Annotated in this window: 95 protein-coding genes and 2 tRNA genes (1 of these 97 running past the window's edge); 52 read left to right on the top strand and 45 right to left on the bottom strand. The window is 53.2% G+C overall.

All coding sequences use genetic code 11. From position 1 onward, the window contains the following. Nucleotides 1-1,151, bottom strand: the start of a protein-coding gene (locus tag KKG35_05975) for an AMP-binding protein (protein MBU1737669.1). 1,660 nt of this gene lie to the left of the window's left edge; only the first 1,151 of its 2,811 coding nucleotides appear in the window; its start codon is at nt 1,149-1,151; its stop codon lies off the left edge, out of view. Between the two features lie 165 nt (nt 1,152-1,316). Next, on the bottom strand, nt 1,317-2,540 hold the full coding sequence (locus tag KKG35_05970) for an MFS transporter (protein MBU1737668.1): 1,224 nt from the start codon (nt 2,538-2,540) through the stop codon (nt 1,317-1,319). Between the two features lie 535 nt (nt 2,541-3,075). Here KKG35_05970 and KKG35_05965 point away from each other — a divergent pair. The 10 genes from KKG35_05965 to KKG35_05920 all read left to right on the top strand — a co-directional run bounded on the left by KKG35_05965 (nt 3,076) and on the right by KKG35_05920 (nt 19,075). After that, nucleotides 3,076-4,371 (top strand): hypothetical protein, encoded by a 1,296-nt coding sequence (locus tag KKG35_05965; protein ID MBU1737667.1) that lies wholly within the window; start codon nt 3,076-3,078, stop codon nt 4,369-4,371. Between the two features lie 48 nt (nt 4,372-4,419). Next, the gene (gene carA / locus KKG35_05960) at nt 4,420-5,535 is read left to right on the top strand and encodes a glutamine-hydrolyzing carbamoyl-phosphate synthase small subunit (GenBank protein MBU1737666.1); all 1,116 of its coding nucleotides are present in this window, start codon (nt 4,420-4,422) and stop codon (nt 5,533-5,535) included. Nucleotides 5,536-5,648: 113 nt separating this feature from the next. Continuing rightward, the gene (gene carB / locus KKG35_05955) at nt 5,649-8,861 is read left to right on the top strand and encodes a carbamoyl-phosphate synthase large subunit (protein ID MBU1737665.1); all 3,213 of its coding nucleotides are present in this window, start codon (nt 5,649-5,651) and stop codon (nt 8,859-8,861) included. A 121-nt stretch (nt 8,862-8,982) separates the two neighbouring features. After that, nucleotides 8,983-10,821 (top strand): ATP-dependent zinc metalloprotease FtsH, encoded by a 1,839-nt coding sequence (ftsH, locus tag KKG35_05950; protein MBU1737664.1) that lies wholly within the window; start codon nt 8,983-8,985, stop codon nt 10,819-10,821. A gap of 45 nt (nt 10,822-10,866) precedes the next feature. After that, a complete protein-coding gene (gene folP, locus KKG35_05945) occupies nt 10,867-11,703 on the top strand; it encodes a dihydropteroate synthase (protein MBU1737663.1) in 837 nt (278 codons plus the stop codon). 155 nt (nt 11,704-11,858) lie between these two features. Continuing rightward, a complete protein-coding gene (locus tag KKG35_05940) occupies nt 11,859-13,766 on the top strand; it encodes a class I adenylate cyclase (protein MBU1737662.1) in 1,908 nt (635 codons plus the stop codon). Nucleotides 13,767-13,842: 76 nt separating this feature from the next. Beyond that, nucleotides 13,843-14,037 (top strand): hypothetical protein, encoded by a 195-nt coding sequence (locus tag KKG35_05935; GenBank protein MBU1737661.1) that lies wholly within the window; start codon nt 13,843-13,845, stop codon nt 14,035-14,037. Nucleotides 14,038-14,264: 227 nt separating this feature from the next. Then, nucleotides 14,265-17,903: a pyruvate:ferredoxin (flavodoxin) oxidoreductase gene (gene nifJ / locus KKG35_05930; GenBank protein ID MBU1737660.1), complete on the top strand. Its 3,639-nt coding sequence runs from the start codon at nt 14,265-14,267 to the stop codon at nt 17,901-17,903. 138 nt (nt 17,904-18,041) lie between these two features. Next, on the top strand, nt 18,042-18,662 hold the full coding sequence (locus KKG35_05925) for a MotA/TolQ/ExbB proton channel family protein (GenBank protein MBU1737659.1): 621 nt from the start codon (nt 18,042-18,044) through the stop codon (nt 18,660-18,662). A gap of 11 nt (nt 18,663-18,673) precedes the next feature. After that, nucleotides 18,674-19,075 (top strand): biopolymer transporter ExbD, encoded by a 402-nt coding sequence (locus KKG35_05920; GenBank protein MBU1737658.1) that lies wholly within the window; start codon nt 18,674-18,676, stop codon nt 19,073-19,075. A 70-nt stretch (nt 19,076-19,145) separates the two neighbouring features. Here the strand turns inward: KKG35_05920 and KKG35_05915 are convergent, their stop codons facing one another. Together KKG35_05915 and KKG35_05910 are read right to left on the bottom strand one after the other, a co-directional pair. Continuing rightward, nucleotides 19,146-19,604, bottom strand: coding sequence for a cupin domain-containing protein (locus KKG35_05915; protein MBU1737657.1), 459 nt, complete (start codon nt 19,602-19,604; stop codon nt 19,146-19,148). 15 nt (nt 19,605-19,619) lie between these two features. After that, the gene (locus tag KKG35_05910; GenBank protein MBU1737656.1) at nt 19,620-20,996 is read right to left on the bottom strand and encodes an FkbM family methyltransferase; all 1,377 of its coding nucleotides are present in this window, start codon (nt 20,994-20,996) and stop codon (nt 19,620-19,622) included. 811 nt (nt 20,997-21,807) lie between these two features. Between KKG35_05910 and KKG35_05905 the strand changes: the two genes are divergently transcribed. The 20 genes from KKG35_05905 to KKG35_05810 all read left to right on the top strand — a co-directional run bounded on the left by KKG35_05905 (nt 21,808) and on the right by KKG35_05810 (nt 43,728). After that, nucleotides 21,808-22,308 carry a flagellar basal body-associated FliL family protein gene (locus KKG35_05905; protein ID MBU1737655.1) on the top strand — a complete coding sequence of 167 codons (501 nt, stop codon included), beginning with the start codon at nt 21,808-21,810 and terminating at the stop codon, nt 22,306-22,308. A gap of 33 nt (nt 22,309-22,341) precedes the next feature. Continuing rightward, complete coding sequence (fliM, locus tag KKG35_05900) at nt 22,342-23,340, top strand: flagellar motor switch protein FliM (GenBank protein ID MBU1737654.1); 999 nt, start codon at nt 22,342-22,344, stop codon at nt 23,338-23,340. 15 nt (nt 23,341-23,355) lie between these two features. After that, on the top strand, nt 23,356-23,778 hold the full coding sequence (gene fliN / locus KKG35_05895; GenBank protein MBU1737653.1) for a flagellar motor switch protein FliN: 423 nt from the start codon (nt 23,356-23,358) through the stop codon (nt 23,776-23,778). 10 nt (nt 23,779-23,788) lie between these two features. Next, a complete protein-coding gene (locus KKG35_05890) occupies nt 23,789-24,292 on the top strand; it encodes a flagellar biosynthetic protein FliO (GenBank protein ID MBU1737652.1) in 504 nt (167 codons plus the stop codon). An 11-nt stretch (nt 24,293-24,303) separates the two neighbouring features. Next, nucleotides 24,304-25,089 carry a flagellar type III secretion system pore protein FliP gene (gene fliP, locus KKG35_05885; GenBank protein MBU1737651.1) on the top strand — a complete coding sequence of 262 codons (786 nt, stop codon included), beginning with the start codon at nt 24,304-24,306 and terminating at the stop codon, nt 25,087-25,089. Nucleotides 25,090-25,092: 3 nt separating this feature from the next. Then, nucleotides 25,093-25,362, top strand: coding sequence for a flagellar biosynthesis protein FliQ (gene fliQ, locus KKG35_05880; GenBank protein MBU1737650.1), 270 nt, complete (start codon nt 25,093-25,095; stop codon nt 25,360-25,362). 27 nt (nt 25,363-25,389) lie between these two features. Beyond that, nucleotides 25,390-26,181 (top strand): flagellar biosynthetic protein FliR, encoded by a 792-nt coding sequence (gene fliR / locus KKG35_05875; GenBank protein MBU1737649.1) that lies wholly within the window; start codon nt 25,390-25,392, stop codon nt 26,179-26,181. 6 nt (nt 26,182-26,187) lie between these two features. Beyond that, nucleotides 26,188-27,258, top strand: coding sequence for a flagellar biosynthesis protein FlhB (gene flhB / locus KKG35_05870; protein MBU1737648.1), 1,071 nt, complete (start codon nt 26,188-26,190; stop codon nt 27,256-27,258). 87 nt (nt 27,259-27,345) lie between these two features. Next, a complete protein-coding gene (flhA, locus tag KKG35_05865) occupies nt 27,346-29,463 on the top strand; it encodes a flagellar biosynthesis protein FlhA (GenBank protein MBU1737647.1) in 2,118 nt (705 codons plus the stop codon). 22 nt (nt 29,464-29,485) lie between these two features. Next, complete coding sequence (locus tag KKG35_05860; protein MBU1737646.1) at nt 29,486-30,592, top strand: flagellar biosynthesis protein FlhF; 1,107 nt, start codon at nt 29,486-29,488, stop codon at nt 30,590-30,592. A 111-nt stretch (nt 30,593-30,703) separates the two neighbouring features. Continuing rightward, nucleotides 30,704-31,585 (top strand): MinD/ParA family protein, encoded by an 882-nt coding sequence (locus KKG35_05855; GenBank protein MBU1737645.1) that lies wholly within the window; start codon nt 30,704-30,706, stop codon nt 31,583-31,585. Between the two features lie 67 nt (nt 31,586-31,652). Then, a complete protein-coding gene (locus tag KKG35_05850; protein ID MBU1737644.1) occupies nt 31,653-32,441 on the top strand; it encodes a FliA/WhiG family RNA polymerase sigma factor in 789 nt (262 codons plus the stop codon). A 133-nt stretch (nt 32,442-32,574) separates the two neighbouring features. Continuing rightward, nucleotides 32,575-32,952: a response regulator gene (locus tag KKG35_05845; protein ID MBU1737643.1), complete on the top strand. Its 378-nt coding sequence runs from the start codon at nt 32,575-32,577 to the stop codon at nt 32,950-32,952. Nucleotides 32,953-32,969: 17 nt separating this feature from the next. Further along, nucleotides 32,970-33,758 carry a hypothetical protein gene (locus KKG35_05840; protein MBU1737642.1) on the top strand — a complete coding sequence of 263 codons (789 nt, stop codon included), beginning with the start codon at nt 32,970-32,972 and terminating at the stop codon, nt 33,756-33,758. Between the two features lie 563 nt (nt 33,759-34,321). Then, nucleotides 34,322-35,527 (top strand): ammonium transporter, encoded by a 1,206-nt coding sequence (locus KKG35_05835; GenBank protein ID MBU1737641.1) that lies wholly within the window; start codon nt 34,322-34,324, stop codon nt 35,525-35,527. Nucleotides 35,528-35,756: 229 nt separating this feature from the next. Beyond that, the gene (locus tag KKG35_05830) at nt 35,757-36,977 is read left to right on the top strand and encodes an ammonium transporter (GenBank protein MBU1737640.1); all 1,221 of its coding nucleotides are present in this window, start codon (nt 35,757-35,759) and stop codon (nt 36,975-36,977) included. Nucleotides 36,978-37,126: 149 nt separating this feature from the next. Beyond that, a complete protein-coding gene (locus KKG35_05825; GenBank protein MBU1737639.1) occupies nt 37,127-37,465 on the top strand; it encodes a P-II family nitrogen regulator in 339 nt (112 codons plus the stop codon). Between the two features lie 15 nt (nt 37,466-37,480). Beyond that, nucleotides 37,481-40,012, top strand: coding sequence for a [protein-PII] uridylyltransferase (gene glnD / locus KKG35_05820; GenBank protein MBU1737638.1), 2,532 nt, complete (start codon nt 37,481-37,483; stop codon nt 40,010-40,012). A gap of 90 nt (nt 40,013-40,102) precedes the next feature. Continuing rightward, nucleotides 40,103-41,431 (top strand): type I glutamate--ammonia ligase, encoded by a 1,329-nt coding sequence (gene glnA, locus KKG35_05815; protein MBU1737637.1) that lies wholly within the window; start codon nt 40,103-40,105, stop codon nt 41,429-41,431. Between the two features lie 326 nt (nt 41,432-41,757). Beyond that, entirely contained in the window at nt 41,758-43,728 is a 1,971-nt protein-coding gene (locus KKG35_05810) for a YdbH domain-containing protein (protein ID MBU1737636.1), read from the top strand. Nucleotides 43,729-43,768: 40 nt separating this feature from the next. Here KKG35_05810 and KKG35_05805 read toward each other — a convergent pair whose 3' ends face one another. The 29 genes from KKG35_05805 to KKG35_05665 form a co-directional block, all read right to left on the bottom strand. Then, nucleotides 43,769-44,584 carry an MBL fold metallo-hydrolase gene (locus KKG35_05805; GenBank protein MBU1737635.1) on the bottom strand — a complete coding sequence of 272 codons (816 nt, stop codon included), beginning with the start codon at nt 44,582-44,584 and terminating at the stop codon, nt 43,769-43,771. Nucleotides 44,585-44,628: 44 nt separating this feature from the next. Further along, complete coding sequence (gene dut, locus KKG35_05800; GenBank protein ID MBU1737634.1) at nt 44,629-45,087, bottom strand: dUTP diphosphatase; 459 nt, start codon at nt 45,085-45,087, stop codon at nt 44,629-44,631. A 21-nt stretch (nt 45,088-45,108) separates the two neighbouring features. Then, on the bottom strand, nt 45,109-46,359 hold the full coding sequence (locus tag KKG35_05795) for an insulinase family protein (protein ID MBU1737633.1): 1,251 nt from the start codon (nt 46,357-46,359) through the stop codon (nt 45,109-45,111). Nucleotides 46,360-46,396: 37 nt separating this feature from the next. Beyond that, a complete protein-coding gene (gene pnp, locus KKG35_05790) occupies nt 46,397-48,475 on the bottom strand; it encodes a polyribonucleotide nucleotidyltransferase (protein MBU1737632.1) in 2,079 nt (692 codons plus the stop codon). Between the two features lie 328 nt (nt 48,476-48,803). After that, nucleotides 48,804-49,073 (bottom strand): 30S ribosomal protein S15, encoded by a 270-nt coding sequence (rpsO, locus tag KKG35_05785; protein ID MBU1737631.1) that lies wholly within the window; start codon nt 49,071-49,073, stop codon nt 48,804-48,806. Nucleotides 49,074-49,140: 67 nt separating this feature from the next. Further along, entirely contained in the window at nt 49,141-49,866 is a 726-nt protein-coding gene (gene truB, locus KKG35_05780) for a tRNA pseudouridine(55) synthase TruB (protein ID MBU1737630.1), read from the bottom strand. 68 nt (nt 49,867-49,934) lie between these two features. Then, on the bottom strand, nt 49,935-50,912 hold the full coding sequence (locus KKG35_05775) for a bifunctional oligoribonuclease/PAP phosphatase NrnA (protein MBU1737629.1): 978 nt from the start codon (nt 50,910-50,912) through the stop codon (nt 49,935-49,937). Further along, the gene (gene rbfA / locus KKG35_05770) at nt 50,896-51,300 is read right to left on the bottom strand and encodes a 30S ribosome-binding factor RbfA (protein ID MBU1737628.1); all 405 of its coding nucleotides are present in this window, start codon (nt 51,298-51,300) and stop codon (nt 50,896-50,898) included. Before rbfA ends, KKG35_05775 begins: the two co-directional genes overlap by 17 nt. Nucleotides 51,301-51,302: 2 nt before the next feature. Continuing rightward, entirely contained in the window at nt 51,303-54,023 is a 2,721-nt protein-coding gene (gene infB / locus KKG35_05765) for a translation initiation factor IF-2 (GenBank protein ID MBU1737627.1), read from the bottom strand. Nucleotides 54,024-54,214: 191 nt separating this feature from the next. Then, nucleotides 54,215-54,493, bottom strand: coding sequence for a YlxR family protein (locus tag KKG35_05760; GenBank protein ID MBU1737626.1), 279 nt, complete (start codon nt 54,491-54,493; stop codon nt 54,215-54,217). Beyond that, nucleotides 54,471-55,811 (bottom strand): transcription termination factor NusA, encoded by a 1,341-nt coding sequence (gene nusA / locus KKG35_05755; protein ID MBU1737625.1) that lies wholly within the window; start codon nt 55,809-55,811, stop codon nt 54,471-54,473. The genes KKG35_05760 and nusA overlap by 23 nt, the downstream gene beginning before the upstream one ends. 154 nt (nt 55,812-55,965) lie before the next feature. Next, nucleotides 55,966-56,436 carry a ribosome maturation factor RimP gene (locus KKG35_05750; protein MBU1737624.1) on the bottom strand — a complete coding sequence of 157 codons (471 nt, stop codon included), beginning with the start codon at nt 56,434-56,436 and terminating at the stop codon, nt 55,966-55,968. 141 nt (nt 56,437-56,577) lie between these two features. Further along, a tRNA-Gly gene (locus KKG35_05745) sits at nt 56,578-56,653 on the bottom strand. 108 nt (nt 56,654-56,761) lie between these two features. Then, nucleotides 56,762-58,177 (bottom strand): NADH-quinone oxidoreductase subunit N, encoded by a 1,416-nt coding sequence (locus KKG35_05740; protein ID MBU1737623.1) that lies wholly within the window; start codon nt 58,175-58,177, stop codon nt 56,762-56,764. Nucleotides 58,178-58,271: 94 nt separating this feature from the next. Next, entirely contained in the window at nt 58,272-59,795 is a 1,524-nt protein-coding gene (locus KKG35_05735; protein ID MBU1737622.1) for an NADH-quinone oxidoreductase subunit M, read from the bottom strand. A 26-nt stretch (nt 59,796-59,821) separates the two neighbouring features. After that, on the bottom strand, nt 59,822-61,618 hold the full coding sequence (locus tag KKG35_05730; GenBank protein ID MBU1737621.1) for a Na(+)/H(+) antiporter subunit D: 1,797 nt from the start codon (nt 61,616-61,618) through the stop codon (nt 59,822-59,824). Next, on the bottom strand, nt 61,608-61,859 hold the full coding sequence (locus KKG35_05725; protein ID MBU1737620.1) for a hypothetical protein: 252 nt from the start codon (nt 61,857-61,859) through the stop codon (nt 61,608-61,610). The genes KKG35_05730 and KKG35_05725 overlap by 11 nt, the downstream gene beginning before the upstream one ends. Beyond that, nucleotides 61,856-63,334: a monovalent cation/H+ antiporter subunit D family protein gene (locus tag KKG35_05720; GenBank protein MBU1737619.1), complete on the bottom strand. Its 1,479-nt coding sequence runs from the start codon at nt 63,332-63,334 to the stop codon at nt 61,856-61,858. The genes KKG35_05725 and KKG35_05720 overlap by 4 nt, the downstream gene beginning before the upstream one ends. 21 nt (nt 63,335-63,355) lie before the next feature. Continuing rightward, nucleotides 63,356-63,682 carry an NADH-quinone oxidoreductase subunit NuoK gene (gene nuoK / locus KKG35_05715; GenBank protein ID MBU1737618.1) on the bottom strand — a complete coding sequence of 109 codons (327 nt, stop codon included), beginning with the start codon at nt 63,680-63,682 and terminating at the stop codon, nt 63,356-63,358. Continuing rightward, the gene (locus KKG35_05710) at nt 63,682-64,206 is read right to left on the bottom strand and encodes an NADH-quinone oxidoreductase subunit J (GenBank protein MBU1737617.1); all 525 of its coding nucleotides are present in this window, start codon (nt 64,204-64,206) and stop codon (nt 63,682-63,684) included. The genes nuoK and KKG35_05710 overlap by 1 nt, the downstream gene beginning before the upstream one ends. Further along, entirely contained in the window at nt 64,206-64,646 is a 441-nt protein-coding gene (locus KKG35_05705; GenBank protein ID MBU1737616.1) for an NADH-quinone oxidoreductase subunit I, read from the bottom strand. The genes KKG35_05710 and KKG35_05705 overlap by 1 nt, the downstream gene beginning before the upstream one ends. Nucleotide 64,647: 1 nt before the next feature. Continuing rightward, on the bottom strand, nt 64,648-65,760 hold the full coding sequence (gene nuoH, locus KKG35_05700; GenBank protein ID MBU1737615.1) for an NADH-quinone oxidoreductase subunit NuoH: 1,113 nt from the start codon (nt 65,758-65,760) through the stop codon (nt 64,648-64,650). 10 nt (nt 65,761-65,770) lie between these two features. Further along, nucleotides 65,771-66,889: an NADH-quinone oxidoreductase subunit D gene (locus KKG35_05695; protein MBU1737614.1), complete on the bottom strand. Its 1,119-nt coding sequence runs from the start codon at nt 66,887-66,889 to the stop codon at nt 65,771-65,773. Then, nucleotides 66,886-67,488, bottom strand: coding sequence for an NADH-quinone oxidoreductase subunit C (locus KKG35_05690; protein MBU1737613.1), 603 nt, complete (start codon nt 67,486-67,488; stop codon nt 66,886-66,888). Before KKG35_05690 ends, KKG35_05695 begins: the two co-directional genes overlap by 4 nt. Beyond that, nucleotides 67,485-68,003 carry an NADH-quinone oxidoreductase subunit NuoB gene (gene nuoB, locus KKG35_05685; GenBank protein ID MBU1737612.1) on the bottom strand — a complete coding sequence of 173 codons (519 nt, stop codon included), beginning with the start codon at nt 68,001-68,003 and terminating at the stop codon, nt 67,485-67,487. The genes KKG35_05690 and nuoB overlap by 4 nt, the downstream gene beginning before the upstream one ends. Then, nucleotides 67,952-68,368, bottom strand: a complete 417-nt coding sequence (locus KKG35_05680; protein ID MBU1737611.1) for an NADH-quinone oxidoreductase subunit A — start codon at nt 68,366-68,368, stop codon at nt 67,952-67,954. The genes nuoB and KKG35_05680 overlap by 52 nt, the downstream gene beginning before the upstream one ends. 260 nt (nt 68,369-68,628) lie before the next feature. Beyond that, entirely contained in the window at nt 68,629-70,068 is a 1,440-nt protein-coding gene (gene mpl / locus KKG35_05675) for a UDP-N-acetylmuramate:L-alanyl-gamma-D-glutamyl-meso-diaminopimelate ligase (GenBank protein MBU1737610.1), read from the bottom strand. A gap of 15 nt (nt 70,069-70,083) precedes the next feature. Further along, entirely contained in the window at nt 70,084-70,272 is a 189-nt protein-coding gene (locus tag KKG35_05670; protein ID MBU1737609.1) for a hypothetical protein, read from the bottom strand. Between the two features lie 256 nt (nt 70,273-70,528). Further along, nucleotides 70,529-70,604 (bottom strand) — tRNA-Ala (locus tag KKG35_05665). A 427-nt stretch (nt 70,605-71,031) separates the two neighbouring features. Between KKG35_05665 and KKG35_05660 the strand changes: the two genes are divergently transcribed. The 6 genes from KKG35_05660 to KKG35_05635 all read left to right on the top strand — a co-directional run bounded on the left by KKG35_05660 (nt 71,032) and on the right by KKG35_05635 (nt 78,272). Further along, nucleotides 71,032-72,069: a rod shape-determining protein gene (locus tag KKG35_05660; GenBank protein ID MBU1737608.1), complete on the top strand. Its 1,038-nt coding sequence runs from the start codon at nt 71,032-71,034 to the stop codon at nt 72,067-72,069. 151 nt (nt 72,070-72,220) lie between these two features. Further along, entirely contained in the window at nt 72,221-73,054 is an 834-nt protein-coding gene (mreC, locus tag KKG35_05655; GenBank protein ID MBU1737607.1) for a rod shape-determining protein MreC, read from the top strand. Nucleotides 73,055-73,069: 15 nt separating this feature from the next. Beyond that, a complete protein-coding gene (mreD, locus tag KKG35_05650; protein ID MBU1737606.1) occupies nt 73,070-73,609 on the top strand; it encodes a rod shape-determining protein MreD in 540 nt (179 codons plus the stop codon). After that, nucleotides 73,609-75,522: a penicillin-binding protein 2 gene (mrdA, locus tag KKG35_05645; GenBank protein MBU1737605.1), complete on the top strand. Its 1,914-nt coding sequence runs from the start codon at nt 73,609-73,611 to the stop codon at nt 75,520-75,522. The genes mreD and mrdA overlap by 1 nt, the downstream gene beginning before the upstream one ends. A gap of 16 nt (nt 75,523-75,538) precedes the next feature. After that, the gene (gene rodA, locus KKG35_05640) at nt 75,539-76,660 is read left to right on the top strand and encodes a rod shape-determining protein RodA (protein MBU1737604.1); all 1,122 of its coding nucleotides are present in this window, start codon (nt 75,539-75,541) and stop codon (nt 76,658-76,660) included. Nucleotides 76,661-76,880: 220 nt separating this feature from the next. Then, the gene (locus tag KKG35_05635; protein ID MBU1737603.1) at nt 76,881-78,272 is read left to right on the top strand and encodes an NAD-binding protein; all 1,392 of its coding nucleotides are present in this window, start codon (nt 76,881-76,883) and stop codon (nt 78,270-78,272) included. A 223-nt stretch (nt 78,273-78,495) separates the two neighbouring features. Here KKG35_05635 and KKG35_05630 read toward each other — a convergent pair whose 3' ends face one another. The 6 genes from KKG35_05630 to KKG35_05605 form a co-directional block, all read right to left on the bottom strand. After that, nucleotides 78,496-79,134, bottom strand: coding sequence for a response regulator transcription factor (locus KKG35_05630; protein ID MBU1737602.1), 639 nt, complete (start codon nt 79,132-79,134; stop codon nt 78,496-78,498). 229 nt (nt 79,135-79,363) lie between these two features. Continuing rightward, nucleotides 79,364-80,347, bottom strand: a complete 984-nt coding sequence (hemH, locus tag KKG35_05625) for a ferrochelatase (protein ID MBU1737601.1) — start codon at nt 80,345-80,347, stop codon at nt 79,364-79,366. A 10-nt stretch (nt 80,348-80,357) separates the two neighbouring features. Beyond that, the gene (locus KKG35_05620; GenBank protein MBU1737600.1) at nt 80,358-80,996 is read right to left on the bottom strand and encodes an HDIG domain-containing protein; all 639 of its coding nucleotides are present in this window, start codon (nt 80,994-80,996) and stop codon (nt 80,358-80,360) included. After that, nucleotides 80,993-82,033, bottom strand: a complete 1,041-nt coding sequence (hemE, locus tag KKG35_05615; protein MBU1737599.1) for a uroporphyrinogen decarboxylase — start codon at nt 82,031-82,033, stop codon at nt 80,993-80,995. Before hemE ends, KKG35_05620 begins: the two co-directional genes overlap by 4 nt. Before the next feature lie 148 nt (nt 82,034-82,181). Continuing rightward, complete coding sequence (locus tag KKG35_05610; GenBank protein ID MBU1737598.1) at nt 82,182-83,246, bottom strand: radical SAM protein; 1,065 nt, start codon at nt 83,244-83,246, stop codon at nt 82,182-82,184. 678 nt (nt 83,247-83,924) lie between these two features. Beyond that, on the bottom strand, nt 83,925-85,238 hold the full coding sequence (locus KKG35_05605; GenBank protein MBU1737597.1) for a PhoH family protein: 1,314 nt from the start codon (nt 85,236-85,238) through the stop codon (nt 83,925-83,927). Nucleotides 85,239-85,460: 222 nt separating this feature from the next. On the opposite strand from KKG35_05605, the gene KKG35_05600 reads away from it, so the two are divergent. Next, nucleotides 85,461-87,122 (top strand): NAD+ synthase, encoded by a 1,662-nt coding sequence (locus KKG35_05600; GenBank protein ID MBU1737596.1) that lies wholly within the window; start codon nt 85,461-85,463, stop codon nt 87,120-87,122. Then, nucleotides 87,122-88,825: an amino acid ABC transporter substrate-binding protein gene (locus KKG35_05595; GenBank protein MBU1737595.1), complete on the top strand. Its 1,704-nt coding sequence runs from the start codon at nt 87,122-87,124 to the stop codon at nt 88,823-88,825. The genes KKG35_05600 and KKG35_05595 overlap by 1 nt, the downstream gene beginning before the upstream one ends. Nucleotides 88,826-89,023: 198 nt before the next feature. Here KKG35_05595 and KKG35_05590 read toward each other — a convergent pair whose 3' ends face one another. Then, complete coding sequence (locus KKG35_05590) at nt 89,024-91,324, bottom strand: PAS domain S-box protein (protein ID MBU1737594.1); 2,301 nt, start codon at nt 91,322-91,324, stop codon at nt 89,024-89,026. Nucleotides 91,325-91,475: 151 nt separating this feature from the next. Next, nucleotides 91,476-93,005: an AMP-binding protein gene (locus KKG35_05585; protein MBU1737593.1), complete on the bottom strand. Its 1,530-nt coding sequence runs from the start codon at nt 93,003-93,005 to the stop codon at nt 91,476-91,478. 357 nt (nt 93,006-93,362) lie between these two features. Between KKG35_05585 and hisD the strand changes: the two genes are divergently transcribed. The 10 genes from hisD (at nt 93,363) to KKG35_05535 (ending at nt 106,383) form a co-directional block, all read left to right on the top strand. Continuing rightward, entirely contained in the window at nt 93,363-94,676 is a 1,314-nt protein-coding gene (hisD, locus tag KKG35_05580) for a histidinol dehydrogenase (GenBank protein ID MBU1737592.1), read from the top strand. Continuing rightward, a complete protein-coding gene (gene rsmG, locus KKG35_05575) occupies nt 94,663-95,334 on the top strand; it encodes a 16S rRNA (guanine(527)-N(7))-methyltransferase RsmG (GenBank protein MBU1737591.1) in 672 nt (223 codons plus the stop codon). Before hisD ends, rsmG begins: the two co-directional genes overlap by 14 nt. A 285-nt stretch (nt 95,335-95,619) precedes the next feature. Continuing rightward, complete coding sequence (locus tag KKG35_05570) at nt 95,620-97,014, top strand: diguanylate cyclase (GenBank protein MBU1737590.1); 1,395 nt, start codon at nt 95,620-95,622, stop codon at nt 97,012-97,014. Nucleotides 97,015-97,131: 117 nt separating this feature from the next. Then, nucleotides 97,132-100,002: a response regulator gene (locus tag KKG35_05565; GenBank protein MBU1737589.1), complete on the top strand. Its 2,871-nt coding sequence runs from the start codon at nt 97,132-97,134 to the stop codon at nt 100,000-100,002. Then, nucleotides 99,999-102,794, top strand: a complete 2,796-nt coding sequence (locus KKG35_05560) for a response regulator (GenBank protein MBU1737588.1) — start codon at nt 99,999-100,001, stop codon at nt 102,792-102,794. The genes KKG35_05565 and KKG35_05560 overlap by 4 nt, the downstream gene beginning before the upstream one ends. Nucleotides 102,795-102,995: 201 nt before the next feature. Then, complete coding sequence (locus KKG35_05555; GenBank protein MBU1737587.1) at nt 102,996-103,409, top strand: AP2 domain-containing protein; 414 nt, start codon at nt 102,996-102,998, stop codon at nt 103,407-103,409. A 9-nt stretch (nt 103,410-103,418) separates the two neighbouring features. Then, nucleotides 103,419-103,616: a hypothetical protein gene (locus KKG35_05550; protein MBU1737586.1), complete on the top strand. Its 198-nt coding sequence runs from the start codon at nt 103,419-103,421 to the stop codon at nt 103,614-103,616. Nucleotides 103,617-103,711: 95 nt separating this feature from the next. Continuing rightward, nucleotides 103,712-104,161, top strand: a complete 450-nt coding sequence (locus KKG35_05545; GenBank protein ID MBU1737585.1) for a hypothetical protein — start codon at nt 103,712-103,714, stop codon at nt 104,159-104,161. 171 nt (nt 104,162-104,332) lie between these two features. Next, on the top strand, nt 104,333-105,781 hold the full coding sequence (locus KKG35_05540) for a diguanylate cyclase (GenBank protein ID MBU1737584.1): 1,449 nt from the start codon (nt 104,333-104,335) through the stop codon (nt 105,779-105,781). 11 nt (nt 105,782-105,792) lie between these two features. Continuing rightward, nucleotides 105,793-106,383 (top strand): hypothetical protein, encoded by a 591-nt coding sequence (locus tag KKG35_05535; GenBank protein MBU1737583.1) that lies wholly within the window; start codon nt 105,793-105,795, stop codon nt 106,381-106,383. A gap of 7 nt (nt 106,384-106,390) precedes the next feature. Here KKG35_05535 and KKG35_05530 read toward each other — a convergent pair whose 3' ends face one another. The 3 genes from KKG35_05530 to KKG35_05520 form a co-directional block, all read right to left on the bottom strand. Further along, nucleotides 106,391-107,101, bottom strand: coding sequence for a zinc-ribbon domain-containing protein (locus tag KKG35_05530; GenBank protein MBU1737582.1), 711 nt, complete (start codon nt 107,099-107,101; stop codon nt 106,391-106,393). Between the two features lie 148 nt (nt 107,102-107,249). Beyond that, on the bottom strand, nt 107,250-108,425 hold the full coding sequence (locus KKG35_05525) for a PilT/PilU family type 4a pilus ATPase (protein ID MBU1737581.1): 1,176 nt from the start codon (nt 108,423-108,425) through the stop codon (nt 107,250-107,252). A 97-nt stretch (nt 108,426-108,522) separates the two neighbouring features. Next, the gene (locus KKG35_05520) at nt 108,523-109,683 is read right to left on the bottom strand and encodes a murein transglycosylase A (GenBank protein ID MBU1737580.1); all 1,161 of its coding nucleotides are present in this window, start codon (nt 109,681-109,683) and stop codon (nt 108,523-108,525) included. A gap of 425 nt (nt 109,684-110,108) precedes the next feature. Here KKG35_05520 and KKG35_05515 point away from each other — a divergent pair, with 425 nt between their 5' ends. The 4 genes from KKG35_05515 to KKG35_05500 are packed head-to-tail and all read left to right on the top strand — an operon-like array spanning nt 110,109 to nt 114,598. Next, nucleotides 110,109-111,434 carry an EAL domain-containing protein gene (locus tag KKG35_05515; GenBank protein MBU1737579.1) on the top strand — a complete coding sequence of 442 codons (1,326 nt, stop codon included), beginning with the start codon at nt 110,109-110,111 and terminating at the stop codon, nt 111,432-111,434. 25 nt (nt 111,435-111,459) lie between these two features. Continuing rightward, entirely contained in the window at nt 111,460-111,954 is a 495-nt protein-coding gene (locus KKG35_05510; protein ID MBU1737578.1) for a hypothetical protein, read from the top strand. After that, the gene (locus tag KKG35_05505; GenBank protein MBU1737577.1) at nt 111,947-113,872 is read left to right on the top strand and encodes a cyclic nucleotide-binding domain-containing protein; all 1,926 of its coding nucleotides are present in this window, start codon (nt 111,947-111,949) and stop codon (nt 113,870-113,872) included. Before KKG35_05510 ends, KKG35_05505 begins: the two co-directional genes overlap by 8 nt. Nucleotides 113,873-113,875: 3 nt before the next feature. Continuing rightward, the gene (locus KKG35_05500) at nt 113,876-114,598 is read left to right on the top strand and encodes a 3'-5' exonuclease (protein MBU1737576.1); all 723 of its coding nucleotides are present in this window, start codon (nt 113,876-113,878) and stop codon (nt 114,596-114,598) included. A 134-nt stretch (nt 114,599-114,732) separates the two neighbouring features. Here KKG35_05500 and KKG35_05495 read toward each other — a convergent pair. Next, on the bottom strand, nt 114,733-115,343 hold a 611-nt coding region (locus tag KKG35_05495), incomplete at its 5' end, for a phage integrase N-terminal SAM-like domain-containing protein (GenBank protein ID MBU1737575.1).

Here is a 115,343-nt window from a genome sequence, read left to right as displayed (position 1 = left end):
CTGGAAAGGTCGATATCTTTCAGATCTTTCTCTTCTATCCTTCTCTGGCACAACTCATAGGCGAAATTGGGAGCGGCAGAAAGTGTCCCGCCATAGCGATTGATCGCCCTGAACCAGCGGACGGGACGGCTTATAAAGGAAAGGGGGGACATGATGACCAACCGGCACCCAAAGTACAGGCTGCCGAGCCAGGCACCGATCAGCCCCATATCATGATAGAGAGGGAGCCAGCTCACAAACACATCATTCCCACTCACTCCGACAACACTCCCCATGACCCGGATGTTTGCCAGCAGGTTGGCGTGACTTAAAATCACCCCTTTGGGCATTCCGGTGCTTCCGGATGTGTACTGCAGAAAAGCCGTATCACCGGAGGCGACAACTGGTTCAACAACCTCACTTCCGCCAAGGTCGGCAAGTTCGTTCACGGTCAGAAATGTCTTCAGGGTCCCCACCCCATGCTGCATCAGCTGGGCAAACTGCCGCGCCTCGGGCATCACAATCATAATGCGAGCCCCGCAGTTCGCAGCAATCGCCGAATGCCGGAGCAGATGTTCTTCAATCTGCTTGGCTCGCCCGGGAGGATAAACAGGTGCGGGGATGCCACCCGCGAGCAGGATCCCGAAGAAGCTGCAGAAATACTCCTGACCGGTGGGAAGCATGATCAATACCGACTCCCCGAACTCCAGCCCGGCCTGCTGCAGACCCGCAGCAACCTTCAGGGCGCCACGATACAATTCACCGTAGGTGAGCACTTCGCCATCATCACGGTCACTGTAAAAGCGGATGTGCGGTCGGTCGGGATGATGCGCCACATGCCAGCGAAGGACGCTATTCAGTGTATCAGCATGGACCGGGGCGTCGATTTTACCAACCGGCTCAGAAATGGAGGGCATCTCCCGTGCGACAGGGGTTTCTACTCCACCGGCACTGGTAACGCCCCGCAGCAGATCGCGCGGCGTTTCTGCGGTGAAGAGAATCTTTTCGGAAAGGGTTACAGCGAAAGTTTTTTCAAGTCTGGCAAAAAGCTCGACCCGGCTTAAACTGTCCAGCCCGAGATCACGATCAAGGGAACTGTCCAGAGTCACTGCAAGATCATTCCCATATCCGGCATGCACCTCTCTGGTCAATTTTGCAACAACCGCAAGCAACTCTGCCCGATCAGCGGCCGTGGAGTTCTTTATATTCTCTTCTCTTGGACTGATACCCTTCTCCTCAGGACAGCAGTGTCACCGTTGTCTGGTATTAACTGAAGTAGCACTTTTTACATCCACCATTAACATGGAAAGCAACTCCACCATTTCACTCATTATTTTTCATTTATAATTTTTCCCTTCTTTCACTCCGGCCAGCAACCACCCTCCGACAACAAAAAACACGATCACTACTGAGAACCCGACCCGTTGCGACCCGGAAAAACTGGTCAGAAGCCCCAGAAAAAGAGGCCCCAGAAATGAGGTGAACTTGCCGGAAAAGGCATAAAACCCGAAGAACCTGCTTTTCTGGTCTGGAGGGACGATCCTTGCCATAAGAGACCGGCTGGCAGACTGGTTCGGGCCGGCAAAAACACCCACCAGTATCCCGGCAAGCCAGAACAGTGATTTTTCCGTGGCAAATACTGCAGTTAAAGCCGCCACGGTCAGCCCGACGAGGCTTATCTGCACCGTGTTTCTGCTGCCGAGTCGATCGTCGACAAAACCGAAGACCAGGGCCCCTAAACCTGCCGCCACATTCAGCACGATTCCGAAAACCATGATCTCCTGAAAGGTAAAAGCGAAAGTCCCGGCAGCATAAATCCCGCCAAAGGCAAAAATCGTGATCAGCCCGTCATTATACAACAGTCGGGCCACTAGAAAACGAAACACATCCCGCAATCTGCCCACATCCCGCATGGTGGCCCAAAGGTCCCTGCATGTGTCAGCAAAAGAGATAACGACACCACTCTTTGCTCTTGTCTCACCCTCCCGGACAAAGAGAAAAAACGGGATACTGAAAACCGCAAACCACAGGGCCACCAGGATATTTGTCGCCCGGATATTCTGGCCGAGTTCACGACTGAGACCAAACCAAGGAGTCTCGGGATTGACCATGGTAGCCATGGCAATGAACATGGCCGCGAGACCGCCCAGATAACCGAGCGCCCAGCCGATCCCGGAAACACTCCCTATTTTGTCCGGCGGGGCCACCTCGGGCAGGAATGCATTATAGAACACGCACCCCGTTTCAAAAGCCACATTGCCGAGCACAAACCAGAACAGCGCCTGATAGACCTGACCGGGCAGAGGGTGGTAAAGCATTACTGAACAGAAGACCGCGACCGCAGTGCTGGTGAGGAGAAAAGTCTTGCGGCGCTGCCCGGCATCAGCCAGGGCGCCGAGAAACGGGGTTGTCAAAGCGATGACGAGCGATGAAACCGTAATTGCTCTCGACCAGAGCACCGTCCCTGAAATTACATCCGGAGCAATCGCTTTGGTAAAATAGGTTGCGTAAACAAAGGTCACCACAAGAGTAGTGAAAGCCGAATTCGCAAAGTCATACATGGCCCACCCGAAAAGGGCCTTTTTATCTGCCACCGGTTCCTCCTCGACGAATAAGATCAACACCCAGGAAATGCAGACCCGTATAGTATCACAGGGGCTGCCACCCGACACTTGAATTATTTCCACCCGGGCCAATCATGGTTTCACGAAATTTCCCTGCTTGAAGCTCCCCGCATCCGATAGCGAGCAGCGTAAGACTTCGTGCCGCAGGGAATGTTTTGCGCTACAGGTGTTCAGGAGTCTTAAAACACCGAGACTCCACAAACAATATAGAATCCATTCAACAGGTCGGACTTTTGTCCGAGGAGAGAATAATTTATCCGGATGTTCCGGCAACAAGTTTTCAGAGCCGCCCTTTGTCATAAGCGGTCACCAAGCCTTTCCATGTACAAACAGCGGTCTTTCCGCAACTCAAGCCCCCTGTCCGGGACCAATTCAGCCCGGAATAATCATTGACGAAAACAGCAATATCAGGTTTAATTACGCGATTTTTTTCCCGGCTTATTAAACCGCGCGCAGCAAAGGGCCTAACCTATTGTTTTACGGAATATATCGACTGCTGACCAGACTGTTCTGCTGGTCTGCTTTTCCTCTCTTTATTGCCTATTCACTGGCGACAGGAAGACACCGGAAGAGCCTGAAGCAGCGACTGGGTTTTTACGAAAGAACTCTCATTCCCGCCAACAGGTCGACAGTCATCTGGATCCATGCAGCTTCGGTCGGTGAAGTAAAAGCGGCAAAGATTCTTATCGAGGGTTTAACGCGGGCCTGTTCCGGAATACACATTGTTCTGACCACGGTCACCGAACAGGGTCTCGAGGTTGCCCGGAAAGAACTCGGCAACGCGGCTCTCTGTCTTTATGCCCCGCTTGATTTTCCGGGATCTGTTGCCAGGGCGGCACGCTTTATCAGTCCGGCCGTCTATATCTGTCTGGAAACCGAGTTGTGGCCTAATCTGCTCAAAGAACTGCACGGCCTGAGCGTCAGAATGTTCCTTCTGAATGCAAGAATCAGTGCCCGCTCCTGCCGCCGCTATCTCGTTTTTAAAAAACTCGCCGGTGAGTTGCTGGCCGGTTTTTCCGCCATTGCCGCCATATCCGGCAAAGACGGTGATCGCCTGGTAAAACTTGGCGCCGATGAAAACACGCTGTTCGTCTCCGGCAATGTGAAATATGATCTACCGGAACCCGAGGCCCCTGAAACAACTGCGGCTCATTACCGTAAAGTTCTGGGGCTGACCGAAGAAAACACAGTGATCGTCGGGGGCAGCACCCATACCGGTGAAGAAGCAATCATGGTCAAAGCCTTCCGGGAACTTCGGCAGACATTGAGCCATCCGGTCCTGATTCTCGCTCCCCGGCATCTGTCCCGGCTGGGTGATTTATGCAGGGAGTTGTCGGCTCTTGGCGCTGCACACGAACTGCAGAGCAGCATCAAAGCCGGCAACCGGAAAAACGACATCATTATTGTGGACACGATGGGCAGTCTTGCGGAAATCTATTCAGTTGCCGACTACATTTTCTGTGGCGGCAGCCTGGTGGAGCGTGGGGGGCACAACCTGATCGAGGCCGCCCGATGGGGGATCCCGGTATTTTACGGTCCGTCGATGAAAGATTTCCATGATGCCAAACTCATTCTCGAAGAAAACGGCGGCGGCTTCATGGTAGAATCGGGTGCGGATTTTGTAGAGAAGATCAAAAATCTTGCAGAAGATCATGACCGGTATCGCCATGTTTCCTCCGGCGCCCGGAAAACCGCTTTGCTGCAGCATGGTGCGGCAGAGAAACAACTTGCTCCAGTAATAAAAGCGCTCCGGGAAATGACAGCTTAAAGAAATTCCGGATAGACTCATCAGAAATCAACAAACACAGGAAAACCTATGAAAGCATTGATCGCCCTGGAAGATGGCAGGGTTTTCGAAGGAAGCTCCTTCACCGGCCCCGGTGAAGTGGCCGGGGAAATCGTCTTCAACACCGGCATGTCAGGGTATCAGGAGGTTCTCACCGATCCTTCCTACAAAGGACAGGTTGTGACCATGACCTACCCGCTGATCGGCAATTACGGTGTCAACCCTGAAGACATGGAATCTCTAGGGATTCACCCGGGCGCCTTTATCGTCAAGGAATACAACGCCATCCCCAGCAATTTTCGCTCCACCGGCACCATGGCTGACTTCCTGAAAGAGTACGGTGTCCTTGGCGTAGAAGGGGTCGACACCCGTGCCCTGACCCGTCACATCCGGGTCAAGGGGGCGATGAAGGGCATCATCTCGACCCTGGACCTTGATCCTGATTCGCTCATCAGAAAGGCCAAAGAGTCCGCAGGACTTGTCGGGCGCGACATGGTCAGGGAAGTAACCTGTAAAAAACCATACGGCTGGAAAGATGACCAACCCGTCGACGGGACCAATTTTTCCACCTGCGGCAGCGGGAAGTATAAAGTTATCGTCATCGATTATGGCCTCAAGTTCAATCAGGCAAGGCTCCTCGCGGAACGAGGCTGTCAGGTTCAGGTGGTTCCAGCCACGACCTCGGCTGACGAAATCCTCAACTTGAACCCGGACGGAATCTTCCTGTCCAACGGCCCCGGTGACCCGGCGGCGGTTCCGGGTGTTGTCGAAACAGTCAGGGCCCTCCTTGGCAAAAAACCGGTATTCGGGATCTGCCTTGGCCATCAGATCCTCGGCCAGGCATTCGGCGGCAAAACATATAAACTGAAGTTCGGTCATCGCGGTGTCAACCAGCCGGTAAAAGACCTGCTCACCGGCAAGATCGAGATCACCTCACAGAACCACGGATTCTGCGTTGATCTTGAGTCCCTGGACCCCGACAAGGTGGAACTGACCCATGTCAACTTGAACGACGGCAGCCTTGAAGGGATGCGACACAAGGAGTTCAGGGCGTTCTCGGTCCAGTATCACCCGGAAAACGCTCCCGGACCAAGGGATTCCGTGTACCTGTTCGACCGCTTTATCGACATGATGAAAAACGCCTAGTTTTAAGTTCCAGGTTTTAAACGGCATTCCGGACGCAACTCCTGGACCCGCTCATCTTCCTGAAAAACGAAACTTAAGACTCAATACTTAAAACTTAAAACGATATAAAGACCATGCCAAAACGAACTGACATCAAGAAGATCCTGATCATCGGCTCCGGCCCCATCATCATCAGCCAGGCCTGTGAATTTGACTATTCAGGCACCCAGGCGGTCAAGGCGCTGAAAGAGGAAGGGTACGAAGTCCTCCTGATCAACTCAAACCCCGCCACCATCATGACCGATCCGGAGATCGCCGACCGGACCTTCATCGAGCCGATCACCCCGGAGATGGTTGCCAAGATCATCGAACAGGAAAGGCCTGACGCCCTGCTGCCTACCCTCGGCGGCCAGACTGCCCTCAACACGGCCATAAAAGTGGCCAAAATGGGGGTGCTTGAGAAATACAATGTTGAAATGCTTGCCGCCAATGTGGAGGTTATTCACAAGGCGGAAAGCCGGGAACCATTCAGGGCCGCCATGAAAAAGATCGGCCTCAAGGTTCCCGAAAGCGCCATTGTCCACACACTGGAAGAAGCGAGAGCCGCGATCGACCAGATAGGGTTTCCGATCATTGTCCGGCCAAGCTTCACCTTGGGCGGCACCGGCGGAGGAGTTGCATACAACAGGCAGGAGCTGGAAGAGATCTGTGCGACCGGCCTGGACCTCTCCATGAACAATGAAGTCATGCTGGAAACAAGTCTTCTCGGCTGGAAAGAGTATGAGCTTGAGGTCATGCGGGACCGGAATGACAATGTGGTCATCATCTGTTCCATCGAGAATTTCGACGCCATGGGGGTCCATACCGGCGATTCCATCACCGTCGCCCCGGCCCAGACCCTGACCGACCGTGAATATCAGGAGATGCGTGATGCCGCCATTGCCATTATCCGGGAAATCGGCGTCGAGACCGGTGGCTCCAATGTTCAGTTTGCGGTAAACCCGGTCAACGGCGAGCTGATGGTCATTGAAATGAATCCCCGGGTCTCACGCAGTTCGGCGCTTGCCTCCAAAGCAACCGGATTCCCGATCGCCAAAATTGCCGCCAAACTTGCCGTCGGCTATACCCTCGATGAAATACAGAATGATATCACCAGAGAGACCTACGCTTCGTTTGAGCCGTCTATCGATTACTGTGTGGTCAAGATTCCCCGCTGGACCTTTGAAAAGTTCCCCGAAGCCAAAGATATCCTGACCACCGCCATGAAATCCGTCGGCGAAACAATGGCCATCGGCCGGACCTTCAAGGAAGCTTTCCAGAAAGGACTCCGCTCGCTGGAAATCGGCATCACCGGCTTCGGCGGTGATCCGAAGTTCAACCTTGAGAACCTTGAGCAAACGGATCTTGAGAACGCCTTAAGAAGCCCGAGTTCCCAGAGAATTTTTCAGCTGTATGAGGGTTTACGCAGGGGCATGACCGCTGAAGAAATCTACAGCATCACTGCCATCGATCCCTGGTTCCTGAACAACCTCAAGCAGATTGTTGCCCTGGAAGCGGAAATCAAGGAAAAAGGTTTCAGAGGTCTTGAAAAAGATTTTCTCTATCGCGCGAAACAGTACGGATTTTCCGACCGCCAGCTTGCCCATCTCACCGGCACTTCCGAAAAAGACATCAGGGAGCAGCGGAAAAAAGAAGACGTGAGAGTGGTCTATAAACTTGTGGACACCTGTGCCGCAGAATTTGAAGCGTACACCCCCTATTACTACTCGACTTACGAGACCGAGGATGAGTCAAGGCCGAGCGACCGGCAGAAAGTCATGATTCTCGGCGGAGGCCCCAACCGGATCGGCCAGGGCATCGAGTTTGATTACTGCTGTGTCCACGCCGCATTTGCCCTTGAGGAACTGGGGATTGAGTCGATCATGGTCAATTCAAATCCGGAAACGGTGAGCACTGACTATGACACTTCCGACAAATTGTATTTTGAACCGCTGACCCGGGAAGACGTTTTAAATATCATCGAAAACGAAAAACCGGACGGAGTCATCGTTCAGTTCGGAGGTCAAACCCCTCTGAACCTGGCGGTGCCCCTTGCCGAGGCCGGAGTGCCGATTCTGGGCACGACCCCCGACTCCATCGACCGCGCCGAAGACCGGAAAAGATTCCAGCAGTTTCTCCAGAAGCTGAATCTTGTCCAACCCGCCAACGGGACCGCCCGGACCTTCGAAGAGGCCCTGAAGATTGCCGAGGAGATCACCTTCCCCGTAGTGGTCCGTCCGTCCTATGTTCTGGGCGGCAGGGCGATGCGAATTGTCTACAACGAAAACGATCTCAAGAATTACATGATCACGGCGATCAATATCTCCCCCGAGCATCCGATCCTGATCGATAAATTCCTCAAGGATGCCGTTGAGATCGATGTGGATGCGATCTGCGACGGAGAAACAACGGTTGTCGGCGGGATCATGGAGCATATCGAGGAGGCGGGCATTCACTCCGGAGATTCAGCCTGTGTTCTTCCTCCCCATACCCTGTCTCAGGACCTTATCGAGCGGATCAAGGCGGCAACAAGAGCAATGGCCCTGGAACTCCAGGTCATTGGTCTGATGAATATCCAGTTCGCCGTCAAGGATGACGTGCTTTATGTCCTTGAGGTGAACCCGCGGGCATCCCGAACGATCCCCTTTGTCAGCAAGGCGACCGGGGTCCCTCTGGCCAAGCTTGCGACCAAGGTGATGATGGGGAAAAAACTTGCCGAACTCGGCCTGACCACCGAGGTCCAGGTCTCTCACCATGCGGTCAAGGAAGCGGTCTTCCCCTTTGACCGCTTTGACAATGTCGATACCCTGCTCGGCCCCGAGATGAAATCCACCGGTGAGGTGATGGGGCTTGATGATTCGGTGGGCATCGCCTTCGCCAAATCACAGCTCGCCGCAGGGCAGAAGATCCCGCAATCCGGGAATGTATTCTTCAGCATGCGCGGCCGGGACAAAGAGATGATCCTGCCGGTGGCGGCAAAGCTCGCCGGACTTGGATTTTCGATTCTGGCCACCAGCGGCACCGCAAAATATCTCTCTGACAACGGCGTGGAATGCACCAGAGTCAACAAGATCTCCGAAGGCCGTCCGCACATCCATGACAAGATCCAGAATAAAGAGATCAGCTGGATCGTCAACACCTCCATGGGGACACGAACCACTGAGGATTCCTACATCATCAGAAGGGCCGCGCTGGATTTCCATCTGCCTTACACGACCACTGTAGCCGGAGCCATCGCGATGGCCAACGCCATTGAAGCAGCGAGTGAAACCGATCTCAAGGTCAAAGCGGTGCAGGATTATTTCTAGGCGTTAAATTGGAAGACTTTTTTGATCTTGCTGGACTTTAATTCCCACAAGACTTAATAATGTATATTCGTTTTTTTGACACTGGCCCCTAACCGTAAATGAAATAGCCAAGAGGTTTGCCTTGAATACTTTTTACAAAAACCTGTCAATGTGGCTGGTCATCGGCCTGACCATGATTCTGCTGTTCAATCTCTTCAATCAGCAGCAGCCGACATCCAGGGAAGTGAGCTACAGTGACTTCATAACCAGTGTTGAATCGGGCGGTGTCTCCGATGTCTCCATCGAAAACGACAGCATTATGGGCACAAACCGGGGCGGTGAGAAATTCAAGACCATCATCCCGGCTGCCGACTCCGAGCTTATTCCGACCCTCAGAAAGAACGGGGTAAACATCAAGGTGAAGGCCCAGGAAGAAACCCCCTGGTACCTGACCCTGCTGATCTCCTGGTTCCCGATGCTTCTCCTGATCGGGGTCTGGATATTCTTCATGCGCCAGATGCAGGTGGGTGGGGGCAAAGCCATGTCCTTCGGGAAAAGCAAGGCCCGGTTGATGAACAAGGAAGAAAGCAAGATCACCTTTGCCGATGTGGCTGGCATTGACGAAGCAAAAGAAGAGCTTTCGGAAATCATCGAATTTCTGAAGGAGCCGAAAAAGTTCACCCGTCTGGGTGGCCGCATCCCCAAAGGCGTTCTCCTGATGGGATCTCCAGGCACCGGCAAAACCCTCTTGGCCAAAGCCATTGCCGGTGAAGCGGAAGTGCCTTTCTTCACGATCAGCGGCTCTGATTTTGTCGAGATGTTTGTCGGCGTCGGCGCCTCCCGGGTTCGGGACCTCTTTACCCAGGGAAAGAAGAATGCCCCCTGCATCATTTTTATCGATGAGATCGATGCAGTCGGTCGCCATCGCGGCGCCGGCCTCGGCGGTGGCCACGACGAGCGCGAGCAGACCCTGAACCAGCTCCTGGTCGAGATGGACGGCTTTGAGGCGAACGATGGAGTAATCATTGTTGCCGCGACCAACCGCCCTGATGTTCTCGACCCCGCCCTGCTCCGCCCAGGCCGTTTTGATCGCCAGGTCGTGGTGCCAAGTCCCGATGTCAAGGGCCGCGAGATGATTCTGGCGGTCCACGGCCGCAAGGTCCCGCTGGCCGAAGATGTGGAATGGCCGGTGATCGCCCGTGGCACTCCCGGTTTTTCCGGTGCCGACCTGGAAAACATGGTCAACGAGGCTGCTCTGCTGGCGGCCCGGGAAGGCGCAGACAAAGTAACTATGCTCCACCTGGAAATGGCTAAAGACAAGGTGATGATGGGTACCGAGCGACGCAGCATGATCATTACCGAAGATGAAAAAGAGACCACCGCCTACCATGAAGCAGGGCACACCCTGGTGGCCCTGCTGCTGCCGGGAACCGATCCGGTGCACAAGGTTTCCATCATCCCCCGCGGACGCGCTTTAGGACTCACCCAGTATCTGCCCACGGAGGAGAAGCACACCCAATCGAAAGCATATCTGGAAAATTTTCTGAGCTGCCTGCTTGGCGGACGGCTGGCGGAAGAACTGATCTTCAACGAGATCACCACCGGCGCCGGCAATGACCTGGAGCGGGCAACCAGCCTCGCCCGGAAAATGGTCTGTGAATTCGGCATGAGCAGCGAGATGGGCCCGCTGACCTTCGGCAAGAAAGAAGAGCAGATTTTCCTCGGCCGGGAGATCGCCCAGCATCGGGACTACAGCGAACACACCGCCATCAAGATCGACGACGAGGTCAGAAAAATCGTCCTTGCCGCAAACGACAAAGCAAAGCAACTGATGACCGAAAACGTCGAGACCCTCAAGGCACTGGCCGTGGCCCTCCTTGAGAAGGAAACCATTGGCCGGAGCGACATCAACGAAATTCTGAAATCGACCAATTGCGTGATCCCGGAAATCAACCAGAAGAGGCTTGACAGCCCGCAGTAACCGAGGCTTCCTCCGGAGACAGGCAGGACAAGCTTTTCCAGAACAATGAAGAATTCCGATCTTAACGGTCCTGCCGCCGAAAACCGAGTCCGGGTGATGGGCATTCTAAATGTCACCCCGGACTCTTTCTCCGATGGCGGGCGGTTCACCTCAAAAGCTGCTGTCCTGCATCAGGTTGAAAAGATGATCGATGATGGCGCAGACATCATCGATATCGGCGGAGAATCAAGCCGTCCGTTCGCTGAGCCTGTATCTCCAGCCGAAGAAGCGGCCAGAGTCATCCCGGTCATCACGGCCATCCGCAAAGAGTTTTCCATCCCGATCTCCATCGATACCACCAAGGCAGTCATCGCCCGACAGGCGCTGGATCATGGCGCAAACATAATCAATGATATCAGTGCACTACGCTTCGACCCGGCGATGGCCGAACTTGCCGGGGAAAGAGCGTGCCCGGTGGTCCTCATGCACATGCAGGGCACACCCGGAAACATGCAGAACGCGCCGCAATACAGTGATGTAATCGCCGAAATCAGCGCCTTTCTCAAGGAAAGAATCGCTTTTGCCGAGGGCCGGGGAATCAGCCGGGACAAGATTATCATCGACCCGGGCATCGGTTTCGGCAAAACCCTGGCGCACAATCTTGCCATCCTCAGTCATCTTGATCAATTTCAGGCCCTCGGCTGCCGGATCCTGCTCGGACACTCACGCAAGGCCTTCATCGGGACCATTCTGAATCGGGAAGTCACCGACCGTGACACCGGCACCGCGATCCTCACGGCCCTCTGCGCTGCAAAGGGAGTGGATATCGTCCGGGTCCATGACGTGGACAAAACCGTGCAGGCATTAACTCTTGCCAAAACCCTGAGTCTCTCCGCAAACTGATTTCTCGGTCCCCGGTTTTTCCCAGCAAATTCTTTTTATCTCCCGCTATCCCGTGATACAATCAGGTAATCGATTTTCCGCGCCGGAGAAAATTTCTGCAGGACCACATTTTGGAACAGCGAATTAAAAGATACCAGCAATACAACCGGGAGAGGATGATCAAGGCCATCGCCTTCAATGAATCCAAGGCGGCCTTTCTGTTCAAGATCATTCCTTTCCTGCTGCACGCGAATTATCCTGATCTGCCGGGATTTGTCGACAATGAACAGTGTTGTTTCGGCATATGTCGGTTGAACCCTGAAAAACTTGTCAGCCAGGATCTCTTCAGCAAATACTTTCCTACCTCATCCGCCCTCTATCATCACACTCCCGATCCCTTTGCCGCAAAACCCGTGATTCATTCCGTAAAGACGATCGGCTCCATCGGAACCATCGCCCAGACTGAGAAATCAGACTGCGACTACTGGCTCAGCATCCGACAAAAGGATTTGACTGAAAAGGAGCTGGAGCTGCTTGGCCTGAAGTGCACCCTTATTGAGGAGTGGGCAGACACCAGGGGTATTGAAGTGCATTTTTTTCTGATGGATATCGAGCAAACCCGGGAAAATCGTTTCGACACCATGGCAGACAAGGAATCCGCCGGGACAGCGCTCAAGACCTTGCTGAAGGATGAGCTGTTCAGAACCCATATCCTGGTCGCCGGCAAAATGCTTCTCTGGTGGCTTATCCCTCCGGGCCTGACCGAGGAAGGATATCACCAATATGTGGCAAAACTGGCTGCCGACCGGACTATAAAAAATGAAAATTTCATTGACCTCGGCTACATGGCCGATATTCCGAAACCGGAAATCTTCGGTGCCTGTCTCTGGCAGATGAACAAAGCCCTCAACAGCCCCTTCAAATCTGTGATCAAATTCGCCTATCTGGAGATGCTGATGAGCGAAAAACATCAACACCTCCCCCTGTTTTCCGACCGGATAAAAAGCTATGTCACTTTTCCCGAACACCAGCCCGATCAAAAAGAAAAGATCAGGATCGCGGATATTGACCCCTATCTTCTTCTCGCCAGAGATATCGCCTCCTTCTATCAGCTGGACAAGAGCGGTGAGAAGAGTGCCTCGCTGATCAAGGAATGCCTCTTCATGAAGACCCTCGAAGGAATGGCTTCCCAGAAAAAAAAAGGGGGCGAGGACAACAGGATCCGACAGACCATGATCCTGATGAAAAACTGGCAGCTCCTGCCCGCCAGATTCGAACACTTCTCCAAATTGATTCAATGGGATTACCGGGAGCTTGTTGACTTCGGGAGCAAGGTCCATGACTATCTGATCGAAACATACAAAAGGCTTCGGGAAATCTTCTGGACGATGGACAAAGAACTCACGATTTCCGAAAGGGACATCTCCACTCTGGGCAGAAAGCTGTTCACCTTTTATGAAAAGAAAGAGAACAAGATCGAATACATCCGGAGCATCTCCAGGGAAACAATGGCCCAGAAGAACATCACCTTTCATATCACCCGGTATGAGGATCAGGATTATTATTACGCCTTTCAGGGGAAGCACAGCAGTGTGGACATCAAGGAAAAAACCAGATACATCATCAAACGGGAGTTACGACCGCTGAATCTTGTGACGTGGCTCTTGACAAACGGCATTCTCACCCCGAAGACCAAGCTGCATATCACCAAGTCATCCATGGCCCTCGACCTGTATGATCTCCAGTCGCTTCTGGAAAAGATGTTTCAGGTTTTTCCACCGATCAATTTCGGCCACATTTCCGCAGAGCAACTTCTTGAAGCGGAACGGGTTATCCAGGCCCTGGTGGTGGTAAATATTGAAAAGAAACCCGTCATGGGCGGGAAAACCCTTGAGTCTTCAATCATCACCACCAACAGTTACGGTGAGTACTTCATCCACGACTACCACAATATCACCCAGCTGAAAAATGCCCTGCAGCTTCTTCTCACCAGGCATTTCGTCAGCCGCTGGAACAACAATCTCGATTTTTTCACCCCGGAACAGAAAGAATCTCACCAGATCAAACAGCTTTTATTCAATTGACAATCTCTCCGCTGGGCTCTATTAACAAACCATGGACATCGTTTTCTACAAATCATCTCTCTGACCACGCTGCATCATGGCCGGTCGGTCATTAAAGAAGATCCAGCAGGAAGTCCCCGACCTGCAGATAGAACAGGTTGAAGTCATTTCCGAGCCCGGCAGAACCTGGAGTGACGGTATCAGAATGATTCCGGCCATCAAAAAAGGAAACGAAATCCTTTCCGGCCTGTTCCTGACCACCGACTCCATCCGGAATTTCATCAGAAAATAGGGGGCAAATCGCCTGCCCCACCGTTATCCTGTGTAAATTATTTCCGTTTCGGGGTCTTTTGCACTACTTTCCTGTGTCTGGGGTATTGATATTCTGAACTGATTAGATTATTTTGTTCGATTTTCCAGCCTGATAAACTCCTGAAACAAGAATACTGTTACGCAGAAAAGACACTACTAATAATTTATCTAAAATAATTGTTAATAAAATCTATCAAGGAGAAACTCATGTCCCGAAAAATGGTAACCATTGACGGTAACCAGGCGTGTACCCACGTGGCCTATGCCACCAGTGAGGTCATCACCATTTACCCGATCACTCCGTCTTCGCCGATGGCGGCCGAAGCCGACACCAAAGCGACCGCCAAACAGGAGAATATCTGGGGTTCGATTCCGGTCGTCACCCAGATGCAGTCGGAAGGTGGTGTTGCCGGTGCCCTGCACGGCAGTCTGACCACCGGTGCCCTGTGTACCACCTTCACCGCCTCCCAGGGGCTTCTCCTGATGCTCCCCAATATGTTCAAAATCGCCGGCGAGCTGACCCCCACAGTTTTTCACATCACCGCCCGCTCCCTGGCCTATCAGGGGTTGTCGATCTTCGGCGACCACAGCGATGTCATGGCCGCCCGTCAGACCGGTTGGGCGATGCTCTGCTCCCAGAACGTCCAGGAATGCCAGGACATGGCGCTGATCTCCACCCAGGCCGCCCTGCAGAGCCGTATTCCCTTCATGCATTTCTTCGACGGGTTCCGGACCTCGCACGAGATCCAGAAGATCGAGCAGCTCACCACCGACGACATGAGCAAGATGATCGATGAGAAGCTGGTCGTCGCCCACCGTGAGCGCGGCCTTACTCCGGACCGACCGATGATGCGCGGTACCGCCCAGAACCCGGACGTATACTTCACCGGCCGTGAAACCACCAACAAGTACTATCAGGCCTGTCCGACCATCGTCCAGAAAACCATGGACAAATTCGCCAAACTGACCGGTCGCCAGTACCATCTCTTCGATTACATGGGCGCACCGAACGCCGAAGACGTGATTGTAATGATGGGTTCCGGAGCCGAAACCGTTGCCGCAACCGTTGAGCACCTGATCAAGAACAAGAAGAAAGTCGGCCTGGTCATTGTCCGCCTTTTCCGCCCGTTTGATTCTGCCGCGATGGTCAGCGCCCTGCCAAAATCGGTAAAACGGATCACCGTTCTCGACCGCTGTAAGGAACCGGGCAGCGCCGGCGACCCGCTGTACCTTGATATCCGCACCGCGGTCGGTGAAGGCGTTGAAGCCAAGACCCTGAAGAGCGCCCCGACCATCCTGGGCGGCCGCTACGGTCTCGGTTCCGCCGAATTCACCCCGGCCATGGTGAAAGCAGTTTTCGACAACATGGCTGCCAAGAAACCGAAAAACCATTTCTGCGTCGGACCCGACGATGATGTCGCCAAAACGAGCCTCAAATACGACCCCAACTTCAGCATCGAGGGCAAGGACGTGGTCCGGGCCATGTTCTACGGTCTTGGTGCGGACGGCACCGTCGGCGCCAACAAGAACACCATCAAGATCATCGGCACCGAGACCCCGAACAGCGCCCAGGGCTACTTCGTTTACGACTCCAAAAAGTCCGGCTCCATCACCACCAGCCATCTGCGCTTCGGCAAGAACAAGATCGTTGCCCCTTACCTGATCACCAAGGCGAATTTCGTGGCCTGCCACAATTTCACCTTCCTGGACAAGTACGACATGCTGACCAACCTGGAAGACAACGGCACCTTCCTGCTCACCACCACCTTCAACAAGGACCAGGTCTGGAAACAGCTGCCTTCTCAGGTTCAAAAGGACCTGATTGCCAAGAAGACCAAATTCTATATCATCGATGCGATCAAACTTGCTGAGGCTTTGGGACTCGGCGCGCGGATCAACATGATCATGCAGACCGCCTTCTTCCTGATCTCCGGCATCCTCACCAAGGATGAAGCGATCAAGGCGATCAAGGGCGCCATCAAGAAAACCTACGGCAAGAAAGGCGACAAGGTTGTCGAGATGAACTACGGCGCCGTTGATGCCGCAGTCAACAACATCGTTGAGGTCAAGATCCCCAAAACAGCGGGCGGCCATGCCAAGCCTCCGGTCGTTCCGGCCGACGCCCCTGATTTCGTAAAAAATGTCACCGCCAAGATGATCGAGGGCAAGGGTGACCAGATCAAGGTTTCCCAGATGCCCGATGACGGCACCTGGCCCACCGGCACCACCCAGTACGAAAAGCGGAATATCGCTGTTCATGTTCCCGAATGGCTGCCGGAAAACTGCATCCAGTGCGGACGCTGCTCTCTGGTCTGCCCCCATGCATCAATCCGGATGAAGATCGTCAAACCGGCCGACCTGAAAAAATCGCCGAAGAGCTTCAAGACCGTTGATGCGGTCGGCGCCCAGTTCAAGGGCCGCAAGACCACCATTCAGGTTTTCACCGAAGACTGCTGCGGTTGTACCCTGTGCGTCAATGTCTGCCCGGCCAAGACCAAGGCCCTGAAGATGATCGACAACAACGAGGCACTGCGGGTCCAGGAATCGACCAACGTCAAGTACTTCCTCGCCCTGCCGGAAGTTCCAAACAGCGACATCGACACCTCCACCGTCAAGGGCAGCCAGCTGAAGCAGCCTTTGATGGAGTTCTCCGGCGCCTGTGCAGGCTGCGGCGAAACCCCATACATCAAGCTCGCCACCCAGATGTTCGGCGACCGGATGATGATCGCCAACGCCACCGGCTGTTCTTCGATCTACGGCGGCAACCTGCCCACCACCCCTTACACCAAGCGGGCAGACGGTCGCGGTCCTTCCTGGGCCAACTCGCTCTTCGAGGACAACGCCGAGTTCGGTCTGGGGATGCGGAATTCCGTTAACAAACTCGCCGCGCAGGCGATTGAGCTGCTTGACAAGGCGGTCGCCGAGAAACTGATCACCAAGAAGGTCGCCAGCGACCTGAGCAATGCCTCCCAGAAGACCCAGGACGAAATCGAGGCCCAGCGCGACCGGGTTGCCAAACTGAAAAAAGACCTGGCCAAGAGCAAATCAAAAATCGCCACCCGGTTGCTTCCGGTTGCCGATTACCTGGTCAAGAAATCGGTCTGGATCATCGGCGGTGACGGCTGGGCCTATGACATCGGCTACGGCGGTCTTGACCACGTGCTCGCTTCCGGCGAAAACGTGAACGTCCTGATCCTCGACACCGAGGTCTACTCCAACACCGGCGGCCAGATGTCAAAATCTACCCCCCGTGCCGCCACCGCCCAGTTCGCGGCCGGCGGCAAGAAGATGCCGAAGAAGGACATCGGCATGATCTTCTCCACCTACGGCAACGTCTACGTCGCCAAGGTGGCGATGGGCGCCAACCCGATGCAGGTCGCCAAGGCCTTCGCCGAGGCGGAAGCCTATGACGGACCGTCACTGATCATTGCCTACTCACACTGCATCAACCACGGCCTCAACCTGGCCAAGGGTCTTGAGCAGCAGCAGCTGGCAGTAAACTGCGGACACTGGCCGCTCTATCGCTACAACCCGGATCTGGAAGCGGAAGGCAAAAACCCGCTGCACATCGATTCCAAGGCGCCGTCGATTCCTTTCGCGAATTACGCGCTGAATGAGAACCGCTACCGGATGCTGAAGATGATGAACCCTGAGCACGCCGAAGAGCTGATGGAGATGTCCCAGAAGGACGTTGACAAGAGCTGGAAGTTCCTGGAAGGACGAGCCAAAGCCCTTGAGCCTTGCGGAAGCTGCTGTGACAACAAGACCCCTGCAGCTACAAAAAAAGCAGCTCCCGCAAAAAAAGCGGCACCGGCAAAAAAGACAGCTGCCAAAAAGAAAAAGTAAGCAGAAACTATTAGAACAGTAAAAATGAGCCCGGGTCTCGGACCCGGGCTTTTTTATTTCCCATCATATTTTTGACATTCCCTCCCTTTTTATCATACCCTCAAAATAGATTATACATTTCATCGCGTGAGAGACCGCATGCTCGATCTTCTTTCAAAGGGCGGACTTCTGGTCTGGCCGATACTCATCTGCTCCCTGGTCGGCTGGTTCATCTTCTTTCAAAAACTGCTGGTCTTTCGCTCCGCCGCGGGCAGAAAAGATGGCGAAAGCGTCCTGATCAGACTGGTGAATGACGGGCTGATCGACCAGGCGAAAGAGTTCGCCGCAGGCCATACCCCTCCTCGCACCAGGAGGCTGACCGCCGCCGAAAGACTTCTCGTTGAAATACTCGGTTCAGAAATCAAAGATCGGGACACTCTGGAAATACTGCTGAGTCACGGGGTGGAAAGAGAAGTCAGACATCTTTCCGGCAACCTTGGCACCCTGGCCGTTCTCGGCAACATCTCTCCCCTGCTCGGTCTTCTCGGAACAGTCGTCGGAATGATCAAGGCATTCATGGTTGTCGAAAACATGGGCGGCCGGGTCAATGCCTCGCTGCTCGCCGGAGGAATCTGGGAGGCCATGCTGACCACCGCCTGCGGGCTGATCGTCGCCATTCCGCTGATGATCTTCCACAATTACCTGCTCGGGAAACTCCATCTCCTTCAGTCGGATCTTGAGGAAGTGGCCATCCGGGTCATCAAGGGCTGGCCGGAATAAGGAAAGAATGCATGCTTCGATTTCCCCGAAAGGAACAGACCGCGAGCGTCATTCCCCTCACCGCCCTGATTGATATCGTTTTTCTGCTTCTGATCTATTTTCTCCTGACCAGCAACTTTATCGAGCAGGACTCGATGGATATAAAACTCCCGAGAGTCGAGACGCCAGGCATCTTACACCAGGAAAACCTTGTGGTGATGATTGACAGGAAGGGAGACTACTACATCGACAGCAAGAAAATTCCCGATCGGGATCTTGCTGAGACCCTTGAGATCTGGCTGCGTTATTCAAAGACCGGAAGCGTCTTGGTGAAAGCGGACCGGCGGGTGGTTTATGATCGGGTTATTCACCTGATGGACCTGGCCAAAAAACAGGGCGCCACAAAACTCATGCTCGCTACTGAACCGAAATGAGTTCTTTGCGCTTGGGGATTGGGGACCGTCGAACAGCGGTCATCACCCGGCAACCGATGATCGCTTCTGCTCAGGGCGAGGTAAATCTCTGCAGTTCCGGAGCAATCGTGAAAAGCCGCCTGGCCGTATCTGATTCGGGAGTAATCAGCTCAAAATCGAGGAACTCAAAGCCGGGCGCGACCGAACAGCCTGCCAGCACTTTCCCGGCTATCGGTTCCGCAGCCTGCCAGGTTCCGGCAGGCACGACGTTGCAGAAACAGTTTTCTGCTTCGGAAAGCGTCACCCGCTCCGGAAGCGACTCCGTTCCATCCCAGAGATAGAGATAGAGTCCTGCACCCTGGTACAAATTCCAGACCTCATCACTGGCTACCTTGTGAAAACGGCTCATCTCGCCTTCCTCCAGCGAGAAGTAAATATGGGTAAGTGCAGATCTGGACGAACCGCGAGAGGTCTGGATGACGGAAGACGATCTGAATACCTCCCGGTATCTGCCACCTTCCGGATGTTCAATAAAATCTGTCGGCTTCACGGCTGCAACTTTTGCTTATGAAGGAAAAACCCTCTTGATCATATCTTCTGTTTTCTTCATCTGGTCATCCATGTAGCCGAGCTCCCCAAGTTTTTCCAGGAGAGGCAATGAAGTGCGGCGGGTAAAATATGAAGAAAACGCGTGTTTTGAGATGTATTGTTCAAGAATCGAAGACAACAGCCACTCATTGATATCATCATGGGGAGATATGGCATCGTATCTTGGACAAACCGGCAAAAAAGGTTCAGCAATTTCCAGATCCCGACCACTGATGTGGCGGTTCATCAGGTCTCTTAAAATTCCTACCCCGAGAGCTCTTTCTCCTGCAGAAAAAGCAACTCTTGCAAAAACGGCCAGATGCTCAATTCCATGTTCGCCTTTTTCAAGTATATCGCGAACACCCTGTAATGCGGTAGACAGATACCCGACCCTTTCCGCTGCACTTGCTGATTCTGAACGGGAAAGAATGTAAGAGGTGAATATCTTCAGATAATCCTCTGAGGTTCCGGCCAGAAAGTGAAGACCGCTGATGGAATTTCCGAATGGAAATTGAAGTAAATATTCCCTGATCATCCCGGCATCAGGAGGACACTCCTGTTGACCGCTTTGTTTTACCAGATATTGTTCCGCCTCAAGAAGTGCCGCCTTGTCCTTCCTGCAGCAGAACAGATTCAAGAGATAGGGATCAAAAGGCTCATCAGGATTGAATGGAACCAGAACATCAAGTCCCGGGATAAGGCGATAACTGTCATATCCCAGGCTTTCAAAACGGTTGATGAGGGACAGGTTGACCTTCTCCCCGTGTTTCAGCTCAAACATGATCAACGGAGAGGACGAAGAAAGAAAACTTCTGCCTTTCTTCAGGATATTGCTTTCCTCTCCTTCAGCGTCAAGCTTGATGAAATCGATATCCCCCCATTGATATTTCTTCGCGCAATGATCGAGCGTCAACAGCAGAACCGTTTCCTGCTGGTTTCCTGCCACCGATTCCTTTGACAAACTGTTGAGTTCCGAATTAGGGCCGGTGAAGAAATTCGCCTTCCTGATTTTGTCTGAAAGCCCCGCCTGAATGAGTTCGATGTTGTTGAAACCGTTGTCCGCAATGCTCTTTCTTAAACAGGAAACCGTTGCCCCAGTAGGCTCAAAAGCCCACACTTTCCCCTGATCGCCTGCAATCCCGGCAAGGGTAAGGGTATAAAGACCATAATTTGCCCCGATATCTATTATTTTCATGCCCGGTTTGATGAAGGTCCGGAGAAACTTTATTTCATCCTCAAACCAGTCACCCTGCTCATGCAGAACGTATGGCGTCATGAGCTGTAACGAGGCGGGAACCGTCACTTGAATATTATCGACGATTGTTATGCTGGCGGTCCGGTTGTTCAAATTCATCGCAGATCAACTCTCAATTTACAGGAGTACGGTTTGTCTGAAACTTGCCTGTAGAACAGGCAGCGAAAACTGCGTTGTCCTCTACTGCAGGAACAACATCATCGGGCCAGGAGTTGGGAAAAAACCCTTTTTTTCATAAACCGGCTTCCCCAAGTCACTTGCCTTCAATATAACCCGATGGATTCCATTATGCTTGCAGTACTGAACTGCTTTCTCACTGGTTCGACCCCCTGCCTCTGAATTCCTTCGCCATATGCTTTACCGTGCAGAAAGGAAACAATGCAGCCCGGTGCCAGCCATCTGTATATTAAGAACAAAATATTAAACATGAGGGCAACCCGAAGCCACGCCGGGAAATTTATCGGCCGTGAGCAATAGAGAATCACCGGCAATTTTCATGGGGGATTTTTGACACCCCTCTCTGATTACGTCAATTATACGTCTCCCGTACAGGGCAATCTTGATAATTCGCGGCGGCACTGTAAAATTCGCTCCCCGGAAATTCCTGGGCTTTCACCTCAACCTGCCCCACCCCTAGTTATAAAAATCACTAATAATTCAAGTGCTTTACCAGCGAGTTAGCTGCGCGCAGACACTAACCCCCCAGGACCGGCCTTTACGTTCCGAAAACAGCCGGCGTCTGTCCCACCGCTCATTTATCCTGTTTTACTTCTGATAAAATTCTGTGGCATAATGTTTGCTTAGGTAAAGACACGGATCTTTTTTCACCCTTCGGGGATAAGTTTCGTGCGAGCAGGCAAGCTGCTCACCCAGCTTTATACAAACATCTATTCCGACAGGAGATCTTGACATGGCTGACGAAAAGGAAGCCCAGGGGGCTGAAGCAGAAGCGACACCCAGGAAAAAATCCAAGGCAATGTTGTTCATCCTGATCGGTGTCGGGATTTTGATGCTGGGCGGTGGCGGCTTTTTTGCCTATACGAAATTCCTTGCCCAGAAACCGGCGCCAGTACCTGAGAACCAGATAGAATCGGTCCAGCCTGAAGTGATCGGCGCGATCTACAAGCTGAGCGCCTTCACGGTGAACCTTGCCGACCCCAAAGGGAAACGTTATCTGAAACTCCAGGTTGAACTGGAACTTGAAAACGAACTTGCGGTAGAGCTTGCCACAAAAGCGGAACCAAAATTAAGGGATATGGTTATCATGCTCCTGACCAGTTTGACCTTTGAGGATGTAATGACCCCTGAAGGCAAGATCCGGATCAGGGACGAACTCCTCGACCGGTTCAACAGAATCATGCGCCCGGAAAAAGTGAAAAACATCTACTTCACCGAGTTTGTTGTTCAATAACCGCCGGTAACTTTTTAACCCTACGGACCAGACATTATGGAACAGATCTTAAGCCAGGACGAAGTAGATGCCTTATTGAAAGGCATATCCGGCGGAGATATAGAAGAGCCTGAAGAACCGATAGATTCGGAGGAGTTCGGGTTCACTCCCTACGATTTCACCCGGCAGGAAAAAATCGTCCAGGTAAAGATGCCCGGCATGGAGGTAATCCATGACTCGTTTCTGAGAGCGACGCGCGGTTCACTGGCATCCAGTCTGCGCCGGATCATCGATGTTACCGCAGTCCCTATGGAGCTTGACCGGTTCGGCGCCTTTGTCCGCACCCTTCCGGTACCGAGCAGTCTGCAGATCTTCAAAATGGAGCCCTTCAGAGGCCATGCCCTGATGGTTCTTGAGCCGAAACTGGTCTTCGCCTTTGTCGAGAATTTTCTGGGCGGGAGCGGCTCCAGAAACGTCCGGATCGAAGGGCGTGACTTCACTGCAATCGAGCAACGGCTGATCCAGAGGGTCGTGAACCTGCTTCTTTCCGATCTTGAAAAAGCCTGGAGTTCAGTGCACCCGATCAAGATCCAGTACCTGAGAAGCGAGATCAACCCGCAGTTTGCCAAGATCTGCCAGCCCGAAGATGTGGTCATCATCAACCGTTTTGAGGTTGATATGGACCGGGCCATCGGCAGCATCACTACCTGCATCCCTTTATCAAACCTTGAATCGGTGAAATCCAAGCTGACCACCTCTTTCCAGAAGGAACAGAGTGAGGAGGACATGCTGATCACCCGAAAATTGACGGACAACGTCAAAAACATTGAAGCGCCCTTCAATGTAAGACTGGGGACGGTATCATTGCCCGCCTCCGATATTTTGCAATTGGAGACAGGAGACATCCTGCAGCTTGACCAGAGAAAGGACTCACTGCTGCCCGGATTCATTGCCGGGCGGCTGAAGTACATGGGGACCCCCGGCATTCACCGGGGCAACATCTCGTACCTGATTAAACGCAAAGTTCTGGATCCTGAAAAAGAAACGATCTAGCGAGGAGTAATGGCCATGGCAGATGAAAATACAACTAAACCCCCTCAGGGGAGCAATCCCGGATCCGGGAGCGGCGGCGATGACTGGGCCGCCTCTCTTGAAGACCAGGCAGGCGGCAAACAAGCTCAGACCGCTGGATTTGAAGAGCTAGCCGAAGGCCGTACCGACAAAGCCGGAAGCCAGAACCTGGACTTCCTCCTCGACATTCCCCTGAAGGTCTCGGTGGAACTTGGCCGGGCAAAGATGATCATCAACAAACTGCTCCAGCTGACCCAGGGCTCCGTGGTCGAGCTTGACAAGGCGGCCGGTGAGCCGGTGGACATCCTGGTAAATGACAAGCTTCTCGGCAAAGGTGAGGTCATTGTGGTCAATGATCGTTTCGGCATCAGGATCACCGAAATTATCAGCCAGGCCGACAGAATAAAGAGCATGAGCTGAAGAGCCGCAAATGACCGGCATTAACAGGATACTTTCGACGGCTGTTCCGGCAGGAATTTTCACCGCACTCTTCCTGACTGAGGCCTTCGCCCTGACCACGGAACCCGGGATTCCGGCAGCGGTTTCCCCAGGCAGCACCGCAAGCCTGCTCCTGGCCATTGTCAAGGTTGCCGGAGCCCTTGCTCTGGTGATCGGCCTGATGATGCTGACCATGATGCTCTTCAGGAAATTCGGGGTGGGCAGGTCCGATCTCGGCAGTGGTTCATTGATCTCCATTCTGGACACCAGGATGGTTGCCCCGAAAAAATATGTGGCCGTGCTGAAGATTGCCGATGAACTCATCGCCGTCGGCATTACCGATCAGCAGATCAACCTGCTCGGCCATCTTGAAAACGGTGCGGAAATCATCTCATCCATTTCAGAAAAGAACGTCCCTGCCGGCGGGTTTTCTTTTCCAGATATTCTGGACCGGGCCGCCGGCTCTTTAAAGAATCTCAAAAACCGCCACCAATAACTGAAACAGCCATGAAAGTGTCAATCGAAATATCCGCCGGAACCACCCTTCAGCAATGGGTGATTTGCGGGTTGATCGGCGGTATCGCTCTTCTGGTCCCCGATCATTGCCTGGCCATCCCTTTGCCGAGTCTTCAGCTTGGTATTGAAGAGGCGAAGGATCCGCGCCAGGTTTCAGTCCTGATCGAGATCCTGCTGCTGTTCACGGTGCTGTCGATCGCCCCGGCCATTCTGCTGATGACCACCTGCTTCACCCGCCTGGTGGTAGCGTTCTCCTTTCTCCGGCATGCCATGGGGACCCAGCAGATGCCGCCCAATCAGGTCCTGATCGGATTATCGCTCTTTCTCACCTTGTTCATCATGACCCCAGTCTTCACCAAGATGAACAATACCGCGATCAAACCCTATCTGGCGGAAGAAATCAGCGCCGAGCGCGCCTTTGAGCTGAGCGTCAAACCGATGCGGGCATTCATGTTTTCCCAGACCAGGGAAAAGGATCTCTCCCTTTTTCTCAGTATGGCTGAAATCGGCAAACCAAAAAACCAGGATGAAGTGCCCACCTCGGTCCTGATCCCCGCTTTCATGATCAGCGAACTGAAAACCGCTTTCCAGATCGGCTTTGTGATCTTTCTGCCGTTTCTGATCATTGACATGGTGGTGGCAAGCGTCCTCTTGTCCATGGGCATGATGATGCTGCCGCCGATCATGGTCTCACTGCCATTCAAGCTGCTGCTGTTCGTTCTGGTTGACGGCTGGTATCTGCTGGTTGGCTCACTTGTTAAAAGTTTCGGGGTGTAACAGATGACTCCAATCGAGGTTGTTTCACTGTCCCAGGATGCCGTCAAAATCTGCCTGATGATCAGCGCCCCGCTCCTGATCGTGGGGATGGTGGTGGGGATTATCATCGCCCTTTTCCAGGCAACCACCCAGATCCAGGAGATGACCCTGACCTTTGTCCCGAAAATCGTAGCGATCATGATGACCCTGCTCTTCTTCTCTTCATGGATGATGACAACCATGATCGACTACACGGAAAACCTCATCAACAGCCTGCCGATGATCATCAGGTGATCCGGTGGGCGAGGACGGCAGACAATCATGATCGATAGTGGAGTATTAAACTGGACACTGACCCAGGTTCTCCTGCTGCTGGTCATCCTGATCCGGGTCGGCCCCCTGATCTTCCTGATGCCGGTCACGGGCTCAAGGGGTGTTCCCGGGCAGGTGAAGATCCTGATCTCCCTCATGACCGCCCTGGTTCTGGTTCCGGTTATCAGGATCGACCCGGGAATTCTGCCCGAAAGCGCCATCGACTTTATCATCTTTGTCGGCCGGGAGTTCTGCATCGGGATGACCCTGGCGCTCTTTGTCCGATTTGTTTTTGCCGCCGTGGAAACTGCCGGCCAGATGGTCGGAATCCAGATGGGCATGGGGATGGCGGGTACGATGGACCCGCAGTTCGGTGTCCAAATCTCCCTTGTGGGTTTTTTCTGGAATCTGGTGGCAATCCTTATCTTTCTAAGCCTTGACGGACATCATCTTTTTTTCCGGACCCTGGCCGACAGCTTTGACTGGATACAACCGGGCGGCATGGAGATCACCCAGGCAACCTATCTCGGCATCCTGAAAGGGGCGGCAAACATGTTTGTCCTGGCGGTAAAAATTATGGCACCGGCGGGAGCCGCCCTGTTTTTTTCCCATGTGGCAATGGGGATCATCGCCAAAACCGTTCCCCAGATCCCGATTCTTATTGTCGGCCTGCCGGTGAATATCGCCATCGGTCTTATTTTCGTCGGGCTCTCCCTTTCCTATCTGGCGCCGCTCATGATCAGCAATTTCGACATGCTCGGCCGACTGCTGCCCAGACTCGCCGCCGGACTCGGAGGATAACAGGACATGGCTGAAGAATCATCGGGCCAGGAAAAAACCGAACAGGCCACCCCCCGGCGCATCGCCGATGCCCGTAAAAAGGGAGATGTGGCAAAAAGCGCTGAAGTGCCTTCTGCGGCGGTTTTGCTTGCTGCACTGTTCACCCTGTATCTCACCGGGGATTACATGCTGCAGAGAATGATGCTCCTGCTGACCCATTATCTCGGCAACCTGGCGCAAATTGAAATCGTCGCGGTCAATATGCAGCAGATGACACTGGACAGTCTTACCGGCTCCGCTTTTATCCTGGCACCCCTGATGATGGCGATCTTCATCACAGCAATCATCGCCAATTTTGCCCAGTTCGGTCTCCTGTTCGCTCCCGACAGGATCACCCCGAAATTTTCCAAGGTCAACCCGATCCAGGGTTTCAGCAATCTATTTTCCAAGCAGACTTTGGCCCAGACCATCAAGTCGGTCCTGAAAGTCCTGCTGATCGGTTATGTGGCCTATTACGAAGTCATGAAGGCCCTGCCCGGCATCTTGCCCCTGATGGACGAGGGTCCATATCAGATACTTGCTTTCATGGCCAGGATCGCTTTCTGGATCTTCCTGAAATGCGCCCTGGTGATCGCGGCCCTTGCCGCTGCCGATTATGCATTCCAGCGCTGGCAATTCATGGAAAAGATGAAGATGACCAAGCAGGAGATCAAGGATGAAGCCAAACAGACCGAAGGCGACCCTCACGTGAAGGGCAGAATCCGCTCCATCCAGATGGAGATGGCACGGCGAAGAATGATGGAGGAAGTGCCGAAGGCGGATGTGATTATCACCAACCCGACCCATCTGGCCATTGCTTTACGTTACAACGCTGAAGCAATGAACGCCCCGATCGTGATCGCGAAAGGCGCGGGAATCATTGCCGAAAGGATTAAGGAAGTCGCCCTCGAGCATCACATCCCGATTATGGAAGACAAGCCCCTCGCCAGAGCCCTTTACAAAAATGTAAAGCTCGACAGCCCGATACCCGAGAATCTTTTCCAGGCGGTTGCGGAAGTTCTCGCTTATGTATACGGCCTGAAGCGAAAATCGGCCTGAGCCGGGGGAAAAAAAACCGGTCAGACAGCCACCGGCTCCGGAAGCTATTGAACTAAGCCAGTCATACAGGACAAAAACGGTGTAACCATGGCGGAAAAAACAGAAACTTTAGTCCAGGGCAGCCTCATGCAGATTGAAAAATCGAGTCTGGTGGTGGCGGTCGGGGTAGTGGCCATCCTGATGGTCATGATTATCCCCCTGCCCCCCTTTATGCTCGACCTGCTCCTGTCGATGAACATCACCGTAGGATTGCTGATTCTGCTGATGTCGATGTATAACGCGCACCCGCTTGATTTCTCCTCCTTTCCGTCCTTGCTGCTGATCACAACCCTCTTCAGGTTGTCGCTGAACATCGCCTCCACCCGGCTCATCCTTCTCCACGGTCACGAAGGTCTCGGAGCCGTGGGCCAGGTAATCCAGTCTTTCGGAAATTTTGTGGTGGGCGGCAGTTACGCGGTCGGTCTGATCATCTTCCTGATCATGGTTTTGATCAATTTCATCGTTATCACCAAAGGTTCCGGCCGGATCGCCGAAGTTGCCGCCCGGTTCACCCTTGATGCCATGCCGGGCAAGCAGATGGCGATCGACGCCGACCTGAACGCCGGACTGATCAATGAGGATGATGCCAAAAAACGCAGGGAAGACATCTCCCGTCAGTCGGAATTCTACGGATCAATGGACGGTGCCAGCAAATTTGTCCGCGGCGAGGCGATCGCCAGTATCGTCATCATGGTCATCAACATCATCGGCGGTTTTTTCATCGGCGCTTTCCTGCAGGGCATGGCCCTCGGGCAGGCAGTTGAAACTTACACCCTGCTTACCATCGGCGACGGTCTGGTCTCCCAGATTCCGGCGCTGATCATCTCCACCTCAGCCGGCATCATCGTCAGTCGCGCCGCTTCAGATGTGAGCATGGGCAAGGAGTTCTTCAATCAGTTTTCCAGTCAGCCCCATGCCATGTCGGTAGCTGCCGGAATCATTATTCTCTTCGGCCTCATTCCCGGCCTGCCCCATATTCCCTTTCTGGTCCTCGGGTCTCTTCTGGGTGGCCTCTCCATCATGGCCTTGCAGAAAGGGGCCAGAGAGCAGGAAAGCGCAGCAGAAGAAGTCGAGAAACAGAAAATGGCGGCCAAAGTTTCCCCGGGCTCACCGGAAACAGTGGAAGCGCTTCTCCCCCTGGACATCCTTGAGCTTGAAGTGGGTTACGGCCTCATCCCGCTGGTCGATGACAGCCAGAAAGGCGACCTGCTGGAAAGGATCCGGGCCATCAGACGCCAGTTCGCGATCGATATGGGACTAATTATTCCGCCAATGCATGTGCGGGACAATCTGCAATTGCGCCCCGATGAATACACCCTTCTCCTGAAAGGCGTTGAAATCGCCCGGGGCGAGGTCATGGTGGACCATCTTCTGGCCATGGACTCCGGCGCGGCCAAGCGTGAACTGGAAGGCATTCCGACCCACGAACCGGCATTCAAACTGCCGGCAACCTGGATCACTGTTGAGAAACGGGATGAGGCACAGATGGCGGGCTACACCGTGGTCGATCCTTCAACGGTCATCGCCACCCATCTGACTGAAATCCTTCGCAGTCATGGCGATGAACTCTTAGGCCGGCAAGACACCCAGAAGCTTCTCGACAATCTGGCGAAGACCCATCCGAAGGTGGTTGAAGAGCTTGTTCCGGGAATTATGGGTCTGGGCGGTATTCAAAAGGTGTTGCAGAACCTCCTTCGCGAAAGGGTTTCTATCCGCGACCTGCTGACCATCTGTGAAACGCTCGCAGACCATGCGCTGATGACCAAGGACCCGGATGTTCTCACAGAGTTTGTCAGGCAGAAACTATCCCGCTCAATTGTCGGGGGATTCACCAATGAAGAAGGCACGCTCTCGGTTCTCACCCTCGCAACCAAGACCGAAGATCTGATCCGCGAATCTATTCAGAAATCGGAACAGGGTTCCTATCTTGCCCTGGAACCGAACCTTGCCCAGCGGCTCCTGGAGTCCATTCAGGCTTCGGTCGACAAAATAGCCGAGGGCGGATACCATCCGCTGATTCTCTGTTCTGCGCCGATCAGACGCCATTTACGGCGCTTCCTGGAACGCTTTATGCCCCAGATCATTATTATCTCCCACAACGAACTGACGACCCAATCAAAAATTGAGTCCCTTGGCACAATCGAGATCAATCCGAGAAAGAACTAACGACAAGTGACGGGCAACAGATATGCAGATAAAAAGATTTGAAGCAGCCGACACCAGAACCGCTCTGGAGATGGTCAAAAAAGAGATGGGTGAAGACGCCGTGATCCTTTCAACACGGACTGTTCATGGAATATCAGGTCGCGGCAGAGGACATATGGAGGTCGTGGCCGCCATGGATTATGACCTCGAAGAACTCTCAGGGTATCAAAGTAACAAAACCGCCGCCTTTCTCCCCTCGGGAACTCCTTCTGCCGTTTTCCCGCCCGGAAAATTCACGACAAAAAGGCCGGCTTCTTCCGAAGCACGGGTCCTGCAGGCCAGATTCAACGAATTATATAACAAAAACAGCACCTTACAGAAAAGAGGCCCCCTCCCCGGACCGGAAATCAATAGAAGAAGCAGACCCACCCGCGCTGACATCGACATCTGGAGGCAGAATCTTATCGAACGGCTGAAGATCACGCCATTAACCTGCTCCAGGAGCCAGGTGCCGAAGGTGATGGCAATGGTCGGCAGCACCGGTTCCGGAAAGACCACAACTGCCGCCAAACTCGCAGCATGGTTCAGTATCCGGCAGGGGCTCAAGGTGACGCTTCTCTCCCTTGACTGCTACCGGATCGGCGCCACCGAACAACTGCGGACCTACGCAAGAATCATGCGCATTCCCTGTGAAATAGTGCTTCGGGAAGAGGATCTTGACCGTGCCCTTGCCAAACATTCCAGCCAGGATCTGGTCATCATCGATACCGCCGGCAGAAGCCCTTACGATCACAAACACCTCGCGGAGATGACCGAACTTTTTTCACCGAGAACCTCCATCAAACCATATCTGGTTGTAAACGCCACCGCCAAGAAAGAGGATCTCAGACATCTGGCAAAGGCATATCAGCCGATGTCGCCCGCCGGACAGATCATCACCAAACTCGATGAAACCAGAGCCTACGCAACCCTCTGCCAGCATCTGGCCGAGACCGGAATGCCCATTTCCGGGTTGTGCACCGGCCAGCGGGTTCCTGAAGACTACCTCCCTGCCGATCTCGGCTACCTCTCGGCCCTCTTTACCAAAGGGTGGAGCGCGGCCGAGAAGAGCGCTGTATTTTCAGGATTGAAAACATGGAAGGAAAACTGATCGGATTGTCGTGTCCAGTCCGGCACCGCTTGAGAGATAATACAAACATCTCCCTGATGTCGTGGCAATTTTTCTTCGCTTTACGCTATAATCTTTAAATGAGGGCAACAAATGACGCAGGCTGATACACTGGAAAAGATCATGACAAAACGCAACGGGGTAAACATGGGCATCCACCCGAAAGGAATCCGATCACCTCGGGTCATCTGTATCACCAGCGGGAAAGGCGGGGTCGGCAAATCCAATATCGCCACCAATCTTGCTTATAGCCTCGCCGCCAAAGGGAAAAATGTTCTGATTCTCGATGCAGATCTGAACCTGGCCAATATCGACGTGCTTCTCGGCCTTACCCCCCGCTACAATATCAACCATGTCCTGAAGGGGGAAAAAAGCCTGCGGGAGGTCATTGTCGAAGGTCCAGGCGGATTCTCGATTCTCCCGGCCAGTTCGGGAATAATGGAGCTCGCTCACATCACCGAGAAACAGAAACTTTATTTCCTGTCGGAAATGGAAACCGTGGCAAACGATCTGGATTTTCTGCTGATCGATACCGCTGCCGGAATAAATGACAACGTCGTCTACTTTAACCTGACCGCCCAGGAAAGAATCATCGTCCTCACCCCCGAACCAACTTCCCTGACAGATGCGTATGCCCTGATCAAGGTTCTTGCCAGCCGACATGACGTCAAAAAATTCAGAGTGCTGGTCAATCAGGCTGGCTCGGACAAGGAAGCGACAAACGTGTTCCGCAAACTTTCCGATGTCGCCGACCGTTTTCTCGACACCATCTCTCTGGACTTCCTGGGATTCATTCCAACTGATGCAAGCCTGCCGAAAGCTGTCCGCAAGCAACGCCTGGTCTCTGCTCTCTACCCGGAATCCTCTTCCAGCCAATCATTCGCCAGGCTCGCGGAAGAAATTTCCGGTGAAACCCCGGAGCAAACACCCGACGGGAATATAAAATTTTTCTGGAAAGGCATTGTTGATCTGTAATACTATTCAACATGCGCTCTATTATGAACCAATTTAGCCTCTTGCCGGAATGTATTCTCAATTACAGATGAACAGAAATCCTTCACCAAAACTGAAAGATTATACAAAATTGTATTTTGACACGGCGGGCAAACTTGACCATGGCAAACGCAACGAGCTTATCATTACCTGTACTCCGCTGATCAAATATATCGCCATCCGCCTTGCATCACGGCTTCCGGCCCATGTTTCAACCGATGACCTGATCAGTTGCGGCATAATCGGCCTGATCGATGCCATCGACAAATTCGATCTTTCAAAAAATGTCCAGTTCAAAACTTACGCCGAATTCAGGATTAAGGGGGCCATGCTTGATGAACTGCGCTCACTCGACTGGATGCCGAGATCCGTACGCAGAAAAGTGACCGATCTTGAAAAAGCTTACGGCACCCTGGAAAAAAAGCTCGGCAGACCTGCCACTGACGAAGAGGTCGCTGAATCGCTAGACCTGGAACTGGATGAGTTCCACAAACTCCTCAACGAAACCAAGAGCATTTCCTTTATTGATATCGAACTCTTGAGGCAAAAAGTAACACCGCATGACGTCAGTGAAAGCATGATAGAATCCCTGACCAAGAGTGACGATGATCCTTTTGCCGCCATAAGTCTATCGGAGATACGGACCATCCTCGCCCAGGCGATCACTGAACTGCCTGAAAAGGAACGGCTGGTGGTCACCCTGTACTATTACGAGGAGCTCACCATGAAAGAAATCGGTGACGTCATGGACTACACCGAGTCTCGTATTTCCCAGATGCACAGCAAATCAATGTTGCGCCTCAGGACAAAACTGAAAAAAGCTCTGGAAGACGTATAGCTGTTGGTAAAACCAAAGTTCTCCTCGGGGAAAAAATCTTTACTTTTCAGCCGTCGAAGCTCATTATATTAATGCTTTTACAGAATACAACTTCATCACAGCCTGAAAACACATCTTTCTACAGGAGGAAAGGATGCCCGATACCAATATGAAAGTTCTCGTGGTGGATGATTTCGCAACCATGAGGCGTATTGTAAAGAACATTCTGACTCAGCTGGGCTTTAAGAATATTGTTGAAGCTGACGATGGGACCACCGCCCTGCAGGTACTGAAACAGGAAAAAATCGACATGATCATTTCCGACTGGAACATGCCCAAGATGACAGGCCTTGACCTGCTCAAATCGGTCAGAGCCGACCCCGACCTGGCCAACCTGCCATTCATTATGGTGACCGCTGAGGCACAACAGGACAATATCATCCTGGCAGTTAAAGCCAAGGTCAGCCAGTATATCGTGAAACCCTTCACAGCTGAAACCCTGAGCGAGAAGATCGACAAGATCTTCGGTTAAACAATCACCTCTGGCCGATGAGCGCAAAAGAGCACGACCAGGCAACTGGCGAAATTGACATCGATTCCGAGCAGGACTGGGGGGATGACTGGGAATCCGCCTTCCAGGCTGAAGAAGATCTTTTCAGCGAAGATATCGAGAAGCAACTTCAGGCAGATGACCTTGATGAATCCTGGGACGAAGTCCTTGCCGTAGGTGGAGGAGAAGATACCGCTTCCTCCCCGGCAAGCAAAAAAGAAGCTCCGACAGCATCCTCAACCGAAATCCCCGAGACCGAAAAAATCCCCGCCCCCGATTTTCTCAAAAAAATCGACGGCAAATTATCTGCCCTGCCATTCTCCCTCAAAGTGGCTTTTTCATTTCTGCCGATCATCGCCCTGTTCCTGGCGCTCATTCCTTTCTTTTTTTCAAACCATCAGGGGCCGGAAATCATCCTTCCAACCGAACAGACGATTCCCGATGCAAAATCCACACTCCCGGCCGCCCCGGAAAAAGTACGAAGCAAATGGCCGCTGACCTCTTTTTTTATTCCGGTAAACGGCGAAAACCCGCCTTCGACAATCTTCCTGAACCTTGATATCACGATGATTCTGCTCCTTGACAAAGACCAGGAGCTTCCTTCCGACAATGTTTCCAGAGCCCGAGACCTGGTATATCAGTTCTACACCAACAGACCTCTTTACGAGTTGCGGCGTTTCGCATTGGCACGAGGTGAAATGAACAAGAAATTAATAAGCTGGATTCGCAAGCAGTGGCCGGAAGTAGATCTCGAAACAATTGTTTTTGATCATTATGAATTGATCTGAATCACTCCCTTCCCGCGCCCAACTTTTCAATCTTCCCTCACCAGCTTCAGATAGCTGACCCGCAAGACAAACCCCTTTTACAAATACTCCCTGAATCCGTGACGGCATCGCGCGATCAATCAGCTCAGGGGGTTGTAATTACGCAAGAAATTTCTGCTTAGTTGCGGAGGCGGATATTCACCCGCCGCCCTGTGGGGCGTTCGAGAGCGGCACATCCGGAGTCTTCCTGCGGTCGCTTGCCTGCTGCGTTGACACCTCGTTGATATACCATATGTATAATCAACATCGTCGTGCCTCGAAGGTCTCGCCGGCTCGCTATCTGCATTTGTACCGCTCTCGAACGCTCACGGCTTCACATACTACATATTTGTTATTTGCTTCTCGAACAAAACGACAATTATGTAATCGTTGCAGAATAAGCCTCGCACCAAAAAACCATGATTTATTGTTTTATATCAACATGTTAGCACGGATTTTTCATTTCTGGCACACCAGTTGCTATTACAAGAAAGCGCTTTGTAGAAAAACTATTCAGATTCAATAATGCGGATGAGGAGAAGAAAATGATCAATACAGGTGACACCGCTTTCATGATGGTGGCAACAGCCCTGGTCATGCTGATGACCCCGGGACTTGCCCTTTTTTACGGAGGCATGGTCAGGTCAAAGAATGTGCTTTCGACAATTATGCAAAGTTTTATCTGCCTGGGACTGATAACCATTATCTGGGTTCTGTACGGATACACCCTATCTTTCGGCCCGGACATCGGAGGATTTATCGGCGGGCTGAAATGGCTGGGCCTGAAAGGCATCGGTCTTGCTCCCGGCCAATATGCAGCTTCAATACCAGACCTCCTTTTCGTGGCGTTCCAGATGATGTTTGCAATCATCACCCCAGCCTTGATCACCGGCGCCTTTGCCGAAAGAATTAAATTTTCAGCCTTTCTTCTATTTACCCTTCTCTGGTCAACTCTGGTTTACTTCCCCGTATGTCACTGGGTCTGGGGCGGTGGCTGGCTCGGCAGCCACGGAGCGCTGGACTTTGCCGGAGGCACCGTAATCCACATCAATTCAGGAGCAGCGGCTCTGGTCTGCGCCCTGGTTCTCGGCAAAAGAAAAGGATGGGGCCGGGAATCATTTCACCCCCACAATCTTGGGATGACAGTGCTGGGCGCCGGAATCCTCTGGTTCGGCTGGTTCGGATTTAATGCCGGCTCCGCACTTTCCGCCGGAGAAACCGCAGTCCTTGCCTTTTTCACAACCCAGGTCGCAACCGCTGCTGCCGCACTCTCCTGGGTCCTTGCAGAATGGAAAGTCCAGGGGAAACCAACCACCCTTGGGGCCGCATCAGGGGCCGTTGCCGGCCTGGTTGCGATTACCCCCGGCGCTGGATTTGTCAGCCCCATGGCTGCAATTGCCATTGGCCTAGTGGGCGGCGCTCTTTGCTACTTTGCCGTAATCGCCAAAGCCAAGATCGGCTACGATGATGCGCTTGATGTTGTAGGCGTACATGGCGTCGGAGGACTCTGGGGCGCCCTTGCCACCGGGGTCTTCGCCTCGGTTGGCGCCACAGGGCTTTTTACCGGAAATCCCGGCCAGGTATGGATTCAGCTGTACGGCGCCGTTGCCACCATTGCTTATTCGATGATCGTCACCTGGATCATCCTGAAAGTAGTCGGGGCGTTAACCGGCGGCCTCAGGGTCTCCGAAGAAGATGAAAACCAGGGTCTTGATCTGAGTCAGCATAGCGAAACTGGATACTCCTTATAGCCCTCGTTGTATCTTGTCTGAAATGCTACACAAATGTAGCATTTCAGACCAATGTTTACATTTTTGTAACTATCGGTCTTGCCGACAGGACAGAAAAAAAACGCCAATCCAGATAGTTAGAGAAGACTCCGACAAACAGGCCATTCAGCAAAAATCAGGCATACTCCTTGCTCATTACTAAAGTTCATTTTCTATTCAATCAATGAACCAGAACAAGGAGTGTAAGATGATGAATACCGGAGATACCGCATTTATTCTCGCCGCAGCAGGATTGGTGCTGCTGATGACCCCTGGCCTGGCCTTGTTTTACGCAGGTATGGTCAGGAGCAAGAACGTGCTCGGCACTATCCTGCAGAGCTTTATCATGATCTCACTGATCAGCATTGAGTGGGTTTATCTGGGCTACACAATGTCCTTCGGACCTGATGTTGGCGGCATAGTCGGAGATCTTTCCTGGTTTGCCCTGAAAGGAGTGACAACTGAACCCAGTGCTGTTTACGCCACAACCATTCCTCAGATGGTATTTATGATCTACCAATGTATGTTTGCCATCATAACCCCCGCACTCATCACCGGGGCATTTGCCGAGAGAGTCCGTTTTGCCCCCTTCCTGGTCTTCAGTCTGGCATGGGCGGTGTTTGTTTACAATCCGGTATGCCACTGGATTTGGGGTTCGGGCGGCTGGCTTGGTGCCAGAGGGGTACTTGATTTTGCCGGCGGACTGGTAGTGCACCTTACCTGCGGCGCGGCAGCGCTCGCCGCAGTGATGGTCATCGGTCCCCGCAGAAAGTTCGGCGCCACCAACTTAATGCCCCATAATCTGCCGATGACCTTGCTGGGTACCGGACTTCTCTGGTTCGGCTGGTTCGGATTTAATGGCGGCAGCGCTCTTGCTGCCGACAGAATAGCCGCAACCGCCTTTACCTCAACCCACCTCGGCGGCATGGCGGGCATGGCGATGTGGGTCTTGGTTGAATGGATTAAAACCGGCAAACCAACCACTCTGGGAGCTGCTTCAGGGGCGATCGCCGGACTCGCGACGATCACTCCTGCCGCCGGTTTTGTCGGCCCGAATTCCGCGATTATTATCGGCCTTGCCGCTGGTTTCTGCTGTTATCAGGCGGTGTCACTGAAAAACCGGCTCGGCTTTGACGACAGTCTTGATGTGGTGGGAATCCATGGCTTAGGGGGTGTTATCGGGACCATCCTCCTCGGGGTTTTCGCCTCCAAAACGGTCAACCCGAATGGAGCCGATGGGCTGCTGGCCGGAAACAGCGATTTTCTCCTCACCCAGATCTTCGGTATCCTGGTGGTTGGGGTGTATGCCTTTCTGGTAAGCTGGGGCCTCTGCAAACTGATCCATGCAACTCTGGGGCTCAGAGTTTCTGAAGAGAGCGAGGTTCAGGGTCTTGACCTCAGCGAACACAATGAAACCGCATACAGCTCATAAACACCTTTAAAAATGCTGATTTTGGTTATACAACAATGTTATCAACAAGTGGAAATGAAGCCTCCCCAAAAGACTCAAGAAACCAAAGGTCATCTCCCGGCGCCAGATAATGATCCGGATTCCGGGCAGATGAAAGAAAGGAGAAGCAGATGAAAAAAATTGAAGCAATCATTAAGCCGTTTAAACTCGACGATGTAAAGGAAGCCTTAAACTCCATAGGCATAAAAGGGATGACCGTCTCCGAGGTGAAAGGTTATGGACGCCAGAAGGGACACAAGGAGATCTATCGCGGTGCGGAATACCAGGTAGACTTCATTCCAAAAATCAAACTTGAGATAGTCATTGAGGCCACCCTGGTCGACAAGGTGGTTGATACAATCCGTGATGCCGCCAACACTGAAAAGATCGGGGACGGCAAAATTTTCGTCCTGCCGGTTGAAGAGGTGGTCAGGGTCCGTACCGGAGAAAAAGGCAAGGAAGCCATCTAAACATCCTGATTCCAGATGAAGGAAGAACTCAAAGCGGGACGGGACACACTCCGCAAACTCTGGGATTCCGGCCTGAGCGGGAGCGCCCTGCTTTCCAGACACTCGGAAGTTGTCGATTCGTGTCTCGCCCGACTCTTCACCACCGTGGCCGGGCCGGATGACGGCGTCGCACTGGTCGCCACCGGCGGGTACGGTCGCGGGGAGCTTTACCCCTTTTCGGACATCGACCTGCTGTTCCTCCATGAAGGACGGATACAACAGGGCCTGCTTGAAAAACTGGTGGGAGCGATCCTGTACCCTCTCTGGGACAGCGGACTTGAGGTCGGCCACAGCGTCAGAACGGTAAAGGAGTGTATTGCTGACTGCAAAAAAGATTTCCACCTGCAGACATCCCTGCTGGACAGCAGACTTGTCGCAGGCTCACAGAAAGCTATGGATCGGCTTTCCGAGTCCTATCGCAAAAAATTCATTGAAGGCAGACGCAAGGAGTTTTTTGAGAAGATCACCGCCAGCACCCAGGAAAGACATAAAAAATACGGCGGCCACAGCTTCCAGCTCGAACCCGACATCAAAGAGGGCCGAGGCGGCTTCAGGGATATTCAAACCATGCGCTGGACTGCAAAGGTCCTTTTCGGATTCACCAATATCAGAGATATGGAAATTTCAGGCCTGATCAGTACCGATGAACGATCCCGGCTTGAAGAAAGCTCCGAAGCCCTGGTCAGGATCAGGAACCGCCTTCATTACCTGAGCGGCAGAAAAAACGACCAGCTCTATTATGAGCACCAGGAAAGTATCGCTCACGCCCTCGGCTATAAAGATTCTCCCGGACAATTTGCTGTTGAATCCTTCATGCAGCAACTCTACAGGAATCTGCAATCCATCAAAGTCTCAACAGACCTGTTTTTTGAGTATACCTCGGAAAAAATCTCCAGAAATAAACCGAGCGTCAAAGACCGGTCAATCGACGAAGATCTTGAAATCTTCAACGGTCGCATAAGACTCGCAGACCCCTCCCGAATTCCTGAAAAGCCTGCCCTGCTGATGTCCCTGTTCAGCCGTGCCGCGGAATCCGGCCTGCCGATCCATTACCGGACACGGCAGGCTATTGCCGACAATCTGCTCCTGATCGATGACAGATTCCGCAACTCGAGACAGAATGCCCGGTATTTTCTGAACGCCCTGAAGATCAATGTCAATAAAGAAGACCTGCTCACGCTCCTTCTGGAAACCGGACTGCTGGTCAGGTACATTCCGGAATTCGGCAAAATCGAATCTCTTGCCCAGCACGATATTTACCATACCAATACTGTGGATCGCCACCTTCTGCAGACTGTTTCGGAAACAACCGCTCTCTCGCAGGAGTATCCTGAAATCTTTACCGACATAACCTCCCACAATGTCCTGTATCTGGCGGCTCTCCTGCATGATATCGGCAAAGGAAGCGGGAAAGAACACTCTGCGGAAGGCGCAGAAATTGCCCGTGGAGTCGGGTTCCGCCTTGGCTTGGCGGAGCAGGAGGTGGATGACCTTGATTTTCTGATCAGAAACCATCTCTTCATGGCCCACACCGCCCAGCGCCGTGATCTTGAAGATGAAACCCTGATCAGCAGGTTTGCAGAGCATATCGGCAACAGCAACATGCTGAACATGTTGTACCTGCTGTCGATTGCCGACGCCAAGGCAACCGGACCTGCATCATGGAGCGAATGGAAAGGAACTCTTCTCCAGGAGCTCTTTCTCAAAACCGCAATTTTCTTCGATCACAAGGGAAAAGCAAAACCTGATCTCAGTTCTGCCGTTCAATGGATGCGGGACAAGGTCAGATCCCTCATTGACCCGTCTGAAGTCCAGAATGTCGACGCTCTTCCCGATGAATACCTGACAAGTTTCACTCCGGAAGAAATAAAAATTCATTTGAAAATGCGTGAGCAACTGAAAGACCACAAGATCGTTTCAGCTCCTGCAGACCGAGGCAGCTATTGGTCCATCCTTGTTGTAAGCACCGACAAGACTGGACTTCTGGCAAAGATCTGCGGCACTCTTACCCTGAACAACCTGAGAGTTCTGGCGGCAAAAATCAACACCTGGCCCGACGGAACGGTTGTGGACCAGATTGATGTCAGACCTGATTTCAACACCAGCTTTATCGAGCAGGACTGGAACAAGCTTAACACCGACCTTGCAAAAGCCGTGGATAACCGTCTCGGACTTTCCCATCGGCTTGCAGACCGGCTCAACCCGCTGCACGGGGCAAGAAAAGGAGCGAAGAGGAGCCGTCACCAGGCAAAAGTGGTCACGGATAACAAAACTTCAGACCAGTACACCATCATCGAAATCCACGCCGATGACCAGCCGGCGCTTCTGTACAACATCACCAGGACCCTTGCCGACTTTGAGCTGAATATCTCGCGGGCAATGATTTCCACGCGCCTCGAACAACTCGTTGACGTTTTTTACCTGCAGACCCCGGACAAGAAAAAAATCGAAAACAGCGAGACCCTTGATGAGATAAAAAAAGCCCTGCTGTATACAGTCAGTCCCTGAACAGACTCGACCCGGACGAACAAACGGGCACCTGTTACAAAATTGTCAAGAATCAACCACAATATTTTGTTAAGGAGAAAAAAAATGGCTATTACCAAATCCCAGATCCTGAAGATCATCAAGGAACAGAATGTACGTTTTTTCAGATTGCAGTTCGTAGACGTAAACGGCTTCATGAAAAACGTCGCAATCCCTCTCAGCCAGATCGAAAAAGCCCTGGACGGGCAGATGATGTTTGACGGGTCTTCAATCGACGGTTTTGCCCGGATCAACGAGTCAGACATGTACCTCAAGCCCGATTACGACACCTTCGTCGTTCTTCCCTGGCGTAAAATCGACGGCAAAGCCGCTGCGAGAATTATCTGCGATATCGCCCTCCCGGATGGAACTCCATACGTGGGCTGCCCAAGGGTCAACCTGAAACGCGTTCTGGCCGAAGCAAAAAAAATGGGCTACACCATGAACGTTGGAACCGAGGCCGAATTTTTCCTGTTTGAGAGAGACGAGGAGGGTCTTTCAACCACGATCACCAACGACTCGGCAGGATATTTCAGCGTCGACCCTGATGATACCGGCATCAACTGCCGCCGCGAAATCATCGAGACCCTTGAAGAAATGGGCTTTGAAATCGAAGCTTCGCACCACGAAGTTGCGGAAGGCCAGCATGAAGTCAATTTCAAATATGCCGATGCCCTTACCTGTGCAGACAACACCGTTACTTTCAAATGGGTCGTCAAAACAATCGCCAAGAAACATGGGCTTCACGCAACATTTATGCCTAAACCGGTTTTCGGGATCAACGGTTCCGGTATGCACACCAACCAGTCACTGTTCGACCTGAAAGGCAACAATGTTTTCTTCGACAAAAAAGACCCCCTCCAGCTCAGCAAGTTGGCATACCAGTATATTGCAGGAATCGCCAAGAACGCCCGGGGCTTTGCCGCAGTCACCAACCCGCTGGTCAATTCATACAAGCGCCTGGTTCCGGGCTATGAAGCTCCGGTATACGTGGCATGGTCTGCATCCAATCGCAGCGCCCTGATGCGTATTCCGGCTTCCCGTGGTCTCGGCACCAGGGTCGAGGTGCGTTGCCCTGATCCAACCTGCAACCCCTATCTTGCCTTTGCGATGATGCTGAATTCCGGACTTGACGGGATAAAAAACAACCTGACACCTCCTAAATCAACCAATGTCAATATCTACAAGATGACCCCGAACCAGATGCGGAGGGCGAAAATCCAGAGCATGCCATCTTCACTTCTGGAAGCCCTGAACGAATTCAAAAAAAACCGGATTGCCAAAGAAACGCTGGGAAGCCACATTTTCGAAAAGTACGTGATCGGCAAGGAAAAGGAGTGGGACGCATACCGGATTGCAGTTACCGACTGGGAACTTGATACATATATTGATATCTACTGATCCCCGACGTCGCAAAAACAGCAACGATAAGACTGCCGAGTGCCTCTTGACATTCGGCAGTTTTATTTATTTCTTTTTCCACCGGGCATCATCAGTAACATTCACAGGCATGCACCTCCCACCCATCATCCACGCATCGATTCCCAACAAATAAGTTCTTGCCTAGGTAACCTTTTGTTTTTTATAGTAAATTTGCTATAATCTCTTGCAAAATAACCAGAATAAGGTTTTAAGAAGGCGAGCCTGTCTTTTTCTGGGTGCCCTTGCCGGCCCTTCCAGGAAACGTTAAATAACTAAACTTCTTTATGAACTTGCGTTGAAAAAAAATGAAGAACAAATTTACAACCCTGCTCATCCTTGCTGCGCTGGTGTCTGGTATTTACATCTTTCTCACCACACTCCTTACTAATTTTCTCTCAGGTCCTCGACTGAAAGCCATTCTGATCAAGCCGGTAGAGAAGGCCCTGGCAAGAAACGTTGAAATTGGCACGATCAAAGTTTCCATCTTCAAAGGGATCAACTTCACAAACCTTGTTATCAAGGATCAAAACCCTGAAGAAACCTTCGCCTCAATAGACTCGTTCAACCTGCATTATGAACTGCTGCCTCTTTTGCAGGGGAAGCTTGTCATCAAATCCGTTCAGGTCAATAATCCCAAGCTCAATATTGTAAAAAACAAGAGAGGAATTCTCAATCTCGCGAACATCGGCAAACCGGTAAAAGGGCAAAAAGTTGAGGATGACCCCAGTCAAGAGTATGTTGATCCGTTGCCCCTTGCCCTCACCTTTGAAAGTGTTTCTGTCAGCAAGGGCACCCTCACCTTCACAGATCTGACCGGGGAGCTTCCCCGCATTGACGCAAATGGCGATGCCGCCCTCTCCATATCCCTCGGCAAAGATCTGGCAAGCACCTCGATTTCCGGGACGACTACCATTCTGGCCAACGGAATTTATAAAGACCAGAAACCTGTGCTGATGCTTGACGGGAGGTTCACCCAAAAAGCATTCAGTTTCCAGGGCAATATCAGCATGGGGTTTGAAAAACTTATTTTTAATGGCATTGTCGACAACTACGCCTCCCGACCGGAGATCAAACTGAACGTCAACTCATCAAGACTCAATCTCGACAACATCACAACCCTGATTAACTCACAGAAAACCACTGGGAAAAAAAAACCTGCAGAAACAGCGCCGCCAATCCCGACTCTGACCGAAGCTGCTGAGATAAGCGAACCCGTCACCGGAGAAGTCAACCAGGCACCTGCCGATGCAATTCCGGCCCTGGCACCGGAAACTGGCCAGGCGGCTTTACCCACACCTCCCACAGTTGAACCTGTGCAACCTGCGGCCCAAGAAACCCTGGAAGTAGAAGGAGTTGCAGCACAATCCTCCTCGCCTGCCGGAAAAGAGCCTGCCGCAAAAACCCAGAATTTCTCCTGTCTTGGAGATATCACCATTTCAGAACTGATCAGCACAAAGTTCAAAGCCAGAAACATCAAGGTTTATTACAGCCTCAACAACCATGTCGTCACCCTGAAGAATTTCAGCGGTGAAATTTTCGGAGGCAACATTATCGGCAACGTTATCCTTGATCTTAAACCGCAGGAGCCAATCTTCACCGGTGACTTGAAAGCGAAAGGGATAGCACTCTCGGAACTCCTTGAAAAACTCGGGAAGCCGACAGAAAATCTGTCTGGAGCCCTCACAACCAGTCTCACCTTCAATGGAACCGGTCTTGAGTGGCCCACACTGCAGAACACCCTCTCCGGTGAGGGAGACTACCTCCTCGCAGATGGCGGGATAAAGTCTCCGATCTCATCGGCCTTAGCCGCGCTGCTTGAAATTCCTGAAGTGGAGAATCTGCGCTTTAAAGATCTGACGGGATCACTCAAAATCGTCAACGGCGACGTCCAGCTGACCGCATCTCTCACAAGTTCACAGTTTGATCTGAAAGGTGAGGGCCGAATCGGCCTCAACGGGAATCTTGATCTGCCTCTCACACTTCTCCTTTCACAGGAGAACAGCCTGAAACTTGCAGAAAAAAGCGCTTACAGCAACTATCTTGCCGATGATCAGGGGCGAATTTCCCTGCACGTTCTGCTCCAAGGTTCAACCAATGAACCAAAGCTCCGCTTTGACGAAAAAGAGAGCGTGAACCGGGTGCAGAAGATTGTCGTCAAGAAAGCGGAGGAGAAGCTCGGGGAAGCCATCAAAAAGGAATTGGGCGTCAGCCCTGAACAGGGAGATATTGTGAAAGGGCTGTCAGAAAAATTCCTGAACGAAATGTTTAAGAAGTAGGGCTCATTACGAAAAAAGCCAACCTGCGCACGGTTTACACTCAGAAACCCCTTCCGGCGCCTCTACCGCCAAGATGAATCATGCTCCCAGTTTTTTCCTGCCCGGCAACCGAGAGAACGAACCCTCGGAGCATACATTCTCCAAACCCCTTCGAATTCAGATAAATCTCAACCTCCCTTCGCGCCAGTTCCGGAGTGTTGTTGCTTTCACTCAAATGAGCCAGAACCACATGTTCCAAGCCATCATGAATCAGCTCGGCAAGTAACTCTGCCGCCTCTGAGTTTGCCAGATGTCCTTCTTTTGAGCGGATCCTCTGCTGCAGATGTGGTGGATAGCTCCCGTTCCTGAGCATCACCGGATCATGGTTACATTCCAGAATCAACCCGTTGCAGCCGCCGAGACGATGCTGCATCACCCTTGAAACGCTGCCGGTATCTGTGCAGTAACCGACGGACAACCCCTGATATCCGATCACAAATCCCAAAGGATCAACAACGTCGTGGGAAACCGAGAAAGGATGAATAACCAGTTCATCTAGGGAGAAAGTCCGTCCGGCTTGGATTTCGGTCCATCGGGCCACTTTTGCCAGAGTATTTCCAGCCGCCTTCATGGTCGCCGCACTGGCCAGCACAGTCAACCCGAAACGTCTGGACAAAGCCTGAACGCCGCGAATATGGTCACTATGTTCATGAGTTACTACAATCGCACTCAGTGATGAAGGATCAACCCCCACGGAAGCAAGGCGCCGTTCCAGCTCAAGACCGGAGAATCCGGCATCAACAAGAATTCGGGTGTCGCCCCCTTCAATGAAAGTCGAATTCCCCTTGCTGCCGCTCCCCAGAACACAGAACCGCATCAGCCTGTCATCCAGTTGTATAGTGTCTTTTGCCGTGGGACCATTCACTTTCCCGTATGACCAAAGCCACCTGTCTGCCGTTTGGTGCTGTCAAGCTCGGCAACTTCCGCAACAATTGCCCTGCAGACAGGAGCCACTACAAGCTGAGCAATCCGGTCCCGCCTGTGTATGGTATACGGGGCGTCCCCGAGATTCACCAAGCCCACCTTTATCTCACCACGATAATCAGCGTCAATTGTTCCCGGGGCGTTGATTACGGTAACACCATGTTTGATCGCGAGTCCGCTTCTCGGCCTGACCTGAATTTCATACCCGGCAGGAATCGAGGCCGCGAAACCTGTGGGGATCAGCAGCCTCTCTCCAGGATCCAGAGTCACCGCCCCTGCCACGTCCGCCTCAATATCCATGCCCGCAGCAAGCTCTGAGTGATATTGCGGCAGATCAAGGTCTTCACCATCATGCGGTCTTAACCGGCAGAAACTGACCCTCACTTCTTGTTGCATGATTCTCACCGCTGAAGTCTTTCAGATTTTCAATCCGAGGACAATCTTCTCATCCACCGGACCAATGACCGACAAACTTAAAGGGCTCCCACTCAACAGACTTTTTGCCATCTCCATAATATGCATCGGCGTAACTCCCTCAAGCCTCTCAGCCACCTCTTCCATGGCTATGCTCCGATGGAAAAACAGTTCATTTCTGGCCAGTCTGGTCATTCTCGCTTCCATATTCTCCGCCGACAGATACATCCCCCCTTTGGTGTAATCAACTGCCCGGGACAGCTCTTCTTCCGTAACCGGTCCTGAAACAAACAGATCCAGCTCAGTTTTCACCAGATCCACCACTTGAAGCAGAGTGTTCGGATCAACCCCGAGATAGATTCCCAGATACCCACTATCCGAATATGAGACCAGATACGAATAAACAGAATAGGCAAGCCCCCGCTTTTCCCGGATCTCCTGGTAGAGCCGCGAACTCATGTTCCCTCCCAGGATAATATTGAGAAGCATCAATTTATAGCGGTCTTCAGAGGTAATCGGCAACCCTTTGGTTCCGAGGACAAGATGGACCTGTTCAAGGGGTTTGTGCACAACCTTCAGCAAAAGTGGTTCAACCGCCGGAGTGACCCGGTGCAGCAGGGAAGGCGACCCAGCAAGTGAAGACAGCTTCTGCTGCCAGAGATCAACAAAGCGTTGATGATCCACACTGCCCGCCGCAACGATGATGATCCTTTCCGGCAGATACTGCTTCCTGACATACTCCAGAAGGATCTCCCGATTGAGCCCTGAAACAACTTCGTGTGATCCGAGAACAGTGTTCCCCAGAGGATGCCCGTTCCAAATCAGGGAGGCGAAGATTTCATGCACCCGGTCGTCAGGAGTGTCCTCAACCATGGCAATTTCCTGCAGAATCACCTGTCTTTCAGACTCAACTTCCTCATCTGAGAACACAGAATTCAGGAAGAGATCTCCGAGAAGATCGACCGCTTTTTCCAGGTGACTGTCAAGAACTGTTGCGTATAGGGAGGTTTGCTCGGTGGAGGTGAAGGCATTGGACATACCGCCCAGCATATCCAGTTCCCTGGCAATCTGCTGAGCGGTTCTGCAACGTGTCCCTTTGAAAAGCATGTGCTCAACGAAATGAGCACTGCCATTATTGAACTCATCCTCGTCACGGGAGCCGGTGTCTATCCATATTCCTATGGAGACCGTCTGAGACGGGAGCTTCTCGGTCACGATCCGGACCGAGTTGTCGAGGACAGTTTTCTGATACATCAATCAGCCGCTAACGCATCCATAGGATACCCGACCATCAATCGAGCAAGGCTTTACGGCTGAGGCGAATTTTCCCGCGCTGATCAATATTGAGAACCTTGACCTCAATGGTATCGCCCTCTTTGACAACATCGGAGACATTCTCAACTCTTTTGTTGTCAAGTTCAGAGATATGGACCAGCCCATCAGTGCCGGGCAGAATCTCAACGAAAGCACCGAAGTCAACAATCTTCTGGACCGTGCCGGTGTACACCTTGCCGATCTCCGCCTCTTCGGTGATCCCCTTGATCTTCGCAGTCACCTCGGCGCCCACCCGACCATCCGGCGCAAAAATACTGACCTTGCCGGAATCATCAACATCAATCTTGACCCCATAATCGGCGCTGAGACCCTTGATGATTTTTCCTCCCGGGCCAATCAGATCACGGATCTTGTCCGGGTTTATCTGCATGCTGAATATTTTCGGCGCATGCTCCGGAAGCTCAGCCCGCGGTTCGGCGATCCCTTCCTGCATCTTGCCGAGGATGTGCAACCGCCCGGCTTTTGCCTGATCAAGGGCACGGCCCATGATCTCCTTGGAAACCCCGGCAATCTTGATATCCATCTGCAATGCGGTAATGCCTTCATCGGTACCGGTCACCTTGAAATCCATGTCGCCAAGATGGTCCTCATCGCCAAGAATATCAGACAACACCACAATCTTGTCATCCTCCTTGATCAGTCCCATGGCAATACCGGCCACCGGCTTTCTGATCGGCACGCCGGCATCCATCAGCGCCATGCTGCCGCCACAGACGGTAGCCATGGATGAAGACCCGTTGGACTCGGTGATCTCGGACACGATTCGCAAGGTGTAAGGGAATTTCTCACGATCCGGCAGAACCGCTTTGATGGCCCTGGTTGCAAGCGCGCCGTGACCGATATCCCGCCGGCTGGGGCCTCTCATAAACCTGACCTCTCCCACACAGTAGGGAGGAAAATTGTAATGGAGCATAAAGGGGTTGAAATCCATGCCATACAACGATTCAACCCGCTGTTCGTCTTCACCGCTGCCAAGGGTTGCGGTAACGATGGCCTGCGTCTCACCCCTGGTGAACAGCGAGGAGCCGTGGACCATCGGCAAAGCGCCGACTTCACACTGGATGGGACGGATTTCGTCCATCCGGCGGCCATCGATCCGGGCATCTTCCTTGACAATCCGGTCACGCATCATCCGCTTGTTCAGTTCTTTGAACGCCGCCTTGATTTCGGTTTCCGATTCGGGAAATTCACCCGCCAGAGCCTCGACCACCCGATCCTGAAGATCTTTATGCGCGGCGCTTCGCTCCATTTTGTCCTTGACGACAATGACCTTCTGCATGTCGCCTGCGGCAACATCAGCCACCCTTTTCTGCATCTCGACATTCACCGGCTTGGGGATAACGGTCATCTTGGTTTTCCCGACCGCCTCCCGCATCTCCTCCTGGATAGCAAGGATCGGCTGCAAACACTCATGCCCAAAGAAAATACCGGCCAGCACCTCCGCCTCGGAAAGGCTGTCGGCGCCGCCCTCGACCATCACAACCGCATCTTTGGTGCCGGCAACGATCAGGTCCATTCTGGAATTCGCCTGCTGGTCCTGGGTCGGATTCACCACATACTGCCCGTCGATGTACCCGACTCGAACTCCGGCAATCGGACCCAGAAAAGGGATATTGGATATCCCGAGAGCACAGGACGCGCCAACCATGGCCAGCATGTCAGGATCATTCTGTTTATCGGCAGAAAGGACGGTGCTGATAACCTGGGTCTCATTCTGATATCCTTCCGCAAACAACGGGCGCAACGGACGATCGATGAACCGGCAGGTCAAGGTCTCTTTTTCGGTCGGACGACCGATTTCCCGTCTGAAGAAGCTCCCCGGAATACGGCCAACCGCATAAAAACGTTCCTGATACTCTACGGTCAGGGGTAAAAAATCTGCATTCGGATTGGCAGACGGTGCCGCCGTGGCAGTCACCAGGACCACCGTATCTCCATAAGTGACCACAACCGCCCCACCGGCCTGTTTGGCGATCCTCCCGGTTTCGATGGTCATGTTTCTGCCACCTACTTCAACTTCTACTTTTTTATACATGTACACTCCTAAGCGTTCATCCGCTAATCCTGCAAAGCGAGACAAAAATCATCACAACAGCACTTTACAGGTTTTGATAGTTGACTCATCCACCACACCTGCGCCATTTCGCATTTATGGTACAAAAAGAGTCCAAATTCTCTGGCATCCTGACATTTTAACGAAATCGAAACGTTACCAGGATCCTCTTCACCTTGAGGATCCGGCAGAGAAAGCAACAATTCAGCCAGAATGAATCGCAGCAGCTTTCACCCTGCGGGTACTCACTTCAGTACCCCCTTGAGGGGTATAAGTTTCGTACGAGCATACGAGCTGCTCAACTTAAGCTTTATTTCCTGATCCCGAGCTCCTTGATCACATTGCGATACCGGTCGACATCCTTCTCCTTGAGATAATTGAGAAGACTCCTTCTCTGCCCTACCAGTTTCAACAGGCCGCGTCGGGAATGATGATCTTTTTTGTGGCTCTGGAAATGCTCGGTCAGATAGGTAATCCGGCTGCTGAGCAGGGCAATCTGCACTTCAGGCGAGCCGGTATCCTTCTCATGTTTACCGAATTTGCCCATGATCTCACGTTTTTCGTCTACTTTTAAGGTCACTGCGTACTCCTCCAAAAAATAATTAACAATTCAGGATATCATAGCCGCTGACGGCCATCGACTCCTACTATATAAGCAATCTGCTCCTCACAGTTTCCACCGTGATCATCCGTTGCATTAAAATCTCTTCTGCAGCAGCCACCCCATCGGCTAAAACGTTGCCATCAACGGCCTCGGCAACCGACAGGAAACCGCTCTGCAACCGCCGCAAACCAGACAGGCAGGCACCGCAACCAAGTACCCTGCCGATATCAGAAGCCAGGGTCCGGATATAGGTGCCTTTACTGCATCGGACTTTTATCTTCAATATATTCCGGGAGAAATCAAGACATTTTATCTCCGGGATTTCCACCTTTCTCGCTTCCCTGCTGATCTCGATCCCTTTTCTCGCATAATAATAAAGCGGTTTTCCTTTGTGCTTCAAGGCTGAATACAAAGGTGGAACCTGCAATTGACTGCCGGTGAATGAGGCCAGACAGCGTGATATCGTCTCTTCGCCGATATCACCCACTTCATTTCTGGCGACGATTTCTCCTTCCAGATCAAAAGTTTCGGTTTCAAGCCCAAGGCACAGCTCGGCTTCATAAACCTTCTCGCCATCCATCAGCCACGGAACAAGCCTGGTTGCCGGGCGGCCGACACACACCACGAGTAAACCCGAGGCAAATGGGTCCAAGGTTCCGGCATGCCCTGTTTTCTTGATTCCCAGGGCTCGTCTGACCTGCTGGACAACCCTGAAAGAAGTTGGCCCCACCGGCTTGTCTATAGGAAAAATTCCAGCTTCTATCGTCACTTCGAGCCGTCATCCATCAGGCTGCAACAAAACCATTCATCCTCTGCCCCTGCTCCATTCCGCTCTGCCTAATGTTCAGAGACCAGAGGCCCAAGTTCATGCAGGAGTTTCTCCTGAATCTCGGCAACCGTGGCACCTTTTAATTTGAATCCGGCAGCATTGCAGTGTCCGCCACCACCGAAGGAACCTGCAATCCTCGCCACATCATAACCACTGCCCTTCGAACGCAAGCTTACGGAAATCATCCCGTCTCTGCTTTCTTTGATGAAGACCGCCACCTTCACCGTCGTCAGCGATCGGGGATAATTTATAAAATTCTCGGTATCCGCCTGGACCGTTCCGGTGCGGGCAAACATCTCGCCGGTCGCTTTGATCACCGCAACCCTGTTCTTGTGAAACAGCTCAAGGGAATCAAGAACCATCTGGAGGAGCTGCAACCGGTTCGAGGTGAAATTATCAAAGAGCTTGCCGGCAACCTCGGAGGGTTTGACCCCTTTGCCGATCAATTCGCCGGCCACCCTGAACGTATCAGCCGTAGTCGAAGAATACTTAAAAGAACCGGTGTCGGAGACAATTGCGGCATAAAGACAGTAGGCGGCCTCATAGGAAATATCCGCTTTGAGGGCCGCAGCCAGGTCACAAATCATCTCTCCGGTAGAGGCGCGTTTACTGTCGACCCATTGAATATCGCCAAAGGGTTTATGCCCGGCGTGATGGTCAATCATCACAAAAGGGTGAACGCTCAACAACCGCTCTCTTTCACGACCAAGGCGTGCCTGGTCACCACAGTCAACCGCCACCGCGCAATCAAATCCCGACAGCGCCGGCAGTTTCGTCACCAGGTTCCGACACCCCGGCATGAATTCATACAGGTGTCCGACCTCCTCCTCTGCATATAATACGACATCCTTGCCAAGGGATTTGAGAATCTCGGAAAGCGCCAGCTGTGACCCGAGAGCATCGCCATCCGGGTATATATGGGTGGCCAGCAGAATTCTGTTTGCACCGGCAATGGTCGCGACTACTTCGTCAGGAGGCTTGATCATCTTTTTCGGCTATCTCGCGAAACAATTTATCCATCTCAGCCTGGCGCTCCAGGCTGACATCGTAGACGAATTCGAGATCCGGGACGTACCTCAACCCAAGCTCCCGGGCAAGGTGCGACCGCATGAATCCCCTGGCGCTGGCCAGCCCATCGCCGACTTTTTCCGGATCCTGGCCGAAACAACTGAACTTCACCCGGGCCAGGCGCAGATCAGAGGTGATCTCCACTGCGGTAATCGTCACATTATAGAGACGCGGATCCTTCACCTTCCGCAAAAGGAGCATGGCGATCTCATTCTTAATACTGTCCGCCACCCTTGCAGGTCTGCGCCCTGTTTTTTTGCCAAGCTCCGGCAGAGCGAACCTGGATCGTGATCCTTTGCCCGTCATAATTACAGCTCTCCGGCCACCTCTTCCATAATGAAGGCTTCCAGGACATCACCAGGTTTGATATCATTGTAGTTCTCTATACTAATACCACATTCAAACCCGGACTGTACTTCTTTCACATCGTCTTTGAAGCGGCGCAGCGAACCAATCTTCCCGGTATAGACGACCACTCCGTCCCGGACAATCCGGACCTTGGAATTCCGGTCAACCCGACCATCAGACACATAACTGCCGGCAATGGTCCCGGCCTTGGGATGATTAAACGTTTCCCTCACTTCGATGGTCCCGATGACCTTCTCGACAAAAGTCGGATCAAGCAGCCCGGTCATGGCACCCCTGATATCGTCAAGAGCGTGGTAAATAACATCATAGAATCTCATGTCCACATTCTCGGCGGCGGCAAGCTCCTTGGCCTTGACTCCGGGCCTGACGTTAAATCCGAAGATCAATGCGTCCGAGGCCGAAGCAAGGAGAATGTCGGATTCAATGATCGCGCCGGTACCCTGATGCAGCACTTTGACCTTGACCTGATCGGTCCCGAGTTTTTCGATCGCCGAGCTGAAGGCCTCCAGGGTTCCCTGAACGTCGGCCCGCAACACAACCCGCAGTTCCTTCATTTCTCCTTCCTGGAGATGTTCGAAAAGATTTTCCAGTGAAATCTTGGTGGTGGAAGCAAGCTCCGTTTCCCGTAATTTCATCTGCCGCTGGTTGGCAATAGTCTTGGCCATCTTTTCGTCCGGAACCACCACAAACTCGTCCCCGGCCCTGGGGACCCCGCTGAGACCATGCACTTCAACAGGCATTGAAGGCCCGGCTTCTTCAACAATGGATCCCTTGTCATTATGCATTGACCGGACACGTCCGAAATGTTCGCCAACCACAAACGAATCACCGACTCTCAGGGTGCCGTGCTGGACCAGAATGGTCGCAACCGGGCCCCTTCCCTTGTGGAGTTGGGCTTCGACAACCCAACCTTTCGCCTTTCTGGCGGGATCGGCTTTCAGTTCCAGAATCTCGGCCTGGAGCAGAATCTGCTCCAGAAGTTCTTCAATCCCGATATTCTGCTTGGCTGAAGTCTCACAGTATATGGTCTGTCCGCCCCATTCTTCGGGAGAAAGATCATACTCTGCAAGCTCCCCTTTAACCCGGTCAACATTCGCATCCGGCTTGTCAATTTTGTTTACTGCGACCACGATCGGCACATCGGCTGCCCGGGCATGACTTATCGCCTCACGGGTCTGGTCCATCACGCCATCGTCGGCAGCCACCACCAGCACAACCACATCCGTGACTTTGGCGCCGCGTGACCTCATCTCGGTGAACGCCGCATGACCCGGGGTGTCAAGAAAGACCACGTCACCGTGATTCGACCGCACATAATGCGCTCCTATATGCTGGGTGATGCCCCCGGCCTCTCCCGCTGCCACATCAGTTTTCCGGATGGCATCAAGAATGGACGTCTTGCCATGGTCAACATGCCCCATCACCGTCACCACCGGCGGTCTTGGAACTTCTTCCCCACCGCTGTAGGTTTCTTCGAGGTTGATAACAGCCTGCTCTTCGGTGATCCCCTGTTCAACTTCGTACCCGAAATCATTGGCCACCAGAGTTGCCGTTTCCACATCAAGGGCCTGGTTCAAGGTTGCCATAACTCCCAACCCCATAAGGTTTGCGATAATCTCGTGTCCCTTGACCCCCATCCGATGCGCAAAATCGCTCACGGTGATGGTCTCAAAAACCTTAATCCGCTTTTTAATTGCCTTGGTTTCGGCGACCTCGGATCCGGAATCATGTTGCTTGGATTTCTTGCCTCCTCCCCGGCGGACTCTGCCCACTCTGAGCCCTCCGGACAAACGGCCGCCAAAAGCATCGACATCTTCCATGTCGACATCAACGCGTCCTTTTCGTTTCCCGCCTCCTCCTTTCTTCTGGCGCTCCCGGGCCGTGGGGTCAGGACTGAACTTCACATACCTCTTCCCCTTCTTCCCTTTATCGGCAGCATCATCATCCAGAATCTCCGGAGTCCTGATCTCTTCGTTTTTAGGCTTGGCTACCGCCTTCCCTTTCTTCTCTGATTTTTTGGGCCGCTGGGGTCGTGCCTCTTCTTCAGGAAGGATAATGGCTGACCTTTTGATAACCTTGGCCAATCCTGTGCGCTTATTCGACACCACCTTGGCAGGCTCCTCAACAACCGGCGTTTCCCTTTCGTTCTTATCTTCAGTTATTGGCTCACCGACAATCTGATCGCCTTCAGAAAGAGCCTCATCCGCAGGTTTCGCAGGAGGAATAGGCGGCGGCTCACCTTCGGTAACCGCTACCGCAGCAGCCTCGGATTGAACGGGCTCCTGCGTCTCTTCAATGTCCTTTTCAACCACAACCACTTCCGGTTCGGCCTGCTCAGGAGCACTCTCTTTTCCAGGTGATTCTTCAACCGGCTCTGCGGCGCTCGACGCGGCTTCCGGAGTTTCTGCCGGCGGTTCCTCGGCCACTACCATTTTGGTTCGCCGGCGGATGATGGTCGTTTTCCCTTCCGACTGGATTCTCTTCCGCTCAGTCTTGGTCTCGATAAGACCGAGTTGCTGACGTGCTTCATCGGCCACAGCATCATCCAGGGCGGAACTGTGAGATTTCACGTCAAAACCCATCCCAATGAGCTTATCCACCATCTCCTTGTTTTCAATCCCTGCTTCTTTCGCCAATGTGTATACTCTGACCTTCGCCATTCTTAAAACTCCTGATCAAATGCCATTTGCACCCTCAGTCGGCAATATACCTGCCTGACAGTGCTGCTGATCCTCATGAAATAATCCGTTCAAAACCGCTGCAATCTATTCAGTGTCGGGAATGGCTCACTGGCCAATCTTTTTAATCCGTGGCCGGAAACAGCCCCCGCTACACTCAGCAAAGGGAAATCTCAAAACAGGTTCTCAATCTCAACCATATCGAGCTCCGTTACCCGCAGAGCCCTCTTCAACCCCTTCCTGTTCCTGACCAATCTCCCCAGACACCCAGTGTCGTTACAACAATAAACGCCCCTTCCTGCCGATTTTTTCACCCCATCGAGCTGCAACACCCCACTGCTTCCTGCAACAGTAAATCTTAACAGATCGGCAGGATTCTTTCTGATCCTGCAGCCGAAACAGGTCCGGATCGGGGTCGCCCCCCCCTGGTCACTCTCCGTTTGCGTCTGCATCCTGTTTTTCAGATTTCACCGATTCTTTGTCACTATTATCCGGTCCGCGCCCATCGTCAGGATCGGTCGGTCCAGGTTCTGCAGGGAGTGGCACCTTGGCAGCATTCACAATCAGCCTCAGAGCCTTGTCATCATCAATATTTTCAAATTCGGTAAGATCTTCAACGGTGGCAGCCGCCAGTTCCTTTGCAGATGTGATCCCGGAATCATACAGTCGTTCGGCAAGTTTGTCGTCTACGCCTTCCACCTTCAACAGCGACCTGTACCCCTGTTCCATTGACTTGGCGTATTTCTGCTCGCCCTTCACATCTATGTTCCAGCCCAGGAGTTTAGACGCCAGCCTGACGTTCTGTCCCTGCCTGCCGATGGCAAGGGAAAGCTGATCTTCAGGGGCTATGACCAGAAGGGTCTTTTTCTCCTCATCAACCACTACCATGGAGATCTGGGCAGGCGCCAGAGCGTTTGACACAAACCTGGCCGGGTCCGGACTCCACGGCACAATATCAATCTTCTCGCCTTGAAGTTCCTGGACAACGTTTTGAACCCTGGACCCCTTCATGCCGACACAGGCACCGACCGGATCAACATCCATCTCTGAAGACGACACCGCAATTTTGGCCCGGGACCCCGGTTCCCGGCAGACACCCATGATTGTTACAACGCCTTCGGCAATCTCCGGGACCTCTTCCGTAAAAAGCTGCGCCAGAAACCGGTCATCGGTACGGCTCAGGACCAGAGGCGAATCACGGGCATCCTTCTTGACCTCAAGAAGATACGCACGGATCCGGTCCCCCTGCCGATAGGACCTTCTGGGCATCTGCTGACTTGCAGGAAGGATCGCATCCGTTCGGCCAAGATTGACAACGGTGTTCCCGCGCTCAAATCTCTGCACGATACCGTTGATGATCTCACCCTGCCGTTCTTTATACATGTCATAGATCACATTGGTTTCAGCATCTTTCATACGCTGGATAATCACCTGCTTGGCTGACTGGGCTGCAATCCTGCCAAGTTCGGAAACATTATCCATCTTCGAGCCGATATCATCTCCAAGTTCAACCTCGGGATCAAGAGCCAGAGCGTCCTCCATGGATATTTCGGTCTGGTCATCCTCAACCTTTTCGACCACGGTACGGAACTGAAAAAGCTCTATTTCACCAAGCTCTTCATTAAATCGCACCTCCATATCACGGCGCTGTCCGAATTTCTTCCGGGCCGCCTGCATAACGGCATCTTCAAGACTTTCTATCAGCAGGTTACGGTCAATTCCCTTGTCTCTGCTGATCTGATCAACTATTCTGCTCAGTTCTGAAAACATGTCTTATCTCCAAAAAAGCATTCGTTCTTCATAAACGTTGCCATATCACTTGCAAATGCATCCGGCATAACCGGACTATATTATACATCTCAAGGGTTGATCAACCCGCCAATATTAAAACGCAACCAATCCCAATCATGCTCCAACATGGTGACTAGAACTCAATCACCAGCCTGGCCTTCCTGATTGCCGTAAGAGCGACCTCTTGCTCCCTGCCGTTGCTCTCTATCACAACAGTCTCGCCCTGGACCTTCCGGATGGTTCCAACCAGTTCATCCGAATCATCGTGCATGAGCAGTTTTACTTTTTTCCCCAGGTTTCTCGTAAAATCACGTCCGGTGGTAAGAGGTCGGTCCAGCCCCGGTGAGGATACTTCCAGGGTATAGGCCTGCTTCAGCAGATCCTCGACATCAAGGAGAATGCTTACTTCCCGGCTTACCCTGGCACAGTCATCAACGCCGATCCCGTTCTCATGGCAGATAATGAGTCGCAGGACGTGGCCATGGGCTTCTCTTCTGAACTGGACTTCAACCAGTTCATATCCCATATCAATCAGAACAGGTTCTGCCAGTTCGGCGATCTGCTGTTCAACGTGATCCTTATAGATTAGTCCCTGGTCGTTCATATAAAAAAAAAAGCGGGCTCCCGGCCCACTTTTCCTTAGAAAGAAAAAGATTTTCAATAAAAACAAACCCCGGCCGGCTACGAATGGCAGGCTGGGCAGCGCAATCGCCACCTTGCGGGACAAGACACACGGAACTTCTGCTGGAGCGGGCAACGGGGTTCGAACCCGCGACTCCAAGCTTGGGAAGCTTGTACTCTACCAACTGAGCTATGCCCGCATCAAGGACGACAATATAATTTATTATGAAGCGATGTCAAGAGGGGAAAACAGCGGAACTCTAAAGATATCTTCGCCGATTTCACGACATACTTGGAACAACGGGCGTCTAGAGGATTGTCCGGATTGCCTGGGTCGCCATGTTAAGAAAAGTAGAAGGGACTATTCCCATCACCAGAATGATCAGGACCAGCATCACCCCCGCCATCTTGATCAGCGGACTCACCGGCACGGGAGTCACCTCGTCTGCAGCGGAACAATAGGCGACTCTTACCACTGAGAGATAGTAGTAGATCGAAATCGCGGTATTGATCGCCGCCATGATGACCACGGCAAGATACCCTTGTTTCAAGGCCCCGGTCAGCAACATGAATTTACCCATGAATCCTGCAAATGGGGGGATTCCGGCCAGAGCAAACATGGAAATACCAAGAATAAGGGCCAGCAGTGGCGCTCTCTGGTAAAGACCTGTCAGATCATCAATCTGCAGATTCTCACCTTTGCCGGCGACGTTACAGATCACCAGGAAACAGGCCAGGTTCATCACCAGATAGGCAACAATGTAAAATACTGAAGTCGCATATCCCGTCTCACCCAACACCAGGATACCAAGCATCACATAGCCGGCATGGGCGATACCGGAAAAGCCAAGCATTCTCTTGATGTCTTTCTGGACCAGCGCAAGAAGATTGCCGTAAAACATCGAAAATACAGCGAGGCCACCCAAGAGAAGGCTCGCCGTCTGGCCTTCGGGAAGGTAAAGAGCGGAAACCCTTATCAGAAGGGCAACAGCAGCCAGTTTTGGCACTGAGGCAATGAAAGCGGTGGTCTCATTAGTTGCTCCCTGGTAGACATCCGGAAGCCAGAAGTGGAACGGGAAAAGGCCGAGTTTGAAAAAGAAACCGGCCAGAACCATGGTGATCCCGACAACGGCCGCCGGCTGGTCTGCAATACTGTGAAGCCTTGGCAGCAGCTCACCAAGATAGGTGGTCCCGGTAAGACCAAAAAGATAACTCATCCCGAAAAGCATGATCCCCGTCGCCATCACCCCGAAAAGAATGTACTTGGCGGCAGACTCCATCTGACTTCTGACTCCTGACCGGTCGTCACGCATCGGCACCATCAGATACAGGGCAAAGGATGAAAGCTCAAGGGCAATGAATAGAGAAAGGAGCTCAACGCAACTGACTACCATCATCAACCCGAGAGAACTGAGAAGCATAAACAGATAATACTCTGCCTTGACTTCTTTTTCTATTCCCGGGAATTCATTGCCCAGCAACACCACAACCCCCAGCCCCACAGCAACCAGCAGCTTGAAGAGCTGAGAGAAAAGATCAATCTGATATGCATTGAAAAACAGAGGCCCCTCCTGAAAAAGGGTGAGAGAGGTCACGACAATATTTATGAGCGCAATAAAACCGACCCATAATTTCACCGTCCTGCTGCTGACCTTGAACAGTGAAACCCCGAACAGGATCAGGCATCCGGTAAGAACCCATAATTCAGGAGCGAACAGTTTCATTTTTCACCTTGCAGGATTATTCTCCAATCTGCCTCGTAACCACCGGCCATTGAAGGGAAGTCTTAAAACTTTATCTGCCAATAACGCTTTATTATCAAGGGATCAGCGTCGCCATGGAAATGCCTGCCCCTCCGGCACTATTCACCTGATCCAACAGATTGGCCACACTGGTATGCATGATCTCCATGAAAGGCTCTGGAGAAAGGCCAATCCAGAATACAAACAACAGCAGCGGCGCCAAGGTAGCGATCTCCCGCATGTTGAGATCACCGAGACCCGAGTGCGCGGGATTATTCGTTCCACCCCAGACCACCTTCTGCAACATTCTCAGCATGTAGGCTGCCGCAAGAACCGCCCCGGGGATCGCGCAGCCGGCAATGATCTTGTACTTGGTAAAGCCGCCGACAAGTATGAGAAACTCTCCAACAAACGAATTGGTCCCTGGAAACGCCAGTGATGATAACGAAAAGAAACCGAGAAAGGTGACATACCATGGCATCAGTTTCCCGATCCCCGTGGCGTCGGCAAGTTCCCTGCTGTGTGTCCTCTCGTAGATCATTCCCACACAGAGAAACAGCGCTCCGGTGGTCACACCATGATTAATCATCTGCAGAATCGCGCCTTCAATACCATTCTTATTCAGCACGAATATCCCCAGAGTCACAAAACCCATGTGGCCGACACTTGAGTACGCGATCAGCTTCTTCATGTCGCTCTGGGCCAGAGCCGTAAATCCGCCATAGAGAATCCCGGCCACCGACAGCCAGAGGATGTAGGGCACAAAAAAAAGGGTTGCCTCAGGAGTAATCGGCAGACAGAACCTCAGGAAACCGTATGTGCCCATTTTCAGCAGGACACTGGCCAGGATCACACTCCCAGCAGTGGGTGCTTCAACATGCGCGGCAGGTAACCAGGTGTGGAACGGGAACATCGGAACCTTGATGGCAAACGCCAGGAAAAAAGCGAGAAAAACCAGAACCTGGAACAGGGATGAATATTCCTGCCCCATCATCATCGGAATACTGAAACTGTTATTATGAAGGTACAGCGCGATAATCGCTACCAGAAGCATGACCGAACCGGCAAGGGTATAGAGAAAGAACTTGATCGAGGCATAGGTTTTTCTCGGCCCTCCCCAGATGGCGATCAGGAGATACATCGGGATCAGCATCGCCTCCCAGAGGACATAGAAGAGGACAAAATCAAGAGCCACAAAAACCCCGATCATCGACGCCTCCATGATCAGCAGGCAGACCATGAACTCGCGGACTCTTTTCTGGATATATTTCCAGGACCCGAGAACGCACAGGGGCATCAAGAGGGTGGTCATCAGGACCAGGAGAAGGCTGATGCCGTCAACCCCCAGCGTGTAATTGATGTCAAAGGCAGGAATCCAGGCATGATGTTCACCGAACTGGTATTTGGCGGTGGTGGTGTCAAAACCGAAATACAACGGCATCGATACCGCCGCCGTGAGCAGAGTGACAATCAGGGCCAGGAATCGGGCAAAATTCTCATTACCGGTTAAGAACAGCAAAAGAGCTCCGGCCAGCGGCAGGAAGATCAGAATGCTCAGAAAAGGGGCAACCCCGTCCTTTATGATCAGAAAGTCATTCATTACTATAATCTCCGGATGCCTTTAGCTTAGTTCAATACGTACGCGATAAGCACTACTGCCATGAGTGTGGCCGCGTAGAGCATACTGGTCTGTAACCAGCCGCTCTGCAGACTCCTTCCGGCGCTGCCGACGGATCTCACACTCCTTGCGATGCCATCAACCACCCCATCGATCGCATGCCAGTCAAACCATGACCAGAAACGGGAAATGGTCATCAACGGGAAAAGTCCCAGATACCGGTATCCTTCACTGACCCCATTGTCCACAGCCTGAATGGGCTTGCTGGCAAGCCACTGAAAACCGCGACCGCCCATCCGGTAAAACCAGTCCAGATCAATACTGATGGTCGGTTCGGGTGCAAGCTTCTTGATCAGGAGAAAAAAGCCAAGGGCGGTAAACAGCAGAATCTGCAAACTTTCCGAGACATGGTATCTGCCGTAGACCAGCTCGGCATAGTGTTTGGCCTGCTCCTGGTTGGGCAGCATGTCGTAGAGATATGCAGTATAGCAGCCGATAAAGATGCACAGGAAAGAAGCAATACCCATCGCCCACTGCATATTGGCCGGCGGATCAGCGGCCTTCTCCCAGGTCTCCTTGCTGCAGTTGTTCTTGCCGAACCAGATAAAATAAGGGACCTTCAACCCGGTATGGAGAAATGTTCCCGCAGAAGCGAGCGTCAACAGAAAGGCCGCCCAGTAAATATGCTCTTCAAAACCGGCATAGACAATCATCGATTTACTGACGAAACCGCTGAATAGAGGGAAAGCAGAGATCGACAACCCTCCGATCAGTGTAAAGATAAAGGCCCTGGGCATTTTTTTGTACAAACCGCCAAGCTCGGAGAACTTGCTCTGCCCGGTCATGTACAGGACGGAACCACACCCCATGAACAGGAGACCCTTGTATAGGATGTGAGCAAAGGCATGAGCCACGGCGCCATTGATCGCCATGGCGGTCCCGATCCCGACGCCGGCCACCATATAGCCGACCTGGCTGATAATATGGTAGGCAAGAAGGCGCCGGCAATCATTTTCCAGTACCGCGTAGACAACACCATAGAGTGCCATGAAGACGCCCAGGGGCACCAGAATATCCATGCCGGCGCAGCCCCGAGCCAGGGCGTAGACGGCGGTTTTGGTAGTAAAGGCACACATGAATACCGCCCCGGTCACCGTTGCTTCACCGTAGGCATCGGGAAGCCAGGCGTGCAATGGCGGAACAGCGGCGTTTAAAATAAACCCGATCATGATCAGATAGGTCGGCAGTGTCGGGTTTGCAACATCAAGGAGGTTGAAGGCGATATCTCCGCCTGTTGCTTTGTAATTAAGGACAATACCAGCCAAGAGGACAAGCCCGCCAAAGGTGTGAACAAGCAGATACCGGTAACCGGTAGCCATCGATTTCGGGCCACGTCTGAACCAGACCAGAAATACTGAAGAAAAGGCCATCACTTCCCAGAAGAGGAAAAGAGTCAGATAATCACCGGCAAAAATAGCCCCGATGGAGCCGGACACATAGGTCCAGGCGGCAATGTGCTGCACATCCTCCTCAACATGCAGGCCATAAATTGTCCCGATAATACACATCAGGGTCATGATATAGGCAAAGACCTTGCTCAAGGCGTCAACCCTACCGAAGATCAGCTGCCAGTCCATGAACTGCATGGTCGCATAGGTTCCGGAATCCATCGCCATGGTAAACCCGAAAGCAATACAGGGTATCGCCACCAGGAATATTTTGCGCAGCGGCCCTTTCTGCACGAAAGGCAGAACAAACGCCCCCAGAATCAGAACCAGGGAAGGATGGAAGAAATCACCTGTCATAATAATCCTCCCGGGTCATGATCCCCAGATGCCCAAACCACTTGGAAAGAATGATAATCAGCACACACGCCACAAAACCGAACACCGACCAGAAGAACGGCCAGTGCTCAGGGGTGGTATGGGCGTGATGTTTATCCACAAAAAGAATATCCCAGACTACCAGCAGACCGAGGCCGACATAAGAGAGGCGTATTACGGTCTTTAACCGGTCCCGCAGGAAATCGATCAGCTTTACAATCATCCTGTCACCGCCTTGACAAAATTCATTATGAAGTCCGGATAGATTCCGATGATTACCGAAATAATAGCCGCAAGCATCAACGGCACAACCATGGCAAGAGGGGCCTCTTTGATCCCCTCATACTTTTCACCCTCCGGCCGTTTGCCGAAAAAGGCCTTGATGGTCACCGGCGCAAAATACCCCACATTCAGCAGGGTGCTTGCCAGAAGGACGAGGATGATCCCGAGGTAATGGGTTTCCATCTCAAGGGCGCCCATCAGGAGCTTCCACTTGGTAACAAATCCGGCCACCGGCGGCGCCCCGATCATCGAGAGTGACGCGATGGCAAAGGCGGCAAAGGTGAACGGCATGGTCCTCCCCAGCCCTCCCATTTCAGAGATATTCTTTTTATGAGCCGCAACATAAATAGCACCGGCACAGAAGAAGAGGGTGATCTTTGAGAATGCGTGATTGGCGATATGGATCAGACCACCTTCAATGCCGCTGGTGGTAAGCAGGGCGACCCCGAGAATAATGTACGACAACTGGCTTACCGTCGAATAAGCGAGCCTTGCCTTCAGGTTATCCTTGCTTAAGGCGATGATCGAGGCCATCAAGATCGTGAACGAAACAAAATAGGCAGTCGGGATACCAAGATTCAGGGCCTCCATGGTGTTGGTTCCGAAAACATAAAGCATCACCCGGGTGGTTGAAAAAACACCGACCTTTACCACCGCCACGGCATGGAGCAGAGCGCTGACCGGTGTCGGGGCGACCATTGCTCCCGGCAACCAGTTGTGCAGCGGCATCACGCCCGACTTGGCAAACCCGAGCAGGCAGAAGATATAGAGCATGATCACCAGGGCCGAGTTGGCATCAGCCGGGAAAATGCCGGTATTGATGTTATCGGCAAAGTCGAGAGTGCCGGTCAGGACATAGATCAGGATCATGGCCGGCAATAACAGCCCCTTGGCCGTGGTGGTCAGGTAAACAATATATTTTCTTGCTCCATCGTAGGACTCCCCGTCCTGATGGTGGGCAACCAGTGGATAGGTGCAGACGCTGACGATCTCATAAAAAAGATACATGGTAAAGAGATTGTCTGAGAACGCCACCCCGATCGCCCCGAAGAGAGCCAGTGCGAAACAGGCATTGAACCTGGTCTGGGCATGCTCATGCAGACCGCGCATATACCCCATTGAATAGAACACCGCCAGGATCCACAGGAAAGAGGCAACCATGGCAAAAATCATCGAGAAGGCATCAGCCCGCAGGGTAACACTCAAGCCAGGAAGAATATCAAACATCGTAAAGATCAGGCGATTGCCTTTCAGGACGGTCGGGATCATCGAGGCAACCAGACCGAACATGATCACCGAGGCCACAAAAGAGACCCCTTCCCTCAGATCAGGATGTTTACCGCACCTCATCACCACCAGAGAACCGATCAGTGGTGCCAGGAGTGCATAAAGAAGTTTGCAGGATACTATTTCCATGGGCCGGAATCCTCTGTCAGTTTAGCCTTGCAGTTCGACAACATCTTCGGTATCGATCGACTTGAAGTTTCGATAGACCGCAATAATAATACTGAGGGCGATGGCCGCTTCAGCAGCAGCGATACCCATGATAAAAAGGGTGAATATCTGGCCGGTGGTCGGGTCCGGGGCCAGAAAATGACCGAATGCCATGAAGTTAATTGACGCTCCCGAAAGGATCAGTTCGGCTGAAATCAGCATGCCGATCATGGTTCTCCGGTTTAACAGACCGTAAATCCCCATCCCGAAAAGAAGGGCCGCAATCACCAGATACGTTTCCATGCTGTTGCCCAGATCAAGCACGTTCATTATACCTCCCTCCCTTTGCGGGCCAGGACCAGCGCACCGATAATCGCCAGCAGCAGAACAACCGAAACCAGCTCAAACACCATACTGTATGTAGTCAAGAGCGACTTGCCGATCTCGGGGATGGAGCCCTCGTTCACCTTTACCGCAGCTGCCGGCCACATGGTTGTAGTCCCGAGAATAGCCAACCCCCAGAAGAGAAGCCCCCCGACACTGACACTCACCACGGTGCTGATCGCACCCTGGCGCCCGACCTTCTTCTCGGCGCCGGGATCAGCCAGCATGATCGCAAAAACGATGGTGACACAGACCGCGCCCACATAGATCAGCATTTCCATTGCCGCCAGAAAAGGGCTGTTCAGAAAATAATATAGACCGGCCACCCCGATCAGACACATGGCCAGTCCGGAAACCGCCCGGGGAAGTCTGACCGAACTGGTGGCAATGATGCCACCGACAACCGTCACGGCAACAATGAAAAGAAAGACCAGGCCGGTAAGACCTTCTGCGGTAAACAAAGAGACCATCAGCTTTTTTCCTCAAGTCTTTTTAATAGGTCAAATATAAAAGCCTCTTTCCGGGGACCGGCAAGATTATAATCCTTCGAGAAATCAATGGCTCCGAACTTACAGCTTTCAACACACTGTCCGCACAGGCTGCATTTGGTGAAGTCAAGGGTGTACATGGTCAATGATTTGGTTTTTGCCCCTTCCGTTTTTTCCCCGGCGAGGGTGATGCAGTTTGAAGGGCAGGTTTTCTGACACATGCCGCAGACCACACATTTGGGCAAACCGGTCTCCTCATCACCCACCAGTTCAATATGCCCCCGGTAGCGTGGAGTCATTTTCAAGCTTTCATGGGGATACTGGAGGGTCACCACCGGCTTGCACATATAACGGAAAGTGATGCCGAGTCCGACCGCCAGACTCTTGGTGCCGCCAAACAAATCTTTAAAATATCCGCTCATGTCATTGCGCTCCCATCAGCATGGGCCAGAATTTAAGCCAGCCCCCAGTAAGCAGCAGGTTTATCAGGGCAAGAGGGATAAGAACCTTCCAAGACAGGTTCAGAAGCCCCCAGAGGGTCGTTCTCGGGTAAGTCCAACGGATCCACATCACGCAGAAGATCAGGAAATAAATCTTCGCCAGGAACCACCACCAACCGGGCCACAGACCGAATGGGCATTGCCAGCCGCCAAGAAACAGGATGCTGGTAAGACCGCAGCCGATGACAATATTCGCGTACTCGCCCATGAAAAAGACCCCGAAACCCATTCCGGAGTATTCAGTATGAAATCCGGCGATCAACTCACTTTCCGCCTCACCCAGATCGAACGGGGCGCGGTTGGTCTCAGCCAGGGAGCAGACGAAAAAGATCAGGAACGACATCCACAGCAGCGGGCTTGCCGAAAACCTGAAAACATACCAGTCGAACATGTTGCCGGATTGCTGCAGAACAATGTCCCGCAAGTTGAGGGTATGGGTGATCATGACCATGGTGATCACCGTAATCAGCATCGGGATCTCATAGGCCACATTCTGGGAGACCGCCCTGGCAGCAGAGATCACGGCATATTTATTGGCCGATCCCCAGCCGCCGAGCAGGAGTCCCATGACATTCACCGAAGCAAAGGCAAAGATCATCAGGAGACCGATATCGATATTTCTGGCAACCAGTGTCTCGCTGAAAGGGATGGTGACGAAAGACATCACCGCCGGCACCAGGACCAGCAGCGGCGCGACCTTGAACAGCAGCGGGTCAACCCCCTTGGGAACAATTAACTGCTTGGTCATCAACTTGATGCCGTCGGCCAGGGGTTGCAGCAACCCGAAGGGGCCTACTTCTTTCGGTCCGATCCGGCACTGGATATGAGCACAGACCTTCCGCTCAAGCCAGACCAGATAGGCGGCGTTGCCTGCTGCAAAAGCAATAAGGGCAATCAGAGCAATAATTACCCGCCACAGATCCAACGGCAGGAGCGGCCACAGAGCGTACAGGCCGAAACCGGCCACGGGCAATGCAATCAGGCTGGGTATGATAAAGGGGGTGAATACCCGTCTCGTTTCAGGAAGCGGAATCATTTTCTTCTCCTTACCTGTCAATCTCGGGAATGACCAGATCCAGGCTGCCCATCAATGCCAGAGCATCTGCCAGAAGCATCCCCTGACAGGCCTCGCCGTACAGACTCATATTGGAAAAAGTCGGTGACCTGAGCTTCAGCCGATAAGCGGTGTTGCTCCCGTCACTGACCAGCCTGACTCCAAAGGTACCCCTTGCCGCCTCGACACAGGCATAATAGTCACCGGGTTCCGGTTTCACTATTTTCGGAACCTTGGGCGCGATATACTCACCCTCCGGCAATTTGGCGATGGCCTGCTCGACAATCCTCATACTCTGCTCAATCTCATCCATCCTGACCATATAGCGGGCCATGGAATCGCACTCTGAATAGACCGGGACATCAAAATCAAATTCCGGGTACACCGAATACGGCTCGTTTTTCCGCACATCATACTGAACCCCGGATCCCCTGAGAACAGGGCCTGTCGCCCCGTAACGGCGGCACATCTCCTCGGGCAGAATGCCGATGCCCTTCAACCTCTTGATCATGATGATGTTCTTGGTCACCAGATTGTGATAATCAGGCATCCGCTCTCTGAGCCTCTTGATAAAGGCAGTGGTCCCGGCAATAAACTCGTCATCGATATCGTTATAAACCCCGCCGAAACGGAAATAACAGAAAGTAAGCCTCGCCCCGGTCACCGATTCCAGCAGGTCGAGAATCTTTTCACGATCGTCAAATGCATAGAGAAGCGGGGTGAACCCGCCAAGGTCAAGCACGAAAGCGCCGAACCAGAGAAGATGGCTGGCGATCCGGTTGAGTTCAACGGTGATCACCCGGATATATTCGGCCCGCTCCGGCACTTCGATTCCCGCCGCCCGTTCAACCGCCAGAGCATAGCCATGATTGTAGGAAAGAGCGCCGAGATAATCCATTCTGGCGGTATTCGGCATGAACTGAGCCCAGGTTCGGTTCTCCCCCATCTTTTCGTGCATCCGATGGATATACCCGAGCACCGGTTCGGCGTGAACAATGTATTCGCCGTCCATGGTCAGTTTGACTCTCAAAACCCCATGGGTTGCCGGATGCTGGGGCCCCAGGTTCAGGACGAAGGTTTCCTGGTTCTCACTGCGTGCGTAATTATTCATGCTGTGAAATCCTTGCGTAGAGGATGGAAGTCAGCATCTTCAGGCAGAAGCAAAGGAGAAAGATCCGGATGACCGGTAAAAACGATCCCGAAAAAATCGTGGGTTTCACGCTCATGCCAGTTGGCGCCTGAACAGATGGCGGAGATGGTGGGAAGTTCCGGTTTGCTGCGCGGCACCTTGCACCTGACTACAACCCGGCACAACTCGCCCCCGGTAGTATTATAATCGTAGACAACCTCCATCGGGTCTTCACCGAGCTCTTCCTCCGGCACTGTTTCAACCGCAACCGGTTCCGGTGCAGCCGGGACTTCTTGGCCAGCCTCTGCTGCAGCCGCTTTCGCCTCTGCCAGTTTTTTGGCGGCGGCAGCGGCCGCTTTGGCTTTCGCCTCTTTCATTCTCGCCACCTGGCCCAGCCAGTCAACCCCGGTTATCGCTTCGAGAAAAAATCCGTGCCCGGTCAGGACTTCGGCACACTGAACAACCTGGTCAGGCCCTGCGGCCACATCCAGATGGTATCCCTTTGTCTTGTAATCAGTCTCTTTAATGGTAACGGGAGATACCGCAGAGAGAGCCTCTTTGATTTCCGCAAGCATACTCATCCGGCCTCCACTCTGGGCCACCTGCGGTAGCCGGTAACTTTTTCTTCGAGTTCCAGAATCCCTTCGATCAGGGCTTCCGGCCTTGGCGGGCAGCCAGGAATAAAAACGTCCACCGGAAAAAGCTCTTCCGCTCCTTCGACAATTCCATACTGCCCCTCAAAAACAAAAGGCCCGCCGGAAATGGCGCAGTTGCCCATGGCGATGACCCATTTGGGTTCCGGCATCTGGTCGTAGAGGGTCTGGACAGCCGGGGCCATTTTCTTGCTGATTGTCCCGGCAACGATCATGACGTCACACTGCCTTGGAGACGGTCTGAACACTTCCGCACCGAACCTGGCCAGATCAAACCGGGCAGCCCCTGCCGCCATCATTTCAATGGCGCAACAGGCAAGGCCGAAAGTCATCGGCCACAAGGAGTTAGCCCGCCCGAGAGCCAGAAGCTTGTCGAGAGCGGCGAACTGGACTATTGCTGGTTGTAAGTTTTCCTTCCCCAATTGAATACTCCCTTTTTCCATGCATAGACCACTGCAAGAGATAGAATTCCGACAAAGATCACCAGTTCAACAAAATCCCTGATCACGAATCCGTCATTGTAAGTCATCGCAACCGGAAAGAGAAAAAGCACATCGACGTCAAAAGCAAGGAACATCAGGGCATACAGGTAGTAGATAATCCCGAAGCGGATCCAGGCATCCCCGATCGGTACCATGCCGCATTCAATGAGCTGACCGGTTTTATCGATAGTATTTCTGGTATTTCTGGGAGCAAAGAGAATGGAAATAATGAAAGGGCCGATGGCAAAGAGCAGGCCGCCAAGAAAGAAGGCCGCGACATACAGAAGATCTGTTTGAGCTTGTTGTCCCACGATAACACCCTCCATTGAGAGGCCAAGGTAATTCTGGTCAGAAACCTTACATCAGCTGATCGTGAAAACCCGGCTTGAATGTCGGGAATCCAGGCACCGTTTCAGTCTTACGAACTTCTCTCCCCTGCGCGGCACCAGAAAGCAAATCGATGGTTGGTTTAAACCACCCCGGTTAGGTTGTCAAGAAAATACTGGGAGCCTGACCCACCACGAATGCAGCCGGCCTCGTCATCAGCTTCACACTGTGGTACAAAGGCTTTCAGCCATGGATTTTTTCAGTTGCCCAGAAGGTCCAGAAGGCGGGTATGAATATTGTCGAAACCTCCATTGGATAATACAGCAACTACATCCCCCGGTATACAATTGTCGCCCAGATAATCGAGCACCGTATCCGTTGACTTAAAAAAATAAGCCTCGACATTATTTACTTTCAAATCTTCCACCAGCTTCTCCGCCGAGAACCGCTCATCGACTCCGAGAGTTTTTAACGGCTCCGGATCACGAATCAGGACAAGATCGGCGGCCGCAAAGCAATGAGGATACACATCCTGAAAAACCCTGCGCCTGCTTGAATTGGTGCGCGGTTCGAATACGGCAATCAATCGTTTTCCCCGATACGCCTCTTTAAGTGCCGCAAGTGTTTCCCGAACCGCTGTCGGATGGTGGGCAAAATCATCGATCACGGTGACCCCCCTCGCCATCCCCCTCACCTCCTGTCGACGGTTGACCCCCCGGAATGATCTCAACCCTTTACCGATCTGCTCGTAATTCAGGCCAAGCCGACTCAGCACAGCGATCACGGCGAGTGAATTCAAGGCGTTATGAACCCCCGGCAAGATACTGGTGAACTCGCCGACAAACTGCTCCCGCCGGTATACCGAAAAGCGCGTGCACTCACTGCCGACATCAACTTCACCAAGTCGCCATTCCACGCCCTGCCGCTTTCCATATCCCGCCACCTCACACCCGGCGTTGCGGACGACCTCGGCTACAATCGGATCATCCAGATGAGCAACCAGACACCCGTTCTCGGGCATGATCGCCACCAGCTTCCGAAACGACTCCTTGATCGCTTCAAGATCTGCATAAATATCTGCGTGATCGAACTCAATGCTTGTGATCACAGCCGTTTCCGGTCGGTAGTGAAGAAACTTCGGCCCCTTGTCGAAAAATGCCGTGTCGTACTCATCACCCTCGCAGACAAAATAACGACCATCGCCGATGTTGAAATTGCGCCCGAAGGCCTTCACCAGCCCGCCGATCATAAACCCCGGAGCAAGCCCGGCATCGGCAAGGGCGGTGGCCAGAAGTGATGAGGTGGTAGTTTTACCGTGGGTGCCGGTTACGACCAGAGACCGGCTGTCTTGAATACAATAATGGCTGACCGCCTGGGGCATGGAAACATAGGGGAGTTGCAGTTCGGCAAGGGCAATTGCCTCGGGATTTTTTCTGGTAATCACATTGCCTACAATTACCAGATCTGGCTGATAGCTGAGATTCTCCGCCGCATACCCTTCGGCAACACTGATTCCGGAAGAGGCCAGAAAATCGCTCATCGGCGGATAGACCTGCTGATCGGAACCGGTTACGAGAAAGCCGCGCTCCTTGAGCATCCCCGCAAGAGCGCCAACCCCGGTCCCACAGATACCCATCACATGAACGGTTTTGACCTGTTCCGGGAAAAAATTGAGCGCTGGATTTAAAAGAGGCTCCATCCCGAGCTTAACTTGTCAGGAATGAACGGAGTTGCGGACGGATTGATGGATACTGCGGAAGGTTTCGTCGAAATTCGCCGGAGATAAACGCCCCACTTCGATAAACTTGATCACCACTTCCTTGGCAACTTTCAGAATGGTTTCTTCCGATACCGGACGCGGCGCTTGAGGAATGTCTGCTTGTTCAGATTTCTTGGCTGGCATGTTATCTTCCGCGGCAGAACGTTATGAATCGTTTTCACCCTGCGGGGATGGTCCCAATATCTCGTGCTGTCGCTTATCGGTATAAGCAGGCAAGCACCCCGGCTCAAGCTTTATGGGGAAAGACGCCCATAATCCGGACTCACAAAAAGCAAAGCCCCTGCAGTGAAAGAAGGCCAATTCTTAACAAAAGCTGCAAGGGCTGACCTTAACGAGAAAAACCAGTCAGGCCCTCCCCGCAAGGGTTTTTTGAATGATGTGGTGGAGCTAAGCGGGATCGAACCGCTGACCTCTTGAATGCCATTCAAGCGCTCTCCCAGCTGAGCTATAGCCCCACAATCTGCAAGCACCTTCGAACAGGCGAAAACCCTGTACAGAGTCCGCGCCAATTTCCGGGATTTCAATAACATGAGGCCCATGGGCTGTCAAGATTTTTTCTGACCGGAAAAGCCCTTACATATACTATATCCGTAAGCAGGCGCCCCCCCCCTTCAGATTCTTCAGGAAACCCGATTGAAAAAGTTGACCCGTCACTGGTGAGTCCCGGACTGCAAATTACCATCACTACAGATCCACATGAAGAATTCAGCCATCCCGAACAAGCCGCCGACAACCGGAAAGACCTCTTCTCTCGGACAAGACACCAACACCCCATTTCTCTTGCCAAGCCATATACAGTCTGTTACATTAACCGCGTTTCACTTAGGTAAGTGTTTTTTTTAGATTTTTTTCGCCAAACCATTTTGATGAGGGGCGTTTTCCATGTTCTTTCCTTTTGACTCGCTTTTCGGCTGGCTGTCCAATGATCTGGCCATTGACCTTGGTACCGCAAACACGCTGGTTTTTGTAAAGGGAAAAGGGATTGTCCTGCGGGAACCCTCGGTGGTTGCCGTCCGCCAGGACGGCAGAACCAACAAGGTCCTCGCGGTCGGCAAGGAGGCCAAGATGATGCTCGGCCGTACTCCGGGCAATATTCAGGCTATCCGGCCGATCCGGGACGGGGTCATCGCCGACTTTGAAGTGACCGAGGCGATGCTCCGTTACTTCATCAACAAGGTGCACAACCGAAGGACCCTGGTCCATCCGCGAATCATCATCAGTGTCCCTTCGGGCATCACCCAGGTTGAAAGACGGGCGGTGCGTGAATCGGCGGAGTCCGCCGGCGCACGGGAAGTTTATCTTATCGATGAGCCCATGGCGGCGGCAATCGGATCAGGCCTGCCGATCACCGAGCCGACAGCCAACATGGTCGTTGATATCGGCGGCGGCACAACCGAAGTTGCCGTTATCTCACTGGCCGGGGTCGTCTATTCAAGTTCTCTCCGGGTTGCCGGCGACAAGATGGATGACGCCATCCTCCACTATATCAAGCGCAAACACAATCTGGCCATCGGCGAGCATTCCGCCGAGGTCATCAAGACCACCATCGGCGATGTGATGCCTGAAGCTCCGTATGAAACCATGGACATCAAAGGCCGCGACCTGGTGTCCGGTGTGCCCAAAACCCTGACCATTGATTCAAACGAGATCAGGGCAGCCATTTCCGAGCAGGTCGACGCCATTGTGGAAGCGGTCAAGATGGCCCTGGAACTGACCCCGCCCGAGCTTTCCGCCGACATTGTCGATCAGGGAATTGTGCTGACCGGTGGCGGTGCGCTCCTGCGGAATCTCGACAAAAGATTACGCGAAGAGACCGGCCTGCCGATCATCATTGCCGATGACCCCTTGTCATCGGTCGTATTGGGTTCCGGAAAGGCCCTTGAAAACATCGATGAACTGAAAGATGTCATGAGCAACTGACCCCGTTCCTCTGGCGGACTGTTCTGCCACCATTCGGTGTTATGACTCAGTAGAATATTCCAGGTCACATGGAACCATCCAGCGCCGCATTGATTGACCGACTCTCTATACTCCGGCAACATCTTTCACCCAGCACTCAGGATCGCTTTCAATGAGAAAAAGAGGAAAACGGGCGCGCCCTGTAAAGCAGCTCGTCTTTTTATCAGCTTTTTTAGTCCTTTTCGGAATCCTGATCTCGTCCGCCATCGGGCGGCGGGAGTTCAGTGTGCCGCACAAGTTTATTCTCGAAATACTCGGCACCGCCCAATCGGCCGTCACCAGTGTTACCCGGTCCTGCAGCAACATCTGGTCCGGGTATGTTGATCTCTGGGATGTCCGCGAAGAAAACCTCCGCCTGCAGGAAGAGATCAACAAATATCAATCCATCAATATCAAATACCGTGAAGCGGTGGCCACCAACATCAGGCTGGGAAAGCTTCTTGAATTGAAGGAGATCCTCCCGCCCCCGACTCTCAGCGCCCAGATCATCGGCAGGGACCCTTCGCAGTGGTTCAAAACCATCACCGTCGACCGGGGGAGCAGCGATGGCATTACCAGAGGGATGCCGGTGGTAACCGTTGAAGGCGTGGTTGGGCAGATCCTTGACGGCGGCGCTCACTACTCAAAAGTCCTGCTTGCAAATGACCCGAACAGCGCCCTGGATGTTCTGATCCAGCGAACCAGGGTCCAGGGGATCATCAAGGGAGAAGGGACCAGCTACCGCCTCCACTATGTTCTGAAAAACAACGAGGTTGAAGCGGGGGATCAGATCGTCACCTCCGGAATGGGCGGCGTCTTCCCGAAAGGTTTACCGGTAGGGACCGTTTCCAAGGTTGTAAACAACAAGAGAGGAATGTTTCTGGAGATCGATGTGGCCCCGGCGGTCACTTTTTCCCGCCTGGAGCATGTAATCATTATCATGAAATCCAATCAGCTTGCTGAATAAACCCCGCATCAGTCTATGCTTGCCTTTATCTTTCTCATCCTCGGCTCCTTCCTTCTGATTCTCCAGACCTCTCTTTTTACAATTCTTCCGAAATGGATCGGCAATCCCGACCTGCTTTTTCTGGTCATCATCTTCATGGCCTGCCGACTGGACACGTATCAGGGCGCCATCCTCACCCTGGTGTTCGGGCTGCTGATGGACATCTTCTCCGGAATCGTTCCCGGACTTTTTCCTGCGGTCTATCTCGGGCTTTTTGCCACGATCAAGCTCCTGTCGAAACATTTTATTATCGATGAACCATCACACCAGCCGCCTCTTGCCGTCGCCGGTTATCTGCTGGCCAGCGGGGCAATCTATCTCTACACCGCCTTCTTCAGCCCCGACGTCACTCTTTTCTGGTCATGGCGTGATCTGTTGCTGCAGATGTTCATTCTCGGCATTCTTTCAGTCCCCTCGTATCATGTCTTCGGCTCGATCCAGCATCTTGTGGCCAGCGGCGGATACAAGTTGTGGTTCAGCCCGCGGTCCAGAGCCGGCAACAGGTTTATCCGATGATGCGGGACGGAATCAGCGCGCCATCGATGCAGCGCACCATCACCCACCTGAACAAGTTTGATGAACACGAGCTTTTCCTGCTGAAAAAGCGCTTGGATCTGGTCATTGCCGTCATCATTATCTGTCTCTCGGCCCTGATGATCCGTTTGTGGTTTCTGCAGGTCCATAAGGGCTTCGAGTTCAAGGAACAATCCCAGGTCAACCGAATTCAGGAGCTGCGGATTATCGCTCCCCGAGGAAACATCCACGACCGCAATGGGGACGTCATTGTCACCAATCGCCCCAGTTTCAATGTTGTTCTGATGCGGGGAGATAACCCCCGGGATGAAGTGATCAAGAAGCTCGCCAGAATCCTTGACCTCGATATTTCCATCATCCTCGACCGCATCCGGGCTGGTGCGGACACGCCAAAATATATCCCGATCCGCCTGAAAGAGGATATCGACTGGAAAACCCTTGTCTATATCGAAAACAATCATTTCAATCTGCCGGGAGTGCGGATCGAGGTCCTGCCGATCAGGGATTACAAATATGGCGACCTTGCCTCACACCTCATCGGCTACCTGGGTTCGATCAACAGAGACGAACTCGAAAAAAGCAGGCTGAATGAATATGAGGGGGGGGACCTGATCGGCAAGCAGGGTCTTGAGAAGCTTCTTGAACGGCAGTTGCGCGGGGAACGGGGCAGATCGATGCTGGAAGTCAATGCCCGGGGTCTTGAAAAACGACAACTCGCAGTCCAGCAGCCTTTGCCGGGCAATGATGTGTACCTGACCATCGATGCCGAACTGCAGAAAACAGCGGAAGAAACCATGACCGGAAAAGCGGGCTCCGTGATCGCCATGGAGGTGAACACCGGAAGAATTCTCGCCATGGCAAGCACCCCTCCCCTTGCACTTGAAGAATTTGTCGGCGGCATATCCCAGAAAGCCTGGGAGGATCTGCTGAACAATCCGCTCCGCCCCCTGGTGAACAAATCGATCCAGGGGCAGTATCCCCCCGCCTCGACCTATAAAATCGTCACAGCCTTGAGCGGCCTGATGGAAGGCGTGATCACTCCGGAATCAACATTCACCTGCAACGGAATTTTTCCGTTCGGAAACCGGAAATTCCGCTGCTGGAAAAAAAGCGGGCACGGCTCCGTGGACCTCAATCGGGCCATCGCCGAGTCCTGCGATATTTATTTTTATCAACTGAGCCAGAAGCTGAATGTTGATATCATTGCCGAGTATGCAAAAAAAATCGGCCTCGGTCAGGAGACCGGAATCATCCTCGAACATGAGAAAAGCGGGCTGATCCCGACTTCGGCATGGAAAGAACGGACCTACCGGGAAAAATGGCAGGACGGCGAAACACTGTCAATCTCAATCGGGCAGGGATTCAACCTGGCAACCCCCCTCCAGGTCACCAGAATGATTGCGGCGATCGCCAACGGTGGAGATCTTTACCGACCCCAGCTGGTTGAGAAGATCGTCGACCCCGAGGGGGAGGAAACAGGGATCTTCAGCCCCATCCTCGATGGGAGGATGACCATCCCCCCGGATATTCTCAGCCTGATCAGAAAAGGTCTGGTTGCCGCGGTTAACGGCAAACACGCAACGGGAGAAAAAGCACACTTGACCACCCTGACCGTGGCGGGAAAAACAGGCACCGCCCAGGTGGTTCATCTTTCACAGGTAGAAGACATCGACGAAGAAAACATCCCATATAAATACCGAGATCACGCCTGGTTCACCTGCTATGCGCCGGCGGAAAATCCGGTGATCGCGGTGACGGCGCTTGTCGAGCACGGGGGCCATGGCGGCTCGGCGGCCGGCCCCGTGGCAAGGCAGATGCTGATGAAGTACTTCAACATCACCGAGGAAGATGAAAAAAAAGCTGTCCTGCGCAAAAAACAGCCGGACGCAACCTGATCTACGAGAAGGAAATATGCTCAAGTTTGACCGAAGACTTATTCTAAATTTCGACTGGGGTCTCTTCTGTACCCTGCTGATCATCGTGACCATGGGGCTTGCGAACCTTTACAGCGCGACCTACTTCCCGCAATCCGGCGCTTCGTCCTTTTTCACCAAACAGTGCTACTTTTACCTGATTGGAATCGCCGTGATCATCCTGATCATCAGCGTAGACTACCGGGTCCTCATCCCTCTCAATTATTTCATCTACACCATCATCCTGCTGCTTCTCTGTTATGCCCTCTTTTTCGGCAGCTCCGTCGCGAACACCCAGCGCTGGATCAATATGGGACCCTTCCGGCTGCAGCCGTCGGAACTGGCTAAACTGGCCCTGGTAATCAACCTGGCCAGCTACTACTTCCGCAAGGACACCGGGAAAGGCTTTACTCTGAAAGAACTGATCGTGCCGATTTTTCTGACCCTGGTGCCGTTCCTGCTGATCCTGAAGCAGCCGGACCTGGGGACAGCCCTGATGCTGGTGATCATCTTCATCTCCATGACCCTGTTCGTGAAACTTAAAATTTCAACCCTGATCATCCTCGCCTCCTCCTGTCTCTCGATGATCCCGCTCGGCTGGTTCTATTTCCTGAAACCCTACCAGAAACAGAGGATCCTGACCCTTTTCAATCCCGGCAGTGATCCCCACGGGACCGGGTACCATATCATCCAGTCGAAAATTGCGGTCGGCAGTGGTCTCATGTTCGGCAAGGGGTATATGAAAGGCACCCAGGGGCATCTGGAATTCCTGCCGGAACGGCATACCGATTTCGCCTTCTCCGTCTGGTCTGAAGAGTGGGGTTTTGTCGGTTCGATTTTCTTCCTGGCCTGCTATCTCTTCCTGCTCCTTCTTTCCCTGAAAATAGCGGCCTCGGCACGGGACAAGTTCGGAGTTCTGCTCGCTTTCGGGATCAGCTGCCTTCTGTTCTGGCAGGCGTTCATCAATCTCGGCATGATTCTCGGCATTCTGCCGGTTGTCGGGATGCCGCTGCCGCTGTTCAGCTATGGCGGCTCTTCGCTCTTGACCACCCTGATCAGCATCGGCCTCCTTTTCAATATCCGGATGCGGCGCTACATGGTTTCAGGCCATACCAACTGAAATACCAGCTTCTTTCAGGCTCTGACAATCTTCCCGGGCAGTTGACAAATGGCGGCAGGCTCTGCCGATCTGTCCAGGCAAATTCTTTCCTGAAAGATGCACGGCGCACTGCATTTCCCGTGGTCCGAAATCGCACACCGCTTACCTATCTATCGTGGGAACTGCAAAGATTCCATCTCTTTATTTGCATGCGCCGAGCGAGCTGAGATATCATGGGATCATGAAAAACTCCCGAACCGTCCAGGCGCTGCTCCTGTGCACCCTGATCACCTTTATCGGGGCAGCCGGTTACATGCTCATTGATGACTATCCTTTACTGGACGCGATCTATATGTCCGTCATCACCATCACCACTGTCGGCTTCGGGGAAATAAGGCCGCTTTCCGAGGCCGGCCGGATGTTCACAACCGGCCTCATCCTTCTCGGTTTCAGTTGTCTTGCCTTCGCGGGCCACGCCGTGGTTGAATCCCTGCTTGAAAAAGTCTGGTCAGGTAATTCGGAGAAAAAGAAGATGCAGAAGAAAATCGATGCGCTTAAAGGACATTACATCATCTGCGGGTTCGGCAGGGTCGGAAAGGCTGCGGCTGAGCAGCTGGCCCACCACCATACCGGGTTCGTGATCATTGAACATTCCCCGGAGCAGATTGCCTTGATCCGAAAAAGCGGTTTTCTTTACCTGGAAGGAGACGCAACCGATGAGAATCTGCTTCTCCAGGCAGGCATCAAAAACGCGAGCGGCGTCCTCGCTCTTCTGGCCTCCGACCCCTTGAACCTTTTCGTCACCCTTTCGGCCAGGGAAATGAACCCGACACTCCAGATTATCGCAAGGTCGGGCAGCGAGATCAACGACCAGAAAATCCTCAAAGCCGGCGCCGATGACGTGGTTTCTCCCCATGCCATGGCCGGAGAGCACATTGCCAATGACATCCTTGCCGCCGCCGGCAAATACAATCAGATCATCACCTCCGGAAAAACTTCGACCAATCCGGAACCCCGATGGCTGAAAGTGGTGCAGGGCTCCGGCCTGGACGGCTCGACTATCGCAGAGATCAGTCGGCAGGGCGGGAACAAGATTCTCGGGCTTCGTAAAAAGGAGAGAGATATTATCCAGCCGGACGAATTCCTGGTCGTTGACGAAGGCGATGAAATCTTCATCCTGGAAGTCCAGGTGCCTCCCGTGTCTCAGTCAAACAGCCGGGTTCCGAAAAAACTTGTGATCATCGACGACAACCCGGTAATCCGTCATCTCTACTCCCGTCTTTTCCAGAAAGCGGGTTTTGTGCCGATAACCGCCGATGACGGTGAGGAGGGTTTACTTCTGATCAGGCGGGAAAAACCCGTTGCGGCCGTCATTGACTACATGCTGCCGGGGATTTCTGGGATTGAGGTCTGTGAAAAAATTCGCCGGGATGAGGAATATTCCGGAATCACGCTGATCATTTTCACCGCAGATCAGGAACCGGCCACTCGGGAAAAAGCCCTCAGGTCCGGAGCCGACGAGGTGATTGTCAAGAGTGCGGACGCCCAGAAGATTGTCGAAACCGTTACGGCGGCGCTTCATGAAAGGACCCCGGCGGGATCCCGACAAGGCAAAGATGAGAGGACTAAATAAAGAAGAGCCCGTCATTGTCCAGGGGGAACAATGACGGGCTCAGGTGGAGGCCGGGGATGGGGAATATCCCCGTAAAACAAACTTGAGGAAGTTTCTTTCCCGATATCATACAAAAACTGCGACACTGCGTCTGTCAGCAAAATGCTGATTTTTTTGTAAGGTTTTTCCTACAAACTACGGAATGGTTACTGTGAGATCAACGGTTACCGAAGAGAGTGCCGAATCAGCTGACAAGCCCGTTCTGGATGGCATAGCGAAGGAGATCGCCGGTGGATTCAAGACCCATCTTGTCGAGCACCCGGCTCTGATAGGTACTGATGGTTTTTGGACTTAAAGTGAGCTCCATGGCAATTTCCTTAATCTTTCTGCCCCTGGCAAGCATGATCATCACCTGAAATTCCCTGTCGGACAAACTGTTATGAAGTGGTCCGTCATTGTTGTTTTCCAGCGCGTCAGCCATCTTTTCGGCCAGTGAGTTCTGAATATGCTTGCGGCCTGCCGCCGCATTCCGGATGGCCAAAAGCATTTCATCGGCCGAACTCCCCTTGTTCAGGTAGCCGGAAGCACCGGAGCGGATCACTCTTAATGCGTATTGCTCTTCACTGTGCATGGTCAGGATAAGAACCGCCACCCCGGGAAAGTTCTTTTTTATTTCGGTCAGGACTTCGAGGCCGTCCATTCCCGGCATTGATATATCAAGGAGGACCACATCACAGCAGTTATCGTTCTCCCGGAGCCAGTCCAGAGCCACCCGCCCCTCTGCCGCCTCACCGCAGACGATCATATCCTGACAATCTTCGATAATCCCCCTGAGGCCTTCCCTGACGATGGAATGGTCGTCAGTGATAAATACCCGGATGATTTTATCATCATTCATGTCAATTATTCCCCTCAAAGCAGGCAACTAAACCCGGGAATATGAACCCGGCCCCCCTCATTTTCGAAGTCACCCCCCGTTCCTGTCGAAAACAGACTGCACCTGGGCTTATATATTTAACCGAGATTCAAGACAGGCGCCAGCCCAAAACCACACCGGAGACCCACCACTCCACACGAGAGCATCAGATATGGCATTGGCCGGGCAATATTGATCAGGAAATCCACCCTTTTTCACAGCAGGCAATAAGGGTCAGATCCCTAAGGGCACTGATGAATTTCTCATTAAGATTCGGCGCAGCGGTTCTCTCAAATCTGATCCCCATTTCCTTTGCCAGATCTTTATACTGAATATCGAGCTCATAGAGGGTCTCCACATGATCGGAGACGAAACTGATCGGCACGGCAAGAACATTCCTGCACCCCTGATCGGCAAGCTCCCGGAGCATCTCCGGGGTTGACGGAGAAAGCCACTCAACCGGACCGCTACGGCTCTGGAAACAGAGGCGGCCAACCACCCCGGTTTTGCCTTCTACCGCCCTGATGGTTTTCTCCAGATCCTCCAGATAGGGATCCCCCTCCTCAATAAATTTCACCGGCAGGCTGTGCGCACTGTAAATCAACTGAAAATCATCGCCACCAAAGACTTCGGCCCCATCTCTGATACTGTCGGCAAGACAGTCGGTATAATCAGCCTGCTCCGGCCATGATTCAACGGCGGCGATTTCGAAATCAACGCTACTTGCGGCGGCAGCCTTTCTGAGATCGGCAAGGGAGGAGCCGGTCGTGGCAATCGAATAATGAGGGTAAAGAGTCAGGGCCACGATTTTTTTGATCCCTGACGCGGCCAGGCTTTCCAGGGTGTCGACTGCAAATGGCTGCCAGTAGCGCATGGCCATCGAGACCTTGAACACTCCACGATCAGCCAGGGACTTCTCAAGGGCAGCCCCCTGCTCCGCGGTGATTCTCGCAAGGGGCGATCCTCCCCCGATCAACCGGTAAGACTCCATGCTGACCGGGGCTCTTTTTCCGGCAATCCGTCTGGCGATGAATTTCTGCATGAACCAGGGGCCAAGGCGAATGATCTGCCGGTCGGAAAAAAGGTTGTAGAGAAACGGCTCCACATCCTCAAGTTTTTCCGGCCCGCCCAGATTGAGAAGCACTACGGCGATGGGCTCTTTCACATTACTCTTCAACATCAGGCAGCAATCAATTCCGAAAGATTAATAATGAATCACCACACGAGCAACTCCGCCCGGCGCCCGGTTGCGGTTCCGTATTCCTGACTGAATCAAAAAATGAACCATTCTCCCGCAGAACTTCCGCCAGTTGTTCAGGAGGAAATTCCAACCGGGCAAAGAGCGACTCCTCAACCTGGTGCCACTTGAGGCAATTCTTTCTGATCGCTTCAATCCTTGCGGAATGATTCCTGCCGTATGTCTCGACAATATAGTTCTCACGCTGCTCCAGGCTGACAACGATATCATGATTGACTCTCTTGTCGGCATAAAAGACCAGCTCATTCTCGGTGATATCCGGCAGATGGTTGTTCAGCAGACAAACGTGATCCCCGACGATGTCCGCCACTTCATTATACCCCAGACCGGCACAGATTTTCCGGCCCAGTTCCGCATGGTCGCGTCCATTATCAAGGCATGCGGTCTTGCCGATATCATGGAGCATTGCGGCGGCAACAACAAGGGGAAGGGACAGGTTGCCGCCGGCACGATTTACTCCTTCAGTGAGCAATACCGCCACCTGGGAAACGACAAGCGAGTGGTCTCGGATATTGTCGAGCATCCCGTGGGAATCAAACAGATCCAGGCATTCGTCAACCGTCGGAATCATGCCCGCATTTCACGACTGATCTTATGCACCAGTTCAACCGCCAGTTTGGCCTGCTCGGGGTTCGTTTCAGGAATAATCCCATGACCCAGGTTAAAGATGTGGCCGCGGGCGCCTTTCCCCTGTTCCAGGACATTCCGGATCCGCTCCTCCAGTTTTTCCGGCGGCAGAAAAAGAGCGATCGGATCCATATTGCCCTGGATGGAAACCTTCTGTCCGACCTTTTTGACCACGTCATCGAGATTGATCCGCCAGTCAAAACCGAGAACATCCGAACCGCAGTGCATGGTCTGGTCGAGCAGGGTCGCACCCATATTGGCAAAATAGATCAACGGGATATCGGTCACTTTCTTCAGGGCGTCAATGATTCTCTTGACGTAAGGGTAAGCAAAATCGCGGTAATCACGGGGGGCAAGAACTCCCGCCCATGAATCAAAGACCTGCAGCGCCTGGGCGCCGGCAGCAACCTGGCCCTTGAGGTACACAATGGTGCATTCGGTGATTTTGTCGAGCAGCTGCCCGTAAAGCGCCGGGGCCTGATACATCATCTGCTTGGTCAGGTGATAGTTCTTTGATGATCCGCCCTCGATCAGGTAAGTGGCAAGGGTGAACGGTGCGCCTGAAAAGCCGATCAGCGGCACCTTGTCGACCAGCTCCTTGCGTAAAATCCGGATAGTGTCCATCACATAGCCGAGATCGTCTTCCGGGTCGGGAATCCCAAGGGCATCGACCGCCGCCTGATCACGGACCGGAGACAGGAAGACCGGCCCCCTCTTCTCCTGGAATTCCAGCGGCGCACCCATCTTCTCAAGAGGGACCAGAATGTCCGAAAAGAGAATCGCCGCATCCACTCCAAGATAATCGACCGGCTGAATGGTTACTTCCGCGGCCCCTTCCGGGTTCTTGCAGAGTTCCAGGAAAGTTCCCTTGCTCCGCACCGTGTGGTATTGCGGCAGGTAACGACCCGCCTGGCGCATGATCCAGATCGGGGTATAGTCGGTCTTCTCGCCTTTGCAGGCTTTCAGGAATTCGGTTCTCATGGTTTCTCCCCTGGTGAAGGAATGAATGAAGTTATAAGTTTGGAGTTTAAAGTGATAAGTTGCGGGAGATTATTGCTCGGATAACGAATCAACCAAAAATAACCATCCACAACTTCAGACACTTATAACTTCTAACTTTTAACTGTCCTTAAGCTTTTCTCATCTTGAAAGGCGTATGGCCGCAGAACGGCTCCTCACCCATGTAATCTCCGCTTACCGCATACGCTCTGGCGCGACAGCCACCGCAGACGCCGACATATTCACAGGCGCCGCAACGCCCCTTGTAACTCTTCCAGTCCCGCATGTCTTTAAAGAGTTCGGACTCTTCCCAGATCTCCTTGAAGGCCTTCTCTCTGATGTTCCCCGCTGATTTCGGGAAATAACTGCATGGCAGAACTTCACCGTCAACGTCGATCAGACAGATCAGCTGCCCGGCCAGACATCCTTTTGAGCCGCCGGTGGAAAACTGCAGGGTGCGCCTCTTGAAATCGTCACCCTTCGCCTTGGCCTGTTCAAGAACCACCCGGTAGTAACTGGGGGCGCAGGTCGGACGGATCAACATCTCGTCTTCGCTCTTCTCAAGCTCGTAGTGCCACTTGAGAAGCTCCTCATAATCCTCTTTCGAGATCAGCTCATTCATGATATCCTCCCCGCGGCCGGTGGGAACGATCATGAACATGTACCAGGCGGTGGCGCCCATCTCTTTGGCGAGCTTGTAAATCTTCGGGATCTCTTCCTGATTTCTCTTGGTGAACGAGGAGTTGATGAGAAACTTGATCCCCTTCTCCCGGAAGATCCGCATCGCATTCATGGTCCCGTCAAAGGCTCCGGGGACGTTCCGGAAATTATCATGAACCCCGGCAGATGAGCCGTCGAGGCTCAGGGAAACCATCTTGATCTCGGCCTCCTTGATCCGGTCAGCAATCTCCTCGGTGACCAGGGTGCCGTTGGTCGCCATGCACATCCTCAACCCCTTGGTGTTGCCGTACTTTGCAATCTCGAAAATATCGGGGCGCAGGAGAGGCTCTCCCCCGGACAAAACCACCACCGGCGACGCGTATGAGGAGATGTCATCAAGGACACGTTTCGCCTCTTCAAGTGAAAAATCGGGATGCCCCTTGGCCTCCAGTTCCGACGAGGACCGGCAGTGCACACACTTTAAATTGCAGCGTCTGGTGGTCTCCCAGGCTATCCATTTCGGTTCAAAATCCATCACAGGCCTCCCGCCGGGCAAAGGCGAAAAAGGTTGAAGGGCCGTCAAGAAAAAACTGCGCCATAAATGCCGCCTGGTTGCAGCCCCTTATGCGGTTTACAGCCTCAAAATGTGCCGTTTTTTTTTGCACAACGGCTTCGCTAATCAAGAGTACGGACTGGACAATATAGCCATTTTCTCCCCGTTAACAAAGCGCAAAGTTGCCGAAAAGGGAAAAAACAGGCCGGAAGGGAAGAACCATTATGTGGGAGCGGCCTCATACGGAAGCGGCCCTGGGAGAAGCCCCCGCGGGAAACACCCTCTTTGCGGGAACACCCTTCTTGTGGGAGCACCTTTCTTGTAGGAGCACCTTTCTTGTGGGAGCGGCCTCCCGGCCGCGAATACCCAAAGGCGCAAGGGCCACCCAAGGTTCGCGACCGGGAGGTCGCTCCCACAACACCATGCGAATTGCCCAAGGTCAATTGATTGATTCAGCAAGGCAGCAAGATTGCCTACAAAACCGCGAATACCCAAGGCCGCAAGGGCCACCCAAGGTTCGCGACCGGGAGGTCGCTCCCACAACATCAACACGGCCAAAGCCCCCGTGGGAGCGGCCTCCAGGCCGCGAATTGCCTAAGATTGCAATTGCCACCAAACCTTCTCCTCTCAACCGGGAGAGGGCGGGGGCGGCTCCTCTGATCAGAGATAATCGGCGGCGGCGCCGGCGAGCTGGCTCCGCTCGCTGCTCTGCAGGGTGATATGGCCGTGGATGGCGAGCTGTTTCATGCGCTCGACGGTATAGGTCAGGCCGTTACTCGACGAGTCGAGATAGGGGTTGTCTATCTGATACGGATCTCCGGTCAGGACCACCTTGGTCCCCTCACCGGCCCGGCTGACGATGGTTTTGACTTCGTGGGGGGTGAGATTCTGCGCTTCGTCGACAATCACATACTGCCCCGGGATCGACCGGCCGCGAATATAGGTCAGGGCCTCCATTTCGATCACGTTTTCGTGCATCAGTTTATCCACCTTCTGCTTGACCGAGGCCACTTCCTTCTCATTGCCGCCCCTGCCTTTTGTCCCCATCAGATAGGTCAGGTTGTCGAAGATCGGCTGCATCCAGTTGAAGAGTTTTTCCTCCTTGTCTCCGGGCAGATACCCGATATCCTTGCCCATGGGCACAATGGGGCGGGTGACGAGAATCCGGTCATAGCGCTTGAAGTAGAGGGTTGTTTCCAGGCCCGCCGCCAGGGCAAGCAGGGTTTTGCCGGTCCCGGCCTGCCCGACCATGGTCACCAGCTGGATCTCGGGATCGAGCAGCAGCTCAAGGGCCATCCGCTGCTGCTTGTTTCTGGGTTTCAGACCGAAGGCTTCATTGTAATCCGAATGAAGCGGCACCAGCGCCCCGTCCTTAAAGCGGGTCAAAGCCGTGTGTTTTTCATCGGCCTCATCGACCAGCACCACAAATTCATTCGGTGAAGGAGTACAGGAAATTTTCTCAAGCCGCTTCCGGGCATAAAACTCGTCGATCTCACTGCCCGGGACCACCTGCTGGCAATGACCGGTAAACAGCTCATCAAAATTTACTTTCTGTTTCTCAAAATCGGTGGTGTCGATGCCGAGGGCATCTGCTTTCAGCCGGGCATTGATGTCCTTGGAAACAAAGACCACAACCTTGCCCTGCTGCAGCAGGGTAAAGGCAACCCCCAGAATCCGGTTGTCGGCAATGTGCATGTCCATTCCATGATTCACGAGATCCTTCTCGTGGAAGATCATGAGGGTCCCGCCGTTCTCCATCTTCACCCCCTTGCCGAGATTGCCGAGGGTGCGCAGATGATCAAGCTGCCTGATCACCTGCCGGGCGTTGCGCGCCAGCTCATTGTTTTTGGATTTGAAGCTGTCGAGCTCCTCGATCACGGACATCGGCAGCACGACCACGTTGTCCGTGAAGGAGCTGATGGAGTCGGCATTATGGAGCAGCACGTTGGTATCCAGAACAAAGTATTTTTGCATGAGTCCCCTCTGATCAGGTCATTTCCGGCCCGGGGCAAATCCGTGCCGGAACAGATGACAGCCTGTAAAAAAAGCCGCCCCCTTTTTTTTTAAAACCGCCCTGTTTCTTATACGGTCACTATACTGCAAACCGGAAGATAAATAATCGAAGAATTACAATTTTCACTCCCCCTCTGCATTTTTTTGCCCTGACTTATTTTTGACTATGCTATATATCAGGTCATGAAAATTGCGCTCATCCAGACAAACCCGCTCATCGGCGACTTCACGGCCAACTGCGAAAAGATTGCCCGTTCCGCATCCCGGGCAAAGGAAGCGGGATGCGAGCTTGCGATCTTCCCCGAACTCGCGATCGCCGGCTATCCGCCCCAGGACCTTCTGGAAAGAGGCTCTTTCCTGGCCGATCACGATCTGGCGCTGACTGAACTGATTGCAGGCATCAGGGGGATCGGCATCATTACCGGGGCCATCACCCGCCACACCGCGGAGTGCGGCAAGCCGCTTCATAACAGCGCCGTATTCTTCAAAGATGGCCGGATCCTGGCCACCGCCCACAAAAGACTCCTGCCGACCTACGACGTTTTTGATGAGGCCCGCTACTTCGAGCCGGGCAGCCGGAGCACTACCATTCAGTTCATCGGCAAAACCATCGCTCTCTCCATCTGCGAGGACATCTGGAACGACAAGGACACCTCCGCCCGGCCACTCTACAACCTCGACCCCTTACCGGAACTCATCTCTCCTGCCGGAGGCAAAGCGAACCTGCTCGTGAACCTTGCCGCCTCGCCCTTCCGCCATGGCAAAATCATTGAAAAGCACCGGATGTTCAGAAATATCTGCCGAAAATACGACACTCCCCTGCTTTACGTAAACCAGGTCGGCGGCCAGGATTCGCTTCTCTTTGACGGTCACAGTCTCGCCATGGACCGGTCCGGCGAAGTGAGGCATATGGCAGCAGGCTTCACGGAGGATATGCTGGTCATCGATTCTGAGGAACTTGTCGGCGGGACAGGAGAAAACATCATCCCCGAACCGGACAACCTCGCCGATGTCCATGCCGCTCTGGTCATGGGAACCAGGGACTACCTTGGCAAGTGCGGATTTAAAACCGGCATCATCGGTCTTTCCGGCGGCATTGATTCCGCCCTCACCGCCGCCATCGCCTGCGAAGCCCTCGGCCAACGGAACATTACCGGGGTGGCGCTCCCCTCAAGATACAGCAGCGCCGAGAGCGTTGAAGATGCACAGCGGCTGGCGGAAAATCTCGGCATCGATTTTGAGATTCTCCCGATTGAGGATATCTTCCGGGTCCAGCTCGAAACCCTGGCCCCGCTTCTCGGAGAACTTCATCAGGACATCACCGAACAGAATCTCCAGGCAAGGATCAGGGGCAACCTGCTGATGGCCATCTCCAACCGGCGGGGCTCCATGCTTCTTTCCACCGGCAACAAATCGGAACTTGCCGTCGGCTACTGCACCCTCTACGGGGACATGAGCGGCGGCCTCGCGGTAATTTCCGATGTGCCGAAAGGGATGGTGTACGATCTTGCCCGGTATGTGAATCGCAGCCGGGAGATCATCCCTGCCCGGACCATTGAAAAACCGCCGAGCGCCGAACTCGCCCCGAACCAGCTCGACCAGGACGATCTGCCGCCATACGAGGTCCTTGACCCGGTGGTCAAGGCATGGCTCGAAGAGAACCGGAGTATCTCCGAGATTGTCGCTTCCGGCTACGATCGCAACATTGTCAGCGACATCATCAGGAGGATCAGAAGAAACGAATACAAGAGAAAACAGGCCCCGATGGGCCTTAAAGTTACCAGCAAGGCCTTCGGCTACGGCAGAAGATACCCCACTGCGGAAAATTACCGGGAGCGGGAATAATGTCCCCGAAAATGCTGCTCCTGGCAGTCCTGCTGGTTGTCCTGGGACTGGTGATCAGGGAAAACATGACCTCCCGACCCGACCGGATCTACCAGCTGACCGACGGCCGCATCGACATGTGCCTTTCGTGTCATCAGGACCAGAAACTCGACCCGGCCCACGACACCAGGACCCTTGGCTGTGCCGTCTGCCATCTCGGTGCTCCGCTCGCCATCGACAAGGAGAAGGCGCATCAGGGGATCGTCAAAAACCCGGGAGACCTGCGAGTGGTGGAAAAAACCTGCGGCATTGACGGCTGCCACAGCATTGATGTGCCGAAGGTGAAGAACTCCCTGATGGCCACCAACCGCGGAATTCTGGCGACGCTTCTCTACTATTGGGGCGAAGCCGAACACCAGAACGGCGACTACTCGGTGGAAAAACTTCTGCAAACCGGGGAGAACTCTCTGGCCCTGGACTATTACCGCAAGCTCTGCGCCACCTGCCATCTCTGGAAGCAGAAAAATGATCTCCCGGAGTATCCTGAATTCTTCAACGAGAAAGGCGGAGGCTGCACCGCCTGCCACCATATCAAGGGCACGGCACAACCCGGGGCTGACCCGAAGAAAGTCCACCCGCTGATCATCAGGAAAATTCCGACCGAAAACTGTGTCCGCTGTCACAACCGGAGCGGCAGAGTCGGCACCTCCTATCAGGGTATTTATGAAGCGGAAGGGTACGGCACTCCCTATGAAGACGGGACCCTTTCAAAAAACAGGCTCCCCGGCGACCGCTTCTACCTGCAGCTCGAAGATGACATCCATCACCGGAAGGGAATGGCCTGTATCGATTGCCACACCCGGGAAGAGATCATGGGCGACGGCAAGAGTTACGCCCATTATGAGGAACAGCTGGAGATCAACTGCACGACCTGTCATTCCCCGACCCCCGGCACCACTACCAAGGAGCGGCAGCTCAACAACATTTCAGGCAAAAACGGGACGTTTTCCCTGATTTCGAAAGTGGACGGCAAGGAGCACCCCCTGAAAGAGCCCAAAAAGGGGACCTGCGACTATGAAGGACACCGGCGGCTGACCTGCGAATCCTGCCATTCAAGCTGGGTCCCGCAATGTTATGGCTGCCACGTGAAAAGAGACCTGCGCGAAACCCATCTTGACAAACTGACCCTCAAGGAAACTCCGGGCTGGTGGGAGGAGGGCCGTTCCTACCTGCGTTATGAAAAACCGATGCTCGCAGTATGGGGTAAGGAGGTGGTGATTGTCACCCCCGGTTGCCAGGACATTGTGACCCTGATCAACGCGGACGGCGCGCCGGACCGGCAGTTCAACTCATTCACCATGGCCGCCCTCAATCCGCACACCACCCAGACCGGGGGCAGGAGTTGCGTTGACTGCCACGCCTCGCCGAAAACCATCGGCCTCGGCACCGGCACCCTGCAAAGGAAAGGTGGTGAATGGTCATTCTTTCCGGTCGACCAGGGACTGGAAACCGGCGCCGGCCCCACGCCGCCGCTCGACGGCTATGTGGACATCAACGGAAAGCCGCTGCAGAAGAGTTCCCGGGGCGATCTCCGCCCATTCAACAAGGATGAAATATCCGGAATATTAAGGGTCGGCCTCTGCCTGGAATGTCACAAGAGCTATCAGGACCCTGCCTATAGAAACTACACTCCGCAAACACCCTGCCCGGTCTATCAGGAATAATGGCCGAGAAACGGCAACCTGGCAGTTTTCGAGGCCCTAGTGTCGCGTCAAGGATGAAATGTCATAATATTTCTCAGGCATTTTTTGTGCCGGCAAGGCATGTGTTGGGTTGCATAGCAGCGCTATGCAACCCAACACGTAACGCAGGAGGCGCGAAAAACGACGAGAAAGATGTGACGGTTCAGAGTTGACGTGACACTAGATCACCTGATATATCTTGTCGACAAGCTCCCGACCTTTGTAAGGCTTTATGACCATGCCGGCAAAACCGAATTTTTCAAAATCGGCCATCACCGGATCATTTGAATAGCCGCTGGAGACCAGCCCCGTCACCTCCGGGTCAAGCTTCCTGATCATCGCAAAGGCATCCTTGCCCCCGAGTCCCCCGGGAACGGTAAGGTCCATGACCACACAAGCAAACCTGTTGCCGGCAGCAAACGCCTTGCCGTATTCCTGAACGGCCGCCGCACCATCGTCGACACAGACCGCCTCAAACCCTTCTTCTTCAAGGAACTCTTTCAACAGAGCAAGGATCTCGGCGTCATCATCCATGACCAGAACCCTCCTGCCGGCTCCTCCCCCGCCTTCCCTCTTCTCCTTTCCGGCTGAATCGGCAAAATCCCCTTCTTCGGGAGTCCCCTCCGAAGCCGGCAGAAACAGGGTAAACACCGTTCCTTGCCCCACTTTCGAATCGACCAGCAGCTGCCCGCCATGTCTGGTGACAATTGAATACACCATGGCCAACCCGAGGCCGCTTCCCGTGGCCTTGGTTGTATAGTAGGGATCGAAAAGCAGCGGCAGATTTTCCTCCGCAATACCGCACCCCTCATCCTGGAAGACGATCTTCAGATATCTCCCCTGGACGGGGAAACCCTCGCTGTTCTCCGCGGCGAGATGATTTTCAGCGGTAACTTTCAACACCCCTCCCGCCTCCATCGCCTGATCGGCATTGATGACCAGGTTGCTGACAACCTGCTGCATCTGGCCGATATCATATTCCGCCGGCCAGAGATCATCACCAATCGCAAATTCACATCCGACATTGGAGCCATGGAGGGCAAATTCAACCGCGTCCCGCAACATCCCTCCGACCTGCAGGACCTTCTTGATGGGCGCCCCGCCCTTGGCAAAGGTCAGGAGCTGGCCGGTCAACGATTTCGCTTTCATGACCGCCTGCTCGGTAGACTCAATACGTTTTGCGAGCTTTTCATCAAGATCAGGGGTCATCGCCGCCAGCGAGAGATTATTCATGATCGCGGTCAGGATGTTGTTGAAATCGTGGGCAATCCCTCCTGCCAGAAGACCTATTGACTCAAGCCTCTGAACCCTGGCCATCTCCTTTTCAATTTTTATTTTTCCGGAAATATCCTGGAAAACCAGCACCGCGCCTTCTATCCCCTGCTCTCCGGAAGTCATCGGCGAGACGCGGAAACTGACATCCTTTTCCCAGCCGTCTTTCGCCATCAGGACACAATGATTCAGAATGATCTCCGGTTTCTCACCCTGAAGAATTTTGCCCGCCGGATCATCAATCATCTTGTTGGTTCCGGAATCACGGAGGGAAAGGACCTCGCCGATCTTCCTCCCGGCAATCTCCTCTTCCGACCAGCCGGTCATCTTTCTGGCCGCTTCATTGCTGACAACCACCCGCCCTTCTTTATCGGTGGCAATCACCCCGTCAATAATGCTTTTCAGGGTGACATAAAGACGGTCCTTCTCCTGGGCGAGGGCTTTTTCCGCCTCTTTGAGACCGGTAATATCCTGAAAACTCTCAATAATTCCGGTTACTTGACCGTCATAATCAATGAACGGCCGCGCCGTTACCAGAAAGTGATGTCTGCTCCCGTCCACCTCGACCTTGACCGACTCGCAGGTGACCTCGGTATCGCCCCCGGCAATTCTCGCCATCGGGCAGCGCGGGGTGTTGCAGGAAGGTCCGGGCCTGGAATCGTAACATCTGGTCTCTGCGCTTTCCGGGAGTCGACCGAAGATTTCGCAATAGGCATCATTGGCCTCAGTCACCAGATGGTCAAAACTCGTTATACACAGGGGGATGGAACTGTTGAAAATATTCTCCAGATGGGCCTTTGAGCTTCGGAGTTCTTCCCCGATCCGCTCTTTTTCCCGATTCTCGTCATGGAGCGCCAGGTTGACGGCCAGCAGTTTCTGGTTGATCTCCCCGCTTTCCACACCGCTCTCTTTGGTTTTGAGAATGGTGACTTCGCCCAGTTTGACGAAGAGGAGAACGAAGCACGCCCCCGCCAGCATGATCGCGGCCGACCACAGTTCCAGCGGGAAGCTGAAGCCGGTAATCAGGATGACGATGAACCCGAGATAGCCGAAATGGAAAAAGACCATGAGCCCGGTGAGGAGCACCCATCGGCGATTCAGTTCCACCGGGACCTGGCGGTGAAGCTGCAGACTGCTGGAAATCGCCCAGATCATCAGTCCGGTGCCGATTGTGACCATAACGATGGAAATAAAGTGGATGACTGTCATCTGCCGCCTGAAATCCTGTAAAGATTGCCCCCTGACCGGCAAACCCCCACCGGCCCCTCAAAACCCCGTCTCCCTGAAAGAATATCAGCAAGGGACGGGGGAAAAAAACAGATCTTTTCCCCGTTGAAGATAAGTACCGCCACTTCGGCAATTAATGACTTCCCGCTTTGGGAAATGCACTGCGGACAGTTTCAGTGATCGTGCGAAAATCAATTTTCCCGCTGCCCATTTTCGGAAAATCTTCTATGACATGGAATTTTTTCGGCATGGCGATTGCCGGGAGATCCTGCGCCATCTTTTTCAGAACCTCCTCTTCGTCAATCTCCTCGGTTACCGCGGCAATGATCTTTGCCCCCTTGATGGCATCCGGGATCTCGACCACGCAGCAGAGAATCTCTTTCGGCAGGTGCTTTTCGAGCACATTTTCAACCTTGACCAGCGAGATCATTTCGCCGCCGATTTTGACAAATCTCCGCAACCGCCCCACATGCCAGAGGTACCCGTCACCATCGACCATCCCCATGTCACCGGTATCATACCAGCCGTGCCGGATATGCATCGAAGTCTCCTCAAAATCGTCGAAATACCCTTTCATGACCATATCGCCTTTCACCAGGATTTTCCCGGTCTCCCCGACACCGCATTCCTCACCGGTTTCATAATGCTCAATCCGGACCTGCACTCCCGGGAAAGGCAGCCCGACACTTCCGGGCTTGTTGTGCGCCTCCGAATTCCCGGAGATGCCCGGCGAGGTTTCAGTTGCACCATAAGCTTCATAGAGAACCATCTTGTGTTTTTCCAGAAACCCGTCCCGCAAAGAATCCGGGCATTTATCGGCGCCGCAGAGAGCAAGGCGGATACTTGCAAAATCCCCGGGCTCGGATTTACGCAGGTAACCCCAGAAAAAACTCGGCGTGCCGACCATCAGGTTCGGTTTGTCATTTTTAACGATATTGCAGATGGCCTTGAAATCAAGAGGATTAGAATACGCCACCACAGTCATTCCATGGTACAAAGGCGCCCACAGGTTGGCGGTCAATCCGAAGACATGGAAAAAAGGGAGGTTGGCGAGAAACACATCTTCACTGTTCAACCCATACCGTTCACTGAGGCTGACGATATTGGCGGTAATATTCCTATGGGTCAACTCGACGGCTTTCGGGTCTTTTTCACTGCCGCTGGTAAAAAGGATGACCGTCACATCGTGATCATCTCCCTGATGGACCAGTTTCTGCAGAATCCCGACCGGCATCTTGGACTTCAAGGCGGCCATAACCTTTTTGGGGCCGGACAGGCTCTCCATGATATCCTCGATATAGACCATGCCTTCAATAAAGGGGCAGTCTATCTTCTCAAGCAGCGCCCGGGAGGTGATGACCGTCCGGAAATCGCATTTCTTCTGGCCGTACTCGACATTGGCGGCGGCCCCGGTCGAATAGTTCAGCATCACCGGCACCCGGCCGCTCATCAGGACCCCGATTGTCGCCAATGCGCATCCTGCGGAAGTGGGCAGCATAATCCCGACAAAACCACTGTCATATTTTTTGAATTCATCGGCCAAGAGCAGGGTGGCGATCAGGGCCTTCGAGTAGGTCACCTTGCGGCCGGTGGTCCGATCTATGTAGGCCAGTTTGGCGCCGTTCTTTTTGGCAACACCGATAAAATGCTGATGGAGGGTCATTATTTATTGTTCCCCTTGTTTCTTGAGGGTTTGACTTTGGCTCCGGCAGGAGCATGAATGGTTCCCGCCGCAGGCGGAAATAAAAACATAACAGGAATAATAGGTAAAGTTGGATTCATTGGCAATAAAAATCACCTTCCCGCTCGCGCAGGCCAAATGAACAGAACACGTTGAAAGAACAAATCCTCTTCCGATCGCACGATTTGATCCTCCTCAACCATTACATATTTACTTTCACTTAAAGCTGAGCTGAGCAGTTTGTCTGCTCGTACGAAAACTTATACCCGAAGGGTGAAAAATTAATTATCCTAGGCCCGGCACCTTCAATTTCTACGGTAACACCAAGAGGAACAGAACATGATGATCACCCCCGCAAGAACCTCCGCACCGGAAGGAAAAAAACTGCTGAACACCCTCCAGGACCGCTTCCAGAGCTCCAGTGGCGGCTGCCGGGAGGCGGTTGCCGCCATCCTCGCGGAAGTCAGGTCCAAAGGTGACGCGGCGGTCGTTGAATATACCCGCAAATTCGATTCCCCGAATTTTTCCGCAAGGCAGCTCAAGGTATCCGAAGCCGAAATGGAAGAGGCGGAAAACAGGGTTGACCAGCCCCTGCTTGAAACCCTTGATCTGGCCATCGACCGAATCCGCTCCTTCCACGAGAAAGAAACCGAACAGTCCTGGATCAGGACCGACCCCTGCGGCATCATCACCGGCAGGCTGGTAAACCCGGTGGACACCGCCGGCCTTTATGTCCCCGGAGGACAGGGCGGGCAGACCCCCCTTGTGTCATCGGTCCTGATGAACGGCATTCCGGCCGGTATTGCCGGGGTGAGAAGAAGGGTGATGGTCACCCCGCCCGATGCGGAAGGCAATGTCAACCCTGCCCTTCTGGTCGCCGCCCGGAAGATCGGGATCAGCGAAGTATACAAGGCAGGCAGCGCCTGGGCGATCGGCGCACTCGCCTACGGGACTGAATCAATCCCCGCGGTCGACGTGATCGTCGGCCCCGGCAACCAGTACGTGGCCGAGGCCAAGCAGCAGGTTTCCGGCCGGGTCAGGATCGACATGGTGGCAGGACCGAGCGAGGTCCTGATCATCGCCGACGGGAACGCAAATCCTGCCTATATCGCCGCCGACATGCTCGCCCAGGCAGAGCATGACCCTCAGGCCCTGGCCATTCTGGTGGCATTATCACAGGAAACGGCAGAGCGGACAATCGCGGAGCTTGAATCACAACTCGGCAAATTGAGCCGGTCCGACATTGCGAGAAAAGCTCTGGCCGACCGGGGTGTGGTGCTGGTTGCCGAATCACTTGCCGAAGCCGTCGAGATCGCCAACCTGGTGGCCATTGAACATCTCGAACTCATGGTCGACCACCCCTTTGAACTCCTGCCCCAGATCAGGCATGCCGGGGCCATTTTCCTCGGCAGCCACGTCCCGGAGTCCGCCGGCGACTATATTGCCGGCCCCAATCATGTACTGCCGACGATGGGCACCGCCCGTTTTTCATCGGCCCTCGGGGTTGAGACCTTCGTCAAGAAATCGAGCATTATCTCATACACCCGGGATGCCTTCCTCAAAGACAGCGAACACATCCAGCGGCTCGCCAACCTGGAAGGTCTGACCGCGCATGCAAGATCGGCTTCCGTCAGATCAGATGGCCGCAACTGATCTGCTGCGCGAGGGCTTGTCGGCCCTGAAAATCGTGGCAGATGAGAAAATCATCGACCAATTCCAGCTCTATTGCCGGGAGCTGAAAAAATGGAACCGCCGAATCAATCTGGTGGGAGAGGACTCGGACCTCGCCATCGTTGAACACCACTTTCTCGATTCCCTGACCGTCCTCCCGCTCCTCGGTGACTGCCCCCCGCCCGGCCTGGTAGATGTGGGGAGCGGCGCCGGTTTTCCGGGACTGCCGCTTAAAATCATGCGCCCGGATCTCCCGGTGAAACTTGTTGAACCGCGGGGCAAGAGGGCCTCCTTCCTGCGCCACATCATCCGGACCCTGGAACTCAAAGAGGCGGAAGTCCTTGAATGCCGCCTGGAGGAAAATGAACCGCAGCTTGAAGCATTGCGCCACAACACACCGCTGATCATCAGCCGGGCGGTTACCGCAATCAGCCCCTTTCTTGAGATGAGCCGCCCTTTCGTCGCCGAAGAAGGGCGGGTGATCTGCATGAAGGGACCACGGACGGAAATCGAACTTGAAGAGTGGAAGTCTTCAGGGGGAGAGAACCGCGGTTTTTCTTTTTCCACCCTCCACACCCGGACCCTGCCGTTCTCAGGAATATCAAGGAATCTGCTGGTTTTCACCTATCGGAAACGGTGAGCCCGCATTTTGCCCGGATGTGCATTTTCCCTTTTGTCGGTCACCTGAAAAGGCACGAGACAAGCGGACAGCGTCATCTCACCCATTGATATATCGTTGCCTGATCGGGACGCATACGACTGGTTTTTTTCAAATTCATCACCTTTTCAAAGCCAGACCACTTTCCCCGGACCCATTCCGGTAATATTTCCGAATAATTTTTGCTTTAGTCCCGCCATCTGTCGTAACATGAAGGTTGGCATCTGCTCTTGACCGATATTATTATTTTCGACCTTTCCAGGCAGCATGGAACCAGAGATACTCATTGTAAACAACAATCAGGAAGACCTTGATGAACTCGCCGCCCTGGCGGAAAAGTCCGGGCTTAAGGCCGCCTGCTTTCTGACCGCTGCGGAAGGGTGGGAGCAGATTGAAAAAGGAGCGCCTGATTTTGTGATCGTCAGCCGCTCCCTGCCGGACCAGGGAAAATCCCTGCTCCGGCAAATCAGCAAGCTGGGCAGCCGGAAAATTCCCGTAGTCCTGCTCTGCGATGAAGAGTACCTGTCCCCGGAAACCTCGCCCGAGAAAGGTGTGGACCTGTATCTCACCAGACCCTTCGCCCCGACTTCCCTCAGCAGCATTCATCACTGTCTCGCCATGATGCGCGATCATGAAAACCCCCTGCTCAAGGAAAAGGACAAGACCATCACCCGGCTGCAACAGGAAATGGAAGACCTCCAGGAACAGATTGAACAGGCCTTTGCCATGTCGAACCAGACCGCCATTGAAGCGGAAATGGCCTATATAGAACTGAACACCATCTTCCGGGCAGTCACCAACGGCATCGTCCTGATCAATCAGGAATTCAAGGTGATCCGTTTCAACCAGGCATATCAGGACTTGACCGGCCTGAGCCGCGAGGAGATCAAGGGCAGCAGATGCCACGACATTTTCCCGTACCATCTCTGCGGCACCGACCAGTGTACCATGAAGCAGATAGTCTCAGGCAGGCTGGAGCTGGTTGAACAGGAACTTGAGAGAAAAATGCCCGATGGGGCTATCCGGCACTTCCACCTCACCGCCACCCCGTTCCGCGGCCCGGACATGAAACTGATCGGCATTGTGGTCTATATCATGGACATCACCGAAAACGTCCTGGCCAAAAAGGCCCTGGAAGAAAGCCGCGCCATGTACCGGAAAATGAGCCTGGTCGATGAATTAACCGGGCTGTTCAACAAACGGCATTTCAACAAGACTCTGGAATTCGAGATAGACCGGGCGGAAAGATACGGCAACAATCTTTCCCTGATCATGATGGATATCGACAATTTCAAGATCCATAACGACACCTACGGCCACCACAATGGTGATGTGGTACTCAGCCGGCTCGGGGAAATTGTCGCCGGCTGTGTCAGATCCTGCGATATCGCCTGCCGATACGGCGGTGAGGAATTCGCGATCATCCTGCCCGAAACTCCCGGCGAAAGCGCGATCACCGTGGCCGAAAGGGTGCGCAAGGCCCTGGCTGAGACAGAATTTTATCCCAACCCGGACGAAGCGGTGATCAAAACCTTGAGTCTCGGCGTGGCACAATACTCCAAAGGAGAAAAACTGGCGGGATTGGTCCGCAGGGCCGACCGAAACCTCTACACGGCCAAAAAGAGCGGCAAAAACCGTTACGTTTTCGACCAGACACCCTGAATATCACCATATTCTCTTGCCTCATCCGGCGTCTTTCCGTTATCTTGACCGGATCACCATGAGAGGAACTTTACCGACACCCCTTTGACCACGCCTGTTTCGGACAGGCCGGAGTAAATGACTCAACTCCAGAAACTCTTTTCATCCTTCGGGCACACGTCTCGATGTCTCGCAGGCTCGCTTATCGGGACGAGCGGACGAGCTGCAGAATTCAGCATGATCGCCTTACTGGTATTCTTTCAGGGGGTTCTCTGCCCGGCAGGCAGTCTCTCGGCCGGACCTCTGGTGATGGTCCCGGAGCAGACGATTTACAATCCCGGCACCCATCTGGAAGTGCTCGAAGACCGGGAAAAATCCCTCACCATAGACACTGTCTCCGCCTCCCCTTATGCAGCGGCATTCACTCCCTGCCGGGAAAAGACTCCCAATTTCGGTTTCACCTCCTCCGCCTACTGGCTCCGCTTCTCCCTGACCGGAGACATGAGCGGGAGCGACCGCTGGCTCCTGGAAATCTCCTACCCGCTTCTCGACTCGGTAAAGGTCTATCTGCCCCGGGAGGACGGAAGCTACCTTGAAAAAACAGCCGGCGATCTGAAACCTTTTGCCGACCGGGAGATCAGAAATCGGAACTTCCTCTTTGACCTGCCGAAAAATCTGCTGAACAACCTGCCGGTCTATATCAGGTTCGAAACCGAAAGCACCATGAACATGCCCATGACCATCTGGGCAAAAGAGGCCTTCGCGGAAAAGAACAATCACGCCCAGTTCGGGCTTGGCATGTACTACGGTTTCCTGCTGGTGCTCGCTGTTTACAGCACGCTCCTGTGGCTCACCGTCCACGACCGGAACTACCTGTATTACCTTCTGTTCATTGTCAGCTTCGGACTGTTCCAGGTCACCCTGAACGGTTCCGCCTACGAGTACCTCTGGCCCCGTCTGGTCTGGTGGAACAACTACTCGACCCCGATCTTTGTCGTTGCCTCGGCAGTCAGCGTCGGCTTTTTTACCCGCTCCTTTCTGGTCACCAGAGAAAACTGCCCGCGCCTGGACAAACTGATCCAGGCGCTCTCGATCATCAGCATGGCAGGAATTATCTCTGCGCTGACCGGCCATTATTCGCTGGCGATCCGCACCAGCTCCCTGATGGCCCTGCTGATCATCTTCACCAACGTTGTCTGCGGGATCATCTGTATCATCAATAAATACCGGCCGGCCCGTTATTTCATGGTCGCCTGGTCGATGTTTTTTCTCGGGGTAATGAGTAATGCACTGCGGGCTTTCGGGGTGCTGCCGGCCAATTTCCTGACCATTTCCGGGCCGCAGATCGGCTCATCGATGACCATGATCATGCTGGCCCTGGCCCTGGCAGACCGCTTCAACATCATGAAAGAGGAAACCATCAAGCTCGAGGCGCAATACCGGGCAATATTCGATAAAGCCGCGGAAGGGATATGGCGCACATCCGCCGACGGGAAGCTTCTGCTTGCAAACCCCGCCCTGGCGAATATTCTCGGCTACGCAGATGCCCATGATATTCTGCAGGCCCAGCCGGAGCTCGACCGGATTTATGTTGATCCGGGCGATCGGGAACGCCTGAGAAAAAGGCTGTTCACCTCCGGCACCATCGCAAATTTCGAGACCGAAATGTACCGGAAAGACCGAAAAGTCATCCAGGTTTCGCTGAACGCCCATGTCAGCAGGGACGATAAAGGACAAGTTGAATATCTTGAAGGGATCCTGACCGACATCACCGGCAGAAAGAAGGCCGAAGAGCTGCAGCTCGCAAAAGAGATCGCCGAATCTTCCAGCCGGGCGAAAAGCAATTTCATGGCAGCGATGAGTCATGAAATCCGCACCCCGATGAACGGGGTGATGGGGTTGACCGATATCCTGCTGAATATGGAACTGCCGGAACAGCATCGCAAATTTCTCACCCTGATCAAAACCTCGGCCGACCGGCTCCTGAACATCATCAACGATATTCTTGATTTTTCCAAGATTGAAGCGGGGAAAATGGAGCTTGAGGCGGTCGGTTTCAGCCTGCGCGAAGCACTGACCCCTTCCCTGCATCTCTTCCGCCATAAAGCTGAAGGGAAAGGACTCTCTTTCAACTGGGTCATTGACGAGCAGGTGCCGGATCTTCTGGTCGGCGACCCGGTTCGGATCAGCCAGATCCTCCTGAATCTCATCGACAATGCCGTAAAATTCACCGAAAAAGGCTCGGTGTTTGTGAAAGTGGAACTTCACGGAGAAGCCGGAGAAAACTGCCATCTCCATTTCGAGATCAGAGACACCGGCATCGGTATCCCTCTGAACCGGCAGCACCAGATCTTTACCGCCTTTTCCCAGGCGGACAATTCCCACTCCAGAAGATATGGCGGCACCGGCCTTGGTCTGGCCATCATCACCGAACTCGTCAAGCAGATGAAAGGCAGGATCTGGATCGAGAACAATCCCGAAGCGGAATCCGGCAGTATTTTTCATTTCGTCCTGAGCCTCCCGACAAGCACCGCTCCCGCCGCGCAGCCCCCCCCTCCGAAACCTGCAAAAAAGGAGGAACTTCTCCCCGCGAACCTGAATATCCTGCTGATCGATGATGAGCCGATCAACCGATTGATCGCCTCAGAGATGATCAGACAACAGGGATTCAAGGTCAGCGAAGCGGAAAGCGGGCAACAGGCCCTTGAACTCCTTGCCGGACAACGGTTCGACCTCGTGCTGATGGATGTGGAAATGCCTGGAATGGACGGTTTTGAAACTTCCCGGACCATCCGCAGTCGGGAGAAGAGGGATGTCCATATCCCGATCATTGCCCTGACCGCTCACGCAGTCGATGGTTACCGGGAAAAATGCCTCGCCGCCGGAATGGACGATTACCTTGCCAAGCCCTTTGAATATGACGACCTGCTTGAAATCATATCCCGTCATCGGACAAAACGGCACGACACTCCCGACCCATCTCCAACAGAGAAACCTCAAGACAAATGAACAAAATTCCGGCTGTCCGTACCCAACCACGATCCTATTGCCGCTTGTTGCTGATCGCCCTCACCGGGCTCATTCTGTTTCCGCCCGTGCCTTCTCTTGCCGGTGAACACGCGCAACCGGTGACCTATATTGAAGGGCAGGAATCCTATCCGCTCGACCTCCATCTTGAAATTCTTGAAGACCGGAGCAACCGGCTGACCATCGACGAGGTCACTTCACCATTCCTGAGCAGTCGTTTCGTACTCAACCGGCAACAAAACCCCAACATGGGTTTTTCAGCTTCCGCTTTCTGGCTCAGGTTTACTCCTGCCGCCAATTTTTCCACCGACAGGAAGTGGCTCCTCGAATTCGCCTACCCCCTTCTTGACCAGGTTGAGGTCTACCTCCCCGACGGGAAGGGGGGCTTCTTCCGCAAAACAACCGGCGATGCTCAACCCTTCGCTTCCAGAGAAATCCAGAATCGCAACCTGCTGGTGATCCTCCCGCAGGAAGCGCTTTCCGGCTCGCCGATCTATGTGAAGGTCAAATCCGAATCAACCCTTTCCTTTCCGGTGAACATCTGGTCGGCCCGCGCCTTCATCAAGAAATCCCACAATGAACAGTTCATCCTGGGAATTTATTACGGAATCATTCTGGTGATGATCATCTACAGCCTGCTGCTCCTGTTCACCCTGAAGGACATCGGGTATCTGTATCATCTCATCTTCATCGTCACTTTCGGAATGTTCCAGATCATCATGAACGGAACGGCCTATGAGTACCTCTGGCCGGAAATGATCTGGTGGAACAGCAACTCCCTGCCGGTCTTCATCTGTCTTTCCTGCTTCGGAGCCACCGCATTCACCAGAAATTTCCTTGAAACAAAACGGCAGAGTCCTCTCCTGGACCGGATTCTCGCCGTCTGCTCCGCCCTCGGCCTTTTCTCCGCCCTGTTGCCTTTTCTTTCGAACTACGTCGTCTCCATCAAGGTTGCAGCCTCTGAAGCTTTCATCTGCATCATCTTCATCATGATCACCGCAATCCTCTGTATGAAGAGGAAGTATCGCCCGGCCAGATATTTCATTCTCGCCTGGTCGATGTTCTATATCGGGATCATTGTGCTGGTTGTCCGCGCTTTTGGCTTCCTGAACAACGATTTTCTCTTTATTTACGGACCCCAGATCGGTTCCGCACTGACCGTTATTCTGCTTGCCCTTGCCCTGGCAGACCGCATCAATATCATGAAGGAAGAGACCTTTGCCGCCCAGGAGCAATACCGATCCATTGTTGAAAACGCCACCGAAGGAATCTACCGCACCGATCCGGAAGGCCGTATCCTGATGGTGAACCCCTCTCTGGCAAGAACCTTCGGTTACGACTCTCCGGAGGAGGTCCTGGCCGGCAACATCGATCTTGATGATATCTATGTCCACCCTGAAGACCGTTTGAAATTACGCGAGACCCTTTTCCTGGACAACGTGGTCCAGAATTTTGAAACCGAAATGTACCGGAAGGACCGGAGTCGGATCAATGTCCTGCTCAATCTCCGTGCCGTCAAGGATGGCAACGATAAGACTCTGTATGTGGAAGGCATGCTCACCGACATCACGAGCATGAAGCGGGCGGAAGAGATTACCATGGCCAAAGAAGCGGCGGAAGCGGCCAGCAAGGCCAAGAGCGCATTTCTCGCAACCATGAGTCACGAGATCAGGACCCCGATGAACGGCGTGATCGGCCTGACCAGCATGCTGCTCAAAAAAACCGGGCCGGTCGATTACCCAAAATACCTGAAGATGATCCGGGAGTCCGCCGGCAGACTGATGAATATCATCAACGATATTCTTGATCTGTCCCGGATTGAGGCGGGGAAACTTGAAATCAACACCACCCGTTTTGATATAAGGCAGACCATCAGACATGCTCTGGACATGCTCCGCCTGGATGCCGAGAAGAAAGGCCTCGAGATGCACTGGACAATCCCCGACACCCTGCCGACCCATCTTGTCGGCGACCCGGTAAGGATCACCCAGGTCCTCATCAATCTGGTGGCCAACGCGATAAAATTCACCAGGGTCGGCAGAATTGACCTTGAGCTGCTGATCGACCGGGAAAAGGAAGGGGAGATAGATCTGCATTTCATGGTCAGGGATACCGGGATCGGCGTCGCCCCCGCTGAAACCCGGAACATCTTCAACGCCTTCACCCAGGCAGACAGTTCCCATTCCAGAAAGTATGGGGGTACAGGCCTTGGCCTTGCCATCTGCCACCAACTGGTCTCGCTGATGGACGGGAAAATTTGGGTCGAAAGCAATACCGCCCCGGATGGCAATCATTCGGGGAATGGCAGCACCTTTCATTTCACCCTGACCCTCGGGATATCCGAACCTGAAAAAAACGGCAAGGATGCGGATGGGGAAAACGATGGTCTGCCGACAAAAACCAGCTTGCGGATTCTTCTGGTTGATGACGAAGAAATAAACCGTCTCGTGGCGGCAGAAAATATCCGGCAGCAGGGTTGGCACGTTGAAGAGGCTGAAAACGGCCATCAGGCCCTGGCGGCACTCCAGGGGAACCGCTTCGATCTGGTCCTTATGGATCTTGAAATGCCCGACATGGACGGCTTTGAAACAACGGGGCTGATCAGGGCCGGCGAAGCGGGAACTGGTGATCATCTGCCGATCATCGCCATCACCGCCCATGCGGTCAAAGGGTACCACGAGAAATGTCTCGCTGCGGGGATGGATGATTACCTCACCAAACCCTTCAAGCAGGAACATCTGATCGACATGATCACCAAACACGCTCGCAAATAAGGTCCCTCCGGACAGCCCGTTCACCATGTTCACCGGCTGCGATTATTTTTTTCCTGTAGGCACGACCTTACATCTTGTAGGAATTTTCCTACACGTGTATAATGGAGCGGCTTGGCAAAATATTCCTTTTATTTCGCCACTTGGCTCCTAAACCGGAGGGTCACCCCTCCCCAGATACAAACCAACAAGAAGACAGGAAAAATGAAAGACAAGCACAAAGACATTGCCAGAATTGATCAGCCTTCAAAAAGAACCCACGGCTGGTATGTCAGAGTCAGCTGGCTGGGAAAAACCCACAGCAAATTCTTTTCCGACAAGAAAAACGGCGGCAACCGGGCAAGCCTCCTTGCCGCACTCGCCTGGCGGGACAACACCAGGACAAAAGTCGGCAAACCCCACTCGTCCAAGTACATCGTGTCGGTAGGCAGAACGAACACCGGAGTTCTGGGGGTCCGGCTGAACGACAAGCTGAACCGATACGAGGTGTCATGGGTCACCGCAGAAGGCAAACAAAGCAAAACCTCTGTCTCGATCCGCAAGCACGGCAAGGACAAAGCCTTCAAAAAAGCTTGTGAAATCAGGAAAATCAAGGAAAGCGAAAGACTTGCCGCCTGAGAAGGTCTCGTGAAACTCTCTGCCGAAAAGATCTGCCTGATAAAAAAGTTGTTCGCCGAATGCCCGGAAGACAGAAACTTGCCGGACTGCCCCGCGAGAAACATCAGAAAACTGACCCCTGAAAATCAGGAAAAGCTTCTCGCCCGGATGACTGCTGAAGCAATCGATTCAATTCTTGAACAACACGATACCTGCATGAACCAGTAGGCCGGTTTTACCAAGCCGGCCCGCTGGTCCCACTGTGCTTCTGCCGTCAACCTCACGGTTCTGTTTTCATGTTTTCTGCTGAAAACGGGGTTTCTATGCAGGACTTCGCCCGCAACTTCGCAACGACTTTCTCCAGCAGATCAAAGCTCGCCGCTTCAGCCCAAGAAAAGCCAAGAGCCCTGGTTGAAACACGAAGAATACATACCGACGATTGCCCGGGTATTCAACCCGATAATGATCGGGTGGCGGCCAGCTTCTCTGCAGGAATACCAATCGAAAAAGCGCCGGAAAAGACAACCCGTGACCAACCTGATCCTGCTGATGATCCCGGGTTTGCCGCAATTCCGAAACGGATCAGCTCCGTGGCCCCGGCCCTGATCAAAGAACCCGCCATCAAAGAAGCACCCCCGAATGACTTACAGCCGCGGAGCCGAAAAGTACGATACGCAATTTCAATGAATTACCAATGGAAACATGCTATCATGGTTTGCGAAAATCGCCGGAAGCTCTTTACCGGGCACTTCCCGATCTGGAAGGCACATTGACGCTCCCTGCGGCAGATACGCAAACGGAGTGCGACTTCGAGCTGCGGGGAATGCGTTTCGCTGCGCATGTTCACATTTACCTGTGGGTCCTAAGTTCGCCCGTGTTTTTATGGGGGCTGAGGTGGAACAGGATTGTTGTTATATGACCATCAATAATGCGAGTCTCGACCAGTGACCGACAAAGATTCTCCACCAAAATCTTCACCCGCTTCGGGGAAGTCTGATCATTTCAGACTGCTGAAAAATCTCAGCTCAAAATTCCGCCATCTCAGCATCGCCAACAAGATGCTGCTCGGCTTTTTTCCTCTTCTGCTCCTCCTGATAGTGATCTCGACTTTTTCGCTGATCAAGCTCAACCACCTGAACAGCATGAACAACGCGATCCTGAATGTTGACATTCCGGTCAAGGAAAATGTCGACAAGATGAAAGAAGCGATTCTCCAACAGGAATCGTATGTAAAGCGATACATGCTCCTGAAAGATCAGGAGATGCTCAGGATCTTCAGTGACCGGGGGACCGAGTTCATCAACCTTCTGGATAAACTCAAGCAGCTTCCCGCCGACAGAAATTTCCACACCGACGAACTGCAGAGCCTTTATAACAGTTATTCGAGCTACCTTATTTCCGGCATCAAACTGCGTTCCGACGACCCTGAAAGCTCGGAAAAATTTGAGAGAAACATCCGGATGCGGCAGAGCGAAATAGGCTCTCTGCTGGATAAAATTAAAGCGGATGCGGAGCGGGATCAGGACGAAAAAGCCGGCGTCATCTCCTCCATCGGCAGTCTTGCCTTCAAATTCGCCCTGATCTTATGCGTCTTCGGCCTGGCCCTTTCAATCACCGCAGCTCTGGTCGTGACCAGAAACATTGTCAGCGCGGTACGGAAACTGCAATTTGCCACCGAAATGATCTCCCAGGGGAAATTTGACCACCGTCCGGACATCGACAACAAGGATGAGCTCGGCGAACTGGCGGATGCCTTTGTCATGATGGCCACCCGGCTTATGAAACTTGAAGAGATGTATCTCGACGCAAGCCCTCTGACCCGACTGCCCGGAGGAGTTGCCGTGGAAAATATTCTAAAAAAGAAAATCGAGCAGCGCGACCCCCTTGCCTTCTGCCTGATGGACCTTGATAATTTCAAATCCTACAATGACCATTACGGCTATGCGAAGGGTAACGATATGATCCTGGAAACAGCCTCGATTATCGAGAATGTCCTGGCCGAACATGGTGGTTCCGACGATTTTCTCGGCCATATCGGCGGTGATGATTTTGTGGTCATCACCACGCCCGACAAGTTTAAAAATATCTGCCGCGCGGTCATTGAACGATTCGACCATGCTTCTCCGGGATTCTACAACGAAGCCGACAGAAACCGTGGTTTTATCTCCGGAGAAAATCGACAGGGGCAAACCATGACCTTCCCGCTGGCAACCATTTCAATTGCCGTGGCCACCAACCAGAACAGAATCTTTGAAAACCACATCCAGGTCGGCGAGATCGTAGCCGAGATCAAGGAGTACGCCAAATCCATCACCGGCAGCTCCATGATTGTCGACAAGCGCCATGACCCCCTTGACACCAAGGTCCTCTCGTTCCGAGCCGGGAAAAAATGAACGGAATACCAATGAAGTCAGCCAAGAAAATCATCCCCGCAGGCCTCCTTCTTTCGGCTTTGCTTCTCGGATGCCTCCCCATAACCGGGAAAAACCGGGCGACTGATTTTTCCACCGAGGGCCTCTCCCAAAAAGAGTTTGCATTTCGAATCAGGAAACTGCAAAACGACTATCTGACCCTGGATGAAAAAGAGGGTCCCGACGCGGTCAGGATTCACCAGGACCTGGTGAGTCTATTCCTCTCCCCTCACAACCCTGATCGGGATTTGGGTCGCGCCGCAACAGAGCTGGAGGAAATAATCTCTCTCAGCCCCCAAGGCCCGGAACGGGATGAAGCAAAAAGCATCCTGACCATTCTCAATGAATTTACCGAACAGCGGCGAGTGATTGAAACCCTGCAGGCCCAGCTTGACGAGGCTCAATCAGCCCGCGAATCGCAAGGCGCCAAAGATAGGCGGATCAAGGAACTGACTGCGGAAAACACGTCACTCAAGCAGAGGCAGGAAGAGTTGCGGGCTGAAAACAGAAAACTTGAAACCACCATCGAGAAGCTTAAATTTCTTGACCTCAACATCGAAAAGAAACGGAAAAACTTCCGCTGAAAAAAACCTATTTCCGGCCATGTTTTTTTAAGGTTTCCATGTAAGGGCCGAACAGTTCATCGTAGTCCCCCCGCCCCCTCTTGTAGATATTTTTCATAAAGTCCACATCCCCATCGTTAATGACCAGATTCGCACTGTATGACAATGCTTCCAGGGTGTACAGAGTCTTGAACTCGGATCCGATCAGGACATAAAATATATACCGTCTTTTAAACATCTGCATGTTACGCATGTACTCGTGAAATTCAGAGTCCTTGAGAGAGACCCCGTCAAAGCCGCTGTGCAGAACCACCACGACAAACTCCGCCGTCCGCATCTGCTCAATGGCTTCAGCCACGCTGTCGACATTGATCGTCTGGTAAAACAATTCGACAAACGAACCGTTCACCTTGTCTCTGAGAGGCCCCTTATCAATCAGGATCAACGCCTTGGGCATATCCCTGATTCGAGTTTCCTCTTCAAATTTTCCCTGGGTCAGCCAGTCGATATTCGGAGGCTTGGGCGCCTCAGGAGACTTTCGACTCGTTGTCGGTTCGGCGGAATCCACCCGCCAGTCGGCCAGCGACCCGTCTGACTGCAGTTCAATGGCGTCACGGCAGTGAGGGCATTTGATCTTCAGGGTCCCGGACTTGAGACTGTCCAGGGCGGCCTGGATCTTGTTTTCCTGGCTCTCGGTAAACCGGAGTTCCTTCGAACAGTTGGGACAGGTGGTGATCATCTTTCTCCTCCGGAAAAAGGGAATTCGCGAAAAAAATGCCGGAACTTCGAAAAACTTCTGCTAAGGTGGACTCCAGCCGAACAACCCGGGTGGAGGATTTTTTTCAATTGCCACCCGGCCCAACAGAAACCTGAGCCCCCCCGAAAACCTAATACCCCGAGTGTTTCTGACCGGCGCCGATTTCCATGGCCAGCCCCTTGATCCCGGTGGTCGCTTCGCCCCTGGTGGACTTGACCAGATCAATCCCCCGGGAAACCACACTTCTTTTCGAACTGTAGGAGATCGCAGTCGCTTCGGTAATCAGGCCGTTCTCGAAAAGCTGCAGGATATGCTGGTCAAAGGTCATCATCCCGACCGGCGCGCCATCGCCGATAATATCATAAAAGGTCTTTTCATCGGTTTCACCATTCATGATGAGCTCTTTCACCCTGAGGTTCATACAGAGGATTTCGATGGCCGCAATCCGCCCGCCGCCGATCTTCGGCAGCAGCCTCTGGCAGACGATCCAACGGATGGTGTCGGCAAGTCGATTCCGGACCTGGGCCTGCTCCTCCAGCTCGAACATGCCGAGAATCCTGTTGATGGTCTGCCCCGCATCAACGGTATGCAGGGTACTCATCACCACATGGCCGGTTTCAGCCGCCGTCATGCCGATTTCCATAGTCTCCCGGTCACGCATTTCACCGACCAGGATCACTTTCGGCGCCTGCCGGAGGGCAGCCCGCAGACCGGAGGAAAAATTATCGAAATCACGGCCCAGTTCCCGCTGGTTGAAAGTCGCCGTGGCATGGGTATGCACATATTCGATAGGGTCCTCCAGGGTCACCACATGAACAGGTTGTTCCTTGTTGACCTCGTCAAGAATCGCCGCCAGGGTAGTTGATTTACCGGTACCGGTGGCCCCGGTCACCAGGATCAGACCATTCCTCTCCTTATGGACCCGATGGAGGGCGTTCGGCAGATTGAGATCGCTGATGGTCGGGATTCTGGTTTCGAGCTTCCTGAGCACGGTAGAGATATTCCGCCGACCGGAAAAGATGTTGACCCGAAACCTCACATCTTTCCCGAGACGGTAGGAAAGATCACAGGAGCCGTATTTGGTGAGATCATCAAGCAGCCGCTGGTCGCCGTTAATCAGGTTCAGGGCAAAAACTTCCGCCTGGAAAGGAGTGAGCTTTTTCACTTCCGGTCTGATCCGGACAGCCTCCATGAGCCCTGCCGCTTCTACCTGGAGTGGTTTACCGGCGGTGATGTTAAGATCGGAAACGTGGTCGTAGGACTGGAGCATGGTGCCGATCCAGTAATCAATATCTGGCTGCTTCATCTGTGATCCCTTTCCATCGATATGCGTTTATCTGGGGTACCCGTCTGCCTGCCCGGCACGGTAATAAATAGTACATAATAGCGGCGGCAATCGGCAACTATTTCTTTTTGACCAGAAAATAGAGCCGCCCCGGGCTCTTCAGGTTTCCTGCGGCAGCCCTGGCCTGGGTTCCCCCGCCCAGAAAAAGATCGAGCCTGCCGCTCCCCTTAATCGCCGAGCCGGTATCATGGCTGAAGACAAAGCGTTTCAGCGGCGCCCAGCCGATGATCAGGTTGTCTTTAGCAAAGAGAGGTTTTCTGGTTTCGAGATAAGCCGGAGCCCCCGGGGCAAAGCAATCATTATCGACGGCTACCGACCTGCCGGGCGTCAAAACTCTCCCGAGACTTCCCAGAGGTCCTTTCCTGCCCCCCCCTCCCCAGCGGAAAAACACGTAGGATTCATTGTATTTGAGGATCTCATCAACTTCCCGGGGATGTGCCTCCAGATAGCTGATTATTGCCGGCAGGCTCACCTGCTCCAGATCCATTGCCCCCCGGTCGACCAGCAGTTTGCCGATACTCCGGTAAGGACGCCCGTTCTTGGCCGCAAACTGCAGATCGAGAGTCCTGCCGTCACGAAGACGCACCTTCCCCGACCCCTGGACGTGAAGGATAAACGCCTCGACCCGATCGGCGAGATAGACCAGCTCCTGCCCGGCAAGGACCCCACGCTCTTCGATTTCGGCCCGTGACCAGTAAGGGACCAGCCGACCGTTTTCGATTCTTCCGGTTTCATCGCCCCGCACAACCAGATCAGGGGGGGCGCTGTAGACCGGATAGACAAAGGGCGGTTTTTTGACCAGGCTGCCGGCAACGACCGGTTCAAAATAACCGGTAACCAGCATCCGCCCATCCCTTCCGGCGCCTCCGGCCGCAGGACAGAGCTCAAACTTTTCCTGCAGAGCACCCTGCAATTCAGTTCTATTCCCGACCCGCTGATACACCGCGCGAAACTCGACCAGGGTCTCCACCATTTCCGAGGCGCGGTAACTCCGATTGCAGATGACATACCTCCGCTCCGGGGGCTGGGATCCGTAGTATTCAAGACTTGTTGCCAGCGCCTCATCAATCCCGGCCCCGGCCAGATCATCAAAAAAACCGGGCACGTCGGCAACGGAGACTACCTCTCCATAGCAATCCTCTCCGGCAACTGCGGTAAACGCCCGCAGAATGACCAGACAAAGCAGAAGACAGATATTTTTTTTGCCCGTAGAAATCATAACAGCACAATCACCACAACCATTTAATCCCCATTTTCAAGCCTCAGGCAGAAAATAAATCTGAAAAGTCGAGACAGACCGGAAAAATGAGTATAATGAATTTTCGTTACCGGGGACAGTCCCAAATGAATTGCGGCACCACTCCATCATGACTGAAATGGTGTCAGAACGTTCCTTTTCGGGAGGGAATCATGCAGACAGGGTTTGTGTTTAATATGACTATGCAGGGCGATACGCTTTCACCCCTCAGGAGGGGACGAGTGAGCGGAAAAGAGTATCCCCGCACCTCTCTGCTGGCTTAGTGAGTGATTTGATGAAAGCAGTCATTACAGGACCGACTCACATTCTGCTCTTACAAGCTAACCCGCAGCCCGAAGTTTTGAGCGCTTATCTCCCCCGGGAATCTTCGATCATGAGGCCAGGCCATGGACCGGAAACCCTACATGTTCCATGAAATAGATACCGACGAAGGCTTTTATTTCAACAAGGCGCTCGGTTTGCCGACGGTCATCAGCAAGTACCGGGAAATCGAAACCATTCTCACCGATCTGCACTATATGGCCTGCATCACCATCCAGATCGGCCATCTCAGCAAAGTCGAATACCTGTACGGCAGCACAATCTACACGGAACTACTCAGGTTCATCAACGACTACCTCCTGAAGATCCGCACCGAAGAACTCCGCACCGAGGATATCTTCGTCGTCGATCTGTTCGATGTCGACACCTTCATCATCTTCCTTTCCGCCCCGAGAGAACACCGGACCCAGCTTCTCAGGCACCTGGAAGCCATCACCGAAAGGCTCAGGATTCATACCGAAAAAAAGGTGTTTGAAACATTCTATCCGTACCTCAAGGAGTATGCGAGGCCCTCAATAGGATATGCCCTGGTCATCAACAACCCGATGGTCAGCAATCTGCGTCTGATTACCCAGCTGGTCAGCAGTGCCAAGAAGATGGGTGAGTTCATGACCCTCAAGCACGACTACTCAAGCCGCTTCAACCTGCAGAAAATAATTATTGAAGAAAACATCCATACCGTCTTCCAGCCGATTGTCTCCCTGCCGGACCTTGAGATCATAGGATACGAAGCGCTTTCGCGGGGGCCTGAACACTCCGAATTTTACACCCCCCAGCTTCTCTTTGTCGTGGCGAGCGAATGCGGCCTTTCATTTGAACTTGACCGGTTGTGCCGTAAGATCGCCCTTGAAACCATCCGTCATGTGGAAACAGACCGAAAGATCTTCGTCAACACCCTGACCATGACCATTCACGATCCCGAGTTTCGCGGCACCTACCTGAAGGAGCTGCTTGCCGATCTGAAGATCAAACCGGAAAATGTCGTCTTCGAGGTGAGCGAGAGGCTGGCCATCGACAATTATGATCTGTTCAGGAGTGCGCTGCAGGATTACAAGGATATCGGGATTGTTCAGGCCACCGATGATATCGGCACCGGATACTCCGATCTGGAGCGGGTCATGGAATTAAATCCCGGTTTCATGAAGATCGACATCTCTTTTGTGAGAGGCGTGGACAAAAGTTTTATCAAGCAGAAGATTGTCGCCTCTCTGGTTGCCCTTGCCAGGGGGTTGAACTCGGAGATCATTGCCGAAGGGGTTGAAACCGGAGAGGAATACGAAAAGCTTGTCGAACTCGGTGTTCCGTACGCCCAAGGTTTCCTTTTCGGCAGGCCGTCTCCGGAGCTGGTTGACAAGTCTTTTGATTTCCAGCACACTGCAGCACGATCATAATATTTATTAAGGATATCGAAATCAGATGGAAAAAACATTGCTCGACAAGATCGAACACCTCCTGGGGGAGGGCAAAACCAAGGACCAGGTCTGGCGGAACCTGAAAGAGACCGAAAACCAGGAAGAACTGGTCTTTCTCCTCAATGATCTGCCGACCCTTAAAAACCGCCGGGCTTTTTTACTGCTCAACCTGCCATTGTGCGCTCTTCTGGTAATCATGACCGGGATGAAACTCTTCGCGGCGGTGGCCATCGGCCAGATCAACTATCTATTTTTTCTCGCCATGGTGGTGCCGATGATCAATGTCTACCTCCTGAAAAAAATTCTTCGCTTTCGCCGCACCGGTTTTCTGTACCTCTTCGTCCTTTCCTTCCTCTCCCTTTTTCAGCCTGAAAACCACCGATTGCTTGAAGTAGTGCTCCTCGGGGTCATCCTGTTTCTGTCCGGATTTCTCTACCTGAAGATGTTCCCGAAGAAGGAGCGGCTCAAATCACCCGAAAAGGCTCCCACCAATGGCTAAAGATGAAACAAATGAGGTGCCGGCGAATGTGGCCCTCGCCTTCCTTACCGAGATTCTTCCCTTCAAGGACCTCGATCCCGCGGCCCTTTCAAAACTGGCGAGAAGATGCACCATTGATTTTTACCCCAAAGGAACCCTGATCTTCCGCCAGGGAGAGACGGAAGTTTCCCATCTGTATGTGATCCAGCAGGGCGGGATCAAAACCTACCGGACAGAGGGCGACACCCAGACGCTCAAGGATTATCGGGGGGTCGGTGAATATTTCGGCGCGTTGCCGCTGATCCAGGGAACCAGGGCCAACCTGAATATTGAAACGATAGACGACACCTTCTGTTTTCTGTTCGAAAAGCAGGATTTTCTCGATCTGCTCGACTCAAATCCCGCCGTTTCCCAGTATTACCTCCGCACCATGTCGGCCAAGATGGCCGGTCTGGTCTATTCCGAGGTCCGCCAGCACAAGATGGCCCCCCGGACCGATGGCGCGCTCTACCTGTTCAGCGCCCAGGTCGGAGATGTCGCCAAAGGCAACCTCTATCAGGCTCCGGAGAGCACCACGGTCCAGGAAGCGGCAATCATCATGTCCGAGAACATGATCGGCTCACTGCTGTTGACCGACAGCCGGGGTGAGATCAGCGGCATCGTTACCGACAAGGATATCCGCAGCAAGGTGGTCGCCAAAGGCATAGATTTCAAAACCCCGGTTTCTGCGATCATGGCCTCTCCCGTACAGACCATCTCCAGCCAGGCCGTCTGTTTCGACGCCCTGCTGAAGATGATCAAGACCAAGATCCATCATCTGGCCATCGAACAGAACGGCAAAATCATCAGGATGATCACCACCCACGATATCATGGTGACCCAGGGCACCTCCCCCCTGTACCTGTTTCGCGAAATTCTCGCCCAGAAGAAGATTGAAGGCCTCTACCCTCTGGCCAGGAAGATTCCGCAGGTGGTACGCTCCTTGATCGAAGAAGGGGCGAAGGCCAACAATATCACCAGAATGATCGCCGTGCTCAACGACCATGTTTTAGACCGGATGCTCTCCCTGCTGCAGGAGGAATTCGGCCGGGCCCCGGTCCCCTGGGCCTGGCTGCTGCTGGGCAGCGAGGGCCGCAGGGAACAGACTTTCAAGACCGATCAGGACAACGCGATCATCTACGGCGCCCCGGAAGATCCGACCCTGAAGGACCAGGCGGAAGAGTACTTCAGACCTTTCTCGGAACGCGCGATCGAGCATCTCGTCAAGTGCGGCTATCCGCTCTGCCCGGGAAACATCATGGCCTCCAACCCGGAACTGCGCCAGCCCTTTCCGGTATGGAGCGGCTACTTCCAGAAATGGTGCCGGACCCCCACCCCGGAGAGCGTTCTCAAGTCAATGATCTTTTTCGATTTCAAGGCGGGTTTCGGCGACAACGGGATGGCCGAGGCGCTCAGAGATGAAATCACCCGAACCGCCCGCAAATCTGATATCTTCCAGCTCTGGCTGGCAAAAAGCTGTCTTTCCTCCCGCCCGCCCCTGTCGTTTTTCAAGAATTTCATCGTCGAAAAGGATGGCGAACACAAGAACACCTTCGATCTCAAGACCAGAGGCCTGGTCTTCATCGTCGATTTCGCCCGCCTGATGTCACTCAAGCACGGGATCACCGAGACCAACACCCTTGCCCGCCTGAACCTCCTGCAGGAAAACCAGTATCTGCCCCAGGGGCTCTGCAACGAAATCATCGAGGCGTATGAATTCCTGATGCACCTGCGCCTGATCCACCAGTTGCAGATGATGGAGACCGGTCAGGAACCGGACAACTATATCAACCCCAAAGACCTCACCGACCTTGAACGACAGACCCTGAAAGAGGCATTTGCCGTCATCGGCCGGCTGCAGGATTTCCTCAGCAAAGAATTTCACCTGGCGGAACAGTGAAAAATGGATTTTTCAAAGATTGCCAAGCTGTTCGGGAGAAAATCAACCGGCGTCCATCCGCTGATCGCCCGCAGTCAGGAGTACTTTCGTAATTTCAATAAAGACCTGCCACTCCAGGACTATGATTTCGTGGTTTTCGACACGGAACTCTCCGGGTTTGACCTCAATAAAGACGAGATCGTTGCGATCGGGGCGGTCAAGATCCGCAACCTGCAGATCCAGTGTGCCTGCACATTCTATTCCCTGGTCAGACCGGAAAAAGACGCCCATACCCCAAGCACCCTGATCCACCGGCTCACCCCCGGCAAACTGATCGCGGCCCGGCCGCTCGCGGAAGTATTGCCGGAGTTCATCGATTTCTGCGGTGAAGCCGTCCAGATCGGGCATTACACCCGCCTGGACCTGGATTTCATCAACAAGGCCACCACCAAACTGTTCGGAGGCGCCCTGAAAACCCCGTATCTCGACACCATGCGCCTGGCCATGGCCTACAACGAATCGAAACACGGCCATTATTACGACCACAGCAACATCCATGGCGCCTATACCCTGAATGCCCTGAGCCGCGAATTCAACCTGCCGATATTCACCGAGCACAATGCCCTGCAGGATTCCCTGCAGACTGCCTATCTCTTTCTTTTCCTGGTCAAAAAGATGCGGGAGTACGGCTTCCGGACCTTGAACGACTACCTGAAAGCAGGCCGCAAGTGGAAAATAATCCTTTGAACCTCTGCCCGGAAAGCCCCCCGTCTCTCTTCCCCAAACAATGGATTTTCGTTCACTCTTTTTTTGTTAGATCGTCTCCCGAAAAATTACGGCACAAATCTTACGCATCTTATATAACAACAGAAAGAAGCCGTTTAAGCAGCAACACTTTTTGAAAATATGTTGACTGCAAATTGAGCAAGATGCCTCCGGATTGCAAAAAGGACTGCGGCGCAAAAGGTGGTAAACAAGCAAGAGTCAAGCAAAGATCTGACCCCTTTACCATAGCCATTTTTTAGATCGGCATTGTGGAGTTCCTTGACCCTCAGGAGATGTTCCTGAAGAGGCTCATTAAAACGTTCAGATAAGACCGTCAACCGGTCCTTGCCGCCCTTACCGCGAACCAGGAGCTGTTGTCTGGCAAAATCAATGTCCTTGACTCGCAAACGGACACACTCCATGTGTCGTAAGCCGCTCCCATATAACAGCCCGGCCATCAGGCCCATGGTTCCTTCGAGTGACTCAAGCACCAGATCCACTTCGTCATGTGTAAACACCACCGGGAGTCGCTGGGGCTTCTTGGGTTTTGCATAAGCGCCGATATCGCCAAGTGGTTTCTCCAGAACCTTGGCATACAGAAAGACTATGGCATTCAAGGCCTGTCGCTGGGTGTTGCCGGCCACCTCTCGCCGCGTTGCCAGATATTCGAGATACTCTTTCACTTCCTTGGCGCCTACCGTATCCGGCTCTTTTAAATCAATGAAAT

It is taken from the genome of Pseudomonadota bacterium (assembly GCA_018823285.1).
GTDB lineage: Bacteria > Desulfobacterota > Desulfobulbia > Desulfobulbales > JAGXFP01 > JAHJIQ01.
This window is presented reverse-complemented; position numbering and strand designations above follow the sequence as displayed.

Bases quoted from the DNA above. Each gene is read 5' to 3' on its own strand.
- nuoK (MBU1737618.1), bottom strand. From the start codon at position 63,682: ATGAACGTGCTTGATCTGGGCAACAGCATGGAAACGTATCTGGTGATT.
- mpl (MBU1737610.1), bottom strand. From the start codon at position 70,068: ATGGAGCCTCTTTTAAATCCAGCGCTCAATTTTTTCCCGGAACAGGTC.
- nuoB (MBU1737612.1), bottom strand. From the start codon at position 68,003: ATGGAAAAAGGGAGTATTCAATTGGGGAAGGAAAACTTACAACCAGCA.
- flhA (MBU1737647.1), top strand. From the start codon at position 27,346: ATGGCGGAAAAAACAGAAACTTTAGTCCAGGGCAGCCTCATGCAGATT.
- KKG35_05695 (MBU1737614.1), bottom strand. From the start codon at position 66,889: ATGAATAATTACGCACGCAGTGAGAACCAGGAAACCTTCGTCCTGAAC.
- KKG35_05690 (MBU1737613.1), bottom strand. From the start codon at position 67,488: ATGAGTATGCTTGCGGAAATCAAAGAGGCTCTCTCTGCGGTATCTCCC.
- KKG35_05830 (MBU1737640.1), top strand. From the start codon at position 35,757: ATGAATACCGGAGATACCGCATTTATTCTCGCCGCAGCAGGATTGGTG.
- hisD (MBU1737592.1), top strand. From the start codon at position 93,363: ATGATGATCACCCCCGCAAGAACCTCCGCACCGGAAGGAAAAAAACTG.
- KKG35_05560 (MBU1737588.1), top strand. From the start codon at position 99,999: ATGAACAAAATTCCGGCTGTCCGTACCCAACCACGATCCTATTGCCGC.
- KKG35_05935 (MBU1737661.1), top strand. From the start codon at position 13,843: ATGGCCGGTCGGTCATTAAAGAAGATCCAGCAGGAAGTCCCCGACCTG.
- KKG35_05720 (MBU1737619.1), bottom strand. From the start codon at position 63,334: ATGGAAATAGTATCCTGCAAACTTCTTTATGCACTCCTGGCACCACTG.
- KKG35_05585 (MBU1737593.1), bottom strand. From the start codon at position 93,005: ATGACCCTCCATCAGCATTTTATCGGTGTTGCCAAAAAGAACGGCGCC.
- KKG35_05605 (MBU1737597.1), bottom strand. From the start codon at position 85,238: ATGCAAAAATACTTTGTTCTGGATACCAACGTGCTGCTCCATAATGCC.
- KKG35_05705 (MBU1737616.1), bottom strand. From the start codon at position 64,646: ATGAGCGGATATTTTAAAGATTTGTTTGGCGGCACCAAGAGTCTGGCG.
- mreC (MBU1737607.1), top strand. From the start codon at position 72,221: ATGAGAAAAAGAGGAAAACGGGCGCGCCCTGTAAAGCAGCTCGTCTTT.
- KKG35_05570 (MBU1737590.1), top strand. From the start codon at position 95,620: ATGGAACCAGAGATACTCATTGTAAACAACAATCAGGAAGACCTTGAT.
- KKG35_05850 (MBU1737644.1), top strand. From the start codon at position 31,653: ATGAACAGAAATCCTTCACCAAAACTGAAAGATTATACAAAATTGTAT.
- KKG35_05500 (MBU1737576.1), top strand. From the start codon at position 113,876: ATGGATTTTTCAAAGATTGCCAAGCTGTTCGGGAGAAAATCAACCGGC.
- KKG35_05920 (MBU1737658.1), top strand. From the start codon at position 18,674: ATGCTTCGATTTCCCCGAAAGGAACAGACCGCGAGCGTCATTCCCCTC.
- KKG35_05750 (MBU1737624.1), bottom strand. From the start codon at position 56,436: ATGAACGACCAGGGACTAATCTATAAGGATCACGTTGAACAGCAGATC.
- hemH (MBU1737601.1), bottom strand. From the start codon at position 80,347: ATGTTGAAGAGTAATGTGAAAGAGCCCATCGCCGTAGTGCTTCTCAAT.
- KKG35_05760 (MBU1737626.1), bottom strand. From the start codon at position 54,493: ATGCAGACGCAAACGGAGAGTGACCAGGGGGGGGCGACCCCGATCCGG.
- mrdA (MBU1737605.1), top strand. From the start codon at position 73,609: ATGCGGGACGGAATCAGCGCGCCATCGATGCAGCGCACCATCACCCAC.
- KKG35_05670 (MBU1737609.1), bottom strand. From the start codon at position 70,272: ATGCCAGCCAAGAAATCTGAACAAGCAGACATTCCTCAAGCGCCGCGT.
- KKG35_05860 (MBU1737646.1), top strand. From the start codon at position 29,486: ATGCAGATAAAAAGATTTGAAGCAGCCGACACCAGAACCGCTCTGGAG.
- carB (MBU1737665.1), top strand. From the start codon at position 5,649: ATGCCAAAACGAACTGACATCAAGAAGATCCTGATCATCGGCTCCGGC.
- hemE (MBU1737599.1), bottom strand. From the start codon at position 82,033: ATGAGAACCGAATTCCTGAAAGCCTGCAAAGGCGAGAAGACCGACTAT.
- KKG35_05740 (MBU1737623.1), bottom strand. From the start codon at position 58,177: ATGAAACTGTTCGCTCCTGAATTATGGGTTCTTACCGGATGCCTGATC.
- KKG35_05825 (MBU1737639.1), top strand. From the start codon at position 37,127: ATGAAAAAAATTGAAGCAATCATTAAGCCGTTTAAACTCGACGATGTA.
- KKG35_05595 (MBU1737595.1), top strand. From the start codon at position 87,122: ATGTCCCCGAAAATGCTGCTCCTGGCAGTCCTGCTGGTTGTCCTGGGA.
- KKG35_05835 (MBU1737641.1), top strand. From the start codon at position 34,322: ATGATCAATACAGGTGACACCGCTTTCATGATGGTGGCAACAGCCCTG.
- KKG35_05635 (MBU1737603.1), top strand. From the start codon at position 76,881: ATGAAAAACTCCCGAACCGTCCAGGCGCTGCTCCTGTGCACCCTGATC.
- nusA (MBU1737625.1), bottom strand. From the start codon at position 55,811: ATGTTTTCAGAACTGAGCAGAATAGTTGATCAGATCAGCAGAGACAAG.
- KKG35_05660 (MBU1737608.1), top strand. From the start codon at position 71,032: ATGTTCTTTCCTTTTGACTCGCTTTTCGGCTGGCTGTCCAATGATCTG.
- flhB (MBU1737648.1), top strand. From the start codon at position 26,188: ATGGCTGAAGAATCATCGGGCCAGGAAAAAACCGAACAGGCCACCCCC.
- KKG35_05600 (MBU1737596.1), top strand. From the start codon at position 85,461: ATGAAAATTGCGCTCATCCAGACAAACCCGCTCATCGGCGACTTCACG.
- fliR (MBU1737649.1), top strand. From the start codon at position 25,390: ATGATCGATAGTGGAGTATTAAACTGGACACTGACCCAGGTTCTCCTG.
- fliQ (MBU1737650.1), top strand. From the start codon at position 25,093: ATGACTCCAATCGAGGTTGTTTCACTGTCCCAGGATGCCGTCAAAATC.
- KKG35_05845 (MBU1737643.1), top strand. From the start codon at position 32,575: ATGCCCGATACCAATATGAAAGTTCTCGTGGTGGATGATTTCGCAACC.
- KKG35_05545 (MBU1737585.1), top strand. From the start codon at position 103,712: ATGCAGGACTTCGCCCGCAACTTCGCAACGACTTTCTCCAGCAGATCA.
- KKG35_05795 (MBU1737633.1), bottom strand. From the start codon at position 46,359: ATGTATCAGAAAACTGTCCTCGACAACTCGGTCCGGATCGTGACCGAG.
- KKG35_05840 (MBU1737642.1), top strand. From the start codon at position 32,970: ATGAGCGCAAAAGAGCACGACCAGGCAACTGGCGAAATTGACATCGAT.
- nuoH (MBU1737615.1), bottom strand. From the start codon at position 65,760: ATGATTCCGCTTCCTGAAACGAGACGGGTATTCACCCCCTTTATCATA.
- KKG35_05525 (MBU1737581.1), bottom strand. From the start codon at position 108,425: ATGAAGCAGCCAGATATTGATTACTGGATCGGCACCATGCTCCAGTCC.
- pnp (MBU1737632.1), bottom strand. From the start codon at position 48,475: ATGTATAAAAAAGTAGAAGTTGAAGTAGGTGGCAGAAACATGACCATC.
- glnD (MBU1737638.1), top strand. From the start codon at position 37,481: ATGAAGGAAGAACTCAAAGCGGGACGGGACACACTCCGCAAACTCTGG.
- KKG35_05970 (MBU1737668.1), bottom strand. From the start codon at position 2,540: ATGTATGACTTTGCGAATTCGGCTTTCACTACTCTTGTGGTGACCTTT.
- mreD (MBU1737606.1), top strand. From the start codon at position 73,070: ATGCTTGCCTTTATCTTTCTCATCCTCGGCTCCTTCCTTCTGATTCTC.
- KKG35_05680 (MBU1737611.1), bottom strand. From the start codon at position 68,368: ATGGAGGGTGTTATCGTGGGACAACAAGCTCAAACAGATCTTCTGTAT.
- KKG35_05890 (MBU1737652.1), top strand. From the start codon at position 23,789: ATGACCGGCATTAACAGGATACTTTCGACGGCTGTTCCGGCAGGAATT.
- KKG35_05535 (MBU1737583.1), top strand. From the start codon at position 105,793: ATGAAGTCAGCCAAGAAAATCATCCCCGCAGGCCTCCTTCTTTCGGCT.
- KKG35_05805 (MBU1737635.1), bottom strand. From the start codon at position 44,584: ATGCGGTTCTGTGTTCTGGGGAGCGGCAGCAAGGGGAATTCGACTTTC.
- KKG35_05620 (MBU1737600.1), bottom strand. From the start codon at position 80,996: ATGATTCCGACGGTTGACGAATGCCTGGATCTGTTTGATTCCCACGGG.
- KKG35_05905 (MBU1737655.1), top strand. From the start codon at position 21,808: ATGGCTGACGAAAAGGAAGCCCAGGGGGCTGAAGCAGAAGCGACACCC.
- KKG35_05520 (MBU1737580.1), bottom strand. From the start codon at position 109,683: ATGATTTCTACGGGCAAAAAAAATATCTGTCTTCTGCTTTGTCTGGTC.
- dut (MBU1737634.1), bottom strand. From the start codon at position 45,087: ATGCAACAAGAAGTGAGGGTCAGTTTCTGCCGGTTAAGACCGCATGAT.
- fliN (MBU1737653.1), top strand. From the start codon at position 23,356: ATGGCAGATGAAAATACAACTAAACCCCCTCAGGGGAGCAATCCCGGA.
- KKG35_05530 (MBU1737582.1), bottom strand. From the start codon at position 107,101: ATGATCACCACCTGTCCCAACTGTTCGAAGGAACTCCGGTTTACCGAG.
- rsmG (MBU1737591.1), top strand. From the start codon at position 94,663: ATGGCCGCAACTGATCTGCTGCGCGAGGGCTTGTCGGCCCTGAAAATC.
- KKG35_05775 (MBU1737629.1), bottom strand. From the start codon at position 50,912: ATGATCAAGCCTCCTGACGAAGTAGTCGCGACCATTGCCGGTGCAAAC.
- KKG35_05555 (MBU1737587.1), top strand. From the start codon at position 102,996: ATGAAAGACAAGCACAAAGACATTGCCAGAATTGATCAGCCTTCAAAA.
- KKG35_05910 (MBU1737656.1), bottom strand. From the start codon at position 20,996: ATGAATTTGAACAACCGGACCGCCAGCATAACAATCGTCGATAATATT.
- fliP (MBU1737651.1), top strand. From the start codon at position 24,304: ATGAAAGTGTCAATCGAAATATCCGCCGGAACCACCCTTCAGCAATGG.
- KKG35_05855 (MBU1737645.1), top strand. From the start codon at position 30,704: ATGACGCAGGCTGATACACTGGAAAAGATCATGACAAAACGCAACGGG.
- nifJ (MBU1737660.1), top strand. From the start codon at position 14,265: ATGTCCCGAAAAATGGTAACCATTGACGGTAACCAGGCGTGTACCCAC.
- KKG35_05730 (MBU1737621.1), bottom strand. From the start codon at position 61,618: ATGACAGGTGATTTCTTCCATCCTTCCCTGGTTCTGATTCTGGGGGCG.
- folP (MBU1737663.1), top strand. From the start codon at position 10,867: ATGAAGAATTCCGATCTTAACGGTCCTGCCGCCGAAAACCGAGTCCGG.
- KKG35_05515 (MBU1737579.1), top strand. From the start codon at position 110,109: ATGGACCGGAAACCCTACATGTTCCATGAAATAGATACCGACGAAGGC.
- KKG35_05940 (MBU1737662.1), top strand. From the start codon at position 11,859: ATGATCAAGGCCATCGCCTTCAATGAATCCAAGGCGGCCTTTCTGTTC.
- KKG35_05810 (MBU1737636.1), top strand. From the start codon at position 41,758: ATGAAGAACAAATTTACAACCCTGCTCATCCTTGCTGCGCTGGTGTCT.
- KKG35_05925 (MBU1737659.1), top strand. From the start codon at position 18,042: ATGCTCGATCTTCTTTCAAAGGGCGGACTTCTGGTCTGGCCGATACTC.
- KKG35_05735 (MBU1737622.1), bottom strand. From the start codon at position 59,795: ATGAATGACTTTCTGATCATAAAGGACGGGGTTGCCCCTTTTCTGAGC.
- rbfA (MBU1737628.1), bottom strand. From the start codon at position 51,300: ATGACGGGCAAAGGATCACGATCCAGGTTCGCTCTGCCGGAGCTTGGC.
- KKG35_05510 (MBU1737578.1), top strand. From the start codon at position 111,460: ATGGAAAAAACATTGCTCGACAAGATCGAACACCTCCTGGGGGAGGGC.
- carA (MBU1737666.1), top strand. From the start codon at position 4,420: ATGAAAGCATTGATCGCCCTGGAAGATGGCAGGGTTTTCGAAGGAAGC.
- KKG35_05565 (MBU1737589.1), top strand. From the start codon at position 97,132: ATGACTCAACTCCAGAAACTCTTTTCATCCTTCGGGCACACGTCTCGA.
- KKG35_05590 (MBU1737594.1), bottom strand. From the start codon at position 91,324: ATGACAGTCATCCACTTTATTTCCATCGTTATGGTCACAATCGGCACC.
- rodA (MBU1737604.1), top strand. From the start codon at position 75,539: ATGCTCAAGTTTGACCGAAGACTTATTCTAAATTTCGACTGGGGTCTC.
- KKG35_05725 (MBU1737620.1), bottom strand. From the start codon at position 61,859: ATGATTGTAAAGCTGATCGATTTCCTGCGGGACCGGTTAAAGACCGTA.
- KKG35_05710 (MBU1737617.1), bottom strand. From the start codon at position 64,206: ATGGTCTCTTTGTTTACCGCAGAAGGTCTTACCGGCCTGGTCTTTCTT.
- KKG35_05610 (MBU1737598.1), bottom strand. From the start codon at position 83,246: ATGGATTTTGAACCGAAATGGATAGCCTGGGAGACCACCAGACGCTGC.
- KKG35_05505 (MBU1737577.1), top strand. From the start codon at position 111,947: ATGGCTAAAGATGAAACAAATGAGGTGCCGGCGAATGTGGCCCTCGCC.
- infB (MBU1737627.1), bottom strand. From the start codon at position 54,023: ATGGCGAAGGTCAGAGTATACACATTGGCGAAAGAAGCAGGGATTGAA.